Below are 114131 nucleotides of genomic sequence, written 5' to 3'. Positions count from 1 at the left end.
GCTGCTCTACGCCAAAAACCTGTTCGCGTTCCTGGAAACGCTGGTCGACAAGACCACCAAGACGCTCGCCATCAAGCGCGACGACGATCTGGTCAAGGCGACGATGCTGACCGACGGCGGCAAGGTGGTGCATCCGGCCTTCGCCAAGGCCGACCAGCAGCCTCATGTCGAACCGGCCGCGATCCCGGCCACGACCATGGTCGCCGATGCCTCGGCCGCGCCCAAGAAGGCCGCACCCAGGAAAACCGCCGCATCCAAGTCGTCCTCGTCCAAGTCGAAAGGGACCGCGTGATGGATCAGACCCTGCAGAAAGCCCTCGACCAGCTCGACCAGGCCTCCGCCGCCGTCAAGCTTGCGGTGCAGAACCTGGCCAATGCGCCGGGCGGCGCCGAGGCGGCGGGTGATGCCGCGCATGCAATCTCCGGCGGCGCCATCGATCCCTTCGTCTTCCGCTTCGCCATCTTCGTGCTGGCGATCTTCGTCGGCTACTATGTCGTCTGGTCGGTGACCCCTGCGCTGCACACGCCGCTGATGGCCGTCACCAATGCCATCTCTTCGGTGATCGTCGTCGGTGCGCTGCTTGCTGTCGGCATCGCCGCTTCCGGCGTTGCCGCGGGCTTCGGCTTCGTCGCGCTGATGCTGGTCTCGGTCAACATCTTCGGCGGCTTCCTCGTCACCCAGCGCATGCTGGCCATGTACAAGAAGAAGGACAAGTAGAGCGCCATGAACGCCAACTTCGCGTCCTTCCTCTATCTCGTCTCCGGCGTCCTGTTCATCATGGCGTTGCGCGGCCTGTCGCATCCGACCACCAGTCGGCAGGGCAATCTCTACGGCATGATCGGCATGGCCATCGCCATCGCCACGACGCTGGCGCTGGCAACCCCGTCGGCCGGGCGCTTTGGCCTGATCGTGCTCGGCCTTGCGATCGGCGGCGGCGTCGGCGCCGTCACCGCGCGCCGCATCGCCATGACCTCGATGCCGCAGCTGGTCGCTGCCTTCCACTCGCTGGTCGGCCTCGCCGCCGTCATGGTGGCGGCAGCCGCCATCTATGCGCCGGAAAGTTTTGGTATCGGCACGGCGGGCGACATCCATGCCCAGGCGCTGATCGAGATGAGCCTTGGCGTCGCCATCGGCGCCATCACCTTCACCGGCTCGGTCATCGCCTTCCTGAAGCTCGATGGCCGCATGTCCGGCAAGCCGATCATGATCGGCGGCCGCCACTTCATCAACGCGGCCCTCGGCGTCGCGCTGATCGTGCTGATCGTGCTTCTGGTCACCACGGAATCGAAGCTGGTCTTCTGGCTGATCGTCGCCGCCTCGCTGGTGCTCGGCATCCTCTTGATCATCCCGATCGGCGGCGCCGACATGCCGGTCGTCGTCTCGATGCTCAACTCCTATTCGGGCTGGGCGGCAGCGGCACTTGGCTTCACGCTCGGCAATCTGGCGCTGATCATCACCGGCGCGCTGGTCGGCTCGTCGGGCGCGATCCTGTCCTACATCATGTGCAAGGGCATGAACCGAAGCTTCATCTCGGTCATCCTCGGCGGCTTCGGCGGCGAGACCGCCGCAGCGGCCGACGACGGCATCGAGCGCACGGTCAAGCAGGGCTCGGCCGACGACGCCGCCTATCTGATGATGAACGCGCAGAAGGTCATCATCGTGCCCGGCTACGGCATGGCGGTCGCCCAGGCGCAGCACGCGCTGCGCGAAATGGCCGACAAGCTCAAGGCCAATGGCGTCGACGTGAAGTACGCCATCCACCCGGTCGCCGGCCGCATGCCTGGACACATGAACGTGCTGCTCGCCGAAGCCAACGTACCCTATGACGAAGTGTTCGAACTCGAGGACATCAATTCAGAGTTCGCGCAGGCCGATGTCGCCTATGTCATCGGCGCCAATGACGTCACCAATCCTTCGGCCCGCGACGACAAGTCCTCGCCGATCTATGGCATGCCGATCCTCGACGTCGACAAGGCGCGGACCTGCCTGTTCGTCAAGCGCTCGCTCGGCTCCGGCTATGCCGGCATCGACAACACGCTGTTCTACAAGGACGGCACCATGATGCTGCTCGGCGACGCCAAGAAGATGACCGAGGAAATCGTCAAGGCCATGGATCACTGATCCGGCCGACAAGCGGAAAGGCAAGGAGCCCGGCTTTTGGAGCCGGGCTCTTTCATTTCTGGCGCAGGACCGCGTTCAGCGGTTGGTCAGGAAAACCGCTTCCTCTTCGTCGCGCTGCCTGCCGCCGATCGCTGCCGCGGCACTGGCGATGAAGGCGCCGATGACCAGCGACAAGGCGCCGAGCAGGGCAAAGGTGGCGCTGGCCTTCCTGGCGGTGTCGGCGGCCTGCTTGGCCTTGACCTTGGCCTCCTCGACCTTGGCGACCATCGCATCGACGCGCGCCTTGGCGTCGGCCTCGGAAAGGCCGGTGCGGGCGGCAACCAGCTGCGACAGATAGGTCTTGTCGTCAGCCGAAATCTCGCCAGCGGCGGCACTGGCGACGAGGATGCGCGAAGCCTGTCCGACCGCGGCCGTATCGCTCTCCGGATTGGCCGCCGCGAGCTTGCTCGGATCGGCCGGACGGAACAGCGAATCCACCAGATAGGAGGTCGCATTGTCGGCCGTTGCGCTGCCTGCATTGGCGGAGGCGCCAGCCGATGCACCCATGGCGGCGCCCGACGCGACGCTTGAGACCGCCTGCACGCCGGTGCCAAGTGCCGCGGAAAGCGCCGAGCCGAGTACGCCGACAACGAGCAGCGTGGCCAGCGCCCAGGCAAGGAAACCGTGCGCGGTGTCGCGGAAATACACCTCGTCAGTGTGGATGCCGACCCATTTGGTGCGCAGGCGTCCGGCAAGGTAGCCGCCTACGCCGGAGGACAGCCACTGCACGACGACGAGCCATATAGCGGTGGACACCGCGAAGGTGGTGATCGACGCGCCGGAGCCCGACCATGGCGAAACCATGCTGAGCCCAAGCCCGGAGCCGAGCAGCATGAGGATGAAGGTCAAGGTCGAGGCCGCGAAGGCGCCGGCAATGATCGGTCCCCAGCTGACGGCTGTAGCGGAGGATTCTTCTGAAGCGGACAAGTCGATGGCCGATACGGTGGGCTGCATCAACGCCCCCTACCGTACGAACAGCATGATGAGGATGATGATCGGGATCGGAATACCGAGCAACCAGAGCAAAATGCCACGTCCCATAAAGGCCTCCTGTGAGAAATTGTGTTCGATGTCGTCACAATGTCCCGGGAGGGCTTCCGTTCCGGCGGGCCATAAAATGATTTCGTTTGCCGGCGATGGAACAATTCGGAGCGCCGCTTCGCACCGATGTCTCAAGCGATCATGTTGTTGTGATTTGACCCCTAGGTCGGGTCGGGCAAAAGCGGAAATCCGGACGAATTTTCTTCGAAGTGCCTTGCCAGGTAGGAGGACAAATGACTCCAAGGAAATTCCAGAAGAGGCAAGAAGCAAAAACCCAGCGGATTTGGGCTCCTGGCAGCGGGCTGCGCCAGGCAATTTTCGTCGGCCTGGTCTTGCTCTCTGGTCTGTTCACGTGGGGCGCGACCCCGGCCGCTGCAGCCGGTGCGCCGGTCGGCGCGGCATCGGCCGGTTCGGCTGCCGACGACACCGCGCATCTTTCTCCCGTGGGCTTCCAAGCCGTTCGCGTTCCTAATGGCGACGAGCCACCGTTGGCCGCCGGTATCTGGTACCCGACGTCAGCCGAGGCGCAGGATGTGCTGCTGGAAAACTTCAAGCAACATGTTGCGCCTTCCGGTCCGGTGAAAGGCCATGCGCTGCCGCTGGTCGTCATCTCTCATGGCGGCGGCGGATCCTATGCCGGCCACTATGATACGGCGATCGCGTTGGCGAGAGCCGGCTTCATCGTCGCCGCGGTCAGCCATGCGGGCGATACTTTCGACGACCAGAGCAAGGTGATGATGCTCTGGCGCCGGCCCGCCCAGCTAAGCCGGCTGATCGATTTCATGCTGACGGACTGGCAGGGGCATGCCGACATCGATCCGCAGCGCATCGGCGCCTTCGGGTTCTCGAATGGCGGCTTCGCCGTGCTGGTCGAGGCCGGTGGAATACCCGATCTCGGCCGGATCGACCCATATTGCGCGGCAAATCCGCAACATGATCTTTGCACCACGATGGCGAAAGCGGGGGTCCATTCCGTCACACAAGGACCCCAGCCACCGCCGGATGCGTGGAAGCCCGATCGGCGAATCCGCGCCATCGCAGCCGCCGCGCCGGCGTTCGGCTTCACGTTTGACCGTGCCGGCCTTGCTTCGGTTCAGATCCCGGTGCTCCTGTGGCGCGCGGCCAACGACCGGCATCAACCCGACCCTTGGTATGAAGAACACATCCGTTCGGCATTGCCCCGACCGCCGGAGTATCATGTAGAGCCTCTGGCAGGCCACTATGCGTTCCTGCCGCCTTGCAGCACTCGCCTGCGCGCCATTGCACCCATGGCTTGCGTTGACGCACCCGGCTTCGACCGGGCAGCGTTTCATCAGCGCCTCAACGCCGCCCTTGCAAGCTTCTTCACCGCATCGCTGCAGTCTCAAAGCGCGTCGCACTGAAAGGTTTCAGCCGACGCGCTTCAAGCTCTTGTTCGTTCTGCCAAAACCGCTGCGCGGTTTTGGGCGGTATCCATCAAATATCCAGATTGGCGACCGAAAGCGCGTTGTCCTGGATGAATTCGCGCCGTGGCTCGACCTCGTCGCCCATCAACCGTGAGAACAGACTGTCGGCATCGGTCGCGTCGTTGACCTTGACCTGCAGCAGCGAGCGCACATTCGGGTCGAGCGTGGTTTCCCACAATTGCTCGGCATTCATCTCGCCGAGACCCTTGTAGCGCTGCATGGTCAGGCCCTTGCGGCCCGTCGCAAAGACCGCGTTGAGCAGCGCCAGCGGCCCCGAGACGGTTTCGGACACATCCTTGCGGCGCAGCACCGGCGGCGTCCCGTAGACCTCGTTGAGGCGCTGTGCGTAGCGGTCGAGCTGTCGGGCATCGGCCGAATTGATGAGCCCCATGTCGAGATGGGCGTACTCCTTGACGCTGCGCACGGTGCGCTCGAAGACATAGCCGCCGCTGCCGTCATTCGAGGTCGACATACGGCCGGTCCAGCCGCGCTCGGTGTCCTCGGCGATGATGTCGAGGCGTTGCGCGATCCGCTCCGCCATGGCGTTGGCGCGGCCAAGATCGCTGAAGACGTCGGGGTTGAGCCCGCCGGCGATCGACGCTTGCTCGACCACACCTCTGTTGTAGCGCGTGTGCAGGCCGTTGATGAGCTGGCGCACCGCCAGCGCGTCGTCGACGGCACCGCGCAGATCCTGTCCGGTCCGCACTTCGCCCGAACCCAGCGTCAGCGACGCTTCCTCCAGCCCGGACTCGATCAGGAATTCCTCGAAGGCGCTCTCATTCTTGATGTATTGCGAGCTCTTGCCGCGCGTCACTTTGTAGAGCGGCGGCTGGGCGATGTAGAGATGGCCGCGCTCGATCAGCTCCGGCATCTGCCGGAAGAAGAAGGTGAGCAGCAAGGTCCTGATATGCGCGCCGTCGACGTCGGCGTCGGTCATCAGGATGATCTTGTGGTAGCGCAGCTTGTCGGCGTTGAACTCGTCCTTGCCGATCGAGGTGCCGAGCGCGGTGATCAGCGTGCCGATCATGTCGGAGCCGAGCATGCGGTCGAAACGCGCCCGCTCGACATTGAGGATCTTGCCGCGCAGGGGAAGGATGGCCTGGTTCTGGCGCGAACGGCCGCCCTTGGCCGAGCCGCCGGCCGAGTCACCCTCGACGATGAAGATTTCGGATTTCGCCGGATCGCGTTCCTGGCAGTCGGCCAGCTTGCCCGGCAGGGACGTGACGCCGAGCGAGCTCTTGCGGGTGATGTCGCGCGCCTTGCGCGCGGCTTCGCGCGCCGCCGCGGCCTGGATCACCTTGTCGATGACCACCTTGCCTTCGGTCGGATGTTCTTCCAGCCAGGTGCCGAGTGCCTCGTTGACCAGTCCCTCGACCACCGGCCGCACCTCGGAGGAAACCAGCTTGTCCTTGGTCTGCGAGGAGAATTTCGGATCGGGAACCTTGACCGACAGCACCGCCGTCAGCCCTTCGCGGCAGTCGTCGCCGATCAGCGAGACCTTTTCCTTCTTGGTCAGGCCCGAGGACTCGCCATAACCGGTGATCTGGCGCGTCAGCGCGCCACGGAAACCGGCCAGATGGGTGCCGCCATCGCGCTGCGGAATGTTGTTGGTGAAGGCCAGCACGTTCTCGTGGTAGCTGTCGTTCCACCACATCGCCACTTCGACGGTAATGCCGTCGCGCTCGGCTTTGATGGCGATCGGCTTCTCGATCAGCGGTTTCTTGACCCGATCGAGATATTTGACGAACTCCTCGAGACCGCCATCATAGTGCAGTTCATGCCGCACGATATCGGCGTGGCGGGCGTCGGTCAGGATGATGCGCACGCCGGAATTGAGGAAGGCGAGCTCGCGCAGCCGGTGCTCCAGCGTGCCGAAGTCGAACTCGACCATGGTGAAGGTCTCGGCCGACGGGAAGAAGGTGATCGAGCTGCCGCTGCGGCCCTCATAGGTGCCTGGCTGCTTGTCCTGCTCGTAGCTGCCGGTCGCCTTCAACGGCGCATCGGCATTGCCGTGCGTGAAGCTCATCTCGAAGATCTGGCCGTTGCGGCGGATCTTGAGCTTCAGCCAGGCCGAAAGAGCGTTGACCACCGAGACGCCGACGCCATGCAGGCCGCCCGACACCTTGTAGGAGTTCTGGTCGAACTTGCCGCCGGCATGCAGCTGCGTCATGATCACTTCGGCCGCGGAAATGCCTTCGCCGGTGTGGATATCGGTCGGAATGCCGCGGCCATTGTCGATCACCGTCACCGAACCATCGGGGTTGAGCGTGACGGTGACGAGGTCGGCGTGGCCGGCCAGGGCCTCGTCGATGGCGTTGTCGACCACCTCGTAGACCATGTGATGCAGGCCTGAACCGTCGTCCGTGTCGCCGATATACATGCCGGGGCGTTTGCGGACAGCGTCCAACCCCTTCAAAACCTTGATGGAATCGGCGCCGTATTCGGCTTCGGCGCCGTTGGTGTTCTCGGTCTGGTCGCTCATGAAAACCTATTGTCTAGATGCCGCTTGTACAGCGCGAAAAATCGGCCCCGAATCGCGCGTCTGATATGGCCTAGATATAGGCGCTAAAGGCGGTTTTTCCAAGGTTTGCGGGCATTCCGGCCCAAATCCCGAGCCGGCAGCCGGCTATTTTTTCCGGCCGCTGAATTTGGCGAGAAGGCCGCGCAAATATTTGATCATGGGTTTGTCTCTTGGCGCCAGCCGGCCCGTGCGGTCGAGCTCCAGCGTCAGGTTCAGCGCCTTGGTCAGAACGGCCTTCGGATTCTTCGCCACATAGGCGTAGTTGATGTAGGCCTGCACCAGATCGAATTGCCAGATCGCGTTGTTCGGATCGGACTGGGCGAGTTTCTGGCGGATGCCGAGGCTGGCCTCGAACGCCTTCTGGGAGCCTTCGAAGTGGCGCTGTTTGACCTCCAGCATGCCGATTTCCGAGAGCGTGATCGACAGGTCGCGCTGCCAGTCGGAATTGGCGGGGTCGAGCTTGGCCAGCCGGTCGGCAATGGCAAAACTGTCCTGATAGTTTTGCAGCGCACCGCTGACATCGCCCTGGGCATCAAGCACGCCGGCAACCTTCTCCAGACAGACCGACAGGTCGCGCTGCCATTCGGTGTTGCCGGGGTCTGCGGCGGCAAGTCCGCGCGCCACGGCCAGCGCTTGCTGATAGGAAGCCAGCGCCGCCGGCCAGTTCTCCTGGTCGCTGAGCGCGTTGCCGACCTTGGCGTAATTGATCGACAGGTCGCGCTTCAGGTCGGTATCGTTGGGGTCACGGCGCGCCAGTTCCTCGGCGATCGCCTGGCTCTTGCCGTAGGCCACGAGCGCACCGGCTGGGTCCCCGCGCTGGCGCAGCAGGTCGCCGATCCTGTCGTGGCTGACGGAAACAGCGCGCTGGCGCTCAGGGTCATCGGGCTTGTTCCCGGCCAGCGCAAGCCGAATTCTCAGGCTTTCTTCAAAGGCTGTCTGGGCGTCGTCCAACTGTCCGGCGGTCCGGGCAAGGTCGCCGATTTCATCATAGGTTATGGTCAGGTCGCGCAGCAGATAGGCGCTGTTGGGCTCGGCATTGGCCAATTTCTGCTTGATCGACAGGCTTTGCTGGTAGGCCTTGGCCGCCGCACCCACATCGCCTTGCGTCGCCAGCACGTTGCCGATCTTGTCATTGGCGGTGGCAAGATCGCCGAGCCACTCCTTCTCGTCCGGCACGCTTGCGGTGAGGTCCTGCAGCATATCGCGGGCCGCCTCATAGTGCTCCAGGGAGGTTGGCAGGTCGCCTTGCACCATCTTTATGTTGGCAAGCTTGATGTGGCTGATGGCGAGATCGCGCTTGACGCTGGGGTCGGTTTCCTGACGCGACCGCTGCTCGAGGTTGGCCAACAGCGCGGAAAAGGCGCGGCCGGCCGCCTCGACATTCCCGACTGTCGTATAGAGGATGCCGAGTTCCTCCAGCGTGCGGCTCTGGCGGTCAGCCTGTTCCAGGGTGAGCGCGGTCTGCCCGGCCTCGCCATAGAGCGACAGCACCGTTTCATAGTCCTTGATGGCGGTGGTGTAGTCGAGGTCGGCACGCGCGGCACCGCCGGACAGGAAAAGCGTCGCCGCCTCGGACAGGGTGCGGCTGACAAAATTGCCCTTCAGCGCCTGGCGCGAAACATTGTCGATGTCGGCGGCCTTGGCGAGCAGGGCGCGGGCGCCGTCGAAGGCCCCCAGCGAAAGCTGTTCCTCCGCTTGCCGGCGCAATTCCGCCACTTGCGGATCGTCGGAAGCGAGCGTCTTCATTTCGCTGCGCACCTTGACGAAGGCGTCGGCGGCCTCGCGCAGCCGGGCGTTCAAGCTGTCGGCGGACAGATGGCTGGTGTCGGAACTGATCAGCGCGCCATAGAGCGGCGCCAGCGGCATGTCTGCATCGCTGGCGATTTGTTCGACCTCGCCGCGCATTTCCGGCGTCACGTCGGCCATGGCCAGCAGCAGCCGTTCGCGCTCCGGCAATTGCTCCTTGGCCGCAGCGGCAAAGAACAGTTTCGGCAGGCCGCTCTCGACATAGGGCAGCTGCTTGCCGCGCGACAAATCATAGACCTCCTGCTGCACCAAGGTCAGCACCGAGCGGATTTCGAGCCCGTCGGTGCCGAGATATTTGGTCAGCGCCGTGGTGAAGGGAGAATTCTCTCCGGTTCCGTCGGCGGCCGTCTCGCCAGGCGCGGCCGAAAAGGCGAACAGGATGTTTTCCGCCCGGCCGACGCGGCCGAGACCCGGTTTGACCTTGTCGGCGACATCCTTGGCCAGCGAGGTCGCGCCGCGACCGTCGCCACTGCTGCCAGAGAACGGATCGCTGCGGCAGGCGTCGAGCACGATCAGTCCAACCTTGGCGGTGGCGGCGACGGCAGCGCGCACCTCTTCCAGCGGCAGGCTGGTCCTGTTCAGCTGATCGAGCGAGGAGGCGTCGGCATCGACCGGCAGCAGCCGGTTGTCGCCTGAGATTTCGACGCCATGGCCGGAGAAATAGACCAGTGCCACATCGGCGCCCTTGGCATCCTCGCGAAAATCGTCGAGCGCGCGCCGCATGCGCCGCAGGTCGCGGTTGGTTTCGAGGATGACCTCGAAGCCGAGTTTCTTCAGCGCGGCTTCCATCGCCTCGCCGTCATGGATGGGATTGGCCAGTGGCCTGACCAGCCGGTAGTCGTTGTCGGCCATGACCAGCGCCACGCGCCGTTCCGCCACCGCGGTGGCGGTGGTCGCAAACATCAGCAGCAAGGCAAACAGCAAGCGCAAGTCGAACCGCCCCCGGCTCAGTCCTTTGCGGAGCATTCCATCTCTTTATGGCGCGAGCAAGCCGGGGCGTTCGGGGACCGGCTTGCTCAGGCAGTGCGAAGCGGCTTCAACGCTTCGCTCCAGCGCAAAAGCTCGTCCAGCATGGCCTTGGTGCCGCCGGTTACCTGCTCGCTGGCGCTGAAGGCGCCGTTTTCGTCGAGTAGCTTCTGATACATCGGCAGCGCGACGCCTTCCGGGATCGGCATGATCCCCACCGACGTCAAAAGCGGCTTCAGCGCCTGCGCCGCGCGCAGGCCGCCGGAGACGCCGCCATAGCTGAAAATGGCGGCCGGCTTGTACTTCCATTCACGCAGCAGGTAGTCGATCGCGTTGACGATCGCCGGCGCCGCGAAATAATTATACTCCGGCGCCACGAAGACGAAGGCGTCGGCGGCGTCGATCGCCTTCGACCACGCCTTGGTGTGGTCGTTCTGGTAGTTGCCAAGCCTGGGATGGTGCGGTTCGTCGAGCACCGGCAGGTGGAAGGCGGCGATATCGGTCAGGACCGGTTCGAATTTCCCGTGCTCGCGCGCGAATCTCTCCAGCCACTCGGCGAAAACCGGACCGGCGCGGCCGGGCCGCGTGCTGCCGATGATGATGTTTAACTGGTGCTTCAAGGGCGGGCTCCTTTGTCAGGCGGTATCTGTTGGTGACTGTCACTAAGGCAGCGCGTCCCGGCGGACAAGGTTGGATATCGGGGGCAGCGGTCACGATCGGATGAACGCCGCTTCGTACCGCGAATGACCTGCCGTTCGGTCACATGGACGCCTGGGTCGCCAGCCACTACATTGAAGCGATAGCGGAGCACTTGATGGACACTCAGCCCGCCCCCTTTGTTCCTCCCGCGCCGAAGCCGCGCACGTCGCCGCCTTCGACGCTGGAGATGATCCGCATCGTCTACCGCAATCCGCTCGAACTCTGGGGCGAGCCGACCTACAACGAGCCCTGGATATCGGCGAACGGTGTTGGCGGGCGTCTGGTCATCGCCAACGATCCCGGCCTGATCCGCCATGTGCTGGTCGACAACGCCAGGAACTACAAGATGGCGACGGTGCGCCAGAAGATCCTGCGGCCGATCCTGCGCGATGGTCTGCTGACCGCCGAGGGCGACGTGTGGAAGCGGTCCCGCAAGGCGATGGCGCCGGTGTTCACGCCGCGCCACATCTTCGGTTTCGCCCAGCCGATGCTGAAACGCACGCTCGAGTTCGTCACCCGCTACGAAGAGGGCGGCATATCCGACATCGCCCATGACATGACATTGCTCACCTACGACATTCTCGCCGAAACGCTGTTTTCCGGCGAGATCGCGGGCGAGCCGGGCAGTTTCGCCAACGAGATCGACCGCCTGTTCGAGACCATGGGCCGCGTCGATCCGCTCGACCTGTTGCGCGCGCCCGACTGGCTGCCGCGGCTCACCCGCATCCGCGGCCGCAAGACCATGGCCTATTTCCGCAAGATCGTCACCGACACGGTCAAGATGCGCGAAGACAAATTCAGGCGCGATCCCGATGCCGTGCCGCAGGATTTCCTGACGCTGCTGCTCAAGGCCGAAGATCCCGACGGGTTGACGCGGCCGGAAGTCGAGGACAACATCATCACCTTCATCGGCGCCGGCCATGAGACCACCGCGCGGGCGTTGGGCTGGACGCTTTACTGCCTCGCCGAATCGCCATGGGAGCGCAATCGGGTCGAGCAGGAGATCGATGCGGTGCTGGCGCGCGAACCCGATCCGACGAAGTGGCTCGACGCCATGCCGTTGACCCGCGCCGCCTTCGACGAGGCGCTACGGCTCTATCCGCCGGCGCCGTCGATCAACCGCGAGCCGATCGAGCCGGAAATGTGGAAGGATCTCTATATCCCCAAGCACGCGGCGGTGCTGGTCATGCCCTGGGTCGTCCACCGCCACAGGAAGCTTTGGGACAGGCCCGATGCCTTCCTGCCCGAGCGCTTCCACCCGGGAAATCGCGAAAAGATCGACCGCTTCCAGTATCTGCCATTCGGCGCGGGGCCGCGCGTCTGCATCGGCGCCAGCTTCGCCATGCAGGAAGCGATCATCGCGCTCGCCATCCTGTTGTCGCGCTTCCGCTTCGACACGACCGCTGACACCAAGCCATGGCCGGTGCAGAAGCTGACGACCCAGCCGCAAGGCGGGTTGCCAATGCAGGTCACGCCTCGCTAGGCGCGCCTTTCAGGCGGTAGCGGTGATCTATGCTACAGGCTTGCGCTGCTGGAACTGGCCGGCGGCGCGGAAGCGCCAGAGGTAGCTCGGCAGGATCGTCGCGATCGATTGCGGCTGGATGCCGAGCCCGGCGAGCGTCCGGTCGGCCTTGGCGGCGGCTTCCGAAACGATGTTGTGCTCGCGCAGCTGCATCACCTGGTCCTTGGTCAGCAGCGGGTTGGGCAACAGGCCGAGGATCGAGGCCTGGATGTTGGCGACCCACCACGGCACCGGCACCAGCAGGCGCTTGCGCTCGATTACGGTCAGCAACTCTTCCATGCACTCCTTGAAGGTGAGCACATTGGGGCCGCCAAGCTCGTAGATCTGGCCGCGATTGGTCTTGCCGTCGACCGAGCGCGCCACCGCTTCGGCGACGTCGCCGACATAGACCGGCTGGAATTTGGTCTGGCCGCCGCCGATCAGCGGCAGCACCGGCGAATAGCGCGCCATGTTGGCGAAGCGGTTGAAGAAGCTGTCTTCCGGTCCGAAATTGATCGAAGGCCGGAAAATCACGGCGTCGGGGATCGTCTCCATGACGGCCTTTTCGCCAAGCGCCTTGGTGCGCGCATAGTCCGATTCGGAGTCCAGATCGGCGCCAAGCGCCGAAATATGGGTCAGCCCGGCACCGACCGAGCGCGCAGCCTCGGCGACGGCGCGGGAGCCGAATTCATGCACGGCGGAGAATTTCTGCCGGCCGGTCTCATGCAGGATGGCGACGAGATTGACGACATGGTCGGCGCCTTGCACGGCGCGGTCGACCGACCAGCGCACGCGCACATTGGCCTGCACCGGCTGGATCTGGCCGACATTGCCGAGCGGCTGCAGATGGCCGGCAAGGTCGGGCCGCCGGCAGGCGACCCGGATGCGGTAGCCGCGCTTGGCCAGCGCGCGCACGACATGGCGGCCGACAAAGCCAGACCCGCCAAAGACGACAACAAGCTTTGGGGTCTGCAGGATTTCGGTCATGGCTGGCTCCGGCGCACGTTCCAGATGGCTTGGCTGAAGCCGTTTCATAGTCGGTTTTGCGCCAAAGGCAAAGGGTGACGCGTCGTCGCGTCGCCCCTCATGAAAGCTGGTTAGAACGCCTTGCCGATGCGGGCGTCGACCGAGTGTCGGTTGCCGCCGCGAATGACGAATAAGAGCAGGATCGCCGCCCACAAAAGCGACTTTTCGGCGCCCGAAAACCCCTGGCCCATAGTCACCCAGTGGAACCACACGGTGACCAGCAGTACGAACAGGCCGGCGAAAGCGGCCGGACGCGTCAAGAACCCGATGGCGATGAGAATGCCGCCGAAAAACTCGGTGCAGGCCAGAAGCAGCGACCAGAAAGCGCCGGGATAGAAGCCAAGGCCTTCGACCATTTCGGCGGCGCCGAAGGGATTGGTGATCTTCTGCGAGCCGTGGATGGCGAGAAACGCGCCGGCGACGACGCGCAGCACGGTTTCGCCGGCGTCATGCAGCGATGCATACAGGCGGCCGAGCGCCGGAATGATCAGCCTGCCGCGGGAAGCGTCGGTGGTTACGGACATCGTAGCTCCTGTCTGTGTGAACATCCCCTCGCAAACGCCCGATGGCTCCCGCCAAGTCAAGTTAACAAAAGTTAACTTTTATAATCATGTTCATGCACGCAACCAAACGCAGAAAACCCCGCCGAAGCGGGGTTTTCCGGGTGAAGCTCATGCCGAAACCAGGGTCCAACGAGGCGGCCTGACCTGAGACGGTATCAGCATGGCGTAAGACGCCCGCCCCAGCCCTGGACGCATCCGGCAGAAGACACCGACCGGGCACACCCGACCCGGACAGCCATTGGTCGCCGCGACCTGCAGGAAGGTTCACGAAGGCGGATAAAAATCGCACCGCCGGGGCGACATCGAAGGACGTCATCAACCGTCATTGCGCGAAACCGCCGCTGCCCGCCTGAGCGCCTGCGGCGGCTGGCCAAAGCTTCTCAGGAAAGCGCGGCGCATTCGCCCGGCATCGCCGAAGCCGCTCTCCTGCGCGATGCGATCGAGCGATATGTGGCCTGTTTCCACCGCAATCCGCGCGGTTTCCAGGCGAATTCGCTCCACGGCCTTGGCCGGAGTGGTGCCGGTTTCCGTCTTGAAGGCGCGCGCAAAATTGCGCGGGCTCATGGCGGCGCGATCGGCGAGGCACTCCACGGTCAGCGGCTGGGCCAACGCGGTGCGCATCCATCCAATCAGTTCGACAAAGCGGCCCGTTCGTCCGCCGAGTTCGACAAGCGCGGAGAATTGCGACTGGCCTCCGGGACGGCGTTGGTGAACGACAAGCTGCTGCGCAACGCGGCGCGCTATCGCCGGGCCAAGGTCATCCTCGATGAGCGCCAATGCCAGGTCGATGCCGGCTGAAATGCCGGCCGAGGTCCACACGCTGCCATCCCTGACGAAGATCCGCTCCGCATCGAGTTTCACCGCGGGGTAGCGGCGTGCGAAGTCGTGCGTGCTCCACCAGTGGGTGGTGGCGCGCCTGCCATTGAGAAGGCCTGCTTCCGCCAGCAGATAGGCGCCCGTGCACACGCTCGCCGTTCGCCTTGTGCCCCTGCGCTGGAGCCAGGTGACGATCTCCTGGGCGGCGGCCATGGAGCGAATGATTTCGCCACCGGAGATGATCGCGGTGTCGAGCGGCTCTTCCAAAGACAAGGGCCGGGCCGCAAGCCGCATGCCGGACGAACTCTCGATCTCGCCGCCGCCGGGCGCCAGTATGTCGAGCCTGTAGCTCCCGACACAAAACCCCTCCGCCAGCTCAAAGGCCGCCGCCGGGCCGGCCGCGTCCAGCAACTGGAAGCCGGGGTGGATGATGATGCCAACCTTCCGGATCATGGCAGTTTTTGCGCGATATATGTCATTTCGGACAAGTCCTACCGTAGCTAGGCTGATGGTCAAGCGTTTCGATCGGAAGGACTGGGACCATGAAATTGCGTATCATGCTGTGGAGTGGCCTCGGCGTGGCGGTGGCCCTCCTCGCATTGGGGGCCGCATGGTTGCTCTCGCTGCCGACGGCGTCCCAGGCTGCCGTTCAGCCGGCGATCGATGCCAAGGAGACCGCCTCGACGCTCGCGGCATTGAAGCCGCCGAAGCGCCAGCGTCCCCTGATCGCCATCGTCGGCATTAACGACGGCACCGAAACCACCGATTATCTCATGCCTTACGGCATCCTGCGGCGCGCTGATGTCGCGGATGTCGTGGCGCTGGCAACGCAGCCCGGGCCGATGAGATTGCACCCGGCCCTGCAGATCGAGCCCGACGCGACGACGGCGGCATTCGACGCCGAGCACCCGGACGGCGTCGACTATGTCATCGTACCGGCCATGATGCGCGACGACGACCCCGACGTGCTGAAATGGATCAGGAGCCAGGCAGCCAAGGGCGCCGTGGTGATCGGCATCTGCGCCGGCGCCAAGGTGGTCGGCGCCAGCGGGTTGCTCGACGGCAAGCGGGCGACGACCCATTGGTATTCCGTCGGCGAACTCCGCGAAAAGCATCCCACGATCCACTATGTCGCCGACCGGCGCTTCGTCGTCGATCAGGGCGTCGCGACGACGACGGGGATCACCGCATCGATGCCGATGATGCTGACCCTGATCGAGGCCATCGCGGGCCGGGAAAAGGCCGAAGCCGTCAGCCGTGATCTGGGCCTGGCGCACTGGGATGCGCGGCACGACAGCGGCGCCTTCAAGTTCACCCGCCCGTTCGCGCTGACGGCGATCGGCAACACGCTTGCCGTCCTGGACCATGAGCAGCTCGGTATCCCGCTGATATCAGGTCTGGATGAGGTGTCGCTGGCGCTGGTCGCCGATGCCTGGTCGCGAACCTTTCGCTCGGGCGCGGTCACATTCGCCGGCAAGGAGGGCGCGGTCGTCAGCCGCGACGGCCTGCGTATCTTGCCTGACCAGGTCACCACCGACTGGCCGGCGGAGCGGCTGGTCCCGGCCATGGCCGATCCGCGGCCGGCGAGGGCGCTTGACCAGGCGCTCCAAGACATCGCGGCTCGCCACGGCGCACGCACGGCCGACTTCGTCGCCATGCAGCTCGAATATCCCCGCTGAAAGGCACTGTCGAAGGTCCGGCACCGGCCAGGCGTTCGTTCGCTGGGATTCAGGCCGAATAGCGCTCGGCGAATTCGGAAATACGCTGCACCACAGCCTTGGGCGCGGTGATGCCGCGCGCCTGCGCTTTCTCGGCGGCCTCGGCACGGGCGCGGCCCGGCACATGCACGCCGAAACGGCGGCGCAGGCGGTCGAGCTGGTCCTTCATGCGCTGTTCGAAATCCGGATCGAGCAGCTTGGGCTCGACAGCCAGCACGAACAGGCCGGTTCCGGGGCTGTCCGGGCCGCCGGTGAACCACGGCGCGTCGAGCGACCAGTTGGCGCCCGACAGGCCGGCAGCCAGCACTTCGACCATCAGCGCGATGTTGGCGCCGCGCTGGCCGCCAAAGGCCAGCATGGCGCCCTTCATGGCGGCGGCCGGGTCGGTGGTCGGGTTGCCGCTGGCGTCCAGCGCCCAGCCCTCGGGGATCTTCTTGCCGTCTTCGGCCGCCTTGCGGATATTGACAAAAGCGGTGGCGCTCGATGACTGGTCGATGACCAGCGGCGCGCCGTCGGCGGCGGGCGCGGCAAACGACATCGGGTTGGTGCAATAGACCGGCTTGACCGAGCCCGAACCAGCCAGCACCGCCGGACCGTTGGTGGCGGCGAAGGAGACCAGCCCCTGCTGGGCAAGGCGCCCGGTGAAATAGCCGAGCGCGCCGCACGTATAGGCGTTCTTCTGCGAGAAGATGGCGACGCCGAACAATTTTGCCGCCTTGGCGAGGTCGTCGATCGTCCGGTCGAAGCCGGTATGCGCCAGTCCGCCGCGTGCGTCGGAAAGATAGACGGCCAGCGCCGGCCTGGTGATCACCGGATCGGCATTGCCGTCGATGCGCCCGGCCTCCAGCGCTTCGAGATAGTCGATGAAATGCGACAGGCCGACGGTCGAAAGCCCTTCCGCCTCGGCGGCGATGATCGACGCGGTGAGCGACTGCGCCGCCTCCTCGTTGGCGCCGGCGCCGAGTGCCGCCATCCGGCACAGTCCTCTTGCCTGGTCGAGACTGAGTTGCATCGCAATTGTTCCTAAGTGAGTAGCGAATAGGGAGTAGCGAGTACGGGGATAGCGAGGTGGCCCTATTCGCTACTCACTACTCGCTATTCACCACGTCTTCCTAGCCGACCTTGACCGGAATCCGCGCCTCGATCCGGCTGAGGGCCAGGACCAGAATGCCGGTGATCGCCATATAGATCAACGCCAGCAGCAGCAAGGGCTCGTAGGTGAGGTAGGTGTCCTGCCGCACCTTGCCCGCGACGGCGAAGATGTCGATCACGCTGATCGTCGCCACCAGCGGCGTCGACTTCAACTGCAGCACGGTCTCGCCGGTCAGCGTCGGCAGTGCCCGGTAGAAAGCTTGCGGCAGCCAGATGCGCCGGAAGATCTTCCAGCGGCTCATGCCGAAGGCGCGGGCGGCTTCCAGCTGTCCCTTGGGCACGCCGGCAAAGGCGCCGCGCATCACTTCGCCCTCATAGCCGGCGAAGGACAGGGTGAGAGCCAGAACGCCGTACGGCCAGGCCTGCCGCAGATACGGCCACATCCAGGAGTCGCGGATCCACGGATATTGCGGGAACAGCGAGCCCAACCCGTAATAGAGCAGCCACAACTGCAACAGCAGCGGCGTGCCGCGGATGATGGTGCAGAAGACTTTCGCCGGCGCCGCGATCCAGATCGAACCGGCGGCCTGCGCCAGCCCGACCGGCATGGCGATCAGGAAGCCGAGCGCGCAGGTGACCGCCAGGATCCACAGGGCGCGCCAGATGCCCATCAGGCCCATCTCCCAATATTGCGGCAGCCAGTCCCAGCGCATGAAAAACGCGGCCGACAGCACCAACCCCAGCCCGATCAGGATGAGAATGATGCGATGCGGCTGCAGCCAGAGCGAGGCGCGCGCCGCCGTGTCGATGATGGCCGCTTCGCCTGCCATCAGCGTGCCTCCTTGATCGAAGGCATGCCGCGCCGCGCCCATTTCTCGGCGCGGCCAAGCAGGAAGTTCGAAAACAGCGTCACCGCGAGATAGAGAACGCCGGCGGCGAGGTAGAAGATCAGATAGGCCTTGGTGACGCCTGCCGCCTGCCGTGTCGCGAGCGTCAGTTCGAAGAAGCCGACGACGGCCAGCAGCGCGGTGTCCTTGGTCGCGATCAGCCACAGATTGGCCAGACCCGGAATGGCGAAAGGCAGCATCGCCGGCAGCGTGATGCGCCGCAAGAGAAGGCCGGGAGACATGCCGAAGGCGCGGGCCGCTTCGATCTGGCCCTGCGGGATAGCCAGGATCGCGCCGCGCATGACCTCTGTCGAATAGGCGCCCTGGCAGAAGCCAAGCACGGCTATGCCGGCCACCAGCCCGCTAATATCGACACGCTGGTAACCGATCGCGGTCAGCACCTGGTTTATCAGGTCGGTGCCGGCATAGTAGAGCAGCAGGATCAGTACCAGTTCCGGCACGGCGCGCACCACGGTGGTGTAGACAGCCAGCAGGTCGCGCACGACGGGCCCGCCATAAAGCTTGCCATAGGCGCCGCAGGTCCCGATGAGCAGGCCGACGATCGTGGCGCCTACTGCAATCTCGAGCGAATGCAGCAGCCCGAGCATGAGTGTACCGCCCCAGCCGACGGGCGCGGGCGAGAGAAGTTCGATGATACCGGCCGCCGAGGCCGGAAGAAGCGCGTCGATCAGCTTTGCCCCCGGATTGCTGGCTCTATCCGCCGACGCCAGCGGCCGGCGGCAGGCATGCGTGRGAAAGGGAGGCCGGAGAGCACGACTTTGGCGTCACGCTCTCCGGGACATGCGAGGGGGGGGGTCAGTTCGACTGCGTCGAGCCGCCGTAAATGTCGAAATCGAAGTACTTCTTCGAGATCTCGTCATACTTGCCGTTGGAGCGGATCGCCTTGATGCCGGCGTTGATCTTGCCCTTCAACTCGGTGTCTTCCTTGCGCACGCCGGCGCCGACGCCCGGTCCGAGCACTTCGTCGTCCGGAGCCACCATGCCCTTCAGGTCGCAGCAGGCCTTGCCCTGATCGGATTTGAGGAATTCGCCAAGCGCGATTGAGTCGGCCTGCACCGCATCGAGGCGGCCGGCGGCGAGATCCTGGTTAGCTTCGTCCTGGGTCTGGTATTCCTTGATTTCGGAGGCGGTCGGGCCGAAGTGCTTCTTGGCGTAGACGGCGTGCACGGTCGACACCTGGACGCCGAGCACCTTGCCCTTGAGGTCGTCGGGCGCGGCGCCGAACTTCTGGTCCTTCGGTCCGATGATGGCGGTCGGGGTGTTGTAGTACTTGTCGGAGAAGTCGATGGTCTTCTCGCGCTCGGCGGTGATCGACATCGACGAGACGATGAGGTCGATCTTCTTGGTGGTCAGCGCCGGGATGATGCCGTCCCAGGCGACAGGCGTGATGACGCAGTCGAGTTTCTCCTCGGCGCAGACGGCGTCGATGAAGTCGATCTCCCAGCCGACCCATTTGCCCGAGGCGTCCGGCGAGGTGAAGGGCGGATAGGGCTCGGCGGCGACGCCGATCTTGACCGGATCGGCCTTGGCCACGCCCATGGCGGCGACGCCGAGCAGCAGTGCCGCGGCGAATGTCTTCAGAACAGTCTTCATTTCAAACTCCCAGTTTGTTGTTGGTTCCCGGTTTTCTTCCGTCTCGGCCTGTCCCTAGCCGATGTTGCGGATGAACTGTTTCAGCCTTTCGGATTTCGGTGCGCCGAAGATCTGCTCCGGCGGCCCTTCTTCCTCGACCAGCCCGTTGTAGAGATAGACGACATGGGTCGCGACCTCGCGGGCGAACTTCATCTCATGGGTGACCAGCACCATGGTGCGGCCTTCGCGCGCCAGGTCGCCGATGACCTTCAGCACTTCGCCGACCAGTTCGGGGTCGAGCGCCGAGGTCGGCTCGTCGAACAGCATGACGCGCGGATTGATGGCGAGCGCGCGGGCGATCGCGGCGCGCTGTTGCTGGCCGCCTGACAGATAGGCAGGATAGACGTCGCGCTTTTCCGCAAGCCCGACGCGCGTCAGCAGCTTTTCGGCCTGGGCGATCGCCTCGTCGCGCTTGACGCCGAGCACGTGCACCGGAACCTCGATGACGTTTTCGATCAGCGTCATGTGGCTCCACAGGTTGAAGTTCTGGAACACCATGCCGAGCTTGGAGCGGATACGCTCGATCTGTCTGCGGTCGGCCGGAACGGTGTGGCCATGGCTGTCCGCCTTCAGCTTGATCTCCTCGCCATTGACGCGGATGATGCCGCTCGTCGGATTTTCCAGGCAGTTGATGCAGCGCAGCAGCGTCGATTTGCCCGAGCCCGAGCCACCGATGATGGCGATCACCTCGCCGTCGCGCGCCGACAGCGACACGCCCTTCAGCACATGCAGCTGGCCGAATTTCTTGTGCAGGTTTTCGACATGGATGGCTTCGGCGGCGCCGTTCTGCGCCTTGCCGGATTGTGCTGCGGCAGCCTCCACCGCGCTCACCGGGTGACCTCTGTATGGTCGGCGGCAGTTCGTCGAACGTCCATTCGGCTAATCAACATATACGCTGTACTGCCCCGCTCTAGACTTCAGCATGGACCCAACGGCGCGAGCCCGTCAATCCCACTCATTACGGCACTTGCGAGCTTGTTGTGCAAGTGTATAAATAGCCTCCCATGAAATTTTCTCGGTTTTTTTCAGCCAAAAAAGGGCCTCGATGAGCGCTTTCGGATCACAATCCATGGCCGCGCCGCTGCGACGCGTGCTGATGCGGTCGGCGGCCAACGCGATGCGCGACGCCGACAGGGCCGCCTGGCACTATGGCCCGGGATTCGATCCGGCGAAAGCCGCATCGCAGCACGCCGTCCTTGCTGAACTGGTGGCGGCTTCCGGCTCCGAAATCGAATGGATCGAGGACAAGGCCGACGGACTTTCGGATTCGGTGTTCACGCACGACCCATCGCTGATGACCGACCGCGGCGCGCTGATTCTGTCCATGGGCAAGCCCTTGCGCGCGGGGGAGCCCTCGCTGCATGAGGAAACCTACACAAGACTGGGCATTCCGATCCTCGGCCGCGTTGAGGCCCCGGGCCAGGTCGAAGGCGGTGACTGTGTGTGGCTGGATGCGCGCACGCTGGTGATCGGGCGCGGTGTCCGTTCCAACCAGGAAGGCATCCAGCAGGTTTCCAACCTGCTGACGCCGCTGGGCGTTTCCGTCTACGGCTTTGATCTTCCGTTGTGGCAGGGCGAAGAGGCCTGCCTGCATCTGATGTCGGTGATCAGCCCGCTGGCCGACGACCTCGCTTTGGTCTATTCGCCGCTTTTGCCGGCGCCATTCTATCAGATGCTGAAGGCACGCGGCATCCGGCTGGTCGAAGGCGACGCCGAAGAGTTCGCGGCTTCCAACGGCCTCAGCCTCAACGTATTGCCGACCAGCCCGCTCAAGGTCATTGCGGTCGCAGGCTTTCCCAAGACCAAGGCCGCGATGGAAGCCGCCGGCTGCACGGTCGAAATCTTCGAGGCGGATGCGCTCTGCATCGCCTGCGAGGGCGGGCCGACATGCCTGACGCGGCCGATCCTGCGCCAATGAATGCGCCATCCCGCCGCAGGTTCCGCCGCGAGGGCGAGGAGCGGCGGCGGCAGGATCTGATCGAGGCAACCCTGGACAGTGTGGCCGAACATGGCTTGCAGGGCGCCACCTTGCGCACCATTGCCTTGCGCGCCGGCGTCACCGCCGGCCTGATCCGGCACTATTTCCCCGGCAAGGAAGAATTGCTGCAGGAAGCCTATGCCGCACTCATGGGCCGCATGACCGAGCAGGCGAAAGCGGCGTTGGTGATGGAAGATGCCTCGCCGCGCCAGCGCCTTGCAGCTTTCGTCACCGCCAACCTGAACGTGCCGATCATCGACGCGCGGGTGTTTTCACTCTGGGCAACCTTCATCGGCCGCGCCGGTGCGGATCCAAGCCTGGCTCGCGCCCACCGCGAAGGCTACCTTGGCTTTCGCAACGAGGTGGAAGCAGTTGTGGCCGAGGTGCTCGCCGCCGAACGGCGCGAGCCGGACGCAAGCCAGTTGCGCCACCACGCCATCGCGATCAATGCGATCATCGACGGGCTCTGGATCGAAGGCTGCCTGGCCGGCGATATGTTCTCGCCTGGCGAATTGGCGGCGATTGGCATCAAGACTGTAGAGGCCGAACTGGGCCTTGCGCCGGAAAGGGAAGACAATCAATGACAACACTCGGCGAAGCCCTGATCACGCTGCTCGAGGCGCATGGCGTGAATACCGTCTTCGGCATTCCAGGCGTCCACACGGTCGAGCTCTATCGCGGCCTGGCGCGCTCGAAGATCCGCCATGTCACGCCGCGCCACGAACAAGGCGCCGGCTTCATGGCCGACGGCTATGCCCGCGCCAGCGGCAGGCCGGGCGTCGCCTTCGTCATCACCGGGCCGGGGCTGACCAACACCATCACCGCCATGGGCCAGGCGCGCGCCGATTCGGTGCCGATGCTGGTCATATCGGGCGTCAACGCCATGCCGACGCTGGGCAAGGGGCTGGGCTTCCTGCATGAGCTGCCGGACCAGCGCGGCATGATGGAGAAGGTGGCGCTGTTGGCGTTGCGCGTCACCGAGGCCAGCGAATTGCCGGGCGCGCTGGCGCAGGCCTTCGCGCTGTTTTCATCGTCACGGCCGGGCCCTGTGCATATCGAGATCCCGACCGATGTCATGGTCAAGCCGGCTGATGATATCGCGGCATTGCTGAGCAACGCGGCGCCACCCGCGCCGGATGGCGCAGCCATTGCAAGGGCTGCCGAACTCATCGCCACTGCCCGCCGTCCGCTGATCCTGGCCGGCGGCGGCGCCAAGCGGGCCGAGACGGCGCTGCGGCGCCTGGCCGAGACACTCGGCGCGCCGGTCGTCGAGACCACCAATGCGCGCGGCCTGCTGCACCGTCACCCGCTCGGCGTGCCGGCAAGCCCTAGCCTGAAGGCGGTTCGGGCGCTGATGGCTGAGGCCGATCTGGTGATTGCCGCCGGCACCGAATGCGGCCCGACCGACTATGACGGCTATGGCGACGGCGGCTTCGTTCTGCCTTCCAACCTGATCCGCATCGACATCGGCGCCGACCAGCTCGCCCGCCGCCCGGTGACGGTCGGCATCCAGGCCGACTGCGCCGAGGCGATCGAAGCCTTGCTGGCGGCTATCGGCCCGGCCCATTCTGCCGCATCCGGCGGCGAGGCACGCGCCGCCGCCACACGGAAGGCGGCATCCGCCGAGCTGAGCCCGGCCTATCTGGCGCAGGTGCATGCCGTGGAAATGATCCGCGATGCCTTGCCGGGCGCCATCATTGTCGGCGATTCGACGCAGCCGGTTTACGCCGCCAACCTCTATTACGATCACGACCGGCCGGGCGGCTGGTTCAACGCCGCCACCGGCTTCGGTGCGCTTGGCTACGGCCCGCCGGCGGCGATCGGCGCAGCACTTGCCATGCCCGATGTGCCGGTTGTCTGCCTGACCGGCGATGGCGGCTTCCAGTTCACATTGTCGGAACTGGGTGTCGCGCTCGATTCCGATGCGCCGGTCATCTTCGTGGTCTGGAACAACAGGGGGTATCGCGAGATCGAAACCTCGATGCTCGATGTCGGCGTCGAACCGGTCGGGGTCTCGCCGGCGCCGCCCGATTTCTGCAAGCTGGCCGAAGCCTATGGCATATCAGCCGAACGGCTCACCGCCATCAGTGACTTTCCACAGGCCCTGAAGCGTGCCCGGGCAACCGGATTGCCTTGCCTCATCGAAATCATCGTCGATTGAAGGCTTGAGCCAGCGTTGATTTTCTCGTCGGCACCGGACCATTCGTCGGCTCGCCTGTCGTACGCAACGGCCGCATGGCTGGAGGCGTTGCCATAATATGCGTAGTGACGCATGCAAAGACGCGACGGCTGCCATGTCGAGATATCAATTGAGTGCTCGCCCGAAAGAGGCGACGCTTCGCGTCGGCGCGGCGCAACAAGCGACATAATCATAAAAACACGACAAGGAGCGGTTCAGGATGACGGAAACACTTCAAGGCAGGCATATCGTTGTGACCGGTGGGACCGGCGCGCTCGGCGGCGCGGTGGTTGGCCGGCTGCTGGAACAGGGCGCCATCTGCCACGTGCCGAACGCACATGCCGCGGCACCCCAGCAATTTCCTTTCACCGCGCACGACAACGTCAAGCTGGCGCATAATGTCGACCTGTCGGACTCCGCCAAGGTCGAAGCCTTCTATGCCCAGGTTCCTGCCTTGTGGGGGTCGATCCATCTGGCCGGCGGCTTCGCCATGGCGCCGGTGGAGAAGATCGAATCGGCATCCTTTGCCGAGATGATGGACACAAACGCCCGCACCACCTTCCTGTGCAGCCGCGCAGCGATCCGCTCGATGCTGGCGTCGGGCACGTCAGGCCGCATCGTCAACGTCACCGCGCGCGCCGGGCTCGACCCCAGGCGCGGCGCCGGCATGGTCGCCTACACGGCCAGCAAGGCGGCGGTGGCGGCCATGACGGTGGCGATGGCCGAAGAGCTCAAGGCCAAGGGCATCCTGGTCAATGCCGTGGCGCCGTCGACCCTCGACACGGCGGCAAACCGCGCCGACATGCCGGATGCCGATTTCACCAAATGGGTCAGCCTCGAAGCGGCGGCCGAAGCCATCGCCTATCTCGCCTCGCCGGCCAATCAGGCGATGAGCGGAACGTTGGTGCCGCTCTACGGCCGGGCCTGAACGGCGAGCGTCGAAGCCGGGCACATGGCGTCCGACCCGTCGGCGTTGCTATAGCTGTAGATCCGCAGCGGCGATGAAGCTTTCGTCGGGCACTCCCGCAACCATGCCGGCGGGTGGCCTTCGATCAGCCCCGCCGCGAATGGATAGGCGGCTTCCAGTCCCGGCAACGGCGGGCCGCGCCAGGCGCAGATCGCGACATGCGTTGCCTTGGACGCATCGAGTATCGCGCGCGGGTCGGCGGTTGCCGGATCGAGGAAGCGATAGCTTCGCTCGATTCCCTTGGCCGACGGATGATTGGCGATCGTCACCACCTTGGGGCCTTCGGCAAGTGCGACGAAGCGCGAGCCGATCAGCGGTGGAGACAGAACGATGGCGCCGGACGGCCAACCCTGTTCCGGGTCAAAAGGGCTGGAATAGCAGCTGTCGGCGACTTCGGCGGCGGGAACCGCCGCCTCGGACGGTTTTACCGACAGATGGTACAGCACCATTGCTATGGACAAGACGAGACCGGGCAGGATCAGGGCGTATCTGTGCGATGCGGCCGGCACCGGGGATTTCAAACACCGACCCAACCTCGCATTCGGCACGAGGCTCGCCAGGGCGAAGACGAGGCCGATGCCGGAAAAGATCGGAAGGTAGCGGTAGTAACGGACATAGCCGACCGCGAGCGCCAGCGAGAGCAGCGAGAACAGGGTCAATATCACGAGAGGCCGGGTTCGGCCTTGCGGCCTGGCGCAGATGACGGCTGGCGCAAGCGCGCCGATAAACAGCAGCGCCATGCTGGGAAAGCCTGTCGTCAGGACGACATCGGGGCGCCGAAACAGGCTCAGTTCCTGAAGGATCCTGTTGATCATGTTGTCGCGAACATAGACGTCGAGCGAGGCATAGGGACTGGCCAGGCATTGCGGGAACAACATCACCAGTGCCGCCGCGCTGGCCGCCGCGAACACCAAAAGGATGGCCGTGCGCATCAGCCATCCGCCACGCCGGCCGGCGAGCAAAGGCACGACGGCAAATGAAAGCCCGGCCGCGGCCAGTGCCGTCACATGCGGCGACGAATAGGTGTCGCATCTGACCGCTGTATAGGCAGAGGGCGGCACGATCGCCGCGAACAGGGCGATCGCGCCGAGGGCCATGGCCAGCCCGAAACCGGCGATCCTGCTTTCACCGCCCTCACGGTCGAAGATCCAGTCGAAGGCATAGACCGCCATCACCAGGACATAGAACGGCGCGAACTCGCTGCTGACAGCGATTGCCAGGGCCGTCAGCAGCCCGTTGACGAAGGCCGAGAGGCGGCTCGCCGACATCATCAACGCCAGGGTCGCCAGCAGAAGCAGGATTTGCAGATTGTGGTAGTCGATCCGTCCGGGGGCGAATTCGAAAAAGGCGCGCGCGGCGAAGATCAGGGCCAACGGGAATGCGACGGCCGGATGGGCAAAGCCGATGGCGATCACCAGCCGGTTGTAGAAATAAAGCGCGGGCACAAGCAGCAGCAGCGGGACGGCGAAGCTTGCCAGCATCAAAGCCGGCTCGAAGCCGGCAAACGGGGCGAACAGGCGCGCGAAGGCGGCATAGGGGAGGTCCACGATCCACGGCCAGTGCGAAACATAGGGCTCGGGCTGGACAATGCCGGGCAGCGTCCGGTCGAAGATGTTGCCCGTTTCAAGCAAGGTACGGATTTCGTGCAGCTTGAGGAGATCGTCCGCGTCATTGTTGAGCCGGAAGCCCAGGGACCACAGAACGGTCATCAGGATCGCCATTGCGCAAAAGCAGAACAGGACAGGCGAGCTGGTGTAAAGGCGCAGCAACCAGGAAGGCCGCACAGCGGCATTATCGGCGCTATTGCTCATGGAAAGTATTCCGTTGGACCACCAGCAGATACGCGAGGAAGTTTATGTTCCCGTAAAGAAAAAGACCCGCCGGATCGCTCCGGCGGGTCTTTTTTGTAAGGCGGCACGCAAGGCGCGCCGCCGATGACTGACGTCTTAGTTGCCCTGCTTCTTCAGCGCGGCACCCAGAATGTCGCCCAGCGAAGCGCCGGAGTCGGTCGAGCCGTACTGGGCGACCGCTTCCTTCTCTTCGGCGATTTCCAGCGCCTTGATCGAGACCTGCAGCTTGCGGGTCTTCTTGTCGAAGGCGATGACGCGGGCATCGACCTTCTGGCCGACGGTGAAGCGCTCGGGGCGCTGCTCGTCGCGGTCGCGGCTCAGATCGGAGCGCTTGATGAAGGTCTCGATGCCGCTGTCGACCAGCCGCACTTCCAGACCGCCATCCTTGACGCCGATGACTTCACAGGTGACGACCGCGTTCTTGCGCAGTTCGCCCGAAGTCGCCGCTTCGCCGACCGTGTCGCGGGCCAACTGCTTGATGCCGAGCGAGATGCGCTCCTTCTCGATGTCGACGTCGAGCACCTGCGCCTTGACCATGTCGCCGCGATTGTACTCTTCGATGACCTGCTCGCCCGGACGAGTCCAGTCGAGGTCGGAGAGGTGCACCATGCCGTCCACATCGCCTTCCAGGCCGATGAACAGGCCGAACTCGGTCTTGTTCTTGACCTCGCCCTCGACCTGGCTGCCGACCGGATGGTTGCGCGCGAAGGCTTCCCACGGATTCTCGAGCGTCTGCTTGAGGCCAAGCGAGATGCGGCGCTTGGCCGGATCGACCTCGAGCACCACCACGTCGACTTCCTGGGTCGTCGACAGGATCTTGCCGGGGTGCACGTTCTTCTTGGTCCACGACATTTCCGAAACGTGGATGAGGCCTTCGATGCCCGGCTCCAGCTCGACGAACGCGCCGTAGTCGGTGATGTTGGTGACGGTGCCCTTGATCTTCTTGCCGATCGGGAACTTGGTGCCGATCTCGGACCACGGATCGCTCTCGAGCTGCTTCATGCCGAGCGAGATGCGGTGGGTTTCCTGGTTGATGCGGATGATCTGCACCTTGACCGTCTGACCGATGTTGAGGATTTCGGTCGGATGGTTGACGCGGCGCCAGGCCATGTCGGTGACATGCAGCAGGCCGTCGATGCCGCCGAGGTCGACGAACGCACCGTAGTCGGTGATGTTCTTGACGACGCCTTCGACAACCTGGCCCTCTTCAAGGTTCTGCACGATTTCCGAACGCTGTTCGGCGCGGCTTTCCTCGAGCACGGTGCGGCGCGACACCACGATGTTGCCGCGGCGGCGATCCATCTTGAGGATCTCGAAGGGCTGCGGGTTGTGCATCAGCGGGGAAACGTCGCGGATCGGGCGGATATCGACCTGGCTGCGCGGCAGGAAGGCCACGGCGCCGTCGAGGTCGACGGTGAAGCCGCCCTTGACCTGGTTGAAGATGACGCCTTCGACGCGCTCACCCTTGGTGAACTTCTCTTCGAGACGGACCCAGCTCTCTTCGCGGCGGGCCTTCTCGCGCGAAAGCATCGCTTCGCCAAGCGCGTTCTCGATGCGCTCGACATAGACTTCGACGGTGTCACCGACCTTGAGGGTGGTGTCCTTGCCCTTGACGCCGAATTCCTTCAGCGGCACGCGGCCTTCGACCTTGAGGCCGACGTCGATGATGGCCATGTCCTTTTCGATCGCGGTGATCGTGCCCTTGACGACCTGACCTTCGCCGGAGTGGCCGGTGGTGAAAGATTCTTCGAGCAGGCTCGCGAAATCATCGCGAGTGGGATTTGCAGCTGACATATTTTCTCCTGGAGTGCCCCGCATCTCTGAGCGGGACGGGCGCCGTGGGTTAGCGTTGCGTTGGCCTGCCGGCGTTCCGGGCTAAAAAGCCCTGGGCCGCTTTTCTAAGCGGCAATTCCGGCGCATGAAGAATGCTGGCAGGCTGGTTCGTGCCCGATATGGGTATTTTCTGCCCTTCCGGCAACGGAAACGCGTGAGAAAACCCGGATCAGGCCTTGTTCCTCCTGGCCAGCGCGTCGTCAACGATCGCCATGGCCGCGAGAAACGCGGCTTCTATAGCCATTTCGCTGGTATCTAGCAAGTGTGCGTCGGCGGCCGGCTTCAAGGGCGAGTCGGCACGGCCCATGTCGCGCTCGTCGCGGCGCACGATGTCGGCGAGGATTTCGGCGAAATTGGCGGTGCCGCCGATGCTTTCGATCTCGGCCAGCCGCCGCTTCGCCCGCACCTCCGCGCTCGCCGTTACATAGAGTTTGATGTCGGCGTCGGGGCACACGACCGTGCCGATGTCACGCCCGTCCAGAACGGCGCCCGGCGGCGTCTTGGCGAAGGCACGCTGCTTCTCGACCAGGATGCGCCGCACCGTCGGAAACACCGCGACCTTGGAGGCCGCCTCGCCGACGGCATGCGCCGACAGCACGGCGCGGTCGAGCTTTGCCAGGTCGACCTGGCGCGCTGCGGTTTCCGCCGCCGAGACATTGTCGAGCGGCAGCGCGTGCTGGATCAGCGCATAGGCCACGGCGCGATAGGTGAGGCCGGTGTCGAGCAGGTTGAGGCGGTAATGGTCGGCGAGCCGCCGGGCGAGGGTGCCTTTGCCAGCACCCGCCGGGCCGTCGATGGCGATGGTGAAGACGTGAGTCATTGGCCCGCCAAAGTGCCAAGGCTATTGATTGCCACGACCGTCATTCAATCTCCGCGCCCAGCCCCGTCATCAGCCCCATGAATTCGGGAAAGCTCGTCGCGATCATCGCCTGGTCGTCGATGGTCACCGGCTTCTCCGTCGCCAGCCCCATCACCAGAAAACTCATGGCGATGCGGTGGTCGAGATGCGTCTGCACGGTGGTATCCAGACCGTTGGGATGCCCGCCCAGACCCTTGCCGCCCGGCCTGCCGCGAACGGCAAGGGAAGCCTCGCCTTCGGTGCAGTCGACACCGTTGAGTTTCAGCCCATTGGCGACAGCCGACAGCCGGTCGGATTCCTTGACCCGCAATTCTTCCAGCCCCTGCATCAGCGTTTCGCCTTCGGCGAAGCTGGCGGCGACGGCCAGCACCGGGTACTCGTCGATCATCGACGGGGCCCGCTCCGGCGGCACGATGACGCCCTTGAGCTCGGAATAACGCACGCGCAGGTCGGCGACATCCTCGCCGCCGGCATTGCGCGGGTTCAAGATGTCGATCTTGCCGCCCATTTCCTGCAGCGTCAGAAGCAGGCCGGTACGGGTCGGGTTCATCAGCACGTTTTCGATGACAATGTCGGAACCCGGCACGATCAGTGCGGCGACCAGCGGGAATCCGGCCGAGGACGGGTCGCCGGGCACCGCGATCGTCTGGCCGGTCAGTTTGCCCTGGCCCTCGATGAAGATGTGCCGCACGCCGCGTTCGTCGGTCTCGACCGACAGATTGGCGCCAAAGCCCTTGAGCATCTTTTCGGTGTGGTCGCGCGTCATGACAGGTTCGATGACGGTGGTGATGCCCGGCGTGTTGAGGCCGGCGAGCAGCACGGCCGACTTCACCTGCGCCGAGGCCATCGGCACGCGGTAGGTGATCGGGGCGGCGTGCTTGGGGCCATGCAGCGTGATCGGCATGCGGTCGCCGGGCGTCGCCTTCAGCACCTGCACGCCCATCTGACGCAGCGGCTCCAGCACCCGGCCCATCGGCCGGCCAGACAGCGAGGCGTCGCCGATGAAGGTGGTTTCCATGTCATAGGTGCCGACGAGCCCCATGGTCAGCCGCGAGCCGGTGCCTGCATTGCCGAAATCGAGCGGGCCTTCCGGCTGTAAGAGCGCGCCATTGCCGGTGCCGCGGATCACCCATTCGGCGCCGCGCTTTTCGATATGCGCGCCCATCGCCTTCATGGCCGCGCCCGTGCGCATCACATCCTCGCCCTCGAGCAGGCCGGTGATGCGGGTTTCGCCGGAGGCGAGGCCGCCGAACATGAAGGAGCGATGCGAGATCGACTTGTCGCCCGGCACGCGCGCGGTGCCGGAAAGGGCTTGAGATTTGCGGGCGGTGGCCGGCTTGGCAGCGGCGGCGTGAGACATGGAATTTCCCTGGACGGAATGCCGGCGTACCGGCGCTTTTCATTTGTTGCGGCGGTCTCGTATCACGGCGAGGCGAAATGGTCATCCCCATGGCCGTCACTTGCCGCGAGGCCTTTCAGGACTTGGTTTTGTGACGCCGGCTTTTAGCTTTGACAGCGCCGCAAACAGTGGTTAAGGGGACCACTCTTTTATTGACGAGGCTTGCCGTGGCAAAAACCGAACTTGGCACAAAGCGTGTCGACCCTGAGACGGGTCGAAAATTCTACGACCTGAACAAGGACCCGATCGTCTCGCCCTACACCGGCAAGACCTATCCGCGTTCCTATTTCGAGGAAGGCAAGATCGCCGCCCTCGAGGAGGAAGAGGAAGTGGCCGAGAAGGAAGTGGACGCCGAGGACGAAGAGGGCGTTGAAGTCGTCTCGCTCGAAGAGGCCGACGACGACGTCAAGGGCGACGACCTGCCCGATCTCGGTGATGACGAGGACGTCGACCTCGGCGACGACGAGGATGACACTTTCCTTGCCGACGAAGAGGAAGAAGACGACGACGTTGCCGACATGATCGGCGTTGGCGACGACGACGACGAGGTCTGACAGGCCTGAGACGCAAGCGTTTGCAGGCTTTCTCGGCCTGTGAACAAAAAGCCGCTCATCAAGGCTTGATATCTGAGAAAGGCGGGGTTAGAAGCCGCCTGCACTAACGGCGCGGTGTTCCAACCCGCGCTGATCTCTTCGCCGGAAACGGCGCCGGCTGACTGCCGGGAGTGGGGCCATAGCTCAGTTGGGAGAGCGCTTGAATGGCATTCAAGAGGTCGTCGGTTCGATTCCGATTGGCTCCACCAAACAGTCTTCTCCAATCCGCCAGGGACTGACGCCAGCGAGCATGCAGAGGATTCGGTCGGCTTCGACCGATCGAAGAGAATTTCCAATTTCAACGATGGATTTGGAATAAACTAACTCTACAGAGTTTGTAGAATAAGCAAAGTGCGGGCGATCTGGTTTTCTCGGACAGGAACCACGCCATGGCCACCCCTTTGCGCCCGCTTTCAACCTCGTCGGGCACAGTCCGCCGCCACCGGCTCGCGGGAGGCAAGCCATGACCCGCGACGTTCCGGACCGCATCAAGGTCCTCTGGTTCCTGCCGACGCATGGCGACAGCCGCTACCTCGGCACCGCCGAGGGCGGCCGATCGGTCGATCTGCCCTATCTGACGCAAGTGGCGAAGGCCGYCGACACGCTGGGATACTATGGCGTGCTGCTGCCGACCGGCCGGTCGTGCGAGGATTCCTGGGTGATCGCGTCGGCGCTGGTGCCGCTGACGGAGCGGCTGCGTTTCCTGGTCGCCGTGCGGCCCGGCCTGCAGTCGCCGACGCTCGCCGCGCGCATGACGGCCACGCTCGACCGCATTTCCAACGGGCGCCTGCTGATCAATGTCGTCACCGGCGGCGACCCCCTGGAGAACAAGGGCGACGGCATTTTCCTCTCGCATGCCGAGCGCTACGAGGTGACGCAGGAGTTCCTGCGGATCTACAAGCGCGTGCTGAGCGGCGAGACGGTCGAGCACCAAGGCAGGCATTTCCACATCGAGGACGGCAGGTTGCTGTTTCCGCCGGTGCAGACGCCCTATCCGCCGCTTTATTTCGGCGGCTCGTCCGATGCCGGGTCGACCGTGGCCGCACAGGAGATCGACAAATACCTGACCTGGGGCGAACCGCCCGCCGATGTCGAGCGCAAGTTGGACGCCGTGCGCGAACTGGCCGAAAAGGCCGGCCGCAAACTCTCCTTCGGCATCCGCCTGCATGTCATAGCGCGGGAAACCACCGAGGAGGCGTGGGCCGCCGCCGACCGGCTGATCAGCCGCCTCGACGACGCAACGATCGCTTCGGCCCAGAAAGTCTTTGCCCGCATGGATTCGGTCGGCCAGGCGCGCATGAGCGCGCTGCATGGCGGCGACCGCGCCAAGCTCGAGATCGCGCCCAATCTTTGGGCTGGGGTGGGCTTGGTACGAGGCGGCGCGGGGACGGCCTTGGTCGGCGATCCCGACACCATTGCCGAGCGGATCGAAGAATATCGCCGCCTCGGCATCGACACCTTCATCCTGTCCGGCTACCCGCATCTCGAAGAAGCCTATCGTTTTGGCGAACTGGTGCTGCCGAAATTGCCGACCGATCATCCGGTCAAATCAGCCGGCTCATCCGTCAACACCGGACCGTTCGGCGAGACCATCGCCGGCGACCACCGGCCGAAATCGCTCGCCAGCGCCTCGTGAACGCGCTGCCTCCGGCCCGCCGACTGCGCGTCGCCATCATTGGCGGCGGTTTTTCCGGCGCGGCGCTGGCATGGCATTTGGCGCGGGCGCATCGGCCGGAGCACCTGTTGGTCTCCGTGATCGAGCCGCGCCCAGCACTTGGCGGCGGTCTCGCCTATTCCTGCGAAGAGCCGTCGCACCGGGTCAATGTCCCGGCTGTCAGAATGAGCATGGCTCCCGACGATCCGCAGCATTTCGCGCGCTGGTTGGCCGGCTCCGGCGAACTCGAGCGTGACGCCGACGCGATCTGGAAGAATGGCGACGCCTATCCGCGCCGTCGCGTGTTCGGCCGCTATGTCGCCGAGCACCTCGCCCCCTATCTGGTTTCAGGCGCGGTCCGTCATGTCGGCGGTCTCGCCACCGGCGTGACACGGCAAACAAATGGCGCCGGCTGGACTGTGCAGACCTCCGCCGGCCCCGTCGCCGCCGACATTGTCGTCCTCGCCGCGACGCATCCTGCACCCGCAATCCCGGCAGCGCTGGCTTCCCTGGCCGAAGCGCCGGCTTTTGTCGCCGATCCCTATGCCGCATCGGCACTTGTCGGGATCGGGCCGGACGCCTCGGTGCTGATCGTCGGCTCCGGGCTGACCTCGGCCGACATGGTCGCGGAACTCGATCGCCGTGGCCATCGCGGCCGCGTCCTGGCGCTGTCGCGCCGCGGACTGCGCTCGCGCGGCCATCCCGATGTCAGGGGCGAACCCTTCGGCGATTTCGCATCGGCGCCGGCCACGTCGGCGCTTGGCCTGCTTCGCAACATTCGCGCCACGCTTGCCGCGGCGCGCGAGGCCAACGTCAACTGGCAGTCCGTCTTCGACCAATTGCGCCTGCAGGGGCCGGTGTTGTGGGCCGCCCTTGCTCCGTCGGAACGCGCAAGGCTGGTCCGTCAGCTTCGCGTGTTCTGGGACGTGCATCGCTTCAGGATCGCACCGCAAATTGCTTCGGTGCTCGATCGCCGCCAGGCCGCCGGCACCTTCGACACCATCGCCGCCAGGCTCGTCGCGTCCAACGATGAGGGCGAGAGCCTCGCCGTCAGCTTTCAGCGGCGCGGCCAGACGCGGATCGAGACGGCCCGCTTCGATGCCGTCATCAACACGACGGGGCCGGCTCATGGTCAGGCGCTACAGCTCAATCCGGCGCTGCACTCGCTGGCCGAGGCCGGGCTGATCAGGGGCTGCGCCTATGGGCTCGGCATCGCGACCGGCCTGGATAGCCGCGCCATCGGCCGGGACGGCGCGGCAGTGCCCGGGCTTTTCGTCGCCGGTCCACTGGCGCGGGGCACTTTTGGCGAACTCATGGGCCTGCCGGAGGTCGCCCGCCATGCCCAAATGGTCGCGGGCGAGATTGCTGGGCTGGTCGACAGGTTTCCGTCCGCCGAGGCGGTTGGCGCCAATGCCGGCGACGTTGCGGTCGCGCGCTGACAGGCGGAACCCGGCCTGGCCGCGAAAAATTGGTATTTCCGTTCCAAGCAGGCGCCAAAAACGGAAAATCCTACTTTGTATATATAATCAGTAGACATAATAAATGTTGGCGAAATCCGGCCTCGCCGGACCGATCAACGATACGGCCTGAATGGGAGACAGTCATGGCACAAGCAGGAACCGACGCGGTCAAGTTCGCCTACTGGGTGCCGAATGTTTCGGGAGGCCTGGTGATTTCCAACATCGAGCAGCGCACCAACCATTCGGCCGAGTACAACCGCAAGCTGGCGCAGATCGCCGAGAAGGCCGGCTTCGACTATGCGCTGAGCCAGATCCGTTTCACCGCCGGCTACGGCGCCGACGAACAGCATGAATCGGTGGCCTTCAGCCATGACCTCCTGGCCGCCACCACGACGCTCAAGGTCATCGCGGCAATCCTGCCCGGTCCCTGGAATCCGGCGTTGGCCGCCAAGCAGCTCGCCACCATCAGCTATCTGACCAATGGCCGTGTCGCCATCAATCTCGTCTCAGGCTGGTTCCGCGGCGAGTTCCACGCCATCGGCGAGCATTGGCTCGACCATGACGAGCGCTACCGTCGCTCCGAGGAATTCATCCGCGCGCTGCGCGGAATATGGACTGAGGACAGCTTCACCTTCCGCGGCGATTTCTATCGCTTCAACGAATATTCACTGAAGCCGAAACCGCCACAGCTTCCCGAAATCTTCCAGGGTGGCTCCTCGCGCGCCGCCCGCGACATGGCCTCGCGTGTCTCGGACTGGTACTTCACCAACGGCAACACGCCGGCCGAAATCGCCAAGCAGGTGGACGACATCAGGGCCAAGGCAAAGGCCAACAACCATTCCGTCAAGGTCGGCGTCAACGCCTTCGCCATCGTCCGCGAGACCGAGGATGAGGCCAAGGCGGTGCTCGCCGAAATCATCGCCAAGGCCAATCCCGAAGCGGTCAACGCCTTCGGTCACGAAGTCAAGAACGCCGGCAAGGCTTCGCCGGAAGGCGAGGGCAATTGGGCGAAATCCTCCTTCGACGATCTGGTCCAGTACAATGACGGCTTCCGCTCGAACCTGATCGGCACGCCGAGGCAGGTCGCCGAGCGCATCGTCGACCTGAAGCGCGCCGGCGCCGATCTCATCCTGCTCGGCTTCCTGCATTTCCAGGAAGAGGTCGAGTATTTCGGCAAGCATGTCATCCCGCTCGTTCGCGAGTTGGAGGACGCCGAACAGGCGGCGTCGCTGGCAGCGGAATAGGCATCCCTCCAGGCTGGCCGGGCATTTCCGGCCAGCAAACGAATGAAGTTTCCCAGGCGCGCTCGAGCATTCGGGCGGCAACGGGATTTGTGCGCCTGCTAGCAATCGAGGACGATTGGAATGCCGTTGGCCAGCTATGCCCTTGGAATGATGGAGGCCTCGGTCTACGCGCCGGAAGTCTTCGCGCGCGGCCTGACGTCGACGCCCCTGTCGTCGGCCGTTGGCGTCGTGCCGACAGGCTCGATCGCGGATGCCGCCGCTCCGCTGCTCTCGCTGCAAGGCATCGGCCTGTCGTTCGGCGGCGTCGTAGCCCTGGCCGATATCGACCTGTCGGTGCGCCCCGGCGAGATCCGCGCCATCATCGGTCCGAACGGCGCCGGAAAGAGTTCGCTGATCAATGTCATCAGCGGCGTCTACCGCCCGGACCGTGGCCATGTCCTGCTCGATGGCGTCAGCTATGCCCAGGTGCCGACGCAGCGGCTGGCGCATCTCGGCGTCGCCAGGACGTTTCAGAACCTTGCTTTGTTCAAGGGCCTCAGCGTTCTCGACAATGTCGCCTCCGGTCTCGCCTACAAGGCCCGCTCCAATTTCGCCGGCCAGGTGCTCGGCATCGGCCGCTCGCGTGGCGAGCAGCGTGATTCACGCAGCCGCGCCGAGCAGATCCTCGAATTCCTCGACCTCACCGCGGTCCGTGATCGCCTCGCCGGCACGCTGCCCTACGGGCTGCAGAAGCGCGTCGAACTGGCCCGCGCACTGGTCGCGGAGCCGCGCCTGCTTCTGCTCGACGAACCGATGGCCGGCATGACCGCAAGCGAGAAAAGCGAAATGGCAAGTTTCGTGCGCGCTGCCCGCGACCGCTTCGCCACGACAGTCGTGCTGATCGAGCATGATGTCGGCGTCGTCATGGGCCTGTCCGACCGCATCGCCGTTCTCGACTACGGCCGCAAGATCGCCGACGCCACGCCCGACGAGGTCCGCAACGACCAGCGCGTGATCGATGCCTATCTCGGCGTCGCCTCCGACAATGAGGATGGGGCAGGCATATGATCGCCGATTTCGACTACCAGTTCTTCATCGAAGTGCTCGTCGGCGGCCTGCTCTCCGGCGTCATGTACTCGCTGGTCGCGATCGGCTTCGTGCTGATCTACAAAACCTCGGGCGTGCTCAATTTCGCGCAAGGCGCGCTGCTCCTCTTTGCGGCGCTCACCTTCGTCAGCCTGGTCGAGCGCGGAGTTCCCTTCGCGCTGGCGCTGGTCGCCACCTTCGCCATCATGGTGGCGATCGGCATCGCCATCGAGCGCACGGTGCTCAGGCCGCTCACCAACAAGCCGCCGATCACCCTCTTCATGGCAACGCTCGGCCTGTCCTACATCATCGAGGGCGCCGCCCAGCTGATCTGGGGCACGCAGGTCCATGGCCTCGACCTCGGCATCGAGGACGTACCGCTGGAAGTCGGCGGCGTGCTGATCAGCCAGTTCGACATCTTCGCCGCGGTGGTCGCCGCCGGCATGGTTCTCTTGCTGTCGCTTTTCTTCCGCTACACCCGCATCGGCCTCTCCTTCCGCGCCGTCGCCGACGACCAGTTCGCGGCCCTTGCGGTTGGCCTCAGGCTGCCGCTGATCTGGGCCACCGTCTGGGCTGCCGCCGGTCTCGTCGCCTTGGTGGCGGGACTGCTCTGGGGCGCCCGTCTCGGCGTGCAGTTCTCGCTGTCGCTGGTGGTGCTCAAGGCGCTGCCGGTGCTGGTGCTTGGCGGCTTCGATTCCATCATCGGCGCCATCGTCGGCGGCCTCTTGATCGGCGCCAGCGAAAAACTCGCCGAGGTCTATATCGGCGACTATTTCGGCGGCGGCATCGAGAGCTGGTTCGCCTATGTCGTAGCCCTCGTCTTCCTCTTGATCCGTCCCTCCGGCCTGTTCGGCCAGAAGCTCGTGGAAAGGGTCTGAGCCATGGCCGCGATCACAAGCGATTTCTCCGCCGCGCCGGTGCTGCCGAAATGGATCGCGCCCGTGCTGCTGCTTGCCTTTGCCTATGGCGTCGTGCCGCTGATCGGCTCGAGCTATCTGTTCGAGGCCATCCTGCTGCCGTTCCTGGCACTCGGCCTTGCCGGCGTGGGCTTGAACATCCTCACCGGCTATGCCGGCCAGGTCTCGCTGGGCAGCGCCGCCTTCATGGCGGCAGGCGCCTTCGCCGCCTATAACTTCAACTTGCGCGTCGAAGGCCTGCCGCTGATCGGCAGCATTGTTCTGGCCGGCATCGTCGCCGCCGCGATCGGCATCGTCTTCGGCCTGCCGAGCCTGCGGCTGAAAGGCTTCTATCTCGCCGTTTCCACGCTCGCCGCGCAGTTCTTCGTGCAATGGGCGCTGACCAAATTCAGCTGGTTCTCCAACGATTCGGCATCCGGCGTCATCGATGCGCCGAAGCTGTCGATTTCAGGCTTCGCCTTCGACGGCGCCGTCGGCCGTTATCTCTTCGCGCTGACCATCGTCAGCATCCTCACCTTCCTCGCCTATCGGCTGGTATCGTCGCAGACCGGGCGCAACTTCATCGCCATCCGCGACAATGAGACCGCCGCCCGCATCATCGGCATTCCGGTGCTGAAGACCAAGCTTCTGGCCTTCGCCATCTCCTCTTTCATCATCGGCGTCGCCGGCGTCATCTGGGCCTTCGCCTATCTGCGAACCGTCGAGCCGGACGGCTTCGATCTCGACCGCTCCTTCCAGATCCTGTTCATCATCATCATCGGCGGCCTCGCCTCGATCCGTGGCGCCTTCTTCGGCGCCGCTCTGATCGTGGTCTTTCCGCTCGCCCTGTCGCGCCTGGGCGGCTTCCTGCTCGGCGATGTCTTCGACTCGGGCGTGCTCGACATGAGCCAGCGCATCGTGCTCGGCGCGCTCATCATCCTGTTTCTGATCCTGGAACCCGACGGGCTGGTGGCCCTGTGGGACAGGGTCCGAAGACGGCTCCTGTTCGCCTGGCAGTCGACCTGAGCCCCGCACTCGCATTTGAAAATGAACCAGAGGCCGAACCAAGACGGCCCATACCGGGAGTACCCTGACAATGACCTTCCTCAGCACAATCAAGGCGGCGGCGCTGTCCGCGGCGATGATCGTGTCGGTGGCCTTGCCATCAGCCCAAGCCGACGAACAGTATTTCCCGCTGCAGAGCTATCGCGTCGGACCCTATGCGGCCGGCGGCACCGGCTTCTTCGGCGGTTTCATCGACTATCTCAACCTCATCAACATCCGCGACGGCGGCGTCAACGGCGTCAAGCTGACCTGGGACGAATGCGAGACCCAGTATGAGGTCGAGCGCGGCGTTGAATGCTATGAGCGGCAGAAGAGCCATGCCGGTGCCGCCGCCTGGAACCCGCTCTCGGTCGGCATCGCCTATGCCATGATCGACCGCATCACCGCCGACAAGGTGCCGCTGATCACGGTCAACCACGGCCGCACCGATTCCACCGACGGCCGCGTTTTCCCCTACGTCTTCCCGCTGCTGCTCAACCCCTACAGCGAGACCTCAGGCATCGTGAACTACATCGCCTCCAAGGAAGGCGGCATCGACAAGCTCAAGGGCAAGAAGATCGTCGTGCTCTATCACGGCTCGCCCTACGGCAAGGAGACCATCCCGATCTATGAACTGCTGGCGCAGAAATACGGCTTCACCGTGCAGCAGATCGAAGTGCCGCATCCCGGCAACGAGCAACAGTCGCAGTGGCTGACCATCCGCCGCGCCAAGCCGGACTTTGTCGTCCTGCGCGGCTGGGGTGTGATGAACCCGGTGGCGCTGAAGACGGCGGTCAAGGTCGGCTACCCGGTCGACCACATCGTCGGCAATGTCTGGTCGAATTCGGAAGAGGACGTCATCCCCGCCGGCGACGCCGCCAAGGGTTACACCGCCATCACCACCCAGGCTTCCGGCAACACCTACCCGGTGCTGCAGGAAATCGTGAAGACCGTCTACGACGCCGGCAAGGGCAATCTGGAAGACAAGTCGCGCATCGGCTCGGTCTACCACAATCTCGGCATCGTCAACGGCATCCTCAATGTCGAGGCGATCCGTGTAGCGCAGGAGAAGTTCGGCCATCGCACGCTGACCGGCGATGAGGTCCGCTGGGGCTTCGAACACCTCAAGCTCGATCCGGCCAAGGTCGAGGCGCTCGGCGCCAAGGACCTGTTCCACTCGATCAATGTCAGCTGGGACAACCACGAAGGCGAGGGCTACGTGACCTTCCAGCAATGGGACGGCAAGAAATGGAATGTCGTCTCCGACTGGATCGCGCCGGACTGGGCGCTGCTGCGGCCGATCATCGAGAAGTCGGCCGAGGCCTATGCCAAGGAGAAGGGCATCAAGCTGCGCACCGCCGATGATGCCAACGCCGTGACCACCAACTGATCACTGGTGCCGGGCGCCACGGTAGGTTTCCGTGGCGCCTAGCCCTTTACGGTTCTCGAACCGCGGAAGAAGAGCCCCATGCCGGACAATGACGTCATCCTTGCGGTGGACACGGTCCATGCCACCTACAACCACGCCATCACGGCGCTGCATGGCGTCAGCTTCGAGATCCGGCGCGGCGAGATTCTGGCGCTGCTCGGCGCCAACGGCGCCGGCAAGACCACGACGCTGAAGGCGGTCTCCAACCTGCTGCCGGCAGAGCGCGGCCAGGTCAACGCCGGCRCCATCCGCTATGACGGCGCCGATGTCTCGCGCCGCAAGCCGGGCGACCTCGTGCGCGCCGGCCTGGTGCCGGTGCTGGAAGGCCGCCACTGCTTCAAGAGCCTCACCGTCGGGGAGAACCTGGTCGCCGGCGGCATCGGCCGCAGCGGCCGCCGCGCCGAGACCAGCGCGGATCTCGAGCGGATCTACGCCTATTTCCCTCGGCTGAAGGAGAAGCGCCGGACATTGTCCGGCCTGACATCCGGCGGAGAACAGCAGATGACCGCCATCGGCCGGGCGCTGATGTCGCGGCCGCGCCTGCTGGTCCTCGACGAACCGTCGATGGGCCTGGCCCCGCTCATCGTCCAGGACATTTTTCAGACGCTGAGAAAGCTGAACCGCGAGACCGGCCTGTCGATCCTGGTCGCCGAGCAGAATTCCGCTGTCGCGCTGCGCTATGCCGACCACGCCACGGTGCTCGAAAACGGCGTCTCCGTTCTCTCCGGCGCCGCTGCTGATCTTCGCCAGCGCGAGGATGTGCGCGCCTTCTATCTCGGTCAACAACCATCGCCGGCTGCGAAGCCAACCCATCTCCATGCAGTCGCCTGAAACGAATTCGAAGGAGCAGTGAAATGACCGTCTCGACCGTCAAGACAGACCATGCCTCCGCCGCCGTGCCGCCCGTCGCAAGGCCATCGGCGCCGGCCCACGTCATCAAGGACGACGCCGAGGCGATTGCCGTCGCCCATGCGCTCGCCGCCGAATTCGTCAAAGAGTCCTCGAAGCGCGATCGTGAGCGGATCTGGCCGGTCGCCGAACTCGACGCCTTCTCGCAGAGCGGCCTGTGGTCGATCAACGTGCCCAAGGCATTCGGCGGCCCGGAAGTGTCCTATGTGACGCTGGCCAAGGTGATCGAGATCATCTCGGCGGCGGATTCCTCGATCGGCCAGATCGCGCAGAACCATCTCGGCGTCATCGCCGCGATCCGCACCGTGTCCGATGCTGAACAGCAGAAGCTGCTGTTTGCCGAAGCGCTGAAAGGCACGCGGTTCGGCAACGCCTTTTCCGAGTTCGGCTCCAAGCGCGCCGCCGATTTCGAGACCCGCTTCACCAATGCCGGCGACCATGTTGTCGTCAACGGCCGCAAATTCTATTCGTCAGGCGCGCTGCTTGCCCATCTGGTGCCGATCGTGGCGCTCGATGACGAGGGCCGCGCCTGGTATGCGATCGCCGACCGTGGCGCGCCGGGCCTGACCGTCATCGACGACTGGTCGAGCTTCGGCCAGCGCACGACACTGTCCGGCACTGTCATCATCGACAACGTCAAGGTGCCGAAGACGCATCTGGTGCCCGGCTACAAGGGCTATGACAGGCCGACCGCCGACGGCGCCATCTTCCAGATCATCCAGGTGGCGGTCGACACCGGCATCGCCCAGGCGGCGATCGACGAGACGGTTCACTTCGTCCGGACCAGGAGCCGCGCCTGGATCGACAGCGGCGTCGACAATGCCTGGGACGATCCCTACACCATCCAGGCCATTGGCGACCTGACGCTGCGCCTGCACGCCGCGCAGGCGTTGCTGGAAAAGGCCGGCCTGGCGATCGACAAGGCGGTGGCCGAGCCGACCGCCGAGACGGTGGCGTATGCGCAGATCGTCACCGCGGAAGCAAAAATCCTGTCGACCGAGATCGCCATTGCCGCGACGAACAAACTGTTCGAACTGGCCGGCACGCGCTCGACGCTGGCCGAGCACAATCTCGACAGGCATTGGCGCAATGCCCGCACCCATACGCTGCACGATCCGGTACGGTGGAAGTACTCGATCCTCGGCAAATATTTCCTCAATGGCGAGAACCCGCCGCTGCACGCCTGGAGCTGATTTCCCATCGGCGGGCCGGGTGGCCCGCCACTTCAAACTTCGACATCCAAGAGGCCCACTGCCATGTCAAACCCCACAGTCGTCGGCTTTTCCGGCAACATCACCCGGCCGTCAAAGACACGCGCCTTCGTCGAACTCGTCACCAGGGACATCGCCGCGCGCCATGGCCTGTCGGCTGTCACCTACGACATCGAGGATGTCGGCGCATCTCTGGGTACAGCACGGTGGGCGCGCGACCTCGACAGCCAGGCCCAGCCGATCCTGGCGCAGATCCTCGCCGCTGATGTGCTGGTGGTCGGTTCGCCGACCTACAAGGGCAGCTATACCGGCCTGTTCAAGCATTTCTTCGACCTGATCGATCCCTCGGCGTTGCGGGGCAAGCCCGTCCTGTTGACCGCGACCGGCGGCGGCGAGCGCCATGCCTTAATCGTCGAGCATCAGCTGCGGCCGCTGTTCGGCTTCTTCGAGGCCTTTGCCTTGCCCACCGCCGTCTACGCCACCGACAAGGATTTTACTGATGGTGTGCTGCGCTCCGAGGCGATCCTCAAGCGTGCGGCACAGGCGGTGGACGAGGTCGGTTTCGTGCTGGCCAACCGTTCGGCAGGCCGGGTCGCGGCCGAATAGCAGCCGATCGGAATCGGCACGGGCGGCACCCTCGCTTACGTGCAATTTACGACCGCCCGCTACAAAGTTCCTGTCTGATTCGCCCGGGACAGGAACACCATGAGCAAAGCCCTCACGACCTTCGCACTCGTCGCCGTCTTGACCGCTTTGCTCATGGCGCTGAGCCTTGCAGTGGCGCGCCACGGCTATCCCTATGGCGCGATCGGCGTCAGGCGCCTCGATGGTATCGCCGATGCCGGAACCTTCATTCCGCTGGCGGCCGTCTTTTTCTTCAGCGCGCTGTTGATGATGATCCTGCCGATCCGTGCGGCCAGYATCGTGCTGACCCACTGCGCCGACGCGATCTTCTGGACGGTGATCGTGCTGCTTGCCACCATCGTCGGCGGCCTGCTCGCCCGATGGGCCTTCGGCCAGGGCAGCGCGATGCTCGCCTTGCTGAACTGGCGGTTCCTGTTTGCCGTGGCAGTCGTCGGCTGCCACTTCGTCATGAACGAACTGCGCCGCAACGTGCTGTTGCGCAGCCTGTTCTTCGTGATCTTCGCCGCCGCGACGCTGGCCTGCCTGTTCTGGTCGTTCACCCTCTAAGACAGCGGAATATCCGTCCGCCTGCACCTTCTGTGGCTTTGGCAGCGGCGGTGCACTGCTTGTCGTCGTGCATCCATCGTGCCTCAAACGGGGCGCGAGAGTGAGATCTGTCGCGTGCTCGTTCGGCCGGATGATTTGCGCAAATTTACAATCCGCACTGCCGCCGTTCCCATAGTCTGGCTCCATCGAAAAAGAACAGGAGCTGCGAGAATGCACCGCCGCGAATTTGCCAAAAGCCTCATCGCGGCAGCTCTTCTCGGCGGTCTCACCGATCGCAGCGCCGTCTCACAGGAGAATACGACCATGGCCAAGCCGACGCCGTTCAAGATTGCCATTTCCGATGACCAGCTCGCCGATCTCAAGGCGCGCCTGCGCCACACACGCTGGCCGGATGAACCCGCCGGAACCGGATGGATGACCGGTACAAATCTGGACTACATGAAGAAGCTGACCGACTATTGGCTCCATGACTATGATTGGCGAAAGGCCGAAGCAGGCCTGAACGCATTGCCGAACTACAAGGTCGATATCGAAGGGGTCGACCTGCATTTCGTCCATCAGCCGTCGAAAAAGAAGGGCGCCACGGCGATCCTTCTGCTGCATGGCTGGCCGGACAGTTTCTACCGCTATCACAAGGTCGTGGATGCGCTGGCGGAGGAATTTCACGTCGTCGTGCCGTCCATTCCGGGGACCGGCTTCTCCGGCAGAACGGCGCTCCCCGCCGACAAGGTGGCTGACATTTTTGCTCACCTCATGAATGACGTTCTGGGCTACTCCAGCTTCATCGTGGCTGGCGGCGATCTGGGGTCGGTGATCGCCATGTCGATGGCGCAACGCCACCCGGACAAGCTTATCGGCTCCCACCTGACCGATGTGGGCTACCCGGACCAGACCACGGATTTTGCCGCTCTGAGCGCGCCGGAACAAGGTTACGCCGGGGCGATCCAGCAATGGTTCTTCATGCACGGCGCCTTCAATCTGGTCCAGGCGACAAAGCCCCAAAGCCTCGCCTTCGCCATGAACGACTCGCCCGTCGGCCTAGCCGCATGGATCATGAGTTTCATGGCCGGGATGGGGGTCGGCGACGAGGCCGACGCCAGATTTGGCCGCGACGCGCTTTTGACCAACATCATGATCTACTGGCTGACGCAGACGGCGGCCTCGTCCTTCCGCATCTACAATCAGAACGCGATGCAGGCGCCGACCATCAAGGGAAAGAATACGGGCGTGCCGGTGGCGGTGGCGACTGAAGTGCCCATTCCAGGCGGCGTTCGCTTGCCGCGTGAATGGGCGGACCGCCAGACCTCGGGAAATGTCGTGCAGTTTCACGATATGGAAAAGGCGGGCCATTTCGCCGCGTGGGAAGATCCCGCATTCTATGTCGAGGACATCAAGCAATTTGCGGCGCTTGTTACGAAATAGCCGTGAATCTCTGATGCCGGCCGAAAACCCTCGCCCGGCATCAGATCTTGTGAACCGCATCGAGGTTTGAGGGCAGGGAGCCCATGATCTTCTTGATGGATTTGATCATATGCGGTTGATCCGTATAGCCAAGATCGAACGCCACGGCCGCGGCGCTGTCACCGGCTTTCAAGCGCCGAACCGCTTCCTGCGCGCGGCGGATCAACTGGAAATCCTTCTGCGTAATACCGGTGGTGTTCTTGAAATGCTGTTGCACCGAGCGTTTGGAGGCGGCTTTGGGCTTTTCGGTAAAGGCCCTGGCCACGACGTCGTCGGACGCAAGCAGCCCTGCCGCGATCATCTCGTCGACAAGAGATTCGGCGTGCAGAAATGTCGGCAACGGCAGCTTCACGCCATCCAATGAAAATTCGTCTTCTTCCACATCCAGGAAACGCACCGCCGCACCGGTTCGCACCTCCTTGTCACGCGCAAGATAGACATGGGCGGCAAATGAGATGACCACCGAGTGCTCACCCTCGACATAGGGCACATCGACGGGCTCGGTCGCCTGGCCACTCAAAAACACCACGGATCCTTTGCCCGGCGTGACGCTGCGGATCAGATCCCACGAGCCGTCCGGTGTGGCTTTATAGATCCCGTCGCTCAGACACACAGTTTGCCAGACCGTGTCGATCCACGGATGGGCCGATGAGCGGCTCGTGTGCTTTTGGACCATGATCGGCAATGCTCCGGCAAAACTGCGACGTCGATTCATGAGTGGAGATTACACAGTCGAATCCTTGTGCGACGGCGTCCAGTCTTTGCGAGCGATTTGGGCAAAAGAAGCTCTCTTAGACCGGGGGCGGCAGTCCGCCGGGGATATCGGCGCCGTCGTGGCCGGCTAATTCTGCGATCCGGCTGCGACGTTGGCGGCGGCCGTTTCCATCCATGTCCAGAGATAGGCGGCGAGGCCGCGATCGACGTGGACGCGCAGGCCATCCTGATGGCGATAAACGATGGCGCTGATACCGGCGAAGGACAATGCCGCGCTGGCGCTAGGCTGTTTGGGGTCGAGCGTCGTCCCGCGTGCGATGAAGGCGTCAAGCGCCGGACCTTCGACCTCGAACACCTGCAATCCGGCGCTGATCTCCGTCACGGCGAACCCTTCGGGGAACCACCCGGTGGCCATGCCGATGGGCGTGGTGGACACGGCAAGCAGGCGGTCGCGCGCCAGGCGCACCGAATAGCGGTTGCCTTCCGCCAGGCCGAATGCCCCGACGGCCGGTCCGTCGAAGCCGGAAGCCTCGGCCCACGCGGCCAGATTGCCACTGACCAGGCGTTGGTGCAGCCCGGTAACGGCGCCGATCTTGAGCCCCGGCACTGCGATTGTGGCGTTCCGCCAATCCGGCGCGACGGACCATTTTTCCGCGAGGTCACGCATGGAGCCGGTCTCCTGCCGGGTCGAAGGCGCAAGGGGCGGCGATCGTCGCCGTACGGACCTTGCCGAGATGCTGGATTTCGATCGTCTCGCCATGGCGTGCCCCGCCGCGCTCGATCAGCCCGAGCGCGATGGGCCGGCCAAGCGTCGGGCTGTGGTAGCTCGAGGTGACAAAACCCTGGCTGTGCAGCCTGCCGTCCTCCCGCATGATGCCGTGCGCGCCGGTTGGCAGCGGCGCTTGGCCGGATGGCACCGTCAGCCCGACAAGCTGCAGGCGGTTGCCGCGCGAGGCCTCCTCGGTGAACAGCGAGCGGCGGCCGACATATTCGCTCCGGCGTTTTGCACGGGGCCCTTCGGAGCCGAGGTCGTGCGGCAGCGTGGTGCCGTCCGTGTCCTTGCCGATGACGATGAAGCCTTTCTCGGCGCGCAGGATCATCAGCGCCTCGAGACCGATGGTGACGGCATCGAATGCCTGCCCGGCCTGGCGCAGATGCGCCCACAAAGGCTCGGCGCGATCGGCGCGGATGGAGACCTCATAGCTCCTGTCGCCGGTGAAGCTGACGCGCGCGATACGGACCGCGTCGCCGCCATAGCTGCCGTGACCGATCGCCATATGCGGAAGAGCGCCATCGTCGAGCGAGAGGCCGAGACCGACCGTTTCGAGCAGTTTGCGGGCATTTGGCCCCGAAACGGTCAGCGTCGCCATGTCCGATGTGGCGTTGTGGATATAGACGGCGTCACGGCCGAAACGATCCTGGCGCCATTCCTCCAGCCGGGCGTGCACGGCGGCGACATGCGAGGACGAGCACGACACGACGAAGCGATGCTCGTCCAGCCGCACCAGCACGCCGTCATCGAAGACCACGCCGTTCTCCGACAGCATGAAGCCATAGCGGCAGCGGCCCGGCTTCAGCGTCGACATGGTGTTGTAGTAGAGGAAATCGACGAACGAGGCCGCCTGCGGGCCGATCACCTCGATCTTGCCGAGTGTGGAACCGTCGAACAGCGCCACAGACCGGCGCGCGCGCAACGCCTCGTCCTGGATGGCGCGATCCGCGTCGGCGCCGCGGCCGCCATAGTGGGCCGGGCGCAGCCAGCCGCCATATTCCTGGAAGACCGCACCGCTGTCGCGATGCACGCTCTCCAGCGGCAGCCGGCGCACCGGCGCCATCAACTCGCCAACGCGTGCGCCGGCAAAGCTTGCCAGCGGCACCGGCGTGAACGGCGGACGATAGGTGGTGGTTCCGACCTCCGGCACCGTGCGGCCGGTAATCCCGGCCATCAGCGCCAGGCCGGGCAGGTTGGAGGTCTTGCCCTGGTCGGTCGCCATGCCGAGCGTGGTGTAGCGCTTGAGATGCTCGACCGAGACGAAGTTTTCGCGCGCCGCCAGCTCGACATCCTTCACTGTCACGTCGTTCTGATAGTCGATCCAGATGCGTCCCTTCGAGCCGGGCACCGGCCATGCTGCAACGATGCCGGCCGTCGCTGCAGGTCCCGTGCTGCGCGGCACTGCGGCTTTCGTTTCGCCGAGCGAGGCAACAGCCTTCTCCGAACTGGCGAACACCTCCGCCAAGGAGACCGAACCGGCTGCCGCACCGGCGACAGAAATGCCGTCGACCGGATCGCCCGGCAGGAAGGCGGCGCGTGCCTCGCTCCAGGCGAGCTTGCCCTTGGCCTGGCCGAACAGATGGATGGTCGGCGTCCAGCCGCCCGAGACCAGCACGCAATCGGCGCCGAGCCTGGTGCCGTCATCGAGCGTCACGCCCTCGGCGCGCAGCCTGCCCTTGGCGGCGGCAAGCGCCCGCCCTTTGACCAGCCGCACCCTGGTCGGCGCGCTGGGCATGCCGTCTCGCCTGATGTCGACCAGCGTAACGTCGGCTCCGGCTTCGGCTAGTGCTTCCGCGACCTCGTAGGCGCTGTCATTGTTTGTGGCGACGACGACATGCCGGCCGACCAGCACCGCATGGCGCCTGAGATAGGCGAGCGCCGCATCGGCGGACAGGATGCCCGGCAGGTCGTTGTTGGCGAACGGCAGCGGCCGCTCGATGGCGCCGGTCGCCAGCACGATCCGGCGCGGCCGCACCCGCCACAGCGTGTCGCGCCGCCCGTCGAAATGACGCTGGTTCAGCCCGACCAGATTGTGGTCGTAAATGCCGAAGGCGGTGGTCGCAGGCAGGATCAGGTGGCCGCCGGCGGAAAGTTCGGCAATCGTCTCGTCGATCCAGATCGCCGCCGGCCTGCCGTCGATCTCGCCGGCGCGATGGCCGAGCGATCCGCCCGGTTTGCGCTGGTCATCGACCAGCGTGACGGAGAGGCCAGCACCGGCCGCCAGCCTGGCCGCCGCCAGTCCGGCCGGCCCAGCGCCGACCACAAGCACATCGCAATGATGGTTGATCTGGTCCGCCGTACCCGGCGAGATCCAGTCGGTATCGACCTTGCCCAGCCCGGCCATGGCGCGGATGCGCGGCTCGAACATGTGCCAGTCCGGCCACATGAAGGTCTTGTAGTAGAACGCCGCCGGAATGAAGCGCGAGAAGCGGTCGAGGAAGGCGTTGCGGTCGGCTTGCGCATTGGGCGTCGCATTGACGCTTTTCGCCACCAGCCCGTCGCGTGCCGGCTCGGTCGTGGCCCGCGTGTTCGGCGTTGCCTGTGGGCCGCCGAGATCGACCAGCGCGTTCGGCTCCTCGACGCCGGCGCCCCAGATACCGCGCGGCCGGTGGTATTTGAAGCTGCGGCCGACGACCGCGACATCATTGGCCAGCAGTGCCGAGGCAATGGTGTCGCCGGCAAAGCCGTCGACGGTGGCGCCGTCGAAGCTGAAGCGGATCGGCCGTGAGCGGTCGATGGCGCTGCCGCCAGTGGTGAGGCGCGAGGCGGTCACGCCGCGTGCTCCCCGCCAAGCGCGGCCGAGGACAGCACCTTGTGGGTGACCGTGTCACGCTCCATGACAAAGAACTCGCCGCAGTTCATGTGCACCCAGATCTCGCGCGCCGTGCCCTTCGGATTGCCGCGCAGGTAGAGATATCCGGCCCAGCGCTCGATCGGCACCTCGGCGCCGTCGGGCCTGGCATTGCCGGCATCGCCGCCATAGTGGAATTCGGTCTCGTCGCGCGGGCCGCAGAACGGGCAAGGAAAGAGCTGCATGATTGCCTCGGGTCTTTGTCTCAGTGCGCGATGCCGGAGCCGGCCGCTTCGTCGATCAGCCGCCCGGCGGCGAAGCGGTCGAGATCAAAGGGGCGGCTGATGTCGTTGTGCTTGCCGGTCGCCAGCAGGTTCGCCAGCAGCGTGCCGCCGGCGGGAATGGCCTTGAAGCCGCCGGTGCCCCAGCCGCAGTTGAGGAACAGATTGGGCAGCGGCGAGGGACCGATGATCGGGGAGGAATCCGGCACGACGTCGACGATGCCGGCCCATTGCCGCATCAGCTTCAGCTGACCAAAGATCGGAAACATCTCCAGAAGGCCGGCGATCACGCTTTCCAGCGTCGGCAGATTGCCGCGCTGCGCATAAGAGGGGATGCGGTCCAGCCCGCCGCCGATGACGATCTCGCCCTTGTCCGACTGGCTGACATAGACGCCGCAGCCGGGCGACAGCACCACCGTATCGAGGATCGGCTTGACCGGCTCGGAGACGCAGGCCTGCAGCGCATAGGAATTGATCGGCAGCCGGAAGCCGGCCTTGGCCGCCAGCACCGAGGAATRCCCGGCCACCGCCATGCCGATGCGCTCGGCGCGGATCGCGCCGCGCGTCGTCTGCACGCCGCGGCAGCGGCCGCCTTCGACAATGAAATCGGTGATCTCGCAATTCTGGATGATGTCGACGCCGAGCCGGCTCGCCGCCCGCGCGTAACCCCAGGCGACCGCGTCATGGCGCGCCGTGCCGGCCCGGCCTTGCCAGATGCCGCCGAAGACGGGGAAACGCGCATCCGGGGAGAAATTGTAGATCGGCGCCACGCGGCGCACATCGTCCGGAGAAAACAGCTCTGCATCGATGCCGTTGATCTGCATGGCGTTGACGGTGCGCGCGCCGATCTCCATCTCGGCCGTCGAATGGCAGAGATTGACCATGCCGCGCTGCGATAGCATGACGTTGTAGTTCAGATCCTTCGACAGGCCCTCATAGAGCCGGTGCGCCAGCCCGTAGAGCTCGACGCTTTCCGGATAATAATAGTTGGAGCGCACCACGGTGGTGTTGCGGCCCGTATTGCCGCCGCCGATCCAGCCCTTTTCCAGCACAGCGACCCGGGTGATGCCGTGGTTCTTGGCCAGGTAATAGGCCGTCGCCAGCCCATGGCCGCCGCCGCCGATGATGATCGCGTCATAGGTCGGCTTCGGCTCCGGCGAGCGCCAAGCCTGCTTCCAGCCGGTCTGGCCGGCCAGGCCCTCCCTGAACAGCGACAGGGCGGAATAGCGTCTGGTCATGGCGTGCCGGACAGGCCTGATTTCGGGCAAGGAGCTTGGATCATGGCAAGGTCTTCCGCGGGATGGCAGCGGTTCGTTCGGTCATGCCCGCATCGCCTTGCCCAGCGGATCGTAGGGAGACGAAGCGATGACACGCGCACTTCTTTCGACGCCGACGGTATGGGTTGTCAACTCGGTATCGATTCCGGCCGCATCGCGATCGACAAGCGCCATGGCAAGGCTTTTGCCGACTGTATGGCCATAGCCGCCCGAGGTAACGAAGCCGGCGAGTTTTTCGCCGCTCCAGACCGGCTCGTAGCCGCTGGCGTCGGCATCCCCGGCGTCGATTTCGAGCGTCACCAGCGTGCGCCTGGATCCGGCCTTCCGCTCTTTCAGCGCCGCATCGCGTCCGATGAAGTCGCCCTTGTCGAAAGCGATCCAGCGGTCCATGCCGGTTTCATCCGGCGTATAATCCTGCGTGAACTCGCGCGACCAGATGCCGAAACTCTTTTCGAGCCGTAGCGAATTGACCGCGCCAAAGCCGTATTCGGTGACGCCGAGGTCGCCGCCTGCCGAAAGCAGCGCGCGACGCAGCCCGGCATGCTCATTGGCGCCGCAATGGATCTCGTAGCCGAGTTCGCCGATGACCGAGAGCCTCCCGACCTTGGCCCGCACCAGGCCGACATCGAGCGTCTTGCAGGTGAGGAAGCCGAAGGCTTCGTGCGAAACATCCTGGTGCGTCAGTCGTTCGAGCAGCCGGCGCGCATTGGGGCCGGCCAGCGAAAAGCCGACGACCGCGTCCGAAATGTCGCGCACGGTGACGCCGTCGCCGAGATGCTGTTCGAACCAGCGCATGTGCCATTGCCGCAGATAGTAGGACCCCATGATCCACCAGCAGCCGTCACCCCAGTTGAAGACGGTGAGGTCGCCCTTGAGCTTGCCGTTTTCGCCCAGCATCGGCGCAAGCTTCGCGCGGCCGGGCTTGGGCAGCGCGCACGCGAGCAGCCGGTCGAGCCAGGCTTCCGCCTGCGGTCCAGAGACCTCATAACGCGAGAAGGCGGTGATATCGAGCAGGCCGACGCCTTCGCGCACCTTGCGGCATTCCTGGCCGACGATGTCGAAGGCGTTGGAGCGCTTCAGCGTCGGTGTCTCGACGAAGCCCTGCGGTGCGAAATAGAGCGGCACTTCCATGCCCCAGGAATTGCCCCAGCGGGCGCCGGCGGCGTCCATCGAGTCATGCGCGCCTGATGTCATCAAGGGCCGCCCCGCCGGCAATTGCTCGTTGGGATAGCTCATGACGAAGCGGCGCGAATAAAACTGCCCAGTCGTCTGTTTGATGTATTCGCGGTTGGAGGCGAAATCGCCATAGCGGGCGATGTCCATGCCGTAGACGTCGGCTGCCGGTTCGCCGTGGATCATCCATTCGGCCAGCGATTTGCCAACGCCGCCGCCTTGCAGGAAGCCGGCCATGACGCCGCATGCCACCCAGTAGTTGGGGACGCCGCGCACCGGACCGACCAGCGGATTGCCGTCCGGCGAGAAGGTGAAGGCGCCGTTCACCCAGCGCTTGATGCCGGCCCTCTCCAGGCAGGGGTAGCGGCTGAAGCCGAGCGCCAGCTCGTTGGCGATGCGGTCGGTGTCCTCCTGGATCAGCTCGATGCCGTAGTCCCACGGCGCGCCGTCCATGTTCCAGTGCTTGTGGTTGATCTCGTAGATGCCGAGCAGAAGGCCCTTCTGCTCCTGGCGCATGTAGGTGAAGCCTTCGAGATCGACGATCAGCGGCAATTCCTTGTCCAGCGCCTGGATCTCGGGCAGCGCCTCGGTGACCAGGTAATGATGTTCCATCGGGGATACCGGCAGGTCGATGCCGGCCATCCGGCCGACCTGCTTGGCCCACAATCCGCCGGCATTGACGACGTGCTCGGCAATGACCGTGCCTTTCTCGGTGACCACGTCCCAGCTGCCGTCGGCGCGGCGGTTGAGCTCCAGCACGCGGTTGTGCTCGATGATCTCGGCACCGCGCTTCCTGGCCGCCTTGGCATAGGCATGGACGACGCCAGAGGGGTCGATATGGCCCTCGCGCGCGGCATAGAGGCCGCCCAGCATGCCGTCGGTGTTGAGGATCGGGCAGCGCCGCTTGATCTCGTCGACGCCGACCAGATGGACATCGTCGATGCCCATGGTCTGGAAGATGCGGTAGGAGGCCTTCAGCCATTCCCAGCGTTCCGGCGCCGACGCGACCGAGATGCCGCCGGTCATGTGCATGCCGATGTTCTGGCCCGATTCCGCCTCGACCTCCGACAAAAGGTCGATCGTATAGGCCTGCAGCGCGGCGATGTTGGGGTCGGCGTTCAGCGCGTGGAAGCCGCCGGCCGCGTGCCAGCTGGAGCCGGCGGTCAGCACCTCGCGTTCGATCAGCGCGACATCGCTCCAGCCGAACTTCGCCAGATGATAGAGCACCGAGGCCCCGACCACGCCGCCGCCGATAACGATCGCCCTGTATTGGGATTTCATCTTGCCGCACTCCATCCGGTCATGACTGGCACTTTACCGGCATTTTACCGGCATTGTACACATGTGTCTAGTAAGTTGCAGGGTCTAGCTCGGCGCAGGTCGGCGAGCTGGCTCTACGGATGTCGACAGAACAACGGTGAAGCCAGGCTGGCCAAGGCCTGGCGTCTATCGTTTGCCCGAAAGCGTCTTCTCGACGTAGCGCGCAAAATCCTCGACATCTTCTGCCGGAGGCTCCTGGCCGGTGAAGCTGCGCAGATAGGAGGCGACATGCGTGAGACGGGTGCTCATCGGCTCGTTGAGCTCGAGCGAGTAATAGCCGATCTGCATGAAATAGAGGACGCGGGCGCGCACGAATGCGTCCTCGTCCTCATAGCCATGCCGTTTGAACATGTCGCGTATGGCGTTGACGCGCTCTTCGTCGGCCTCGTCGAGCGCGCGCCTGATGGCGGGTGAGCGCCGGGCCCAGGCCCTGATCGCGAAATCCAGCCGGGGATCGAACAGCCTTTCATCCACCCAGCATTCGAAAATGCTCATCACGCCGCGGATGACGGTCGCGGAAGGTCGCAAGGCGCGCTCGACGATGAACCTCGTATTGGTCTGCCGCCAATAGTCCAGCAACTGGTCGAGCAGATCCTGGCGGCTCTTGAAATACCAGTAGAAGCTGGAGCGCGAGACGTCGAGCTGCTGGCCCAGCGTCAGCACGCGGACGCGTTCGACACCATCCGAGATCAGTGTCTCAAGCGCCAGCTTCAGCCAGTCTTCACGCGTGGCCTTGATGTTGCCGGTGACGCCGGCGCGCTGGGTCGTCGTTTCGAGAGCTGCCATCGGTACGACGCATGACACGCCGCATCAGGCAAATCAAGGCTATGGACATAGGTGTACAGAGCAATTCACCTGGGCGTAAAGAACGCTCCGCGGATACCAGTCGGGCTGGCTGTAACGGTTGGTCCGGGGATTTTTGTCGCGGCTGTTCGGCCAGTGCGTGCTTTCCCGCAAGGCATTTGTCTGGCAAATACCAGTTCACACGGATGCCGCCGCGCGGCCAACCAGCAGGAAAGACCAGATATGGCACAGTTTCGAAAGAACCTCATCGATGGCGAATGGGTCGGCGATGCCGGCTCCCGCAACATCAACCCCTCGGACACCGGCGATGTCGTCGGCGAATATGCCTCGGCTGGCGTCGAACAGGCCAAGCAGGCAATCGCGGCGGCCAAGGCGGCGTTTCCTTCATGGTCCCGCTCCGGTCCTCTGGCGCGCCATGCGGTGCTGAAGAAGGCATCCGACGAGATCATGGCGCGCAAGGATGAGATCGGCCGCAATCTGGCGCGTGAGGAAGGCAAGACGCTGGCCGAGGGCATTGGCGAGACCATCCGCGCCGCCCAGATATTCGATTTCTTTGCCGGCGAAACATTGCGCCTGACCGGAGAAATGGTGCCGAGCGTGCGGCCGGGCGTCGGCGTCGAGATCACCCGCGAGGCTGTCGGCGTGGTCGGCATCATCACGCCGTGGAATTTCCCCATCGCCATCCCGGCCTGGAAGATCGCGCCGGCGCTCGCCCATGGCAACACCATCGTCTTCAAGCCCGCCGAACTTGTTCCCGAAAGCGCCTGGTCCATCGTCGACATCCTTCACCGCGCCGGCCTGCCCAAGGGCGTGCTCAACCTCGTCATGGGCAAGGGCTCGGTGGTCGGCCAGGCGATGCTCGACAGCCCCGATGTCAACGCCATCACCTTCACCGGTTCGGTCGGCACGGGAAAACGCGTCGCCGCCGCAAGCGTCGAGCACATGCGCAAGTTCCAGCTCGAAATGGGCGGCAAAAACCCGCTGGTCGTGCTTGACGACGCCGATCTCGCGGTCGCCGTCGACTGCGCGCTCAACGGCGCCTTCTTTTCGACCGGCCAGCGCTGCACGGCCTCGTCCAGGCTGATCGTGACCGAAGGAATCCACGACCGTTTCGTAGATACGCTCAAGGAGCGGATGGGCAGACTGGTAATCGGCGACGCGCTCGACGCGCAGACCCAGATCGGCCCGGTCGTCGACGCGACCCAGCTGAAGCAGGACGAGGATTACATCGCCATCGGCGTCAGGGAAGGCGCCACGCTCGCCTTCGGCGGCGAACGACTCGACCGCAAGACGCCGGGCTTCTATCTCAGCCCGGCCCTGCTGACCGAAGCCACCAACGCCATGCGCAGCTCGCGCGAGGAGATTTTCGGACCTGTCGCCAGCGTCATCCGCGTCAAGGATTACGATGAGGCGCTTGCCGTCGCCAACGACACGCCCTTTGGGCTGACCTCGGGCATCTGCACCTCGAGCCTCAAGCACGCCACCCACTTCAAGCGCAATTCGGAGGCCGGCATGGTGATGGTTAACCTGCCGACGGCGGGCGTCGATTTCCATGTCCCCTTCGGCGGCCGAAAGGGCTCGAGCTACGGCCCGCGCGAACAGGGCCGCTATGCCATGGAGTTCTACACCACGGTGAAGACCGCCTATACATTCGCAGGCTGATCGGCGCCGGCCCCCGGGCCGGCGAACTTTCACCACGGAGCTGAGGCAATGACATCGCAGGACCTGACCTGGCTCAACCCGCCGCCGCATCACGCCATATCAGGCGAGTCGGTGCGCGTGCGCACCGGCAAGGAGACCGATTTCTGGCGCGAGACCTTCTACGGCTTCTGGCGTGACAACGGCCACTTCCTGCATCGGCCGGTCGAGGGCGATTTCACCGCCGAAGTCACCGTCAGAGGCGACTACAAGGTGCTCTATGACCAGGCCGGGCTGATGGTCCGGCTCAGCGAAACGCACTGGATCAAGGCCGGCATCGAATACACCGACGGCCTTGCCTATTTCTCCGTTGTCGTCACCAACGACACATCGGACTGGTCGCTGGTGGCCATTCCCGCCGGTCCGAACGGCGTCACCATCCGCCTGACCCGCCATGGCGAGGCGATCCGCGTCCAGTATCTCGACGCTTCGGACGGTCACTGGAAGCCGGTGCGGCTCGCCTATTTCCCGATCTCGAAGACGGTCGATGTCGGCATGATGTGCTGTTCGCCGCAGCGCGAAGGTTTCGAGGTCACATTCACCGGATTTTCGGTCGGCCCGCCGATTTCACGGGAACTCCACGACTGACGCTCCGGCCGGGGCCGGGCTTGCGTGGCCTGCGCGACCCGCAGGACATTGCGGCCGCGACGGCGTCTGGGCTAGGTGTTGCCGATGGGCATGTCGCGTTGGCGGGCAAAACTCAAAAAGGCGGTCCGTTCCACGGCGCTGAGATTTCTCGGCGTCCCTTCGGTGCTATGGTCGCAAGGCATCGCCCACTTCTGCGACGTCGCCGGACCCGATTGGTATCGCAACGCGCCGACCGAATCGACGCAGAGCGAGGCCTTTTTCCGTGACCACTATAGTGGCGCGCACGGCATCGTCTGGGTGCGGCTGAGCACATTGGCCAGGGAGGGGCGAAACTGCGACCTCGACACGTTCGCCAGGGTCGCCTTGCCGACCATCAACGCCCCATTCATCCTGCTGACGACCGATGGCGATGCCTCGGTTCCGTCGGAGCTGGCGAAGGACACCGTTGAGCGGCTGCTCGCCAACCCCTATCTGGTGTCCTGGTACAGCCAGAACTGCGATGGCGGTCATCCCAGGATCAAGCCGTTTCCGATCGGGCTGGACCTCCATACTCCACGCTCCTTCGCGACACCCGCCGGCCTGGTGCGGCAGTTGCAGACCCTGCGCGACCGGCAAGGCAGTGCGGATCGCCGTCCGCCCAGGATATTCTGTGATTTCAGCGTCAGCAGTGGCTCCAGCCAGCGTCGGGAGCTGCTTGATGCGCTGGACGGATGCCCGCATGTGGACTTCCTGAAAAGGCGTGTGTCGCAGCGCGGCATCTGGCGGCTGTATGCGCAATATCCGCTCGTGCTTTCGACCACCGGAAACGGCCTCGACTGCCACCGCACATGGGAGCTGCTCTATCTCGGCTGCATCGTGGTGACCAAGACCTCGCCGCTCGACCCTCTCTACGAAGGCCTGCCGGTCATCATTGTCGAGGATTGGCACGAGGTCAGGGATCCGGAAGCGCCGCGGCGCTGGATCGCCAAGGTCGCGTATCTGACGGAGCGGGACTATCTGTGGCGGCGTCTGCGGCCACAGGCCTATCTGGAGCCCCTCAGGCTGGAACTTCGGCAAGCTGCCGCTTCACCAGGGGACGTGTAGGATCTCCAGCTTCGGCAGGCCGACCGGCCGGATGCCGAGATCGTTGGCGAGCACCCCGAAGGCTTCGGTCTCGATCAGGTCGCGGTAGGGAAGTTCGGGGAAGCGAAGGCCGCCGCGATGCAGAGCGGCATCGACCAGAAGCATGGTTCCGCCGACCGCATCGAGGCCGATGATGTCGAGATGCCTGACATCGCTCAAGTGATATCGGTAAGGTGTCTGCCTGGGAGGCTGGTGCAGGCCGCCGCGTATCTCGCGGTAATAGCGATAATCCCTGGTCTGCCGCCGGATGACGAAGCTGTTGAGGTCGAAGCTGTCGCCGCCGGCGGTCTTGACGCAGTTGGGCACCGCGATGCGATGCCGCGTGGCGATCAGCCGGGTCAGCACATCGCCGGGAAAGCGCCAGACGTCGATATCGATCCACAGCGCCCAGTCGTCGTCTTCCTTCAGCCCATGATCGATCAGGTGATTTCGCACCTTGGCAATCGCGCCGCGCCTCACGCGTTGCGTCTTCGGCTTGGCCCGTTTTGCCCTGTCGAGCCTGGTGCCGACCTGTCTTTGCAGAAGCACAATGTCGCGATATTTGCCGGCTAGTCCCGCGGTCGCGGCCTTCAGCCGTTCCCAGCTGCCATCCAGGCTGTCGCCTTCGCAGAAGACCAGCTTGATCCTGTCCTTGGGGTAGTCGAGCCCGTCCAGCGCATCGAGAAAGGGTTGGATGAGGTCGGCGGCGTCGCGAAGCGGCACCAGGACGGCGATGTTCTGGCCCGAAGGCGGCGCCGCCGCCAGAACCGCCCTGTCGACGCCGGCTTTCGCCGCGGCCTCATCCATATGCGCCCCGCGCGTCAGGTGATAGCGAAGCCGATAGGCCCGGTTGCGCAGCCTGGTCGTCCATTTCGGTGGCGGCTCCGGGATCCACCATGTACCGGCCCAGTGATGGATCGAAAGTGCTGCCGCCTCGTCGCCGCCCTCATGCTCCGTGCTCCCGGCCGCGGTCACCGGCGTAAACAGGCCGGAAGGATGAATGGCAAAGGCTTCCTGATCGCCGTAGCTCCGATGGGCGGAGGTCAAAAGGCAGGGACCGGTCGCGTCGAGCACGTCCTTGGCGCCGGCGAGCCCGGGCATCATCGACAACAGATGCATCCAGAAGGGATGCCCGGGCGGGCTGGCGATTGTTCCGTTGAACAGAAGATAGGGCAGGCCCCGGAAATCCGCCTGGACGGCCGCATGCGACGCCGGCTCCTTGCACAGCACGATCCGGTTTTCGTCCATGATCGGATCGAAGGCGGCGACGCATTCGCAATCGATGTCGGCGTAGACGCCGCCAAAATGATGCAGCAGCATGTAACGGGCCGCATCCGAGCGCTGCACGCCCTTGGTGTAGCCGCAGAACATCGGCAAGAAATCAGGGTAGTGCTCGGCCACGAATTCGAGCAGCATCCGGTCGCTCCAGAACATCACCGTCCAGTGCGGATTGTGCCGCTTCCAGCTGTCGGCATATGCCTGGAAGCGCGCGGGAATGGTGTCGCCCTTCCAGGTCTGGTGCAGGATCGCCGGAATCATCCGGCAGCGCCGTTTGGTCCAAGCCCGTCACGCACGGCATCGCGGATCGCTTGCGGGCTGAACCTTGCCCATACCGCCTGATGCGCGCGAAGGCGTTGCCGCGCCCTGCGTTCGGGATCGAGACAAAGTCCGATGGCCATCTCGGCAAGCGTTTCGTCGGATTGAGACAGCAGCACCTCGTCGTTTTCGACCAGGTCCAGACCTTCGGCCGCGATCGGCGTGGCCACCACCGGCACGCCCGCGGACATGGCTTCAAGGATCTTGATTCGTGTGCCGCCGCCCGCCGTCAGCGGGACAATGGTGAGATGCGCGCTGGACAAGAGCGGCGCGACGTCCGCGGGATCTTCGATGAGCTCCACACCTGGCAATCCGGCCAATGCCTGCACCTCCGGAGTCGGCGTGCGTCCAGCCAGGACGAGTCTGGCACCCGGCAGGGCGTTTCGGATACGGGGCAGTATGAAACTGGCCAGCCGCTGGGCGGCATCGACGTTTGGCGGATAGGCGAGATGGCCGATGAACACGATCACCGGAAAGCCGTTGTCCGTCGACGGCTCGGCCGGCAGGCGTCCCAGACCATCCCCGGTTTGCGGGATTCCGTTGGGAACAATGTCGATCGGGATCTCGGGCCGGAAAAGCGTCATCAGCTTCTGGCGATCCAGCTTCGAACAGACCCATACCCTGTCGACGAGGGACAGTGCCTTTCTCTCGAGGAACCGGACGGCGAATGCCGCCGCGCTTCGCCTGGCGCTGAGGCGTCTGATCTGTCCGGCCAGGTCGGACTCGACATTGTGCATGTCGAGAATGAGCTGCTGCGCCAGCGGCCGCAGGGGCCGCAGCAGCTTGAACAGGCCGACGCCCTCGACAATGATGGTGTCCGGGCGGAACTCACGGGCGAGCATCTCAAGCCGTGTCAGGGCGGAACGCGGTATGCGACTCTCCGCCCTTGAGCGCCACCAGCCGATGGAGGCCGTGCGCGGCTCCCCTTCGATCGACAGGGCTTCGACCCGGATCAATGGATCGGGCACATTCCTTACTTTGTTCGGCTTGACCGAAACCAGGCAGACCGGTCCGAATCTGGCGGCCGCTTCGGCGTTGCGGTAGTTTCTCAGGTCCGAACCTGAAGCCGGCGGAAAGCCCGGGTCGTGCGACACGACCAGCGTACGCCTCTGGGCCGCCCGCTCAGGCTCGCCGGCAGCCGGTTGCGCGCCTGCGCTGTTCAATGCGGATGCCTGATGCTTTGCGCCAGGCAGGGGGCCCAATTCAGATGGCATTCAATACGATTCCGTGATCACAAGCATCAGCGCCACCTTGTTTAGCTGAACAAGGCTTTCGTCAAGCACTGTATCTTTTGAATACTGTCGCTTCGAGTCCTCGACGCGCAGCCAGGCTCACCGCCTCGACCAGGCAAGCCAGCGCGTAGCCAGACGCCTGCGCAAGGAGGTGAGCCGGGTTCGCCTGTAGGCGTCGCCCGCCATCTTGATGCCTTGTGCCTGTGTCGGGAAGGGATGGATGACGTCGGCCAGGGCGTGCAATCCCATGCCCGACCGGATCGCAAGCGTCACCGCATTGATCATCTCGCCGGCATGGGCGGCGACGACCGTCGCCCCCAGGATGCGGTCGGATCCTTCACGAACATGGATCTTGACGAACCCTTCTTCCTCGCCGTCCATCACGGCGCGCGCGACGTCATGCATCAGCACCGTATAGGTCTTGACCGGGATGCCGTCCCGCCGCGCCTCGATCGGATAGAGCCCGACATGGGCAATCTCCGGATCGGTATAGGTGCACCAGGGAACGACAAGGTCGCTGAGCCTTTCGCGGCCGCGAAACAGGGCATTGCGCACGACGATGCGCGCCGTTGCCTCGGCGGTATGGGTGAACTTGTATTCCAGGCACACATCGCCCGCCGCGTAGATGTGCGGATTGGTCGTCCTCAGGTGATCGTCCACCTTGATGCCGTTGGCGTCATACACCACACCGGCCTCTTCCAGGCCGAGACCCTCGACATTGGGCGAACGGCCGACGCCGGTAATGATCTCGTCGACGGAGATCGTCGTCGTGTCGCCGTCCCGCAAAAGGTCGGCGAACTTCCTGCCGCCTTCCTTGCGCACCACCACCACCTCGGTGTTCAGGCGCACCTCGATCCCTTCGCGTGCCAGCGCGTCCGAAAGGATCTGCGCGGCGTCGCGTTCCTCGCCGGGCAGGAACATCGGATCGTTCTGTGCCAGGATGACCTTCGACCCGAGCAGGCAGAAGGCCTGCGCCGTCTCGCAGCCAAGCGGACCGCCGCCGATGACCAGCAGCCGCTCAGGACATTGCGTGAGGTTGAACATGCTCTCATTGTCGAGATAGCCGGCCTCGGCAAGTCCGGGAATCGCCGGCCCGCTCGGATGCGCGCCGGTCGCGACCAGGGCCTTCTTGAAGCGCAGCGTCTTGCCGGCGACTTCAACCGTGTCCGGTCCGCCAAAGCGGGCTTCACCGAAATAGAGGTCGATGCCTTCCGAAGCGATGGCCGCGGCCGAATCGGCGCGGCTGAGCCGCTGCCGAATCTGCCGCATCCGCATCATGGCCCGCTCGAAGTCGACGGGAAGACGCGCCGGCGTGTCGCCGCCGAAATTCTCGGCATCGCGCATGTCGGCATAGAGCCTGGCCGTGCGGATGATCGACTTCGACGGGATGCCGCCGACATTGATGCAGGCGCCGCCGATCAGCCCGCGCTCAATCAGCGCGACCTTTGCGCCAAGGCTCGCGGCGTCACGCGCCGCGGTCAGCCCGGCCGGTCCGGCGCCGATGACGACGAGATTGTAGAGGCCGTCGGGGGTAGGGTTTTTCCAGTGCGGCGGATGCGCGCCTCGGATCAGTTCGACATCGTTGCGGTCGACAGGGAATGTGGCCGCCTTTGTCTGTTCACGCGCCATCGTGGGCTCCTGACGCGGAGCCTGCTGGCTGTGCGAGCCAGCCGCCGGTGAAGCCCGCCTTGCCCAGGCCGCGGCGGATGTGGGGATTGGAGCGCATCAGCTCCCAGATCAGGCGCGAGCGGTGGTTCTCGATCATCATCACCACGATGCCCTGGTCCAGCCCGTAATGGCCTTCCGACACCCAGCCGTTGCGGCCGAATTTTCGCCGGTTGGCCAAGGTCGGATTGAAGCCGCTCGGCAGGCGGAAATTGTCGATCACCTCGGGGTAGCGATCACCGAGATGGCGCAAGGCGGCCAGGCAGATGTCGGGTGCGAAGGGCAGCGACGCTGGATAGGACCATGGCGCGATCGTCCCGTCATCCGGCCCGAACGGCGCGCCGCGCGCGGCATAGCCCGAAAACCGGTGCCTCCGCCGCTCCACGCTGGCGCGGAAGCCGCCGGGTCCGTCTCCCGCCGAAAGGCCCCAAAGGTTCTCGCCATAGCCGTCGAAGCCATAGGGGTTGTGACGGGCATAGTTGCGGTGGAGATAGGTCGAGCGGCGGCTGTTTTCGAAATAGTCCGAATTCTTCTCGCGCATGAAAGCGTCGCGGATACCGGCGAAATCGATCCAGGCATGTGAGAACTGGTGCATGAACAGCGGTCCGCCATAGAGCACGTCATGGCCGTAGATGTTTTCCCACTGGTAGGTTGCGGTCCAGGCTTCATAGCTGTCGTCCGAAGTCGGGCTTTCGGGCGAGGCCATCGACAGCACGTAGAGGATGGTCGCCTCGTTATAGCCTTCCCAGCCATAGTGGAGAAAACCGCTCTTCGGCTTCCAGCCTTGCCGCAAGGTCGGGCTGCTGCCTTGCGCCCAGCGCCAGTCGACGCGCCGGTAGAGCGCTTCGGCCAGTCGCCGGATTTCGGCTTCCTTCTCGTCCGCGCCTGCGAAATAGGCGCTGGCCACCAGCATGCCGGCCAACAGCAAGGCGGTATCGACCATCGACAGTTCGCAGCGCCAGACGCGCAAGCCCGTGCGCATATCGAGGAAATGGTAGTAGAAGCCCTTGTGGCCGGTGACGTCGTCGCCACCGCCTTGCGGGCTGGCCGAGAAGAAACGCAGCGCCGCCAGCGTCAGCTCCGCCGCCGCCGCGCGTGTCATCCAGCCGCGCTCGACGCCGATCGGATAGCAGGAGAGGGCGAAACCGACGACGGCGATGCTGGCCGGCGAATTCGGCCGCGACGTGTCGGCGACCAGACCGTTGTCGGGGTTCACAGTCTCCAGGAAATAGCCGAAGGCGGCGCGCTGATAGCGGTCCAGAAGCTCGTCATCGGACAGTGCTGCAGGATCTGCTTCAGGCAAGCGATGCAAACTCCAGTCTGGTGGCCGCGACCTCCGGCGATCGCGTGGCGCCGGGACGGCGGCCATAGGTCATCGCCAAACTGTCTCGTCGTGTCATGGCTTTCCCGCAAACCCTATTCTGTCGCCGCCCATACAGACATCGGCGACTATACGCCTGTCCAGTTCCGATGGTTGCCTCGTCACGCGGAATTGTAGTTGCACCGGCCAATGTGAGGATGTTCCGGCCCGGATCAATAAGTGGCGCGGCCGCCGGAGACATCGAAGACGGCGGCGGTCGTGAACGAGCATTCTTCCGAGGCGATCCAGCAGATCAGCGCCGCTACTTCCTCGACCTCGCCAAAGCGCGCCATCGGAATCTTGGACAGCATGAAGTCGATGTGCTCCTGTTTCATCTGCTTGAAGATCGCGGTGCGCACGGCCGCAGGCGTCACGCAATTCACCGTCACCTTGGTCTTGGCCAGTTCCTTGCCGAGCGACTTGGTCAGGCCGATCACCGCCGCCTTGGACGTGCTGTAGGCGGAAGCATTGGGATTGCCTTCCTTGCCGGCGATCGAGGCGATGTTGACGATGCGGCCATAATTGCGTTCCAGCATGTGCGGCACCAGCGCCTTGTTGCAGTAGAAGACGCCGTTGATGTTGATGTCGATGACCTTCTGCCAGTCCTCGACCGAATAGGCCCAAGTCGTCATGTTGGGCCCGGTGATCGCCGCGCTGGTGACCAGGACGTCGACGCTGCCAAGCGCCTCGATCGTCCGTGCGGCGGCGCCTTGAACGCTGGCGGCATCGGCAACGTCAACGGCAACGCCGTGCAGGCCAGGGATGATGGTTTTGGCCTGTTCGATCTGGGCCTGATCACGGTCCCAGACGCTGACACTCCCGCCCTCCTCGACGATCCTTTGCGCAACCGCCAGCCCGATGCCCGAGGCTCCGCCGGTGATGACGGCCGATCGGCCAGCGAAGCGTCCCGCGAAGTTCATCGGCATCTCATTCTCCCTGCATGTCGGCTGATGGCGCCATTCGTGGAGACTGTGGGGGCACGGTCGATCGAGTTCAAGCCGACATGCAGATCGATCGTCTGGGCCAATGAGGCGGCGACGACTGGGGATTTCCTGGCACGGCCAGCTACCGATCTCCCCGATGCTGAAAAAACTGCAAAAACAGCTCCCGCTCGGTGGTGATGTCGAGCTTTTCATAGATGCGCCGGCGATGGTTCTTGACGGTGCCGACGGTGATGCCGAGCCGCTCGGCGATGTTGGCGGTCGGATGGCCGGCGAGGATCAGCTGCACCAGCTCGCGCTCGCGCAGCGACAGTTCCGGCCAAAGGCTCATCGGGATGGTCGGCTTCTGCTGCGGCGAAGCGCCGGGAGCGGTCGGGGCCGAGGTGCGCGCAAAGTCACTGCCGCGCGCCTTGATATCGAGCGCGTGCAGCGCTTCGAACACCGGCAGCCGCTCGTCCAAAAGGGCGATCTCGCTGTCCTTGAACGAAGCGGTCGAACGGTCGAGGAAGATGCCCAGGCACCAGTCGCCGCCATCGGCCAGCATGATGCCGACCTCGTCGCAGATTTCTGATTGCGTCAGGAAGCGGGCTATGTACTGGCCTCGCTTGGCCTCGTCATCGGCAAGCCGCTTCAGCGGCATGATGCCCAGTCGGCGCTCGCAACGCCACGAGGCATAGAACGGATCGAAGACGTAGTAATTGTCGAGATAACGCTTGACCATCTCGTCCGAGAAACGCCGGTGCTTGACGAATTCCGGTGCCTGGGTCGTCGAATAACGCGTCACCGTGACGAGGTCATGCTCGATGTCGGCGCCGATCAGGTCGATCAGGAAGTCGACGTGCCGATCGGTGCCGGTGGCTGCGATCGCCTTGGCGAGCGGCGCCCAGATATTACCCATGCGCATGTCCTCTTCTCGGCGAACCGCGCCTGCCCGTCATTGTGTCTTTAGGCATATGGCGCGATCCGGCCCCGAGAATCTAGCCTGCGGTCATTCTCGAAGAGGGAAGGCGACCCGTGGACCAGATCACTACCAACCCCATCGTCATCGGCATCGACGCCGGCGGCACCATGACCGACACGATCCTTGTCGACCAGGACGGCCATTTCAAGATCGGCAAGTCAGCGACCACGCCGAAGAACGAGGCCGAAGGTTTCCTCGCCTCGGCGGAGGACGCGGCCGATGCCTGGGGCATTTCGCTGGAGCAGCTGTTTTCCGGCGTCAACGTCGTGCTCTATTCCGGCACCGGCATGCTCAACACGCTGTTGTCGCGCACCGGCCGCCGGCTCGGCCTGATCACCACCAAGGGCCTCGAAGACATGATCCTGATGGGCCGCGGCCTGCAGGCCTGGGCGGACTATTCCTATGCCGACCGGCTGCACGCGGTGACCCATCAGCATCCCGATCCGCTGGTGCCGCGGCGCCGCACCCATGGCGTCACCGAGCGCATCGACCAGTTCGGGGACATCATCCTGCCGCTCTACGAGCATGAGGTAGCGGCCGCCGCCAGGAAGCTGATTGCCGACAAGGTCGAGGGCATCTGCATCATGACCATCTTCTCGCACGTCAATCCCGTGCACGAGAAGCGCATCGCCGAGATCTGCCGCGAGGAGATCGCCAAGGCCGGAACCGACATCCTCGTCTACACCAGCCATGAGGTGCGTCCGGTCATTCGCGAGCAGTCGCGGCTGAACTCGGTGCTGATCGAGGCCTATGCCACCTCGCGCGGCCGCAAGCAGCTCAAGGGCATCGAGGATGTCTCCAAGAAATACGGCTTCAAATATGGCGTGCAGACGCTGCTCTCCTTCGGCGGCCTGACCTCGATCAACCATCCGCGCCTGCACGAAACCATGATCTCCGGCCCGATCGGCGGCATTCTGGGCGCGGCCTATGTCGGCAAGCTGATCGGCAACGATTCGCTGATCTGCTCGGATATGGGCGGCACCTCCTTCGACATGGGCGTCATCACCCGTGGCCAGACCCGGATCGAGAACGAGCCGTTGATGGACCGCTTCAAGCTCAACGTGCCGACGCTGCATCTCGACACGATCGGCGCCGGCGCCGGCATGATTCTCAAGGTCGACCCGCTGACCAAGAAAGTCTCGCTCGGACCGGAAAGCGCCGGTTCCGATCCCGGCCCGATCTGCTTCGCCAAGGGCGGCACCGAACCCACCATCGCCGATTGCGACGCCATCCTCGGCCGCCTCAACCCGCACTATTTCCTGGGCGGCAAGGTCGTGCTGCAGGTCGAGAAGGCGAGAGCCGCCTTCCAGGAAAAATGCTCGCGCCTGCTCGGCGTCGGTGTCGAGGAAGCCGCCGAAGGCATGATCGACATGCTGGAGGCCGACGCCAACAACGCGTTGCGCCGCGTCATCTCCGGCCAGGGCATCCACCCTTCCGAGTTCACGCTGCTCTCTTACGGCGGCTCTGGTCCGCTGCATCTCGCCGGCTGCTCCAGGGGCATCGGCTTCAAGGACATTATCACCTTCCAGTTCGCCGCCGCCTTCTCGGCCTTCGGCTGCACAACAGCCGATTTCATGCGCCGGCATTCGGTGTCGACGCAGCACGACATCGGTGCGCGGGCGAGCGATGAGGAGCTGCTCGCTTTCGGCAAGAAGGTCACCGCTGTCTGGGACGATCTCACCAAGGCAGCGGTCGACGAGATGATCGTGGACGGCCACGCACGCGACAAGATCAAGACCGTGCCTTTCCTGATGATGCGCTACACCGGCCAGCTCGAGGACGTCGAGGTGATGGCGCCGCTATCGGCTATTCAATCACCCGACGACATGCGCAGGGTCGTCGACGAGTTCGAGACGGTCTACGCCAAGGTCAACCACCGCGTTTCGCGCTACGGCGAAGCCGGCTTCTCGATCACCGAGCTCGGCCTCATCGCCACCGCCGACAAGGTCAAGCCGGTGCTCTTGAAGCGCCCGCTCGGCAAGTCGGATCCGGCGTCCGCCCACAAAGGCGTGCGCGAGGCCTATATTGGCGGCCGCTGGCACAAGGCCAATCTCTACGAGATGGATCTATTGCAGCCCGGTCACGAGGTCATCGGCCCGGCCATCATCGAACATCCCGCCACCACGCTCGTCGTTCATCCGCAGGACCGTGTCCATGTCGATGAATGGACGCTGCTCCACTACACCCACGCTTGAGAAGGGCTGTTACCATGCTGGACAAACCCGCCTCCGCGCTGCGCATCCGCGAACGGCTGATCGAATCCGAACGGCTCATGGAGGAGACCGGCTGCTATGACGGCATCGCCGAATTGCAGCTGCGCAACCAGGATCCGCTGAAATTCGAGACGCTGCACACCAAGCTGCGCGCCTATTGCGTCTCGGCGCGCGAAATGGCCCGCCGCATCTCAGCCTCGCCCGGCGTGCGCGAGGTCGGCGAGATGGTCGTCGCCATCTACACGCCGGAAGGCGATGCGATCGCGCTCTCCAACGGCATCATGGTGCATGTGCACACGATGAGCCGCTTCATCAAATGGATGATCCGCAACGGCTACGAGGAAAACCCTTGCATCCGCGACGGCGACATCTTCGCCAACAACGATGCCTTCATCGGCACCGTCCAGGTGCCCGATGTCATGGACGTGGTGCCGATCTTCCATTCGGGCAAGCTGGTCGGCTGGGCGGGGGCGGTCTGCCACGAACTTGAGGCCGGCGGCATCACGCCTGGCGGCGACGTGGCGCTGGCCCAGGAGCGCTTTACCGAGGGCCTGTTCGTCTGTGCTGAAAAGGTCGGCGAGAACGACGAGATCCGCCGCGACTATGTCATCCGCTGCGAACGCAATCTCAGGATGCCGATCTACTGGGTGCTCGACGAGAAGGCCAAGGTCGCCTCCTGCATCGACATGCGCGAAAGCGTCAAGGCGCTGATCGACGAGATCGGCCTCGACTACTGGATGCGGGTGTCGAAGGAATTCATCGAGGAAGGCCGTCGCGCCCAGCTCGCCCGCACGCGCCAGCTCACCGTGCCCGGCATCTATCGCGGCCATACCTTCTACGGCCATGTCACCGCGGGCAAACCGGGCTATCAGCCGCTCGGTGATCCCGACTGGCTCTACAACATGCCGATCGAGATGGAGATCACCACCGACGGCAAGATCATCATGGACTTCGAGGGCACGCAGCCCTGGGGCTACCATTCGATGAACTGCACGCCCGCCGGCATGGATGGCGGCATGTTCGTCACCTTGACCCAGCACATGAATTTCGAGGGCCTGGTCAATGACGGCGCCTGGATGGCGACCGAGCTGAAATTGCCGCACGGCACCTGGACCAACCCGGACAATGAGATGGTGGCGACCGCCACCTCATGGGCCTTGCTTTTGCCGGCCTACGGCGTGTTCCAGCGGCTGTTGTCACGCGCCTTCATCGGCCGCGGCTTTGTCGAGGAAGCCTTCGTCGGCCAGGTCAACAGCCCGATGATCGAGATGGGAGGCACCAGCCAGTATGGCAAGCTGTTCGGCATGGCGCATTTCGAATGCGCGGCAGCCGGCTCCGGCGCGCTGGCGATCAAGGATGGGCTCGACACCGCCTATGTCGGCTGGAACCCGGAATCCGACATGGGCAACATCGAGATCTGGGAGCAGAACATGCCGATGGTCTATATCGGCCGCTCGATCGTTCCCAATTCCGGCGGCGCCGGCAAATATCGCGGCGGCTGCTCCTTCATCTCGACCTGGCTGGTCTCGAAGACCGACCATCTCAGGCTGGTTACATCAGAGCATTCCTCGCGCGTGTTCGACAATGGCGGTATGTGCGGCGGCTATCCGGCGCCGACCTGCCAGAAGCACCGCGCCGTGCGCAACTCCAACATCTTCGAACTCGCCGAAAAGCGGGCGCCGCTCGCGCATCACACCGGCACCAACCCGCATCGCTCGGAACTCGAACTGCGGCTGCAGGGCGAGCATGTGACCATGGAAGGCCCCTACATCACCGCGCCGCACAAGACCGGCGACGTCTTCACCCACTCCTACAATGGCGGCGGCGGCTATGGCGACGTGCTGGAGCGCGACCCGCTCAAGACGGCCATGGATGTCGAGAACGGCTATCTGACCAAGGAAGTGGCAGAAGGCATCTTCGGCATCATGCTGGATGAGGACGAGGAAGGTTACCCCGTCGCCAACATCGAGGCCACGAAGCGTCACCGCGCCGAAATGCGAGCGAGGCGGTTGGCCCAGGCAAGGCCGGTAGCCGAGTGGATCGCCAGCGAACGCAGCCGTGTCGAGAAGGCCGATTTCGCCCCCGAGGTGACGAAAATGTATGCCAGCGCGATAAAACTGTCGTCGCGCTTCACCAGGGAATTCAGTGATTTCTGGAACGTCGACGCCAAATCGATCTTCATGCCGGGAGCAAAGCCATGACCTCGTACAGCAAGGAAGTCATCGCCGATCTGGTCGCGGGCACGCTGCCCTGGCCGCAGACGCGCCGCGTCATGAGCGCCTACAAGGACGACGACCGTTTCTTCAAATATGTCGCGGTGCTGCAGGACCGTGTCGGCTGGAAGGACCCGATCCTGCTGCCGGTCTCGGATCATCTGTTCATCTGCCAGAGCGGCGACGAGCGCGTGACGCGCTGCGAGTGCGGCCATTCCTTCGGCGACTATCGCAAGAACTGGAAGCTGAAGGCCGCGATCATCGTGCGCAACACCGAGGAATCGCTGCGCGAGATCTACCCCAACAGCGATATCCCCGATCCGCAGTGGATGGAGATCCGAGAATTCATCTGCCCGGAATGCGGCACCATGCACGAGGTGGAAGCAGCCGCGCCCGGCTATCCCATCGTGCACGATTTCCAGCCCGACCTCGAAGGCTTCTACCGCGAATGGCTGGGCAAACCGCTTTAGGGGAAGGTGAACCGCGTCGACAAAGACTCCGGAACCTGATTGCCTGCCCCAACCAATGGAGAAGCACGCGATGACAAACCTTGCTGGGCGCGGTGCAATCGTCACCGGCGGGTTTTCCGGCATGGGCTTCGCCATTGCCACGGCCTTGGCCGAAGCGGGCGCCAATGTCGCCGTCGGGTCCTACATCGCGCCTGCCGGCGCCGACAGATCCGATGCCGCCTATTATCCGGGCGCCGACGAAATCGAGCGCGTACGCTCGGCCCTGTCGGCCCACGGCACCAGGGTGCACGCTGCTCACCTCGACGTCCGTGACAGCGAGATCACCGACCGGTTCGTAGCCGAGGCCGAAACCGCCATCGGCCCTGCCGACATCCTGGTCAACGCGGCCGGCACCACCGCCGAGCAGCCGGTCTGCGGCCATTCCGACGCGCTTTGGGACAAGATCCTCGACACCAACCTGACCGGCGCCTTCCGCGCCACCCGTGCGGTGCTGCCCGGCATGATCGGGCGCGGCTGGGGCCGCATCGTCAACATCGGCTCGACCGCGGCCTCCGTCGGCTGGAAGGACAATCCCGCCTACTGCGCCTCCAAGGCCGGTCTGCTCGGCCTTACCCGCTGCGTGGCGCTGGAGGGGGCCGCGCACGGCATCACCTGCGTCATGCTCAGCCCAACCTGGGTCGAGACCGAACTGATGCGCCGCAACGTGGCGCAGGTGGTCGAGCGCGAGGGCAAGGGGCGCACGGCCGAGGAAGCGATGGCCGAGATCGCCAAGGGCAACCCGCAGCAGCGCATGCTGCAGCCGCAGGAGATCGCCGCACTGGCCGTGTTCCTGTGCTCGGACCTGGCCAAGGGCATCACCATGGAAAACATCCAGATCACCGGCGGAGCGTTGTGGTAGCGCTTGGCGGGTGGGCGTGGCCGAGGCGTCACCAGCTGATCTCTCCCCGTTCGCGCCTGTAAGACAAGGTGACCGGATTTGCCATTGAGGATGCGGTGCGATAGGTTATATTGCACTGCACAATGGAGATGCCGTTTATTGCACGCCCCTGTTTGCGGATATGTCGGCCGGCTTGCGGCCTGCTGGTCTTGGGTCGCGTCGCCGGGACTCTGAGATGAAAATTCCAAAGTCCCTGCTGGTCGATCCCGAGAAGAACTCGGTCTATGGCGCCTTTGCCGTGGCCGTTTCGATCTGGGCGTTCTCCTATTCCGTCATTTTCGGCCAGGTGCTGATCCTGGCCTACTACGCCGTCTGGCTTCCGCTCATCCTGGTCGACTACCGGCGCTTCCTGCGGCAGCTCTCCAGCGCCTGGCTGCCGCTGCTGTTCGCGGCCTATATCTGCTTCTCCATCTTCTGGTCGCAGGCGCCCGGCGTCACCGCCAGAACGGCGGTCCAGTACCTGTCCCACATCGCCTGTGCCTATGTCGCGGCGCGCACCGTCAGCGTGCGCACCCTGACGCTCGGCGCGCTGGTCGGGATCTTCTTCGTCATGCTCTATTCGCTCAAGGTCGGCGCCTATTCCGAGGACGTCCTTGACGGCACCTACAATTTCGTCGGCGCTTTTGCCTCCAAGAACCAGATCGGCTTCGTCGGTTCGCTCGGAATCTATTTCTCCGTGGTGTTCCTCGCTTTCCTGCGGCGTGGCCGGCTGAGTTTCATGCTGACCGTGCCTGTCGTGCTGTTGTCGGCCTATCTGCTGGTCATTTCGCATTCCGCCACGTCGATGGCCTCGATACCGGCGGTCCTGGCGCTGATCGCGCTTCTTGCCATGACCAAGCTTTTGTCGCGGCGCTATCGCAGGGTGATCTTCGTGGTCGGCGCCGGCCTGATCGTCGTGGTGGCCTTTGTCGCCCTCAATCTCGGGCTCATGGACTTCGTGCTTGGCATCTTTGGCAAGGATTCGACGCTGACCGGCCGGACCTATCTGTGGGAGCAGGGCTGGAACGCCGCGCAGCGCTCGCCGATCCTCGGCGTCGGCTATGCCGCCTATTGGGTGCAGGGTTTTGCCGAGGCCGAGCGGCTGTGGAATGAATTCTACATCACCACCCGCACCGGCTTCCACTTCCACAACACCTATGTCGAGGCGCTTGTCGAGCTCGGCTTCACCGGAGCGGTGATGATCTCGCTGATCATGCTGCGCACGCTTTTCGATCATGTCTCGACGGTGATCTTCAAGGCATGGCAGGCCGAATCGGTGGTGCTGTTCGGCGTTATGGTGTTGCTGCTCATCCGCTCCTTCGTCGAGGTCGAGGTCCTCAACCCCTATATCATGGGCTCCTTCCTGATGTATTTCAGCTACTTCAAGCTGGCGCGGCTGCCGGTCACCCGCACGCGCTGGTCGCCGGCCTTCGAGCCGGCGGATGCGCCAAGGGGCGAGCCGGCATGGCCCCGGCATGCCGGCCGTCCGGCGACCGCAGATCAGGCCTGAGCGGTCGCTCGCGGGCGAAGCTTAACGCTCTCCGCAGTTGAGGCCTTTGCCCAATGCCTTCTTGAACGGCACGCTTTATCGTTTCGCGGCCTGAAATCGCACATGGCAAAACCTCCGCCAAGCGGACCGGGCGGAGGTTGGAATTCTTGGTGCTATGGATCGAAGCGCTGGATCGCACCGAAGTGCGGGGCCTACTGGCTGGCCAGCGGCGCCAGCTTGACCTTGATCACATCGCCGGGCAGCACCAGCGTGTCTTCCTTGGCGGCGATTTCGCTGGTCTTGCCGTCGACATTGCGCACCAGCGAATAGAGCAGGGTAGGCTGCTGGTCGTTGGTGATGGCGGCCGTCGTCGCGGGATCGCTGGCCTGGGCGATCAGGCCTTTCTGCATATTCACCTTCAGCGCGGCCTCGTTCAGGTCGGCTTCGGTCTGCTGCCGGTCTGCGGCGAGGCTCGAGCTCAACGTGTTCTGGGCGTCGATGGCGTCCTGCGTCGCCTTGCTGATCGCCTGCTTGGCGGTGAGGATGGCTGTCTCATAATCGAGGATCTTGCCCTGCAGGTCGGTGACGGACTGTTGCGAATCCAGGAGCCTGGCATTGGCGACCAGGCCCTTCTGCGCCAGCGGACCGATGCTTGCGAGCTGCTGCTGTGCCAGGTCGACCTGCTTCTGCTGGTTGACGATCTTCTTCTGCAGCGATTCGATTTCGGCCTGGAGGACGCCCTTGAGATCGTCGAGCGCCTCGAGCTTCAGCTTCAGCGCCTTCTGGTCTGCCGTGAGGATCGTCATCTCATCGGCGACGATGGTCGGCAGCCGCGGATCGTCCTGAACCTCCTTAGGCGCTTCGAAACTCGTCTTGCCGGCCAGATCGGCGTCGATGCGAGCGCGCCTGACGAGCAGCCGCACGCGCTGGTCGTCGGAGATATCGAAATTGCCCTTGGCGGTGACCAGGTCCTTGCCGAGCTGGGGGCCGTAATCGGTGCTGCGCCTCATGCCGCCGGCGACGCTGATCGCTTTCAGCACCGTCAGTTCGGGCACGTAGGGAAACTGGCCGGGGTTCTGCACTTCGCCCGAAATATAGAAAGGCCGGAATTGCGCCATCTCGACCGAGGCCTCGGGCTTGTCCGACAGAGCGAGCTTGTGCTGCAGGGCCTCGCTGATTGCCGCCGCCACTTCCGCCGTGGTCTTGCCGGCCGCCGGCAACTCGCCCACGAAAGGCACCGACAGCGTGCCGCCCGGGCCGACCGTGTATTCGCCGTTCACCGCCGACCAGTCGCGGAACGTGCCTTCGACGGTCTGCCATTCGGCGATTCGGATGTTGAGCTTGTCCTGCGAACCGAGATGGTAGTCTTCGGCCGCGGCAATCCTGGGGAGAAAAGCGAGCGACACCGCAACGCAGGTGGCCATAAGCCGAGAGCGGCCGGAAAGGCGGCCGCTGCCAAAGGCTTCGAACATATCTGTTTTCAACTGAACGTTCCGATCCGTTTTAGCCCCATCGCCCGATGAGCTTGCCGCCGGATGCCGGCGGCCGGTCAGTAAGAGCCGCGTGACATCCAGACGGCCGGCACGGTCTTGATGATGATTCGCACGTCGCCGAACAGCGACCAGTTCTCGACATAGTGGCGGTCGAAAGCGACGCGGCTGTCATAGGAAACGTCGTTGCGGCCGCTGACCTGCCACAGGCCGGTCAGGCCGGGCCGCGACTTCAGATAGTAGACGGCGGCGCTGCCGTAGATCTCCAGCTCGTCGCGCACCACCGGGCGAGGCCCGACAAGGCTCATATCGCCCTGCAGGATGTTGATGATCTGCGGCAGTTCATCAAGGCTGAGCTTGCGCAGCACAGCGCCGACACGGGTAACGCGCGGATCGTTCTTCAACTTGCGGGTGGCTATCCATTCCGCATTCGCCTCCGGATTGGTGGCCAGATAGGCGGCCAGCACCTTGTCGCCGTCCGGAACCATGGTGCGGAATTTCAGGCACGGAAAAATCCGCCCGCCGCGCCCGATTCGCCGATGGCCGTAGAAAATCGATCCACCGTCGGAAAATTTGACCAGCAGCGCTATCATGATGAACAGCGGGCTGAGAGCGATCAGACCAACCAGTGAACCGAAAATATCGAAGCTGCGCTTGATGAGGCCGCCGATCGGCGGCGGAAAATCGGTGTCAGCCTGCGAAAAGCCCGCCGTGGCCGACTTGGCAATATCCCTCATGCGGAAACTCCATGCGTTGAACGAATGGTTCACCACACGATACCAAAAAAATGTTGCAGCGCAACACACAATTTCCCGGCCCGTTGAAATAGTCACGTCATGAATTGACTAAATAATAAGCTAGCAATGCACATTTTTCGGGATGCTTAGCACATTTGTGACAATAAATGGGCAGGCGGAAAAAAATGCGGACCTTTTTGGGGCGAATCCTGGGCAGGCCGTTCTAACTGGCCTGGAATGGTACATATTAGAGCTTTAGGAAGGTGCAAAGTTCCCAACTATTAACATAAAATACTACATAATATTGTAAATTGTACTGAAGCGGATCGGTGGCCTCAGGTTGAGTGAATTGCGGTGGTGTGCGTTGCAGCATGGCAGAGTCGATCGCGGAAGCTCAATCAAAAATATGTGCGGTTGCCCTTGCCGCCTCCTGCTCGCCTTAATAGAATTGCAAATTATACCTGTCAGAGTGGCGACAGGTTGAAAGGCCGGAAGCAACCGGCCGATAGCGGGCACCTTTACAAGCTCGCAGAACAAGGGACGGCGCTCGGGTGGGGCTATCGTTTGATATAACCCGAGCCGGTTTATGGGCTGTTGGGTATGTCGCTTCCAAAATTCATCGTTGGGATGATTTTCGCTCTTGCAATCGTCGTCGCCTGGTCCTGGCTTGGCGGCGCTTCGCTGGGCACGACGCTGCTGCGCGTCATCATCTGCGCGGTGATCATCCAGGCCGGCTATTTCGTCCTGGTCTATGCCATGATTGCCAGGAGTGCGCCGACCCCGGCTGACAGGCTGCGCGAAGCCGAGAGAAAGCTGAGCGCGCCCGACGTGGCCGAAGGCAAGAAGCTGGGCAATGCCCGGCGCAGCCTGCATTAGTTCCTGCAAAGGATATCCGCGGCCTCAGGCGACATTCGCGGGTTCGGGTTCCGACTGTTCCCCCGACAGCATCCTCGACAGCCGGCTCGCCGGCTTAGCTTTCAGCCGCTGATACTGCCCGACTTCCACGACGCGGCCGCCTTCCATGGCCACCACCCAGTCGGCGAAGGCGATCATCGATGGCCGGTGCGCGATGGTGAGGATGGTCATCGCGCCGCGCAATCCGTCGATCGACCGGGCAATCAGCGACTGGTTCTGCCAGTCGAGCGCGCTGGTCGCCTCATCGAGGATGAGCAGCGACGGCTTGCGCAGCAGCGCACGCGCCAGCGCAATGCGTTGGCGCTCGCCGCCGGACAGCCGCACGCCGCGATCGCCGACCACCGTGCCGAGCCCCTGGTCGAGCCGTTCGACGAATTCGCCGGCATGCGCGGCACGCAGCGCGGTCCACAGATCGTCGTCGCTGGCCTGCGGCGCGGCCAGGCGCAGGTTCGCCGCGATCGTGTCATGCAGCAGGAAGACGTCCTGCGGCACATAGGCCACCTGGTCGCGCCAGCGTCGGCGATTGCCGGCATCGATTTCGACGCCGTCGACGAGGATCTTGCCGGCGGTCGGCTCCAGCAGGCCGAGCAGCATGTCGGCGATCGTGCTCTTTCCCGAACCCGAGGGGCCGATCAGGGCCGTGACCTTGCCGGCCGGCAGGCCGAAGGTGATGTCGCTCACCACCGTCTTGCCGGTGCCGTCATCGTAGCCGAAGGAGACGCCGCGAATGTTCAGCCCGGTGTCGAGCGACAGCTTGCCGGCATTTTCAGATTCGGCATGGCCCGGTTCGCGCTCGGCGTCGAAACGCGCCTGCAGGCTGCGCATGGCGGTATAGGCGGGCAGGTTGATCAGCACCTGCTGGGCCTGCGTCTGCATGTCCATGAAGCGCGGCGCGATGCGCATGAAGACCAGGAGCAGCACGACAATTTCGGCCAGCGACAGGTTGAAGCGAACCAGCGCCACATAGATGAACAGGCTGAGGCCCACGACGCTCGCCACCTGGAACACCGCGGTGCCGATCGAACTGTTGCTGACATAGTCAATGTTGTCGGCCTTCATCTTTTCCAGCGTCGCCTGCAGCTGCGCGAAATAGCTGGCCTCGACATTCAGGCTCTTGGCCACCTTGATGCCGCCGAGGAATTCCGAGACCGTCCGGTACTGATCCTGGCGATTGCTGGTCAGGACCCGGCCAAAGGCGGTGGCGCGTGCGCGAAACGGCTGCAGCACCACGAACATCACGATGCCGATGACGATCGCAAACGCCGTCATGACCGGTGAGATGAACATCGAGATCACGAGATAGCCCACCAGAAGCACCGCGATCTGCACCAGCATCAGCAGCGAGAAGGCGGCGCCCTGGACGCGATCGATGTCGCCGGTCAGGGCATGGTCGAGATCGGAGCTGCGCATGCGCGAGAACACGCCCCAGCGCGCCTTGCCGATGCTCTCGAACAGGTTCATGCGCAAACGGTTGATGAAATCGAAGAGAAGCCTGGCCATGTAGACCGACTTGAAGCGGTTGAACGCGGCCTGCACGGCAACCAGCCCGACCAGCGCGCACAGCACCGTCGTCAGCTGCAGCGTCCCGTCCGGCACCAGCCAGCGCACGAAATCATTGTTCGGCAACCGCACCGCGAAATCCTGGTCGGCGCGTCCAACCAGATGCAGCAGCGGCACAAGCAGCAGGATCGAGATGCCTTCCGTCAGGCTGCCGAGGATCAGGAACAGCAGCGCCGTCCAGGTCCGCCGCCCGCCGATCTGGGCGATGACGGCGCCGAACGCGGCGACATCGCGAAACAGCGACAGGCGAAGGATCGATGATTTCGACATAATTGCGCTCACCGCTGCCGACGGATGGCCGCCGGATCTCTGGCCGTGAGGTCCTGGGCCGCCAGGTCGCTTTCGATCAGCGCCACGGCCTCGCCAATCCTGTCGAGCCCGGCCGGAACTTCCAGCCGGAACACGCCGACATGGTTAGCGATTGCTGAACATTGGCGAAAATGCAGCGCCGCGAAATCGCCGGTGAGCGCCGCGCGGCCGAACCGCGTCACATAGGAGAATTTGATGATCGCCGGCAGGGCGGCAATGCCGGGCAAGGGCGTTATCATGGCCGTCGCGCCGCGCTCGAGCACATAGACCCTGGTCGCCGGCACCGTGCCGCCGGAGAAGGCGCCGTGCAGGCGATGCTGCATCTTCTCGATCTGCGGATGAACTTGCGGCCGCACCTCCGCCTGGCCAAGCGAAATCGCCGCCGCGGCGTCAGCCGCAAGCTTAATCTGGGGAAAGCCCGGAACGATCATCGGCGCGTCGGGTCTGGCGAGATCGAGCGCCACGACATCGTCGGTAAGCAATTCATGACCGGCCCGGATCAGCGCGCTTGCCGTCGTCGATTTGCCGGCGCCCTTGTCACCCATGAAGATGGCGCCCCGGCCGGCCACTGCAATGGCACTGGCATGCAGGACGAGCAGGCCACGCTGGTGCAGCAACAGCGCCATCACCGGCCCGAGCAGCGGGAAGGCTAGCAGCGCGTCGTCGACGCCCGGCCCCGGCTCGACGTCGATGCGGCCGGCATCGCTGATCAGGAAGGCGCCGACGGCATCCCATGCCAGATATTGCCGATCAGGCTCGAAGCGGAAGATCGTCGCCGCCTCGGACGAAGGCTTCGGCATGTCGATCGTACCGATGGTGATCAGGATATCCGCTGCCGCCGGCTCCGCCGGCTCCAGCTCGGGCAGCGCGACGTCGGACGCCACGGTCAGGCCATAGGCCCGGTAGTAGCGCCGCTCCCGCACCATCTCGCCATGGGGAGGAGGATCGTCGAGGTATGTGGCAAGCGGCTGGTTGCGCGGCATCATGCGGGGCTCCCGGCGTGCTGGACTTGCCGCAGCCACAGCGACAGCGAGGCTGACCGCCAGACATACTGGACATCCAGCGGCGCTGCCTGATCGGGTTGGCTGAGCAGCCGCGCATGGGCGGCGCTCACCTGCGGCAGGTTGACATAGGGCGCGATACGGCCGGCATCCGAAACCAGCAGCTGTTCCAGGAGGTCGCGGTGGTTGCGCACCATGCCGTTGACCAGATTGGCGGTGAAATCGATCTTGGTGCGCCGCCATTGCACCGCCGCCGGCAGGATGCCCTCCATGGCCCGGCGCAACACATAGCGGCCAAAGCCGTGGCTGAGCTTTTCCTCGCCCGGCAGCGACAGGCAGAATTCAACCAGCGGCTTGTCCCAGAAGGGGTAGCGCGGTTCGACGCCGAAATTGGCCGCCGCCTTGTCGAGCACCTCGAAAGAGTGCGGCACATAGCCGTTGGACAGGATCCAGCGATGGCTGAGCGCGTCGCTGGCCTGGACGCCGGGCGGCATGTATCCGGCCCGGTGGAAGCGGTCGATGATCTCGGTCCGCCTGGCCAGATCCGGATTGATCAGGTCGCGCCAGCCGCGGCCGCGCTGTGTGGGCCTGCGTATCCTGTTGAGAACCCGATCGGCCATCTGTCTCGCCCTGGCGATGCGCCAGGCCGGTCCGTAGAGAGTCAGGAACTGGAAATAGAGGCCGAGCGTGCTGTCGCCATAGGTGTTGGAGGCGCTGCGGACCTCGCGCCAAAGGTCCAGCCACCTTCCGCCATTGGCAAGCTCGTGCAGATGGCCGTGGCCCTGTGAGACGACCTCATCGCCGCCATGGCCGTCAAGCAGCACCTTGATGCCCTTTGCGCCGGCAGTCCGGTAGATGCCGCGGGTCAGCGTCAGGCCCGGCGCCAGGAAGGTGCCCTCCTGTTCCTCCAGCACCCGTTCGAATTCGGCGAAGGGTGCGTAGTTGCCGACAGGGATCAATGTCGGGTCAGTCTTCTGCTGATCGAGCACGGCATCGATGAAGACCCGCTCGTCCATCGGCGAGCCCTTCTCGAAAACCAGCGAGAAGGTTGGCAGCTTTGGTTTCCGCTCGGCGTTCTGCAGGCCGGCGACGCAAGCGATCGACGAGGAATCGAGGCCGCCGCTCAGCATCGCGCCGACCGCCTGGCTTCCGCGCATGCGGTTGCGCACCGATTGCGCGAAGAGATGGGCGAATTCCTCGGCCGCATCCGTCCGACGCGGCCGCGCCGACGGCTCGATCTGCCAGTATCGGCGCAGCACCACCTGTTGCGCGCTGACGGTCAGGCTGTGGCGTGCCGGGAGGCTGAAAATGTCGCTGTAGGGGGTGGATTGCGGATCGTCGGGAAGCCCGGCAAGGAAACCGGAAATCCGGTGCTCGCTGATGCGTGCGCCGACCCCGTCAAGCCCAAGCATCGGCCCGATCTCGGAGGCAAAGGCAAAACGCCGGTCCGCGGCGTGGTAGTAGAATGGCTTGACCCCGAAATGGTCGCGCGCGCAGAACAGCAGCTGCCGCTCGGCGTCCCAGATGGCAAAGGCGAAATCGCCTTGCAGATGCACGGGGCAGGATTCGCCCCAGCGCAGATAGGCGCGCATCACCAATGTCGCGTCGGCGACCGTCCTGTCGCGTATGCCCAGCCTTGCCATCAGCTCGTCGCGATTATCCAGCCGGCAATCGGCGGTGATGGCGAGCTTGCCGCCGGCCATGGTCAGCGGGCCGGGGCCGGCTTCATCCGTGGTGTTGAGCCAGGCGTGGCCAAGCGCGATGCCGCTGTCCAGCCACCACGAATTGCCGTCGGGACCGCGATGGCGCATGCGGGCCAGCATTTGCTGGATGTCGCTCGCCCCGTCCGCCGCCGGCGGTCCCTGTCGCAGCAGGATTCCGGCGACGCCGCTCATCGGCTGCCGTGGTCGACCAGATGCGCGAAACCATCGACGGAGCCGCCAAGCACGACATGGTTGTCGCTGATCAGCCAGGCATGCGCCTTCAACTGCTCGCCCGTGCCGCGTTCGATGCCGATGCGGATGTTGGAGGCATTGCCCTGGCGCGCAAGAATATATTGGCCCGAAAGCGCCTGGGTAAGGCAAGAGGCGCGCGGCACGAACCGTGCGGCTGCGGCAACTCCCCAGGCGACGAGCCGCAGTTCGCCCATGCTGGCGCACTGGCGCGCATTGAGCCGGGTCACCATGCCGCGAACACGGTTGTAGGAGAACAAGGTCAGCCCCAGCCGGACGGTCGCGACCACCAGCAGGCAGTGGCAGAGAAAAAGCGCTTCCGAGCCGCTCAGGGACAAAACCCTGGCCAATCCCCGCCCGGGCCGGCGGTTCGCAGGCCTCGGTCTCTGGTCCGTTGCAGGTCTCTGCCGCGAGGTCATGGCCTTATACGGAACCTGCCTAGACAAGTGCCTCATCGTGCAGCCTCGCAAGTCCGTTTTCGGCCAGGCCCTTCAGCAAGGCGTCGACGTCGGCCTTGCAGCGCTCGGCGTCGACATTGTAGCGCTCAAGCACGGCGCCGCGGATATCGGCGATCGACTTCGGCTCCCGGATCAGCTCCCAGATGAAAGCGCCGACGCCGTTGAGGCTGTAATAGATATTGGATTTCAGGTTGAGAAGCGCGATGCCGTCTCCGAATTCGCAAGCCACGGCATCCCCTGTTGCGATTATGCAATCGTGCTCCGATGGGTTCCAGTTCATGCCAAAACCTCGTTTGCAACACACGGTGTACGCGTCGTCGGTTCAAAAAGGGAAAGTCGGGGATTTTCATCCCCGGCTCCATTCACGGTATTAAATCCCGGAGGCCCAACGTCACTCCTCCAGGATCAGGCTGGTCTCAGGAGAACGTCAGGTCGCCAATCGGGGTGTGCGCGGGAAACGACGCGTCGATTGCCGTGCTGCCACCGCCGCCCTGGGTGATGGTTTCAATCGAACCATGTACCGTCAGGCTTGGCGTTTCGTACTCGTGCTTTTCAACATTCTGTTCCATTTTACTCTCCAATGAGGACTGGAAACGGCCTGTCGAGTGCCGTCAGCACTTTCATGCTGCGATGCAATAGCTGCATGGCAACATTTATGAGTCAAGCGTGATTTACCTCTGGTTAATCAATTACGGGTTGCGGCCGTCACCATGCGTGTCCGAAATGCTCAAGATTCCGCCTCTGTCGAGCTGAAGCAAGATGCAATTTGCCTTCAGCACGGGCGATTCCTTAAGCAATTGAATTTGCTTGCATAAAAAAGTCTATAGCGATGGCGCTTTTTTAGGCATGGCTAAAAAGATGGATTCTTGTTAGCCAACTGCTGCGGATGATCAGAGAAGCGCCTCGATTGGGGCGGAATTTCAGCCCTATGTTGCGCCGCTTTGAGAGAGGGCGGCAAACGCTCTGGTTGCAAAATTTCGCACTGCGAAAGGAAAGACTTTACGGCGTCGAGGTTTTTGAGGATGCTTTGTTTCGCACTTGCAGCATAAACGTCCTGCAAACCGCATTTTGGAGACCATGGGTTCGATGGCCTTGCCGGAAAGTTCCTATGAACGACTTCGCGCCGCCGACTGCGCCGGCGAGATTGCCTATGTGCAGGCCTGCCTGCGCTTGTATTTCTCTGGCGCTGCCTCGACCGGCGATGTCTCGGCGCCTGGCCTTTCCGCCGCGGCCGTCGCCGACATCGCCAGGCTGAACAAGGTCGCCACCTTCGTTCTAAAGGCGCTGTCGCGCGCCCCGGCGGGCGAAAGGCCGGCTGAACTGTTCCAATGGCTCGACACCTATCGCCGGCGGACGGTTTCGATGAACGCCGCCTGCCTCATGGATTCGATGGCGATCCATCAGGTGCTGCGCGACAGGCAGATCGATTTCGTCTTTCTCAAAGGTCCCTTCCAGCAGCATCTGCTCTATGACGACCATTTCATGAAGCCTTCGGGCGATGTCGACATCCTGGTTTCTCCGGCAGGGTTCTCGCGAGCACGCGATGCGCTGCGCTCGATCGGCTATGAGGTCTCGGGCAAGTCACGCTCCGTCTGGTGGGTCCGCTTCCTTGGCGAACAGCACATGATCCGTGGCAACGGGCCTTCCACGGTCGATCTTCATTATCGGCTCCAGCAGCCCGGTTCGCCCAGTCCGCGCGATGCCGACGGGTTTCTGCGGCGCAAGCGGCTGGTCGAGATCACCGGCACCGAAGTGCCGTTCACCTCGGCCGCCGACACGCTGATGCTGTCCTGCATCAGCGTCGCCAAGGCCCTGTTCAACCGCGAACCCTGCGCCGGCTATGTCTGCGATATCAGGGCCAGTGCCAACCGTCTCGACGAGGCCGATCAGCAGCACGTCCTGGACGCGGCGGTGGACCAGGGGTTGGACGACACGCTGCTGCTCGGCCTGCGCGCCGCAGATGTGCTGCTGGGCGCCACCGGCACGCTTTTGTCCGAGCGGGCCAAGCCGATCCTGTCGCGCATCGGCAATGAGGACCTGCTCAACATGGTCATCGCGCCATGGCTGTCGTCCTTGCGGTGGCCGCAACGGCGAACGGTGTTGTGGGAATTGTGCGGCAGGGCTCCCGTCCGCTACCTGGCCGAGGCCGGCTGGGCGGCGTCGGCGGATATCAGCCGCCGCATCTTCGAGCGGCCGGCCAGCCCGTGATGGCGGCGGCGTCGCAACACGTACAGGGCGAGGGCAAATCGGAACCTGTGCAAGAGGCTAACCCATGTCGATGACGAAATCAGAGGTCTGCGTGATCATCGCGGCCAAGAATGCGGCGCGCACGATCGCGGTCGCCATCGCGTCCGCGTTGCGCGAACCCGAGGTCGCGGAGGTCGTCGTCGTCGATGACGGCTCCACCGACAATACCGCCGAGGTAGCCCGCTCCGCCGACGATGGCAGCGGCCGGCTCGAGGTCATGCGCCTCGACGTCAATCGCGGCCCCTCCTTCGCCCGCAATGCCGCGATCGCCGGCTCGAAAGCGCCGTTCATCAGCATCCTGGATGCCGACGACTTCTTCCTCGCGGACCGGTTCCGCAACCTGTTTGCCGTCGCCGACTGGGATTTCGCGGCTGACAACATCATGCTCATCAGGGACGATGCGACGAGCGATGCAACCAAGATCGTCGCCCCGGAATTTGCCGCCGATCCGGAATTCCTTGATTTCGAGCGCTTCGTCGAAGGCAATATCTCCAGGCGCCGCGTGCAAAGAGGCGAGCTTGGCTTCCTGAAGCCGGTGATCAGCCGCGCCTTCCTCGACCGGCACCGATTGCGCTACGATGAAAGCCTGCGGCTGGGCGAGGACTACGAACTCTACGCCCGCGCGGTCGCCCACGGCGCGCGGTTCAAGGTCATCCGTTCCTGCGGTTATGGCGCCATCGTGCGCGCTGATTCGCTGAGCGGCCGCCACAAGACGCAGGATTTGAAGCGACTGGCCGACGCCGATCTGGCGCTGCTGGCGATTGACAGCCTGCCGGAAGGCTCCAAGGCGGTGCTGCGGCGGCACGAGCGGCATGTGCGCGACAAATACCGGCTGCGCAATTTTCTCGACGTGAAGGCCGAGCGCGGGCTGGCTTCGGCCGCGGCCTACGCCTTATCAAGTCAATCCAACCTGGTCCCCATCGTCCAGGGCGTGGCCTCCGACAAGCTGGAGGCGCTGTTTCGGCGCGTTGGCCTCGTGTCCGGGCAAAAACGCGTGCCGCCGCTGCGTTTCCTGATGGCCGGGACAAGTGCTGGCAAGGAGCGGTAAGGGCGGGGGAATGCCTGCTTCACCCGCTAGGAAGCAGGCACTTCGCGCAAACCATTTCCACCGGATTTATGAGTTTACGAATTGGGTGGTTGCCTCACGGCTCCGACGATGGCAGTCTATGTTGCGGTGCAGCAAATTGAACGACCAACCGAACTGGCCCCCGATCGGATTGGTCCGCGTCTCTCCCGTCAAAAGGAGTTGGACGGTGCGGTACGAGCTTTTCAGCCCCGCTTGTGGGGATTGGCCAGTGGTCGGCAAGGTAAGCCGGCGATGACAGGAATTTAAGCCCATGGCCTCGATATTTGGCTTTAGATCAAGGGATCCCGCCCGCGACCGGCAGGCCGACATAGCGCGCCTCGACCGGCTGGCGAAATTGTTCGAGCAGATCGCCGCCGAGATCGAGGCCGAGAAAATCGGCCTCGAGAGCCGCTACCGCAAGACGGCCACCAACGCGGCCTTTCTCGTCGAAGCCATGGAAAACGGCTCCGCTTCCGACAAGCGCTCATCCGAAGTCAGCGCGCTGACGCAATCGATCCTGAATTGCGAGCGCCGCATCGCCGCGCTGTCGCGCCAGGACGGCATGATGAAGGAGCTCCGTCATTCGCTGGGTATGGTCTTCGACGAGGATAGGGCGTCCGATTCGGTCGCCGAGGTCGATTTCACCAGGCCCGCGGGAACCGGCCGGGCGTGACGATAAAGGCATGGGACTACTTCAAAGGCACGATGCAAGCCTCAAAGGGATGATGCAAGACAGAGGGATTTCGGGAGGGGCAAAGAGGAGGCCAAGGTTGGCCCGTTTGGAAGCGGTTCAAACGTCGACTTTGGGTTGGGGACGCACAGCACAAAGGTGAGTTTGGTATGAATTCGGATTCGAAAACCACGTCCATGACAGCAATTGGCGCAACCTGCGTCGCGCATGAGACCCGGCAAGCCGACCTGCGGCGGCTGGGCTTGATCGGCGGGCTGCTTCTGGCTGCGCTCGGCAGCCTCTTTGCGGCTCCCGCGCACGCACAGGATATCCAGTCGGCTCCCTCTTTCGTCGATGATTTCAAGAGCTTCGATCGGTCGCGCTGGTATGTGTCCGATGGCTGGAGCAACGGCAGTCATCAGAATTGCACCTGGTCGAAGGGGCTGGTCGAGCTTTCGGACGGTGTGCTGTCGCTTGGCTTCGAAAAGCAGAAGCTGAAGGATCGCGAGTTCGCCTGCGGCGAGGTCCAGACCAAGCAGCGCTTTGGTTATGGCACCTATGAGGCGCGGTTGAAGACCGATGCCGGCTCCGGCCTCAACGCGGCGTTCTTCACCTATATCGGCCCGTCGGACAAGCAGCCCTGGGACGAGATCGACTTCGAGATCCTGACCAAGGACACCTCCAAGGTGCAGGTCAACGCCTATATCGACGGCAAGGGCAAGAACGAGAAACTGGTCGAGGTGCCGGGCGGCACCGACAAGGCCTTCAACGACTACGCCTTCGTCTGGGAGAAGGACAGTCTGCGCTGGTACGTCAACGGCCAGCTGGTGAACACCATCACCGACCCGGCGAAGCTGCCCAGCCATGCGCAGAAGATTTTCTTCAGCCTTTGGGGCAGCGACACCATGAAGGGCTGGATGGGCGCGTTCGCGGATCCGGGCCGCAAGCTTTCGCTGCAGGTCGAACGCGTCGCCTTCACCGCGCTCGGCGACCCCTGCCAGTTTCCGGAATCGCTCGTATGCAGCGTAAAAGAGTTGGGAAAGACGAATTGAACCGGCCGGACCGAAAACGGGTCGCGGCCATGAATGGGAATGAAACCGAATGAACTTGACGGTGTTTGGAATTGGCTATGTCGGCCTCGTGCAGGCGGCGGTGCTTGCCGAGGTTGGCCACCAGGTTGTTTGCGTCGACATCGATGAAAACAAGGTGGAGCGCCTCAACCAGGGTTTCGTCCCGATCTTCGAGCCAGGCCTCGAAAGCATCGTCAGGGAGAATCACGCCGCCGGCCGCATCAAATTCACCACCGATGCCGCGGCCGCCGTCCGGCACGGTGAAATCCAGATGATCGCGGTCGGCACGCCGCCCGGCGAGGACGGCTCGGCCGACCTCAAATATGTGCTGGCGGTCGCCGAAACCATCGGCCGCGAGATGGACACCGCCAAGATCGTCGTCGGCAAGTCGACCGTCCCGGTCGGCACCTGCGAAAAGGTGAAGGCCAGGATCGCCGAGACGCTGAAGAAGAGAGGGCGCGAGGACCTGAGCTTCGACGTCGCCTCCAATCCCGAATTTCTCAAGGAAGGCTCGGCCGTCGCCGACTGCATGAAGCCCGACCGCATCATCGTCGGTACTTCGAGCGAGGAGACCGAGGCGGTGATGCGCGAGCTCTACGCGCCCTTCAACCGCAACCACGAAAAGATGATCGTGATGGACGTGCGCAGCGCCGAATTCACGAAATACGCCGCCAACTGCATGCTGGCCACCAAGATCAGCTTCATGAACGAGATGGCCAATCTGGCCGAGCAGCTCGGCGCCGACATCGAGGAGGTGCGCAAGGGCATCGGCAGCGATCCGCGCATCGGCTACCACTTCATCTATCCGGGTCTCGGCTATGGCGGCTCGTGCTTTCCCAAGGACGTCCGTGCCCTGATCAAGACCGCCGAGGGCGTCAAGTTCGACGCCAAGCTGCTGCGTGCCGTCGAGGAGCGCAACAACGACCAGAAATCCGTGCTGTTCGACAAGGTGAACCGCTATTTCAAGGGCAATCTCAAGGGCAAGACCTTTGCGCTCTGGGGCCTTGCCTTCAAGCCCAACACCGACGACATGCGCGAGGCGCCGGCGCGCGTCCTGATGGAAGCGCTGTGGAACGCCGGCGCGACCGTGCAGGCTTACGATCCCGAGGCGATGCAGGAATGCCAGGCCATCTACGGCCTGCGCGACGACCTGATGCTGTGCGGCACCAAGGAAGCGGCCCTGCGCGGCGCCGATGCGCTGCTCATCGCCACCGAATGGAAGAGTTTCCGCGCCCCGTCCTTCGATGCGTTGAAGGACGCGCTGACCACACCGGTCATCTTCGACGGCCGCAACCTCTACGACCCCAAGGTCGTGGCGCGCTACGGCATCGAATATCACTCGATCGGCAGAATGGCGGCATGACAACGAGTGTGGAAGGCAAGCAGGATTTTGCACACGCGCGCGGCGCGGAAAGGAGTTGTGGCTGATGGTGCTGGACGTAAAGCCGGAGCAAATCACCAAGGATCATTTCGATCTCATCGCGATCGGTTCCGGCTTCGGTTCGGCCTTCTTCCTGCACGAGTTCGCCAAGCGGCGTAAGGCGCGCATCCTGGTGCTGGAATGGGGTCGGCACAACACGCATGAATGGCAGCTCGGCGAGAACGCCAACACCGACATCGACGACGAGACGACCTACAAGACCAACTCCGACAAGCCGTGGAACTACACGATCGGACTGGGTGGCGGGACCAACTGCTGGTTCGCGCAGACGCCGAGGTTCCATCCCAACGACTTCAGGCTGAAAAGCGCCTATGGCATCGGCAATGACTGGCCGATCAGCTATGACGATGTCGAGCCGTTCTACTGCGATGCCGAAGAGATCATGTCGATCTCCGGCGATCCGGACATGGCGGCGATGCTGCCGCGCTCGAAGCCGTTTCCGCAACCGCCGCATCGCATGTCGACGCCCGACAGGATGATGAAGGCGGCCCAGCCCGACCAGCACTTCGTCATGCCGACCGCCCGCGCCCGGGTGCCGACCGCACAGCGCACCTCATGCTGTGCCAACCTGCGCTGCTGGCTGTGCCCGGTCGACGCGAAATTCACTGTCAACAACGGCCTGATGCATGTCTTCGAGCATCCCGACGTTTCGGTCTGCCTCGGCGCGGAAGTGCGCAGGCTCGATCAGGTCGGCGGCACGGTCCGTTCGGTCACCTTCGTTCATGACGGCAAGGAGTATCAGGTCAGCGGCGACCTCTTCATTCTCGGCGCCAACGCCATCCAGAGCGCTGCGATCATGCTGCGCTCCGGCCTGGGAGACGAATTCGTCGGGCGCGGCCTGCATGAATCCTATGGCTGGAATTTCGAGGTCTATCTCGACGGCGTCGACAATTTCGACGGCAGCACCATCACCACCGGCCTGAATTTCGGCCTCTATGACGGTCCGCACCGGTCCGAGCACGCGGCCGCACTGGTCTATTTCGAAAACCGCTGGCAGCACGGGATGCGCGCCGAGAAGGGGCGGCTGCGCCAGACGCTGCCGCTGGTCGTGGTCACCGAAAACCTGCTCGATGACGAGAATTTCGTCACCCTCGACGAGGACGACAATGCCTTTGTCTCCTTCAAGGCGCCGTCGGACTATGCGGTCAAGGGCATGGCCCGGGCGCTGGACAAATTGCCGGGACTGCTTGCCCCGCTGCCGGTCGAACGGCTTTTTGATCGCGGCATAAGGCCGACGGAATCGCATGTCCAGGGCACGCTGAGGATGGGCACCGGCCCGGCCGATTCGGTGATCGACAGCAACATGATCCATCACCGGTTGAGAAACCTGGTTGTCGTCGGCACCAGCACCTATCCGAGCTGCTCCTGCGCCAACCCAAGCCTGACCGCGGCGGCTTTGTCGCTGCGGGCGGCGAGCCGGATCGCGTGAGAGGAGGAGGCCGATGATCGAAGTCACACGGCGTTCGGCACTGGCCATCATGGCGGGCGGCGTTGCCTCGACAGGCGTCGCCTACGCGGCCGTCTCCTCGTTTTCGGACGAGGATCTGGTTCGCGTCTCGCTGGAAAAATATCTCGGCAGGCTGAACATGCGCATCGAGCATCTGCAGCAGTTCGTGCTGGAGTTCCGCAACCGCAATCCCTGGATATTTCCGAGCCAAAAGCTGGGCGATGCCGTCACCTTGCTTGAAAAGACCAAGCTCGGCCAGGCGCGCGGATTGCTGCCGCGGCAGAAGCAGCATGATCTCAGGCATTTCGATCGCTGGGCCGTCGCCGAGTTCCATATGCTGACGGACTATGCCTGGCGCAGTTCGCCCGACGACCCCATCCGGTTCACCGGATGGAACTCATGCACCAATCCGTTCGCGACGCTTGATCCGCCACAGAGCGCTTGAGGCGCCTTCGACGCGGCTCTTCATCGGCCGCATGACTGAAACGCGAGAAGACCAGGAGCCAGGATCATGAAAGTCCTCTTTGCCAGCGGCAACGGCTATCCGCCCGAGTTCGGTGGCGGCGTCCAATCCAGCACGCATCATCTGGTGCAGCAGCTGATCGAACATGGCCATGAGGCATCGGTGCTCGCCGCCCTGTTCGGCGACGGCATGTTCGGCCTCAAGGCGCGCGCCAAGATGAAGCTCATGCGGCGACCGGCGGTCGTCGACAGCTTTCCCGGTTACCCGGTGATCAGGACATGGTTTCCCTGGGAGGCGGCAGGGTTTGCCGTCAAGAAACTGAAGCCGGACGTGACGGTGGTCCAGTGCCACAAATCGGTTCCGCTCGGCAAAGCGCTGCAGGCCGAGGGCGTGCCGCTGGTCGTCTATCTCAGAAATGTCGAGTTCCACGAGCTGGGCGGTGATTTGCGCGAGTTGGGTTCCGCACTCTACATCGCGAATTCGGAATTCACCGCGCGCAGCTACAAACGGGAATTCGGCATCGAGGCGACGGTCATCCCGCCGACCATCAACCCGACGCAGTACAGCACGCCGACCACGGGCCAGTTCGTCACCCTGATCAATCCCTATGAGGAAAAGGGCTTCGAACTGGCGGTGCGCATTGCCGGCGCCTGCCCGGAAATCCCGTTCCTGTTCGTTGAAAGCTGGAAGCTCGAGGACGATCATCGCGCGCGCATCGAAGAGACGATCGCGCCGCTCGGCAATGTCACGCTGGAGAGCCGCACCAACGACATGAAGACGGTCTACGGCCGCACCAGGATCCTGCTTGCGCCCTCGAAATGGGAGGAGGCCTGGGGCCGCGTCGCATCCGAGGCCCATTGCAGCGGCATCCCGGTCGTCGGCTCACGGCGCGGCGGCCTGCCCGAGGCCATCGGCCCCGGCGGCACGGTGCTCGACTATGACGCGCCGCTCATCGACTGGGTCGCGGCCGTCAGGCTGCTGTGGAACGACAACAAGGAATATGAGCGGGTCTCGGGTCTGGCGCGCGGCTTCGCGGCGCGTCCGGAACTCGATCCCGATCGCCAGTTCGTCACCTTCTTCTCGATCCTGGACAGGGCGGTGCGGCAGCGCGCGCTGCAGGCGGCGTAGCCAGCGTTCGGGAAGGCCGCCCGATCAAGCCGGGCGCTTGACCCGGCTTTTCAGCGTTTCGTAGCCGCGGGCGCCAAGCAGGGCGCGGGCGAGCGCCTTGGCGGCGCCCTTGCGGCCTTGCTGCGAGTTGATCTGCCGCAGCCTGGCCGGCAGGTTGCGCGCTGCCTGGCCGAGCGCCGGCAGCGACAGCGCGTCGGGGAAGCTCACCATATGCGTTTCGACGCACAGCACCGGCTTGCCCGACAGTTCCGTGATCTTCAGCGCCTGCGCATGCTCGCTTTCGATGAACAGGATGGCATTGGATTTGCGGTAGAAATCGGCCTTGAAACTGCCATGCGCGCCGAGCCGCTGGCGCTCCGCCTTGCTCGGCAGGTCGAGCATGATCAGCTGGTCGTACAGGATGCCGTTCTTGGCCAGCCACGCCTCGGTCAGCGCGCGGTATTTCTCCAGCCGGCTGGTGACCAGCCAGCCGATCCTGTGGGTCGGCGCGTGAAGCGGCCGCGCTTCGCTGAGGAACTTCTCATAGGCCGGACCATCGTCGTTTTCCGCCTCGGTCGGATCGAGGCACAGCACGCCGTCTATGTCGACGCAGCACTCTCCCAGGAATTTGTGATGCATGAAATTCCACTGGAACATGCGCGGATGCGGCACGACCTCGAAGACGACGTCGATTTCCTGATGCTGCGGCTGCAGGCCGAACACGGCGGCATAGGTGAAGTCGGCCTCGATGCCGGCGGCCTGGATGCGGGCACGGGCGTCGCGCATGGCGTTGCCGCCGGCGACGCTGTCGTCGATCACCAGCACCTTGCGCATGTCCGAGACCTTACGGTCGAGCGCTGCGCGCCGCTTGGTGACGCCTGATGTGTAGACCCGGCCTTCCAGGAAGCTATCCAGGTCGGTCATAGGAATGTTCGCCGCAAGGCTGACCAGCGTCGCGGCCAGCACGCCGCTTCTGGGCACGCCGACCACCAAGTCGATGTCGCGCGGCAGCCGGTGAAGGTTGCCGACGATGGTGTCGTTCATGTCGGAGATCGATCGGTAGTGCATGGATCAGACCTGATGTTCGTGTGGATGGGTTAGCCGGCAAAGGCGCCGAAATTATTGCGCCTCGCGCGGCGTTGCCGCCGGCTGTCTTGCCGGCAGCATTTTCACGGCCTCACGCAAGGCCTCGCGGCCGGATGCGAAGGCCAGCGCGACGACAATGGTGATGAGGTAGGCAAGGACGGCGCCGCTGGCCAAGGCGACGACATGCTGCTGCGGCAGCATCGGCTTGATCAGCCAGACCGCCGCCAGCGCCAGATGCGCGCCGAGCACGAACGGCGTTGCGGCGCGCAGCACATGGCTGGCTTGCAGCGGTCCGCTCCTGCCGACATAGAGCCACAGGAACGGCGTGCGCAGATATTCGCTGACCGCATAGGCGATCGCCACGCCGAGCGCGCCATAGGGCAGGCCGATCGCGAAGGCGAGCACCGAGGTCACGGCCGTGATGATGCCCCAGCGCATGAAGTCGCCGGAGCGGCCCTGGCTGACGAAAAGCCAGCCAGCCGGGTTGTTGAGCGGCTGCAGCAGCCCGGCAAAGCCGAGCGCCAGGAAGATCGCGGCACTTGCGCGCCACTGTTCGCCGAGAACGAAGGGGATCAGCACATCCGACATCGCGGTGGCGAAGGCGACGCCGGGCAGCGCCACCAGAAGGATCAGCGGCATGACGCGCAGATAGGCACTGCGGTAGCGGTCCGGTTCGTCCTTCAGCCTGGACAGCGCCGGCACCATGACCTTCGACAGCGGATTGGTGATCTGGCTGAGCGGGAACAGAAGCAGCTTGTAGGCGCGGTCGTAGAGGCCGAGTTGCTGCTCGCCCCAGTATTTGCCGATCAGCACATTGTCGAGGTTGCGGGCGAAGAAATTGGCGAAGTTGAAGCCGGTAATGCCGGCGCCGAAATTGATCAGCTCGCCGATCCCGGCGACCTTGCGCGGCAGGCCGGGCCGCCAGCGCGAGCTTGCCCAGTAGCACAGCGTCGGCAGCACCGCGCCGGTCAGCGTGCCGGCAAAAAGCGCCCAGTAGGAGCGGTCGATGAAGGTCCAGGCGATCGATACGACCAACCCGGCGACGGCACTGGCGACGTCGATGACCGCCAGGCGGCCGAACTGCATGCGCCGCGTCAAAAGCGCCAGGTGCTGGGCGCCGAGCCCATAGGCCATGATCTGCAGCCCGAACGCGGCGACCAGCCCGGCCACGCGCGGCTCGCCATAGAAGGCGGCGACCAGCGGTGCCGCGCCCGCGAGCACGCAGGCAAGGATCGCGCTGACCGCGACATTGATCCAGAAGAGGTAGTTCACCTCCTCGTGGCGGATGCCCGATTTCTGGATCGTTGCCTGGGTCAGGCCGAAATCCTGGAACAGCGCGATGAAGGCCAGCACCGGCGCGCACATCGCCACGACGCCGAAATCCTGCGGCGACAGCAGCCGCGACAGCACGATGACGGATATGATCTGTGTCGCGACCCGCACCGATTGCGACATGGCGGTCACCACCGCGCCGCGCCCGACCGATTTGCGCAGCGAGCCTTCCGGCGGATCGAATGGGTTGGCTTCCAAATTCAGGATTCCTGATTTTTGCGCGAATTTCCGTACCTTGAAAATCCATGCCCGCCGCCAGCCCCAAACTACGGCAATAATTTTGCAGTGCAACAGAAAATGTCCATGGCGGCGCCAAAAATGTTGCGATGCAGCAAGAGCTGTACTAGCATCCCTGTGGGTGGGGTCAAACAGCGGTCGAGTTTTCATGCTGCATGTCTTGTACCTGGTGCACGATGTTTCCGATCCGGCGGTTCGCCGACGGGTCACAATGCTCAGGACAGGCGGCGCCCGGGTCACCCTGGCGGGCTTTCGCCGCACCGCAACCCCGATTTCCGATATAGAAGGATTGCAGCCGATCGACCTCGGCGCGACGCGCGACGGCCGATTCGCCCAGCGTCTGGCGGCGGTGGCGAAAGCGACGGTTTCGATCGGCGCGAAGTTGAAAGGCATGCCGCGGCCCGATCTCATCATCGCGCGCAATCTGGAAATGCTGGCGCTGGCGCGCCGCGCCAGGTCGGCTTTCGGCACCGCTGTGCCGATCGTCTATGAATGTCTCGACATCCACCGCCTTGTGCTCCGCGACGACATGCTGGGCAAGGCGCTGCGCGCCACGGAACGCCATCTGGCGCGCGACGTGAAGCTGCTGGTGACCAGTTCGCCCGCCTTCATCGCCAATTATTTCAAGCCCTTCCGCCAGGTCGCCGCCCCCGTCGAGCTGGTCGAGAACAAATATTTCGAGGCCGCGGCGATCCTGCCCGGCGAGCGTGAGCCGGTGGAAGCGCCTGCCGCCCCGCCATGGCGAATCGGCTGGTTCGGAGCGCTGCGCTGCCGGCGTTCGCTCAAGCTTCTGGCCGATTTCACCCATCGCATGGATGGACGTTTCGAAGTCGTGCTGCGCGGGCGTCCGGCGCTCTCCGAATTCCCGGATTTCCACGCCTTCGTCGATGCCGAACCTTATCTGTCGTTTCGCGGACCCTATCGCAATCCGGAGGACATGGCGGGGATCTATCAGGACGTGCATTTCTCCTGGGCGATAGATTTCTTCGAGGAGGGGCAGAATTCGGAATGGCTGCTGCCCAACCGCCTCTATGAAGGCTGCCGCTTCGGGGCGGTGCCGATCTCGATGGGCCATACCGAAACCGGACGGTTCCTCAGCCGGCAGGACATCGGCGTCCTGTTGCCCAAGGCGACGCCCGACGCGCTTGAAACCGCACTCGGCACGATGGACGAGCATCGCTTCGGCAGGCTGAAGGCGCGCGTGCTGGCCCGCAATCCGAGGACGTGGAGCTACGATCGCAGCGACTGCAGCGCGCTGGTCGAAAAACTGCGCCGCCTGACCACCGTGCGCGAACCCCTCGCGGCCGAGGCCCTGGCATAGGATGAACCATCGCCCAATGACGCAAGCGCTTCCCTCCAGCCTGATCGTGATTCCCTGCCTGAACGAGGCAGCCCATATCGGTGCGCTGCTTGGCCAGCTCTGCCCGGCGGCGGCAAGGCTCGGAGCCCGGATCGTCGTCGCCGATGGCGGCAGCACCGACGGCACGCTGGCCATTGTCGGAGAGATCGCCGCGAAGGACCCGCGCGTCATCCTGCTCCACAACAAGCGCCGCATCCAGAGCGCGGCGATCAATCTCGCCGTCGGCACTTTCGGTGAAGGCGCGGAGTATCTCATCCGCATCGACGCGCATGGCGGCTATCCCGACGATTATTGCGACCGGCTGCTCGAGGAAGCGCTGGCCACATCAGCCGATTCGGTCGTGGTTTCGATGCTGACCAGCGGCAGCGGCACTGTGCAGAAATCGGTCGCCGCGGCGCAGAATTCGAAACTCGGCACCGGTGGTTCCAAGCATCGTCACCTCTCCGCCGGAGAATGGGTCGACCACGGTCATCACGCGCTGATGCGGATATCGGCCTTCGGCGCTGTCGGCGGCTATGACGAGACCTTCAGCCACAATGAGGATGCCGAGCTCGATTACCGGCTGCGGCAGGCCGGTTACAAGATCTGGATGAGCGGCAAGACGCAGATGGTCTACTATCCTCGCGCCTCGCTCAAAGGCCTCTATTTCCAGTATCTCGGTTATGGCCGCGGCCGCGCCAAGAATGTGCTGAAACACCGCGTCATCCCGAAGGTCCGGCAGATGGTGCCGCTGGCGGTCTTCCCGGTGGTCCTTCTGGCGGCCTTCTCCTTCGTGCACTGGATCGCGGCCGTGCCGCTGCTGGTCTGGGCTTCGGTCTGCCTGGGCTATGGCCTGGTGACGGCCATTCGCCAGCGCAATGCCGACATCGCGCTGGCCGGCGTCTCGGCCATGGTCATGCATTTCGGCTGGTCCGTCGGCTTCTGGCTGCAGCTTCTCGGCCTCGGCGCGCGACGCGGGGTGGCGTGATGGTGGTTCAGTCCAGGAACCGCAGTATCGACATCGGTGTGTGCACGTTCCGCCGGCCGGAACTGGCCGACACGCTGCGCTCGCTCGCCGCGATGGACATGCCTGAAGGGTTCGATGTCAGCGTCATCGTCGCCGACAATGACGACACGCCGAGCGCAGAGGCGCTGGTGACGGCGCTGTCGCAGGAATTGGCGCTGCCGGTCCGCTACCGGCATGCCCCGGCGCGCAACATTTCGGTCGCCCGCAACGCTTGCCTCGATGCCAGCGAGGCGGATTTCCTCGCCTTCATAGACGATGATGAGACGGCCTCGGCCCGTTGGCTGGCCGAGCTGGTGGCGACGGCCGAAGACAGTGGTGCGACAGCCGTGCTCGGCCCGGTGCGGGCGCTCTACCGCCCGGATGCGCCCGACTGGATGCGGCGCGGCGATTTCCATTCGACCTTGCCGGTCTGGGTGCGCGGCGAGATCCGCACCGGCTACACCTGCAACGTTCTGTTGCGCATGGGATCGGACAGCCTGCGCGGCCGCCGCTTCAGCCTGGCGCGCGGCCAGACCGGCGGTGAAGACACCGAATTCTTCGACCAGATGGTCAGGGCCGGTGGCCGCATCGCCTTCGCTCGAGAAGCTTGGGTGGATGAGGTCGTGCCGCGCTCAAGGGCCGCGTTCGACTGGCTTGGCCGCCGTCGCTTCCGTGTCGGCCAGACGCACGGTCACCTCTTGGGCAGCACCGCGCGTGGCATCGGGCTGATCAAGCATGTCGGCTTGGCCTCCGCCAAGGCAGCCTTTTGTTTCGTAGCGGCACTGCCCGTGGTCGCCAGCCCGGTGCGCAGGAACCGCAGCGTTCTGCGCGGCATCATGCATGTCGGCGTCGTCAGCGGCCTTGTCGGCATCCGTGAACTCCGCCTCTACGGTCAATCCTCACCTGGGGAAGGAGGCAAGCGTGCAGCCTGAAGTTTCCCCAACCCCCGATACTTCAGCCCCCGATGTTTCCTTTGTCATCGCCGCCTACAATGCCGAGGCGACGCTCGACCGCGCGATTGCCAGCGCCATCGCGCAGAAGGGTGTCAGCGTCGAGATAATCGTCGTCGACGACCAGTCGCGCGACGCCACGCTCGACGTGGCGCGAGCCTATCCCGGAGACATCGTGCGCGTTGTGGCGCTTGCCAGGAATCGCGGTCCCGGCGGCGCCCGGAATGCCGGGCTCGACGTCGCGCGCGGCAGGTGGGTCGCGGTGCTCGATTCCGACGATGCCGTCTTTCCCGGCCGTCTCGCCGCCATGATCAGCCGCGCCGAAAAGGCGGATGCCCAGATTGCCGTCGACAACCTCCAGGTCATCCGCGAGGACGGTGTGGTCGAGGATGCGATGTTCCCACGGCAGTATCTGGAAGGCCTGCGCGAGATTTCGCTGGCCACCTACATCGCCGGCAACATCGTCTTCGAATCGAAGTTCAACCTCGGCTACCTCAAGCCGATCTTCCAGCGCCGGCTCCTCGACGAGAACCGGCTTCGCTATGACGAGAAGCTGAGGATCGGCGAGGACTACATCCTGTTTGCCGAGGCGCTCGCCAAGGGCGGCAAATGCGTGGTCGAGCCGGAGATCGGCTACGCCTACCATATTCGCAGTGGCTCCATCTCGCGTGTGCTCGAGCTTCACCATGTCGAAGCGATGCGCGACGCGGATGCCGTATTCGCTCGAACCCATCGGATGGACGAGGCGGCCCAGGCGGCCTTTGCCCGGCGCGGCCGCAGCCTGCGCAAGGCGGCCTCCTTCCTGGCGATGGTCCAGCACATTAAGGCGCGGTCCCCGCTCAAGGCGATCCGGACGGCACTAAGCGACCCGGCTGCGGTCAGGCATATGGGCATGCCGATCGCCGTGCGGTTGCGACGAGTAGCGGCACAGTTTGCCGTGGGGGCGGGGAGGTGAAGATGCAGGCACATGGAGGGGTTTTTCGTGGCCTGTGAATGGACTGAAGTCGATCTCCTCAGAAGGAATTTGCGATGAAGAAAATCAGGAAAGCCGTGATACCGGTGGCGGGGCTTGGAACACGGTTCCTGCCGGCGACCAAGTCGATGCCGAAGGAGATGCTTCCCGTCGTCGACAGGCCAGTCGTGCAATATGCGGTGGACGAGGCCTTCGAAGCCGGTATCGAGCACATCGTGTTCGTGACCGGCCGCAACAAGGCGGTCATCGAGGACTATTTCGACCTGCATCCGGAATTGATCGGAACCCTGGAGCAGACCGGCAAGAAGACCCAACTGGAGGCGCTCGAAAGCATGCTGCCGGTGGCCGGCGCCACCTCCTTCATCCGCCAACAGTCGCCACAGGGCCTGGGCCACGCCGTCTGGTGCGCCCGCGAGGTCATCGGCAACGAGCCCTTCGCCCTGCTTTTGCCCGACATGGTCTCCTTCGGCGGGCGCGGCTGCCTGGCCGAAACCGTCGATCTCTATGAGCGCACCGGCGGCAACGTCATCGCCGTCGAACGCTGCGATCCGAGCGAGACCAACAAATACGGCATTGTCGGCCGCGGCGCCGAAATCGGCGGCGGTTTCGAGGTTACGGCCATGGTCGAAAAGCCGGCCCCGGCCAACGCGCCGTCGAACTTCTACATCAATGGCCGCTACATCCTGCAGCCCGAGATCTTCGCGCTGCTGGGCAATCAGCAGCGTGGCGCCGGCAACGAGATCCAGCTGACGGACGCCATGGTCCGCCTGTCGAAGGACCAGCCGTTCTTCGCCCAGCCTTTCCTGGGCCGCATGTTCGACTGCGGATCCAAGGAAGGCTTCATCCAGGCCAACATCGCCTTCGCGCTGGCGCGCAACGACATGAAGGGCCCGGTTTTCGAGATGCTTCAGGAGTTCGTCCGGTCGCATGAACGCCAGGAAGAAGCCGCATAATGCCCATCTTTCGGGAGTATTGCCGAATGGCTGGCGGCGAGGGGCCGACAGGCCCCCGTCGTCTGGCATGAAGCTTGCGTTGCTTCCCGGCAATGCTCCCGACCGTTGAGGCGCCTGCAAGCCAAAGCATGATCCCGGAAAGTGGATCCCGGTTTCCGGAAAGATCATGCTTAAAACTGAGACAGGTCATGATCCCGAAAGTTTACGGAAAAGATCATGCCCGAACAAAGAGATAGAGCCTCAACCCGATGATCGGGAACGCAACGGGCTCTGGGATTGGACCGACGATGAATTATGCCAACTTTCCTCTCGACAAGAGGATGCCATTGCCGAATTCGGACGCAGGAAACGGCGAAGACTTCATCGATATCGAGCGGCTGCTTGGCATGGCTGCGCGGCAGGCCAAGGTGGTTGCCGTGTGCGCCGCCATCGGTCTTTTCCTGGGCATGCTCTATCTGCAGACAACGCCGCCCAAATATGTGTCGGTCTCGAGCGTTCTGATCGACGAGGGCTTGAACAAGATCGTCGACGACATCTCGGCGGCGTCGACGACCATGCAGACGGATTCCGCCATTCTGAGCCAGATCGAGATCCTGACCTCGACGCGGCTCGCCGCGGTGGTCGTCGACAAGCTCAAGCTCGACCAGAACGACGCGTTCATGAACCCGCCGCAATCCGCGCTCGCCCAGGGCGTCGGCCTGATCCGCGGCCTGATCCAGTATGTCCACCCAAGCTCACCCATGCCGGGCATGGGTGACATCAGCAAGCTTGACCCGGCTACGCGCGATGCGCTGATCGCCACGTCGCGCCGCGACTATGCGATCCTCAAGCTGCAGAACGAGATCCGGGCGGATCGTGTCGGCCGAAGCTACGTCATCGCGCTTGGCTACCAGGCGACGGATCCCGGTCTGGCGAAAGCGATCACCAAGGCCTATGCCGACGCCTACCTGGCCGATCAGCTCGATGCCAGCTTCGACGCCACCGAGCGCGCGGCGGTCTGGCTGCAGGGCCGGCTGACGGAACTGCGCGAAAGCTCGCAGCAGGCATCGCTGGCGGTCGAGAAATTCAGGGCCGAACACGGCCTGTCCGCCAACAGCGATGGTCAGCTGATGAGCGACAAGCAGCTTGCCGACCTCAACGCCCAGCTGATCGTGGCACAGGCCGACACGGCGCGCGCCAGCGCCCGCTACCAGCAGTACAAGTCGATCGTCGAAAGCGGCTCCGACAACGCCTTCAACGATGCCGCCATTTCGAGCGATCAGCCGAGCAGTTCGGTCATTTCGGCGCTCAAGACCCGCTACCTCGCCGTCGCCAAGCGGCAGCAGGATGTCGAGGCGAATTTCGGTCCCAACCATCCGCAGGCCGTGGCGCTTGCCAAGGAGAAGGCCGATATATCGAAGCAGATTTTCGGCGAGCTGAAGCAGCTCACCGAAAGCTATCGCAACGAATATGAGGTGGCGCTGGCGCGCGAGACGGCGCTCAGGGCCAATGTTGCCGCCGCACAGGGCAAGAGTTCCATCGACAACCAGTCGCAGGTCCAGTTGCGCGACCTCGACCAGAAGGCAACCGCGCTCACCACGCTCTATCAGACCTTCCTCGGCCGCTACGAGGAGGCAGCGCAGCAGCAATCCTTCCCGGTCGGCAAGATCCGCATCATCTCGGACGCCTCGACGCCGCTCTCCGCCTCGAGCCCGCGCACCGTCATCGTGCTCGGCCTGTCGCTCGTGCTCGGCGTGCTGATGGGTGCCGGCTTCGGCGGCCTCAACGAGTTCAACGAGCGGTTCTTCCGGACCGGCGAGGAGGTCCGCGACCGCGTCGGCCTCAAATTCCTCGGCTATTTGCCGACCGTCGGCAGCAGGCCCGCCAAGGAGGACAAGCAGTCAGAGGCTCTGCCGGATGCCAAGAAAGCCAGGTCGCCGGCGGCCATCGAAAGACGGGCGCGCATGCGGGTCAGCATCGACGCGCCGGCGTCGATGTTCTCCGAAACGCTGCGCAGCGCCAAGATAGCCTTTGATGTCGTGATGGAAGGACAGGGCAGCCGCGTCGTCGGCGTCATCTCGGTGCTTCCGGGCGAAGGCAAGTCGACGGTCGCGGCCAATCTCGCCGGGCTGCTGGCCGCCAACGGCGCCAGGACGCTGCTCATCGACGGTGACTTGCGCAATCCGGGCCTCAGCCGCAGCCTCGGCATGGAGGCCGAGCAAGGCCTGATGGAGGCCGTGGTCAACGGCCAGACCTGGCAATCCGTCGGCAAGATCGACCGGCAGACCAAGCTCGCCATCATCCCCGCCGTGCTGCGCGGCAACTTCTCGCACACCAGCGAGCTCCTGTCCTCGGCGGGAATGCGGCGCTTCATCGAGAACGCCAAGGAGACGTTCGAGTATATCGTCGTCGACCTGCCGCCGCTCGGTCCGGTGGTCGACGCCAAGGCCTTCGCGCCGTTGGTCGACGGCTTCGTGCTCGTCACCGAATGGGGCCGCACGCCGCGCGCCATGGTCAGGTCGATGCTGGAATCCGAACCCTATGTCGCCAACAAGATCGTCGGCGCGGTGCTGAACAAGGTCGACCTGAAGAAGCTCGCCAAATACGGATCGTTCGGGGCGTCGGAGAAATTCTTCGACAAATATTCGAGCTACTATCTCGACAAGTCCGAAGTGCGCAGCAAGGCGACGGTCTAGGCGGTAGCTACCTGGTTTGTTCGTCTTGACGGAATTGGCGATGAAGCATGCGCCAAGGCTGGAATCCCGGCGACTTGCCGGCCGTCAGTCGCGCGATTCGGACAGTCCCGTGAGAAGCGGCGCGTATGCGGCGAGCCTGCGGGATACGAACTCGGTGAAGAGCCGCACGCGCTTCGTCTTGCGTGTCTCGCCCTGCGTGAGAAGCCAGACCGTTCCGTACATGTGCAGGTCGGTACCCGGCACCCTAACCAAAAGTGGGTCGCCATCGCCGACGAAGCACGGCAGTGTCGTCATCCCGAGCCCTTGCCGTACAGCAGCGATCTGCGCCTCGCCGTCCGTGGTCCTGAATGGAACCGCCGTGGTGCGAACCTCGCCCTCGCTGGCCCATTGCGGAACTCCATGACTGCTTATGACGATCCACCGGATGGGATCAGGCGCGCCCGCACGCCACGCGGCCAGTCGATCGCGGGAGATGTAGACGCCTCCGAACAGCTCTGATCCCTTCAGGCCGTGAAGATTGAGCGGCAGGGTTTTGCGGTCATAGACGACGCGAATCGCGACGTCGGCCTCTCGGTTGGTCAGATTTGCCAACTCGCCGGACGACAAGATTTCCATCTCGATGTCCGGATGCAGACGCGCGAAATCGGCGAAGTCCGGCATGAGCAGGTGTGTCGCGAGGGTCGGAGCCAGCGTCACCCGCAGAAGCCCGCGCACGCTCTGGTCCCGACCGAAGACGCGTGTCTCCAGCTGGTGCGAGGACGCTTCCATCCGCTCCGCGAGCTCGAGGACCTCTTCCCCTGCAGCCGTCAGGCGGTAGCCCGAAGGCAGCTTTTCGAACATCTGCGCCCCGAGGCGGTCCTCGAGTTGGGCGATGCGTCGCAGCACGGTCGCGTGGTTCACGCCGAGGCGCTTGGCGGCGGCCCGCACCGAGCCTCCGCGTGCGACGGCAAGAAAGTAGCGAACGTCATCCCAGTCGATCATGGTGCAATCTCGCACCGCGCGGTGCGCCTTCAAAGCCTCGCCTTCATCGTACAACAGTACAGGCGGCCATAATAACACTTGTCGACGAGCGCGGCCCAATTCCGAACGGCTAACCTTATCGTCGCGGCTGCCTTGAATAGCCGTACCGGATCGATTTCGCACCACCGATGTGCGCGCTTCCTCACTCAAAGCCTCACCTTGGCAGACCCATCTTCAGGTCTCGGGACTTCCCGAATGACCAAGGCGGAAGCCTGGAAGGATGCACGTCATGACCAGATTGAATGGAAAGACCGCCGTCATCACCGGCGGTGCCACCGGCATCGGCCGCGCCGCGGCAAAGCGCTTCATCGAGGAGGGCGCCTTCGTCTTCGTCTTCGGCCGCCGGCAGGAAGCGCTCGATGCTGCTGTGGCCGACCTCGGTTCCAATGCCCGCGCGGTGAAAGGCTCGGTCTCGGATGAGGCCGACCTCGACAGGCTCTACGCGGCCGTCAAGGCCGAGCGCGGAACCCTCGACATCGTCTTCGCCAATGCCGGGGCGGGAAGCCAGCTTGCGCTCGGCGAGATCACCGCCGAGCACATTGACGAAACCTTCGACACCAATGTGAAGGGCACGATCTTCACGGTCCAGAAGGCGTTGCCGCTATTGGGTCCGGGCGCTTCGATCATCCTGACCGGATCGAGCGCCGGCACGACGGGCGCCCCGGGATTCACTGCCTACGGCGCGAGCAAGGCGGCAGTGCGCAATCTCGCGCGGACCTGGGCGGAGGATCTGAAGGGCACCGGCATCCGGGTCAACGTGCTGTCGCCTGGGGCGACGGCGACCGAACTCGCGAAGGAAGCGCTGGGCGAGGAGGGCCAGAAGGCCTACGGCGCGATGACTCCGCTCCAGCGCATGGCCGATCCCGCGGAGATCGCGGCGGTGGCTGCCTTTCTCGCGTCGTCGGACAGCAGCTTCATGACCGCCAGCGAGGTCGCCGTCGACGGCGGCCTGGCACAACTTTGACCCCGATGCGGGCCACGCTTCTCAAACTTTGCGAAAACCAAAACACACGACCAAAGGCGAAAGATTATGAAAAAACTCGAAGGTAAGGTTGCAGTCATCACAGGCGGAAGCAGCGGGATTGGCTTGGCGACGGCCAAGCGCTTTGTAGAAGAAGGTGCACACGTCGTCATCACTGGGCGACGAGAGAAAGAGCTGAAGGAGGCCGCAGCCCTCGTCACGGGAAACGTTACGACGGTCGTCGGCGACGTGTCACGGCTGGAAGATCTGGACCGGCTCTATGCCATCGTGAAAGAGAAACATGGTCACATCGACGTTCTCTTCGCGAACGCTGGCGCAGGGACAATCGCACCGCTCGCAGCGGCTACCGAGGCCCACTTCGATCAGACCTTCGACGTGAACGTGAAGGGGCTGTTCTTCACGGTGCAGAAGGCCCTTCCCCTCTTCAAGGACGGCGGTTCGATTATTCTGAATTCTTCGGTTTCCAACGTGTTGGGGTTGCCGGGGTTCAGCGCATACGCCGCGAGCAAGGCGGCAGTGCGCAACTTCTCGCGCGCTTGGACTCTAGAGTTGAAAGACCGGAAAATCCGAGTGAATACGATGAGCCCCGGAGCCATCGAGACCCCCGCCTTGGAGACAACGACGGGCCTCACTCCTGAGCAAGCCGAGCAAGCGGTCGCCCAGTTTGCTTCACAGATCCCAATGGGTCGCAGGGGCAAGCCGGAGGAAATCGCGGCTGCTGTCACGTTCCTCGCCTCCGACGATAGTTCTTACATCACCGGTGTGGATCTCGCCGTCGATGGAGGCATGGCTCAGGTTTGAGCCAAGCGCGGTTCCGTGCCTGGCCCTTCAGCCCCGCCAGTGGGGTGATCCCGCTTCTCAAACTTTAGTTCCAACACAAGATCAGGAGAAACATTATGAGCTACGCAATTATCGGCTTCGGCAACATCGGTCGTGCCCTGGCCAAAGCCTTTGCCCGCAAGGGCATCGACGTGTCCGTTGCAACCACGCGCGACCCGGAAAGCTTTGCCGCCGATGCGGCCGCGATCGGGCCCACCATTATCCCCAGAAAATTGGCGGACGCCCTCAAGGCGGACATCATCTTTTTGGCTGTCCGTTTCGAGTCGTTCCCGGATGTCGCGAAGGCGCTCGCCACCTGGCAGGGGAAGACCATCGTCGATGTAACCAATGCCTACGGCGTGCCTCCGGAAAAACTGGGGGGGCAGCCTTCTTCCAAGTTCGTCGCGCAGGCATTTTCAGGTGCAAAACTGGTCAAGGGCTTCAACCATCTGGTCGCTGCCGTCCTCGACCAGGATCCGGCCCTACATGGTGGCAGAAGAGTCGTATTTCTGGCGAGCGACGATGACGCTGCCGCAGCGGAGATTGCTGCGCTCGCGGAAAAGCTCGGTTTCTCGCCGATCAAACTTGGCGGGCTGTCGGAAGGTGGGCTGCTGGTCCAGGCGCGCGGAAACAGCTGGGGTCATCTGATCTTCAAGGACCTGGTCAAGTTCGACTGATGAACATGACTGGCCCAGGCGTCGCGGATGGGCGCGTCCGGCCCTGCGGAGCGCTGGCCCCCCGCGGCCATCGGTTCGGGGCAGACGGTGGATCAGCCGAAAATCCCTGTTTTACGCCGCACGCTCGTCTAATGCCCAACCGTAAAGGAGATTCGTATGTACGACCAATCCAAGCTATCCGAGTTGATCCGGTTTGCACGTGTAGATGCGGGCTCCACAGTCATTGACGTCTACCCAGGCGAAGGCGACTGGACGCGCCTGTTCTCCGACGTCGTGGGACCCGAAGGTCGGGTCTACAGCTTCGTGCCCGCCGAAGTCGCCGACTTCAAGAACGATCCGGTCGGCCGGATGCGGACGCTCGCGAAGGAGCCGGGCCGAGAGAACGTAGAGGCCGTCTCCACGGACCTCGTTGCGATGCCGCAGGTCACGCAACCAGCGGATATCCTGTGGCTGCACCTGTTCTACCACGACCTGCACACCGCGCTGATTCAGAAGAAGGGCGCGACGGCGGCCGACTTCAATCGAGCCGTCTACGAGCGCCTGAAGCCCGGTGGGTTCTACGTCATCATCGACCACGCCGCCGCCTCAGGAGCGGGCACGAACGAGGCGCAGTCGCTGCATCGGATTGAGCCTGCATCCGTTCGCGAGGAGGTGGAGGCGGCCGGCTTCATACTGGACGCGGAAAGCACCATACTCGCGAACAAGGACGATCAGCACTCGATCAAGGTCTTCGATCCCTCGATCAAGGGCGAGACCGATCGCTTCGCCTATCGGTTCGTGAAGCCCTGACAGGCCCCGGCGCCGACTTCATGTCGACTCCCCGACGGCTGCAAACAAGCCCATCGAAGACATCAGGGCAACCCTGCTTGCCGCCACGAAGTCGGCTTTGGATGAGTTCGTCCGATGGGGCCACGCGACGATGGCGTTTACGCGGCCTTGAGTCGGTAGCGGAAAACGGTGTGGTCGAGCAGCAGCCGGATGCGCGGTTCGGCTTCGGCGGCCACCAGCCAGCTTGCCGCGATCATGGTCGCGGCGACCACTGCCATCGACAGGAGATAAGGCACTCCGGCACGGACCATCGCTCCGAGCATTGCCGCGCCGACGACGTCGTGGATCAGGTAGAGCGGGTAGGTCATCAGGCCGATCCGGCGCCAGCCGCTCCAGCTGAGGTCAAGCCGCAGCGACCATGCCATCAGCGCGATGGCGAAGAGGAAGATCAGGATCGGCGGCGCATAGGGCATCACGGTATTGACCTTGATGCTGTGGACGTCGACCGAACTGGCGATCTGAAGTACGCCGCCGCCAAGGAACAGCAGGCAGAAGCCAAGGCGAGGCGCCGTCAGTGCCTTGAACCGCATCAGCCAGAGCAGCACGCCGACGGCGAAGAAGCAGCCGTGATGCACCAAAGTGAGCTGCAGCAGCCGCGTCACGGCGAAGTCCGCCCAGCCGAGCGGATAATAGAGGCACCAGAACAGCGTGCTGACCAGGCCGATGACGATCGCCACCGCCTCCATCAGATGGAAGCGGCCAAGCTGCAGCAGGATCCAGACAATGGCGTAGAAGGCGATCTCGATGCCGAGTGTCCAGTAGACGCTGTCCACCCAGGGACCATAGGGTGCGAACAGGCCGGTACGGACCAGCCGGACCACCGCGTCGGTCGGCCAGCTCAGGCCGATGGCAAGAAGCAGCACGGCGGTGACCGGCGCGCAGATCCAGACAGCCGGTGCCAGCCGTTTGAACCTGGCCTCGAAAAACCGCAGCGGCGTCGATTTCTCGGCGCTGAAGGCAATGACAAAGCCGCTGATGACGAAGAAGATCTCGACGCCGACCCAGCCGGACCCGACCCAGGCGCCTATAACGGGCTGCGCCGGCACGCCGCCCGTGGCCTGTGCCGAGATGCCGTCCGGATAGGCCCAGACCCAGAATCCGTAATGGTAGACCATGACGAGCACGGCAGCGAGGAATCGCAATATGTCCACACCGCCGAATGAAATCTTTTGCTGAGCCATGCGATCCCGATCGGATGGCCCCCCGCGTCAAGTGTAGGGTGTCATGCTGCGCCGCACAACAAACGATCAAGCAATGCGGCGATCACAAACGTCGCCGCGCCGCAACATACGCGAATGGCGGCGCGCCGCGGGCGCCCCGCATGCCTGTCAGACTCCGATCCCGCGCGCCTTCATGGCAGCGGTGATCTCGTCGAGGATGGCCGGGTCGTCGATGGTCGCCGGCATCGTCCATTCCTCCTTGTCGGCGATCTTCTGCATGGTGCCGCGCAGGATCTTGCCCGACCGCGTCTTGGGCAGGCGCTTGATCGTCACCACGGTCTTGAAGGCGGCGACCGGGCCGATGCGCTCGCGCACCAGCGCCACGACCTCCTTTTCGATGGCGTCGCCCTCGCGCGCGGCACCGGCGTTCAGCACCACGAAGCCGAGCGGAATTTGCCCCTTCATCGCATCGGCGATGCCGACGACGGCGCATTCGGCGACATCGGGATGGGCGGCCAGCACCTCTTCCATGGCGCCGGTCGACAGCCGGTGGCCGGCGACATTGATGATGTCGTCGGTGCGGGCCATCACATAGAGATAGCCGTCCTCGTCGATCATGCCGGCGTCGGCCGTCTTGTAGAAGCCGGGGAACTCGTCGAGATAGGCCTGGCGGAAGCGCTGGTCGGCGTTCCACAGCGTCGGCAGGCAGCCCGCCGGCAGCGGCAGTTTGACCACGACATTGCCGAGCGTCCCGCGCGGCACTTCGTGGCCGGCATCGTCGAGCACGCGGATGTCGTAGCCGGGCATCGGCACGCCAGGCGAACCGTATTTCACCGGCAGCAGGCCGAGCCCCGCCGGATTGATGGTCATCGGCGAACCGGTCTCGGTCTGCCACCAATGGTCGACCACCGGCACGCTGAGCTTCTGCTCCGCCCATTTGATGGTTTCGGGGTCTGCGCGCTCGCCCGCCAGGAACAGCGTGCGGAATTTCGACAGATCGTATTTGGCTACGAATTCGCCCTTGGGATCCTGCCCCTTGATCGCCCGGAACGCCGTCGGCGCGGTGAACAGCGCGACCACGCCATGGTCCGAGATCACCCGCCAGTAGGTGCCGGCGTCGGGCGTGCCGATCGGCTTGCCCTCGAACAGGATGCTGGTGCAGCCATGCAGCAGCGGTCCGTAGACGATGTAGGAATGGCCGACCACCCAGCCGACATCGGATGCCGCCCAGAACACTTCGCCCGGCTTGACGCCGAACTCGTTTTCCATCGTCCATTTCAGCGCGACCATGTGGCCACCATTGTCGCGCACGATGCCCTTGGGCTGGCCGGTCGTGCCCGACGTGTAGATGATGTAGAGCGGATCGGTGGCCAGCACCGGCACGCAGTCGACATTGGCGCCGGCAGCCCGCTCGCGCGCGACGGCGTCGGCATAGTCGATGTCGAAATGCTCCTTCAGTTCGCAGCGCAGCTGGTCGCGCTGCAGGATCAGGCAGGCGTCCGGCTTGTGGCCCGACATCTCGATCGCCTTGTCGAGCAGCGGCTTGTAGGCAACGACCCGGCCCGGTTCCAGGCCGCAGGAGGCCGAAATGATCAGCTTCGGTTTGGCATCATCGATGCGGGTGGCCAGTTCATGCGAGGCAAAGCCGCCGAAGACGACCGAATGCACGGCGCCGATGCGGGAACAGGCGAGCATGGCGATGGCCGCCTCCGCCACCATCGGCATGTAGATGATGACACGGTCGCCCTTAGCGATGCCCTGGTTCTTCAGCACCGAGGTCAGCGCCACCACCTCGCGCTTGAGCTCGGCATAGGTGAATTTTTTGACCGTCCCGGTGATGGCGCTGTCATAAATCAGCGCGATCTGGTCGGCGCGCCCGCCGGCGACATGCCGGTCGATGGCGTTGTAGCAGGTGTTGCAGGTGGCACCCGTAAACCAGCGGCCATAGACGCCGGCGCTGGCAACGAACACCTTGTCCCAGGGCGAATACCAGTCGATGGCGCCGGCCGCGTCCGCCCAGAATTGTTCCGGGTCGCGTTTCCAGCCGTCATAGACCTCGTGATAGCGTGAAGCCATCCGTAACCTCCCCAGGAAACCATTTGCCGTCTTTGCCAACAGCCTATGCTGTTTTTTCCGGCGCTGTCTTCCCTGATTTTCGTATGAACCCGTCACGGCTTGACCCTTGGCGCACCGTATCGTGAAGTGAGGTCTTCTCGGGGGAGGGTCTGAGCAGTGCGCCATCCAGCGTCGATCACGGCAAAACCGGTGTTTGCGCTGGCGATCGGTGCGCTGCTCGCGATCTCCACCGCTTCCGCCCTGGCCGGAGACGCCGCGGCCAGGCGCATAATCGGCTTCTCGCCCGATGGCGCCTATTTCGCCTTCGAGCAATATGGTGAGCTCGATGCGGGCGCCTCGGCGTCCGGTTATTCGCAGATCGACATCATCGACACGCGCACCGATGAATTCGTCGGCGGCAAGCCGATCCTGATCGTCGACGAATCCGAGGAGGCGACGCTCACCCTCGAGCAGGCGAGGGCGCAGGCGGCCGCCAAGGCAAAACCCATCCTCGCCAAATATGCCATCGCCCCGCGCGGCAAGCAGACCGCCTCCGACAAGTTCACCTTCCCGGGCGAGATGGTCGCCTATGCCGACATTTCCCGCCTCGAACAGGTGTCGCAAAAGTGGCTTTCGCCGCTCTACGACGAGATCGGGATTTCGACCATTCAGCTCGACGAGATCCTGGCCAATAGCACGACCGATTGTTCGCCGAGTTTCGAAGACAGCCAGCAAGGTGACAAGGCCCTTCAAGGGGACAGGACGGGCAAGGCGCTCGGCTTCCGCTTGACGCTGCAGGGACAGGACGGCAAGCCGTTCAAGACACTGCACGAGGACAAGGCCGTGCCGGGCTCGAGAAACTGCCCGACCTCCCACAGCCTGTCGGAAGCCTATGAATACACGCCGTCCGGCAAGCCGGCGGTGATCGTCGTGCTGGTGCAGCGCTTCAGCCAGGGCTTTGAAGGACGCGACCGACGCTTCATCGCCGTGACCGGTCAGCCTCGCTGAGAGACTGGCCGATAGCCGTCTAACAAACGGTATTCGTTGGACGAAATGTCGACCGCACTAGATCGGCAGGGCCACAAGCATGAGGCCTACGCCACCGAAGATCAAAATGGCGGCCGCCAGGGCTTTCCGATGACGTTCGAAAGTCGTCGGAGCCCGCTCCCAGTTGTAACGCATACGCTATCTCCCCAAAACCCCGGGAGTCCTTACCTTACTTAGGGGAAGAAAAGCAACGGCCCGGCGGGTCGACGCGCTTGCCGGAGGCCTTATGGTGACGACTATTTCTGGGGTGATCTCGGTTGGGAGCGGGTGATGGTGCATCGATCGCCGTGCACAATCTCAACGAAAGCCCTATGGCTCCTTCCAGGGCTCGCACTCGAACGGCTACATGCCCCAGCGCAGCGCCGCCGTGTGGACAGGCGCGTCCCACCAGCCGGTCGTCTCGTCGTCGAGCATGGTGAGCGTGATCGAGCAACCGGCCATGTCGAGCGAGGTGACATAGCTGCCGACCAGCGACCGGCTTATCGTTACGCCGCGGGTCTCGAAGATTTTGCGCGCGCTGTTGTACATCAGGTAGAGCTCCATCAGCGGCGTGCCGCCGAAGCCGTTGACGAACAGCAGCGCCGGGCCTTTCGCCTTGTCGCCGAGATCGCCCAGAATGGCGGTGCAGATCTCCTCGGCGATCGCGTCGGCGCTTTTCAACGTGTCGCGCCGGCGGCCGGGCTCGCCATGGATGCCGACGCCGAATTCCATCTCGCCGTCGCTTATGTCGAAGGTCGGTTTGCCGGCGGCTGGCACGGTGCCGCTGGTCAGCGCCACGCCCATCGAGCGGGTGGCGGCGTTGACGCGCTCGCCCAGCGTCTTCAGCACGGGCAGCGCCAGGCCATGCTCGGCCGCCGCGCCGACGATCTTTTCCACCACCAGCGTGCCGGCGACGCCGCGCCGGCCGGTCGTGTAGGACGAATTCTCGACGGCGACATCGTCATTGGTCACCACCTGCAGCACGCCTTCCGACATCTCGGCCGCCATGTCGAAGTTCATCACATCGCCCTCGTAGTTCTTGACGATGAACAGGCAGCCGGCGCCGCTGTCGACGGCTCGCGCCGCCGCCAGCATCTGGTCCGGCGTCGGCGAGGTGAACACCTGGCCGGGGCAGGCGGCATCCAGCATGCCGTGGCCGACAAAGCCGGCATGCAACGGCTCGTGGCCCGAGCCGCCGCCGGAGATCAGCGCCACCTTGCCCGGCCGCAGTGTCCTGCGGCGGACGAATTTGTGCTCGTCGCCAAGCGCGAGGATATCGGCGTGGGCTGCCACGAAACCGTCGAGGCTCTCGGTCAGCACCGTGTCCACCGCGTTCATAAATTTCTTCATGGCGTCCTCCCAAACAGCCCGGCAAGAATGGTCAACTGCCACCCTTGCCGGCGATGCTGGTGATCTTCTGGATGAATTCGTTGATCGCCCGGTCGAGCGCCGCATTCTGCTTGTCGTCGCCGAAATCCGGCACGACCAGCGACACATGCCGCGTCTTGCGCATGCCCGCGGCGATCGACATTTTCCCCGGATGCGCCTGATGGTAGGCGGCGAGGAACTGATCCCGTTCGGCCGGGCTGAAATGGCAGACGGAAAAAATGGCCGGCAAATGCTTTGACGGTATCGGAACCGTATAGGCCGGGCTTGAAATCTGCGTCACGAAGCTGCGGTGCTTGCCGAGCGCGTCGGCCAGGCGCTGGCGCATGCCGGACGGGCGCTGGTCGATGACCTGCGACAGGATCGTCTTGTAGGCGCGGATCGCCTCTTCGGAGCCGGGTTCGGGTTTGATGTCAACCATGCCGGCCGCGCCTAGACCGAAACATCAGATAGGGCCGCCTTGGCCATTGCGAGTTGCGCCGGCGCGACGGACAGGTCGCGCAAGCCGGCTTCGATCAGCGAAGGGATCGCGGCCGGATCGCCGCCGGCATCGCCGCACAGGCTGACGGGAATGTTGTTTTCCCGTCCAAAGGTGGTGACCGAGCCGATCAGCCGCAGCACCGCCGGATGGCGGACCGAATTGAGGTGGGCCACGGCAGCGTTGTCCCGCGCGGCCGCCATCACATATTGCGTCAAATCGTTGGAGCCGATCGAGAAGAAGGCGACGCCGGCGAACGCCTCCGGCGCGATGGCGACTGAAGGCACCTCGACCATGATGCCGAGCGGCGGCATTTTGTGCGCGACGCCGCGCGCGGCAAGGGCCGCCTGTTCCTCGCCGAACAGGGCGGCTGCGCGTTCATACTCCTCGGCCACGGCGATCATTGGAAACATCACCCTGAGATTGCCGTGTGGCGCGGCGCGCAGCAATGCCCTGATCTGTACGCGAAAAATGTCGAGCCGGGACAGTGACAGCCTGATGCCGCGCAGCCCGAGGAACGGATTGCCTTCCTCGACGGTGAAGCCAGGCACCGGCTTGTCGCCGCCGGCATCCACGGTGCGGATCGTCACCGGTTTTTCCCCGGCCCATTCCAGCACCTTGCGATAGGCGCGATACTGCGTCTCTTCATCGGGCAATGTCTTGCCGAACAGGAATTCGGTGCGCATCAGGCCGACCCCGTCGCAGGTCGCGATGTCGATGCCGTCGACATCGGACGGGTCGGCGATGTTGACCTGCACGCGCACCGCCGTGCCGGCCTTGGTCACCGCCGGCCGCGCCAGAAACCTTTGCGCCTTGCCCTGGCGTGCGGCGAAGGAAGACGACGACTGCCTGAACGCGCCGATCTCCGCCGGCGAGGGCGCCAGCACGATGCTGCCGTGCTCGGCGTCGAGCAGCGCCACGCCGGCAAGATCGGCAAGCGGTTGGCGCAGCCCCACGACCATCGGCACGCCACGCGAGCGCGCCAGCATGGCGACATGGCTGGCCGTGCTGCCCGCCTTCAGCGCGATGCCGCCGCCATGGCTCCAATCGGTTTCGAGAAAGCGCGTCGGCGCGATATCCTCACCACACAGGATGGCACCGGACGGCGCTGTGCTGCCACCGTCTTCGGTCAGGGCGCGCAGCACCTGGTCCCTGATATCGCGCAGGTCCGTGGCACGGGCGCGGAAATAATCCTGGTCGGAGGCCTCGTAGCCGGCGATCTCGGCATCGAGCGCCTCCCGCCATGCGAGGTCGGCGGTCCGCCCCGAAGCGATCGATGCGAAGGCCGGCCCGCTCAGCGCGTCGTCTTCCAGCATGGCGATGTGGAATTCGAGTATGCCGGCGGCGTCGCTGTCGACAGTTTCGACCATTGCTGAAAGCCGCTTTACCGCCTTGCCGATGGCGGCTTGCAGCGATGTCTTCTCCTCCGCGGATGTGGCTTTGCCTGCGTAGACGGCCGGCGGCCGGTCGAGGTCGAACAGCGGCCCCTCGGCATAGCCGGCCGAGGCCGGAACACCCTCAATCCGCATGGCTCGCATTCCCTGTGGGCTGCCGAAGCCGCGCGCCAGCCTCACGCCGAGCGGACATGACCGGCGTCCTCGTCGAAATCGCGCTGCACCAGGTCGATCAGCGCGCGCACCGCATCCTCGGCGCCAGCGCCGCTGGCCCTGATATGCAGCACCGTGCCCTTCGGCGCCTTGGCCGCCATCACCTTGACGATGCTCTTGGCGTCGAACCACGGCCCGTTGGCGGCAAGCGCAATTTCCACATCGGCGGCAAACGTCTTGGCCAGCTTGGTGAACTTCACCGACGGACGCGCATGCAGGCCCACATCGTGGGTGATCAGGACGGTCGCTTCGGCGGCTGCGGACATTTTTTCAGAAATCCCGTTCACTCACGACGGCGACAATTCATGCGCCGTCGCCACCACTTCCTTCAGCGTGGCGCCGCCGGAGGACTCGGTCGCGGCCATCACCGCGCCCTCGACGATTGGCGCGTTGCAGACGATGATCTTCTGCGCACGCGGCTCGCCGATCATCTCCACCGCCATTTCCGAGTTGGTCTCGGCGCCGCCGAGATCGACAAGGATGGCGACGCCGGCTTCGGACCAGGCCTTGTCGATGGCGCCCATGATCGCCTCGACACTGGTGCCGAGCCCGCCATGACCGTTTCCGCCGCACCATGCAAGCGGCACTTCGTCGCCCACCATCTGGCGTACCATGTCGGCCGTGCCCTCCGCGACCAGCGGCGAATGCGACACGATCACGATCCCGACATTGCTCATGCGCTTTCCCCGATCGCTTGCCCCACCGAGCGCACCAGCAGCGCGGTCGAGCGGGCGCCGGCATCCATATGGCCGATCGAGCGCTCGCCGAGGAAGGAGGCGCGGCCGCGCAGCGCCTTCATCGGCACGGTCGCCTCGGCGGCGGCATCGGCGATGTCGGCGATCTCCGCCGCCGTCTTGCCGCCGGCCAAGGCGTCACGCACCGGCTGCAGCACATCGAGCATGGTTTTTTGGCCAGGCT

99 protein-coding genes and 1 tRNA gene (2 of these 100 only partly in view) are annotated in these 114131 nt (G+C 64.1%); 52 read left to right on the top strand and 48 right to left on the bottom strand.

From position 1 onward, the window contains the following. The 3 genes in view from AC1DPX_RS02045 to AC1DPX_RS02035 are tightly spaced (at most 6 nt apart) and all read left to right on the top strand, a layout consistent with a single transcriptional unit that may run on beyond the window. Positions 1-292 carry the end of a Re/Si-specific NAD(P)(+) transhydrogenase subunit alpha gene (locus AC1DPX_RS02045; protein WP_477234252.1) on the top strand. 983 nt of this gene lie to the left of the window's left edge, so the window shows 292 of its 1275 coding nt (coding positions 984-1275); its start codon lies off the left edge, out of view; the stop codon is at positions 290-292. Then, a complete protein-coding gene (locus tag AC1DPX_RS02040; RefSeq protein ID WP_446721145.1) occupies positions 292-717 on the top strand; it encodes a proton-translocating transhydrogenase family protein in 426 nt (141 codons plus the stop codon). Before AC1DPX_RS02045 ends, AC1DPX_RS02040 begins: the two co-directional genes overlap by 1 nt. Before the next feature lie 6 nt (positions 718-723). After that, complete coding sequence (locus AC1DPX_RS02035) at positions 724-2121, top strand: NAD(P)(+) transhydrogenase (Re/Si-specific) subunit beta (protein WP_477234250.1); 1398 nt, start codon at positions 724-726, stop codon at positions 2119-2121. Between the two features lie 75 nt (positions 2122-2196). Here AC1DPX_RS02035 and AC1DPX_RS02030 read toward each other — a convergent pair whose 3' ends face one another. Then, positions 2197-3114, bottom strand: coding sequence for a hypothetical protein (locus AC1DPX_RS02030; protein ID WP_477234249.1), 918 nt, complete (start codon positions 3112-3114; stop codon positions 2197-2199). A gap of 575 nt (positions 3115-3689) precedes the next feature. Between AC1DPX_RS02030 and AC1DPX_RS02025 the strand changes: the two genes are divergently transcribed. After that, positions 3690-4583 carry an alpha/beta hydrolase family protein gene (locus AC1DPX_RS02025; protein WP_477234247.1) on the top strand — a complete coding sequence of 298 codons (894 nt, stop codon included), beginning with the start codon at positions 3690-3692 and terminating at the stop codon, positions 4581-4583. Between the two features lie 73 nt (positions 4584-4656). On the opposite strand, the gene gyrB is transcribed toward AC1DPX_RS02025, so the two are convergent. From gyrB to AC1DPX_RS02010, 3 genes are all read right to left on the bottom strand, one after another. Continuing rightward, positions 4657-7128, bottom strand: coding sequence for a DNA topoisomerase (ATP-hydrolyzing) subunit B (gyrB, locus tag AC1DPX_RS02020; RefSeq protein ID WP_202356596.1), 2472 nt, complete (start codon positions 7126-7128; stop codon positions 4657-4659). Between the two features lie 144 nt (positions 7129-7272). Next, positions 7273-9939: a caspase family protein gene (locus AC1DPX_RS02015; RefSeq protein WP_477234245.1), complete on the bottom strand. Its 2667-nt coding sequence runs from the start codon at positions 9937-9939 to the stop codon at positions 7273-7275. 50 nt (positions 9940-9989) lie between these two features. Continuing rightward, positions 9990-10559: an NADPH-dependent FMN reductase gene (locus AC1DPX_RS02010; protein WP_202356595.1), complete on the bottom strand. Its 570-nt coding sequence runs from the start codon at positions 10557-10559 to the stop codon at positions 9990-9992. A gap of 194 nt (positions 10560-10753) precedes the next feature. On the opposite strand from AC1DPX_RS02010, the gene AC1DPX_RS02005 reads away from it, so the two are divergent. Continuing rightward, positions 10754-12121: a cytochrome P450 gene (locus AC1DPX_RS02005; RefSeq protein ID WP_477234243.1), complete on the top strand. Its 1368-nt coding sequence runs from the start codon at positions 10754-10756 to the stop codon at positions 12119-12121. A 27-nt stretch (positions 12122-12148) separates the two neighbouring features. Here AC1DPX_RS02005 and AC1DPX_RS02000 read toward each other — a convergent pair whose 3' ends face one another. From AC1DPX_RS02000 to AC1DPX_RS01990, 3 genes are all read right to left on the bottom strand, one after another. After that, a complete protein-coding gene (locus AC1DPX_RS02000; RefSeq protein WP_202356593.1) occupies positions 12149-13126 on the bottom strand; it encodes a complex I NDUFA9 subunit family protein in 978 nt (325 codons plus the stop codon). A 110-nt stretch (positions 13127-13236) separates the two neighbouring features. Further along, positions 13237-13689, bottom strand: a complete 453-nt coding sequence (locus AC1DPX_RS01995; RefSeq protein ID WP_202356592.1) for a DoxX family protein — start codon at positions 13687-13689, stop codon at positions 13237-13239. Positions 13690-14043: 354 nt separating this feature from the next. Then, complete coding sequence (locus tag AC1DPX_RS01990; protein WP_477234241.1) at positions 14044-14997, bottom strand: GlxA family transcriptional regulator; 954 nt, start codon at positions 14995-14997, stop codon at positions 14044-14046. An 89-nt stretch (positions 14998-15086) separates the two neighbouring features. On the opposite strand from AC1DPX_RS01990, the gene AC1DPX_RS01985 reads away from it, so the two are divergent. Beyond that, positions 15087-16223, top strand: a complete 1137-nt coding sequence (locus AC1DPX_RS01985; RefSeq protein WP_477234239.1) for a DJ-1/PfpI family protein — start codon at positions 15087-15089, stop codon at positions 16221-16223. Positions 16224-16272: 49 nt separating this feature from the next. On the opposite strand, the gene AC1DPX_RS01980 is transcribed toward AC1DPX_RS01985, so the two are convergent. The 5 genes from AC1DPX_RS01980 to AC1DPX_RS01960 form a co-directional block, all read right to left on the bottom strand. After that, positions 16273-17274 (bottom strand): Ldh family oxidoreductase, encoded by a 1002-nt coding sequence (locus AC1DPX_RS01980; RefSeq protein WP_202356589.1) that lies wholly within the window; start codon positions 17272-17274, stop codon positions 16273-16275. A 100-nt stretch (positions 17275-17374) separates the two neighbouring features. After that, on the bottom strand, positions 17375-18184 hold the full coding sequence (locus AC1DPX_RS01975; RefSeq protein ID WP_477234237.1) for an ABC transporter permease: 810 nt from the start codon (positions 18182-18184) through the stop codon (positions 17375-17377). Then, on the bottom strand, positions 18184-18849 hold the full coding sequence (locus AC1DPX_RS01970) for an ABC transporter permease (protein WP_244730635.1): 666 nt from the start codon (positions 18847-18849) through the stop codon (positions 18184-18186). The genes AC1DPX_RS01975 and AC1DPX_RS01970 overlap by 1 nt, the downstream gene beginning before the upstream one ends. Before the next feature lie 208 nt (positions 18850-19057). Then, on the bottom strand, positions 19058-19855 hold the full coding sequence (locus tag AC1DPX_RS01965) for a transporter substrate-binding domain-containing protein (protein ID WP_202356587.1): 798 nt from the start codon (positions 19853-19855) through the stop codon (positions 19058-19060). A 54-nt stretch (positions 19856-19909) separates the two neighbouring features. Beyond that, complete coding sequence (locus AC1DPX_RS01960) at positions 19910-20725, bottom strand: ABC transporter ATP-binding protein (protein WP_274609319.1); 816 nt, start codon at positions 20723-20725, stop codon at positions 19910-19912. A 214-nt stretch (positions 20726-20939) separates the two neighbouring features. Between AC1DPX_RS01960 and AC1DPX_RS01955 the strand changes: the two genes are divergently transcribed. The 4 genes from AC1DPX_RS01955 to AC1DPX_RS01940 all read left to right on the top strand — a co-directional run bounded on the left by AC1DPX_RS01955 (position 20940) and on the right by AC1DPX_RS01940 (position 24979). Continuing rightward, a complete protein-coding gene (locus AC1DPX_RS01955) occupies positions 20940-21812 on the top strand; it encodes a dimethylarginine dimethylaminohydrolase family protein (RefSeq protein WP_202356586.1) in 873 nt (290 codons plus the stop codon). Beyond that, the gene (locus AC1DPX_RS01950) at positions 21809-22456 is read left to right on the top strand and encodes a TetR family transcriptional regulator C-terminal domain-containing protein (RefSeq protein ID WP_477234235.1); all 648 of its coding nucleotides are present in this window, start codon (positions 21809-21811) and stop codon (positions 22454-22456) included. The genes AC1DPX_RS01955 and AC1DPX_RS01950 overlap by 4 nt, the downstream gene beginning before the upstream one ends. After that, positions 22453-24033, top strand: a complete 1581-nt coding sequence (locus tag AC1DPX_RS01945) for a 5-guanidino-2-oxopentanoate decarboxylase (protein ID WP_477234233.1) — start codon at positions 22453-22455, stop codon at positions 24031-24033. The genes AC1DPX_RS01950 and AC1DPX_RS01945 overlap by 4 nt, the downstream gene beginning before the upstream one ends. 238 nt (positions 24034-24271) lie before the next feature. Continuing rightward, the gene (locus tag AC1DPX_RS01940) at positions 24272-24979 is read left to right on the top strand and encodes an SDR family NAD(P)-dependent oxidoreductase (RefSeq protein ID WP_477234231.1); all 708 of its coding nucleotides are present in this window, start codon (positions 24272-24274) and stop codon (positions 24977-24979) included. Here the strand turns inward: AC1DPX_RS01940 and AC1DPX_RS01935 are convergent. The 4 genes from AC1DPX_RS01935 to aroA form a co-directional block, all read right to left on the bottom strand. Further along, complete coding sequence (locus tag AC1DPX_RS01935) at positions 24964-26727, bottom strand: hypothetical protein (RefSeq protein ID WP_477234229.1); 1764 nt, start codon at positions 26725-26727, stop codon at positions 24964-24966. The two genes, AC1DPX_RS01940 and AC1DPX_RS01935, sit on opposite strands and share 16 nt — an antisense overlap. A 237-nt stretch (positions 26728-26964) precedes the next feature. Beyond that, on the bottom strand, positions 26965-28662 hold the full coding sequence (gene rpsA / locus AC1DPX_RS01930; protein WP_010913037.1) for a 30S ribosomal protein S1: 1698 nt from the start codon (positions 28660-28662) through the stop codon (positions 26965-26967). A gap of 208 nt (positions 28663-28870) precedes the next feature. Beyond that, positions 28871-29521: a (d)CMP kinase gene (gene cmk / locus AC1DPX_RS01925; RefSeq protein ID WP_202356581.1), complete on the bottom strand. Its 651-nt coding sequence runs from the start codon at positions 29519-29521 to the stop codon at positions 28871-28873. A 40-nt stretch (positions 29522-29561) separates the two neighbouring features. Next, positions 29562-30920, bottom strand: coding sequence for a 3-phosphoshikimate 1-carboxyvinyltransferase (aroA, locus tag AC1DPX_RS01920; protein ID WP_477234227.1), 1359 nt, complete (start codon positions 30918-30920; stop codon positions 29562-29564). A 206-nt stretch (positions 30921-31126) separates the two neighbouring features. Here aroA and AC1DPX_RS01915 point away from each other — a divergent pair, with 206 nt between their 5' ends. The 14 genes from AC1DPX_RS01915 (at position 31127) to AC1DPX_RS01850 (ending at position 45077) form a co-directional block, all read left to right on the top strand. Continuing rightward, the gene (locus AC1DPX_RS01915; protein ID WP_202356579.1) at positions 31127-31513 is read left to right on the top strand and encodes a TIGR02300 family protein; all 387 of its coding nucleotides are present in this window, start codon (positions 31127-31129) and stop codon (positions 31511-31513) included. A gap of 172 nt (positions 31514-31685) precedes the next feature. Continuing rightward, positions 31686-31761, top strand: a tRNA-Ala gene (locus AC1DPX_RS01910). A 254-nt stretch (positions 31762-32015) separates the two neighbouring features. Beyond that, on the top strand, positions 32016-33188 hold the full coding sequence (ssuD, locus tag AC1DPX_RS01905; RefSeq protein WP_477234225.1) for an FMNH2-dependent alkanesulfonate monooxygenase: 1173 nt from the start codon (positions 32016-32018) through the stop codon (positions 33186-33188). Continuing rightward, complete coding sequence (locus AC1DPX_RS01900) at positions 33185-34645, top strand: FAD/NAD(P)-binding protein (RefSeq protein ID WP_477234223.1); 1461 nt, start codon at positions 33185-33187, stop codon at positions 34643-34645. The genes ssuD and AC1DPX_RS01900 overlap by 4 nt, the downstream gene beginning before the upstream one ends. Positions 34646-34809: 164 nt before the next feature. Further along, positions 34810-35910: a dimethylsulfone monooxygenase SfnG gene (gene sfnG, locus AC1DPX_RS01895; protein ID WP_477234221.1), complete on the top strand. Its 1101-nt coding sequence runs from the start codon at positions 34810-34812 to the stop codon at positions 35908-35910. Between the two features lie 120 nt (positions 35911-36030). Continuing rightward, the gene (locus AC1DPX_RS01890) at positions 36031-36957 is read left to right on the top strand and encodes an ABC transporter ATP-binding protein (RefSeq protein ID WP_477234219.1); all 927 of its coding nucleotides are present in this window, start codon (positions 36031-36033) and stop codon (positions 36955-36957) included. Beyond that, on the top strand, positions 36954-37853 hold the full coding sequence (locus AC1DPX_RS01885) for a branched-chain amino acid ABC transporter permease (RefSeq protein ID WP_477234217.1): 900 nt from the start codon (positions 36954-36956) through the stop codon (positions 37851-37853). Before AC1DPX_RS01890 ends, AC1DPX_RS01885 begins: the two co-directional genes overlap by 4 nt. Positions 37854-37856: 3 nt before the next feature. After that, complete coding sequence (locus tag AC1DPX_RS01880; RefSeq protein ID WP_477234215.1) at positions 37857-38897, top strand: branched-chain amino acid ABC transporter permease; 1041 nt, start codon at positions 37857-37859, stop codon at positions 38895-38897. 70 nt (positions 38898-38967) lie between these two features. Then, on the top strand, positions 38968-40305 hold the full coding sequence (locus AC1DPX_RS01875; protein WP_202356560.1) for an ABC transporter substrate-binding protein: 1338 nt from the start codon (positions 38968-38970) through the stop codon (positions 40303-40305). A 78-nt stretch (positions 40306-40383) separates the two neighbouring features. Next, positions 40384-41175, top strand: a complete 792-nt coding sequence (locus tag AC1DPX_RS01870) for an ABC transporter ATP-binding protein (protein WP_477234213.1) — start codon at positions 40384-40386, stop codon at positions 41173-41175. A 23-nt stretch (positions 41176-41198) separates the two neighbouring features. Further along, positions 41199-42446 carry an SfnB family sulfur acquisition oxidoreductase gene (locus AC1DPX_RS01865; protein WP_477234211.1) on the top strand — a complete coding sequence of 416 codons (1248 nt, stop codon included), beginning with the start codon at positions 41199-41201 and terminating at the stop codon, positions 42444-42446. Positions 42447-42509: 63 nt separating this feature from the next. Next, positions 42510-43070, top strand: a complete 561-nt coding sequence (gene msuE / locus AC1DPX_RS01860) for an FMN reductase (RefSeq protein WP_202356557.1) — start codon at positions 42510-42512, stop codon at positions 43068-43070. A 99-nt stretch (positions 43071-43169) separates the two neighbouring features. Further along, positions 43170-43655 (top strand): hypothetical protein, encoded by a 486-nt coding sequence (locus AC1DPX_RS01855; protein WP_202356556.1) that lies wholly within the window; start codon positions 43170-43172, stop codon positions 43653-43655. A gap of 210 nt (positions 43656-43865) precedes the next feature. Then, positions 43866-45077: an epoxide hydrolase family protein gene (locus tag AC1DPX_RS01850; protein WP_477234209.1), complete on the top strand. Its 1212-nt coding sequence runs from the start codon at positions 43866-43868 to the stop codon at positions 45075-45077. Positions 45078-45117: 40 nt separating this feature from the next. On the opposite strand, the gene AC1DPX_RS01845 is transcribed toward AC1DPX_RS01850, so the two are convergent. The 7 genes from AC1DPX_RS01845 to AC1DPX_RS01815 all read right to left on the bottom strand — a co-directional run bounded on the left by AC1DPX_RS01845 (position 45118) and on the right by AC1DPX_RS01815 (position 54230). Further along, positions 45118-45792, bottom strand: a complete 675-nt coding sequence (locus AC1DPX_RS01845) for a helix-turn-helix domain-containing protein (protein ID WP_477234207.1) — start codon at positions 45790-45792, stop codon at positions 45118-45120. Between the two features lie 165 nt (positions 45793-45957). Further along, positions 45958-46497, bottom strand: a complete 540-nt coding sequence (locus tag AC1DPX_RS01840) for a hypothetical protein (RefSeq protein WP_477234205.1) — start codon at positions 46495-46497, stop codon at positions 45958-45960. After that, positions 46490-49375, bottom strand: coding sequence for a sarcosine oxidase subunit alpha family protein (locus tag AC1DPX_RS01835; protein WP_477234203.1), 2886 nt, complete (start codon positions 49373-49375; stop codon positions 46490-46492). Before AC1DPX_RS01835 ends, AC1DPX_RS01840 begins: the two co-directional genes overlap by 8 nt. Further along, entirely contained in the window at positions 49372-49638 is a 267-nt protein-coding gene (locus AC1DPX_RS01830; RefSeq protein ID WP_477234201.1) for a sarcosine oxidase subunit delta, read from the bottom strand. Before AC1DPX_RS01830 ends, AC1DPX_RS01835 begins: the two co-directional genes overlap by 4 nt. Before the next feature lie 20 nt (positions 49639-49658). Continuing rightward, on the bottom strand, positions 49659-50912 hold the full coding sequence (locus tag AC1DPX_RS01825) for a sarcosine oxidase subunit beta family protein (RefSeq protein ID WP_477234199.1): 1254 nt from the start codon (positions 50910-50912) through the stop codon (positions 49659-49661). Between the two features lie 81 nt (positions 50913-50993). Beyond that, a complete protein-coding gene (locus tag AC1DPX_RS01820; RefSeq protein ID WP_477234197.1) occupies positions 50994-53405 on the bottom strand; it encodes a GcvT family protein in 2412 nt (803 codons plus the stop codon). 165 nt (positions 53406-53570) lie between these two features. Next, positions 53571-54230, bottom strand: a complete 660-nt coding sequence (locus tag AC1DPX_RS01815) for a TetR/AcrR family transcriptional regulator (protein WP_202356549.1) — start codon at positions 54228-54230, stop codon at positions 53571-53573. Between the two features lie 240 nt (positions 54231-54470). On the opposite strand from AC1DPX_RS01815, the gene AC1DPX_RS01810 reads away from it, so the two are divergent. The 3 genes from AC1DPX_RS01810 (at position 54471) to AC1DPX_RS01800 (ending at position 57617) form a co-directional block, all read left to right on the top strand. Further along, positions 54471-55910 (top strand): aldehyde dehydrogenase family protein, encoded by a 1440-nt coding sequence (locus AC1DPX_RS01810; protein ID WP_477234195.1) that lies wholly within the window; start codon positions 54471-54473, stop codon positions 55908-55910. A gap of 48 nt (positions 55911-55958) precedes the next feature. Beyond that, positions 55959-56534, top strand: a complete 576-nt coding sequence (locus AC1DPX_RS01805) for a DUF1349 domain-containing protein (RefSeq protein WP_202356547.1) — start codon at positions 55959-55961, stop codon at positions 56532-56534. Positions 56535-56618: 84 nt separating this feature from the next. After that, entirely contained in the window at positions 56619-57617 is a 999-nt protein-coding gene (locus AC1DPX_RS01800) for a hypothetical protein (protein WP_477234194.1), read from the top strand. Here AC1DPX_RS01800 and AC1DPX_RS01795 read toward each other — a convergent pair. From AC1DPX_RS01795 to AC1DPX_RS01770, 6 genes are all read right to left on the bottom strand, one after another. Beyond that, positions 57600-59174, bottom strand: a complete 1575-nt coding sequence (locus AC1DPX_RS01795) for a glycosyltransferase (protein ID WP_202356545.1) — start codon at positions 59172-59174, stop codon at positions 57600-57602. The genes AC1DPX_RS01800 and AC1DPX_RS01795 overlap by 18 nt on opposite strands. After that, positions 59171-60187: a glycosyltransferase family 4 protein gene (locus AC1DPX_RS01790; protein ID WP_477234192.1), complete on the bottom strand. Its 1017-nt coding sequence runs from the start codon at positions 60185-60187 to the stop codon at positions 59171-59173. Before AC1DPX_RS01790 ends, AC1DPX_RS01795 begins: the two co-directional genes overlap by 4 nt. Before the next feature lie 375 nt (positions 60188-60562). Continuing rightward, on the bottom strand, positions 60563-62092 hold the full coding sequence (locus AC1DPX_RS01785; protein ID WP_477234190.1) for a mercuric reductase: 1530 nt from the start codon (positions 62090-62092) through the stop codon (positions 60563-60565). Then, complete coding sequence (locus AC1DPX_RS01780) at positions 62082-63431, bottom strand: glucoamylase family protein (protein ID WP_477234188.1); 1350 nt, start codon at positions 63429-63431, stop codon at positions 62082-62084. Before AC1DPX_RS01780 ends, AC1DPX_RS01785 begins: the two co-directional genes overlap by 11 nt. Before the next feature lie 230 nt (positions 63432-63661). Continuing rightward, the gene (locus tag AC1DPX_RS01775) at positions 63662-64414 is read right to left on the bottom strand and encodes an SDR family NAD(P)-dependent oxidoreductase (protein ID WP_477234186.1); all 753 of its coding nucleotides are present in this window, start codon (positions 64412-64414) and stop codon (positions 63662-63664) included. Positions 64415-64553: 139 nt separating this feature from the next. Further along, entirely contained in the window at positions 64554-65333 is a 780-nt protein-coding gene (locus AC1DPX_RS01770; protein WP_477234184.1) for a helix-turn-helix transcriptional regulator, read from the bottom strand. Between the two features lie 110 nt (positions 65334-65443). Here AC1DPX_RS01770 and AC1DPX_RS01765 point away from each other — a divergent pair, with 110 nt between their 5' ends. From AC1DPX_RS01765 to AC1DPX_RS01745, 5 genes are all read left to right on the top strand, one after another. Further along, entirely contained in the window at positions 65444-67585 is a 2142-nt protein-coding gene (locus AC1DPX_RS01765) for a hydantoinase/oxoprolinase family protein (RefSeq protein WP_477234182.1), read from the top strand. 14 nt (positions 67586-67599) lie between these two features. Beyond that, positions 67600-69804 carry a hydantoinase B/oxoprolinase family protein gene (locus AC1DPX_RS01760; protein WP_477234180.1) on the top strand — a complete coding sequence of 735 codons (2205 nt, stop codon included), beginning with the start codon at positions 67600-67602 and terminating at the stop codon, positions 69802-69804. Then, positions 69801-70286: an acetone carboxylase subunit gamma gene (locus AC1DPX_RS01755; RefSeq protein ID WP_477234178.1), complete on the top strand. Its 486-nt coding sequence runs from the start codon at positions 69801-69803 to the stop codon at positions 70284-70286. Before AC1DPX_RS01760 ends, AC1DPX_RS01755 begins: the two co-directional genes overlap by 4 nt. A gap of 70 nt (positions 70287-70356) precedes the next feature. Continuing rightward, positions 70357-71184 (top strand): SDR family NAD(P)-dependent oxidoreductase, encoded by an 828-nt coding sequence (locus AC1DPX_RS01750; RefSeq protein WP_202356536.1) that lies wholly within the window; start codon positions 70357-70359, stop codon positions 71182-71184. A 214-nt stretch (positions 71185-71398) separates the two neighbouring features. Beyond that, positions 71399-72712 carry an O-antigen ligase family protein gene (locus tag AC1DPX_RS01745; protein WP_477234176.1) on the top strand — a complete coding sequence of 438 codons (1314 nt, stop codon included), beginning with the start codon at positions 71399-71401 and terminating at the stop codon, positions 72710-72712. A gap of 191 nt (positions 72713-72903) precedes the next feature. Here the strand turns inward: AC1DPX_RS01745 and AC1DPX_RS01740 are convergent, their stop codons facing one another. After that, positions 72904-74163: a polysaccharide biosynthesis/export family protein gene (locus AC1DPX_RS01740; protein ID WP_477234174.1), complete on the bottom strand. Its 1260-nt coding sequence runs from the start codon at positions 74161-74163 to the stop codon at positions 72904-72906. A 77-nt stretch (positions 74164-74240) separates the two neighbouring features. Continuing rightward, complete coding sequence (locus AC1DPX_RS01735) at positions 74241-74918, bottom strand: sugar transferase (protein WP_202356533.1); 678 nt, start codon at positions 74916-74918, stop codon at positions 74241-74243. Positions 74919-75518: 600 nt separating this feature from the next. Here AC1DPX_RS01735 and AC1DPX_RS01730 point away from each other — a divergent pair. Beyond that, positions 75519-75794, top strand: coding sequence for an exopolysaccharide production repressor exox (locus AC1DPX_RS01730; RefSeq protein WP_202356532.1), 276 nt, complete (start codon positions 75519-75521; stop codon positions 75792-75794). A gap of 24 nt (positions 75795-75818) precedes the next feature. Here AC1DPX_RS01730 and AC1DPX_RS01725 read toward each other — a convergent pair whose 3' ends face one another. From AC1DPX_RS01725 to AC1DPX_RS01700, 6 genes are all read right to left on the bottom strand, one after another. After that, complete coding sequence (locus AC1DPX_RS01725; RefSeq protein ID WP_477234172.1) at positions 75819-77663, bottom strand: ABC transporter ATP-binding protein; 1845 nt, start codon at positions 77661-77663, stop codon at positions 75819-75821. Between the two features lie 8 nt (positions 77664-77671). After that, positions 77672-78688 carry a phosphoenolpyruvate carboxykinase (ATP) gene (locus tag AC1DPX_RS01720; RefSeq protein ID WP_477234171.1) on the bottom strand — a complete coding sequence of 339 codons (1017 nt, stop codon included), beginning with the start codon at positions 78686-78688 and terminating at the stop codon, positions 77672-77674. Then, a complete protein-coding gene (locus tag AC1DPX_RS01715; protein ID WP_477234169.1) occupies positions 78685-80598 on the bottom strand; it encodes a lasso peptide isopeptide bond-forming cyclase in 1914 nt (637 codons plus the stop codon). The genes AC1DPX_RS01720 and AC1DPX_RS01715 overlap by 4 nt, the downstream gene beginning before the upstream one ends. Further along, the gene (locus AC1DPX_RS01710; RefSeq protein ID WP_477234167.1) at positions 80595-81005 is read right to left on the bottom strand and encodes a lasso peptide biosynthesis B2 protein; all 411 of its coding nucleotides are present in this window, start codon (positions 81003-81005) and stop codon (positions 80595-80597) included. The genes AC1DPX_RS01715 and AC1DPX_RS01710 overlap by 4 nt, the downstream gene beginning before the upstream one ends. An 88-nt stretch (positions 81006-81093) precedes the next feature. After that, complete coding sequence (locus AC1DPX_RS01705; protein WP_477234165.1) at positions 81094-81393, bottom strand: PqqD family protein; 300 nt, start codon at positions 81391-81393, stop codon at positions 81094-81096. A 136-nt stretch (positions 81394-81529) separates the two neighbouring features. Continuing rightward, positions 81530-81682 carry a lasso peptide gene (locus AC1DPX_RS01700; RefSeq protein WP_010913078.1) on the bottom strand — a complete coding sequence of 51 codons (153 nt, stop codon included), beginning with the start codon at positions 81680-81682 and terminating at the stop codon, positions 81530-81532. Positions 81683-82199: 517 nt separating this feature from the next. On the opposite strand from AC1DPX_RS01700, the gene AC1DPX_RS01695 reads away from it, so the two are divergent. From AC1DPX_RS01695 to AC1DPX_RS01660, 8 genes are all read left to right on the top strand, one after another. Next, a complete protein-coding gene (locus AC1DPX_RS01695; protein WP_477234163.1) occupies positions 82200-83321 on the top strand; it encodes a nucleotidyltransferase family protein in 1122 nt (373 codons plus the stop codon). Positions 83322-83385: 64 nt separating this feature from the next. Then, a complete protein-coding gene (locus tag AC1DPX_RS01690; protein WP_477234161.1) occupies positions 83386-84408 on the top strand; it encodes a glycosyltransferase family 2 protein in 1023 nt (340 codons plus the stop codon). 289 nt (positions 84409-84697) lie between these two features. Then, positions 84698-85099 (top strand): hypothetical protein, encoded by a 402-nt coding sequence (locus AC1DPX_RS01685; protein ID WP_477234159.1) that lies wholly within the window; start codon positions 84698-84700, stop codon positions 85097-85099. Positions 85100-85266: 167 nt separating this feature from the next. Then, positions 85267-86148, top strand: coding sequence for an endo-1,3-1,4-beta-glycanase ExoK (gene exoK, locus AC1DPX_RS01680; protein WP_202356523.1), 882 nt, complete (start codon positions 85267-85269; stop codon positions 86146-86148). 49 nt (positions 86149-86197) lie between these two features. Next, positions 86198-87529, top strand: a complete 1332-nt coding sequence (locus tag AC1DPX_RS01675) for a UDP-glucose dehydrogenase family protein (protein ID WP_477234157.1) — start codon at positions 86198-86200, stop codon at positions 87527-87529. Between the two features lie 64 nt (positions 87530-87593). Next, positions 87594-89036, top strand: coding sequence for a GMC oxidoreductase (locus tag AC1DPX_RS01670; RefSeq protein WP_477234155.1), 1443 nt, complete (start codon positions 87594-87596; stop codon positions 89034-89036). A gap of 13 nt (positions 89037-89049) precedes the next feature. Continuing rightward, the gene (locus tag AC1DPX_RS01665; RefSeq protein WP_477234154.1) at positions 89050-89499 is read left to right on the top strand and encodes a hypothetical protein; all 450 of its coding nucleotides are present in this window, start codon (positions 89050-89052) and stop codon (positions 89497-89499) included. A gap of 66 nt (positions 89500-89565) precedes the next feature. Continuing rightward, the gene (locus AC1DPX_RS01660) at positions 89566-90645 is read left to right on the top strand and encodes a glycosyltransferase (RefSeq protein ID WP_477234152.1); all 1080 of its coding nucleotides are present in this window, start codon (positions 89566-89568) and stop codon (positions 90643-90645) included. A 24-nt stretch (positions 90646-90669) separates the two neighbouring features. Here the strand turns inward: AC1DPX_RS01660 and AC1DPX_RS01655 are convergent, their stop codons facing one another. Both AC1DPX_RS01655 and AC1DPX_RS01650 read right to left on the bottom strand, forming a co-directional pair. Further along, complete coding sequence (locus tag AC1DPX_RS01655; protein WP_202356518.1) at positions 90670-91692, bottom strand: phosphoribosyltransferase family protein; 1023 nt, start codon at positions 91690-91692, stop codon at positions 90670-90672. Positions 91693-91743: 51 nt separating this feature from the next. Continuing rightward, entirely contained in the window at positions 91744-93240 is a 1497-nt protein-coding gene (locus tag AC1DPX_RS01650; RefSeq protein WP_202356517.1) for a lipopolysaccharide biosynthesis protein, read from the bottom strand. A gap of 187 nt (positions 93241-93427) precedes the next feature. Between AC1DPX_RS01650 and AC1DPX_RS01645 the strand changes: the two genes are divergently transcribed. The 6 genes from AC1DPX_RS01645 to AC1DPX_RS01620 all read left to right on the top strand — a co-directional run bounded on the left by AC1DPX_RS01645 (position 93428) and on the right by AC1DPX_RS01620 (position 101175). Continuing rightward, positions 93428-94600, top strand: coding sequence for a glycosyl transferase family 1 (locus AC1DPX_RS01645; RefSeq protein ID WP_477234150.1), 1173 nt, complete (start codon positions 93428-93430; stop codon positions 94598-94600). A gap of 16 nt (positions 94601-94616) precedes the next feature. Continuing rightward, positions 94617-95606 carry a glycosyltransferase family 2 protein gene (locus AC1DPX_RS01640; RefSeq protein ID WP_477234148.1) on the top strand — a complete coding sequence of 330 codons (990 nt, stop codon included), beginning with the start codon at positions 94617-94619 and terminating at the stop codon, positions 95604-95606. Then, positions 95606-96556, top strand: a complete 951-nt coding sequence (locus AC1DPX_RS01635) for a glycosyltransferase family 2 protein (RefSeq protein ID WP_477234146.1) — start codon at positions 95606-95608, stop codon at positions 96554-96556. The genes AC1DPX_RS01640 and AC1DPX_RS01635 overlap by 1 nt, the downstream gene beginning before the upstream one ends. Then, positions 96546-97529 (top strand): glycosyltransferase family 2 protein, encoded by a 984-nt coding sequence (locus tag AC1DPX_RS01630; RefSeq protein WP_477234144.1) that lies wholly within the window; start codon positions 96546-96548, stop codon positions 97527-97529. The genes AC1DPX_RS01635 and AC1DPX_RS01630 overlap by 11 nt, the downstream gene beginning before the upstream one ends. A 74-nt stretch (positions 97530-97603) precedes the next feature. Continuing rightward, positions 97604-98500 carry a UTP--glucose-1-phosphate uridylyltransferase gene (locus tag AC1DPX_RS01625; protein WP_019862855.1) on the top strand — a complete coding sequence of 299 codons (897 nt, stop codon included), beginning with the start codon at positions 97604-97606 and terminating at the stop codon, positions 98498-98500. Positions 98501-98787: 287 nt separating this feature from the next. Further along, positions 98788-101175, top strand: coding sequence for a polysaccharide biosynthesis tyrosine autokinase (locus tag AC1DPX_RS01620; RefSeq protein ID WP_477234142.1), 2388 nt, complete (start codon positions 98788-98790; stop codon positions 101173-101175). Positions 101176-101259: 84 nt separating this feature from the next. Here the strand turns inward: AC1DPX_RS01620 and AC1DPX_RS01615 are convergent, their stop codons facing one another. Further along, positions 101260-102156, bottom strand: coding sequence for a LysR family transcriptional regulator (locus tag AC1DPX_RS01615; protein WP_477234140.1), 897 nt, complete (start codon positions 102154-102156; stop codon positions 101260-101262). A 268-nt stretch (positions 102157-102424) separates the two neighbouring features. On the opposite strand from AC1DPX_RS01615, the gene AC1DPX_RS01610 reads away from it, so the two are divergent. The 4 genes from AC1DPX_RS01610 (at position 102425) to AC1DPX_RS01595 (ending at position 105462) form a co-directional block, all read left to right on the top strand. Then, positions 102425-103159: an SDR family NAD(P)-dependent oxidoreductase gene (locus tag AC1DPX_RS01610; RefSeq protein WP_477234138.1), complete on the top strand. Its 735-nt coding sequence runs from the start codon at positions 102425-102427 to the stop codon at positions 103157-103159. A gap of 66 nt (positions 103160-103225) precedes the next feature. Beyond that, positions 103226-103978 carry an SDR family NAD(P)-dependent oxidoreductase gene (locus AC1DPX_RS01605; protein WP_477234136.1) on the top strand — a complete coding sequence of 251 codons (753 nt, stop codon included), beginning with the start codon at positions 103226-103228 and terminating at the stop codon, positions 103976-103978. An 80-nt stretch (positions 103979-104058) separates the two neighbouring features. After that, a complete protein-coding gene (locus tag AC1DPX_RS01600; protein WP_477235715.1) occupies positions 104059-104673 on the top strand; it encodes an NADPH-dependent F420 reductase in 615 nt (204 codons plus the stop codon). Positions 104674-104829: 156 nt separating this feature from the next. Further along, positions 104830-105462, top strand: coding sequence for a class I SAM-dependent methyltransferase (locus AC1DPX_RS01595; RefSeq protein ID WP_477234134.1), 633 nt, complete (start codon positions 104830-104832; stop codon positions 105460-105462). A gap of 137 nt (positions 105463-105599) precedes the next feature. On the opposite strand, the gene AC1DPX_RS01590 is transcribed toward AC1DPX_RS01595, so the two are convergent. Together AC1DPX_RS01590 and AC1DPX_RS01585 are read right to left on the bottom strand one after the other, a co-directional pair. Next, a complete protein-coding gene (locus AC1DPX_RS01590) occupies positions 105600-106682 on the bottom strand; it encodes an acyltransferase family protein (protein ID WP_477234132.1) in 1083 nt (360 codons plus the stop codon). A 147-nt stretch (positions 106683-106829) separates the two neighbouring features. Next, the gene (locus AC1DPX_RS01585) at positions 106830-108737 is read right to left on the bottom strand and encodes a propionyl-CoA synthetase (protein ID WP_477234130.1); all 1908 of its coding nucleotides are present in this window, start codon (positions 108735-108737) and stop codon (positions 106830-106832) included. Between the two features lie 156 nt (positions 108738-108893). Between AC1DPX_RS01585 and AC1DPX_RS01580 the strand changes: the two genes are divergently transcribed. Beyond that, positions 108894-109724 (top strand): DUF2259 domain-containing protein, encoded by an 831-nt coding sequence (locus AC1DPX_RS01580; RefSeq protein ID WP_477234128.1) that lies wholly within the window; start codon positions 108894-108896, stop codon positions 109722-109724. Between the two features lie 381 nt (positions 109725-110105). On the opposite strand, the gene dhaK is transcribed toward AC1DPX_RS01580, so the two are convergent. The 6 genes in view from dhaK to dhaL are tightly spaced (at most 41 nt apart) and all read right to left on the bottom strand, a layout consistent with a single transcriptional unit that may run on beyond the window. Further along, a complete protein-coding gene (gene dhaK / locus AC1DPX_RS01575) occupies positions 110106-111092 on the bottom strand; it encodes a dihydroxyacetone kinase subunit DhaK (RefSeq protein WP_477234126.1) in 987 nt (328 codons plus the stop codon). Positions 111093-111123: 31 nt separating this feature from the next. Further along, positions 111124-111549 (bottom strand): hypothetical protein, encoded by a 426-nt coding sequence (locus AC1DPX_RS01570; RefSeq protein ID WP_019862863.1) that lies wholly within the window; start codon positions 111547-111549, stop codon positions 111124-111126. A gap of 11 nt (positions 111550-111560) precedes the next feature. Then, the gene (ptsP, locus tag AC1DPX_RS01565; RefSeq protein ID WP_477234124.1) at positions 111561-113135 is read right to left on the bottom strand and encodes a phosphoenolpyruvate--protein phosphotransferase; all 1575 of its coding nucleotides are present in this window, start codon (positions 113133-113135) and stop codon (positions 111561-111563) included. A 41-nt stretch (positions 113136-113176) separates the two neighbouring features. Beyond that, on the bottom strand, positions 113177-113479 hold the full coding sequence (locus AC1DPX_RS01560; RefSeq protein ID WP_202356505.1) for an HPr family phosphocarrier protein: 303 nt from the start codon (positions 113477-113479) through the stop codon (positions 113177-113179). Positions 113480-113500: 21 nt separating this feature from the next. Further along, on the bottom strand, positions 113501-113890 hold the full coding sequence (gene dhaM, locus AC1DPX_RS01555) for a dihydroxyacetone kinase phosphoryl donor subunit DhaM (protein ID WP_202356504.1): 390 nt from the start codon (positions 113888-113890) through the stop codon (positions 113501-113503). After that, positions 113887-114131: the 3' portion of a dihydroxyacetone kinase subunit DhaL gene (gene dhaL / locus AC1DPX_RS01550; RefSeq protein WP_477234122.1), read on the bottom strand. The gene runs 358 nt beyond the window's last position; 245 of the gene's 603 nt are visible here — the last part of the coding sequence; its start codon lies off the right edge, out of view — the gene reads right to left on this strand; the stop codon is at positions 113887-113889. The genes dhaM and dhaL overlap by 4 nt, the downstream gene beginning before the upstream one ends.

The organism is Mesorhizobium sp. 01N446, from assembly GCF_056399285.1.
This window is presented reverse-complemented; position numbering and strand designations above follow the sequence as displayed.

What these genes read in the sequence shown, in the direction of transcription:
- AC1DPX_RS02040 (WP_446721145.1), top strand. Translation starts at nt 292, where the DNA reads ATGGATCAGACCCTGCAGAAAGCCCTCGACCAGCTCGACCAGGCCTCC.
- AC1DPX_RS02035 (WP_477234250.1), top strand. Translation starts at nt 724, where the DNA reads ATGAACGCCAACTTCGCGTCCTTCCTCTATCTCGTCTCCGGCGTCCTG.
- AC1DPX_RS02030 (WP_477234249.1), bottom strand. Translation starts at nt 3,114, where the DNA reads ATGCAGCCCACCGTATCGGCCATCGACTTGTCCGCTTCAGAAGAATCC.
- gyrB (WP_202356596.1), bottom strand. Translation starts at nt 7,128, where the DNA reads ATGAGCGACCAGACCGAGAACACCAACGGCGCCGAAGCCGAATACGGC.
- AC1DPX_RS02015 (WP_477234245.1), bottom strand. Translation starts at nt 9,939, where the DNA reads ATGCTCCGCAAAGGACTGAGCCGGGGGCGGTTCGACTTGCGCTTGCTG.
- AC1DPX_RS02005 (WP_477234243.1), top strand. Translation starts at nt 10,754, where the DNA reads ATGGACACTCAGCCCGCCCCCTTTGTTCCTCCCGCGCCGAAGCCGCGC.
- AC1DPX_RS02000 (WP_202356593.1), bottom strand. Translation starts at nt 13,126, where the DNA reads ATGACCGAAATCCTGCAGACCCCAAAGCTTGTTGTCGTCTTTGGCGGG.
- AC1DPX_RS01995 (WP_202356592.1), bottom strand. Translation starts at nt 13,689, where the DNA reads ATGTCCGTAACCACCGACGCTTCCCGCGGCAGGCTGATCATTCCGGCG.
- AC1DPX_RS01990 (WP_477234241.1), bottom strand. Translation starts at nt 14,997, where the DNA reads ATGATCCGGAAGGTTGGCATCATCATCCACCCCGGCTTCCAGTTGCTG.
- AC1DPX_RS01985 (WP_477234239.1), top strand. Translation starts at nt 15,087, where the DNA reads ATGAAATTGCGTATCATGCTGTGGAGTGGCCTCGGCGTGGCGGTGGCC.
- AC1DPX_RS01980 (WP_202356589.1), bottom strand. Translation starts at nt 17,274, where the DNA reads ATGCAACTCAGTCTCGACCAGGCAAGAGGACTGTGCCGGATGGCGGCA.
- AC1DPX_RS01975 (WP_477234237.1), bottom strand. Translation starts at nt 18,184, where the DNA reads ATGGCAGGCGAAGCGGCCATCATCGACACGGCGGCGCGCGCCTCGCTC.
- AC1DPX_RS01970 (WP_244730635.1), bottom strand. Translation starts at nt 18,849, where the DNA reads ATGCTCGGGCTGCTGCATTCGCTCGAGATTGCAGTAGGCGCCACGATC.
- AC1DPX_RS01965 (WP_202356587.1), bottom strand. Translation starts at nt 19,855, where the DNA reads ATGAAGACTGTTCTGAAGACATTCGCCGCGGCACTGCTGCTCGGCGTC.
- AC1DPX_RS01955 (WP_202356586.1), top strand. Translation starts at nt 20,940, where the DNA reads ATGAGCGCTTTCGGATCACAATCCATGGCCGCGCCGCTGCGACGCGTG.
- AC1DPX_RS01950 (WP_477234235.1), top strand. Translation starts at nt 21,809, where the DNA reads ATGAATGCGCCATCCCGCCGCAGGTTCCGCCGCGAGGGCGAGGAGCGG.
- AC1DPX_RS01945 (WP_477234233.1), top strand. Translation starts at nt 22,453, where the DNA reads ATGACAACACTCGGCGAAGCCCTGATCACGCTGCTCGAGGCGCATGGC.
- AC1DPX_RS01940 (WP_477234231.1), top strand. Translation starts at nt 24,272, where the DNA reads ATGACGGAAACACTTCAAGGCAGGCATATCGTTGTGACCGGTGGGACC.
- AC1DPX_RS01935 (WP_477234229.1), bottom strand. Translation starts at nt 26,727, where the DNA reads ATGACCGTTCTGTGGTCCCTGGGCTTCCGGCTCAACAATGACGCGGAC.
- rpsA (WP_010913037.1), bottom strand. Translation starts at nt 28,662, where the DNA reads ATGTCAGCTGCAAATCCCACTCGCGATGATTTCGCGAGCCTGCTCGAA.
- cmk (WP_202356581.1), bottom strand. Translation starts at nt 29,521, where the DNA reads ATGACTCACGTCTTCACCATCGCCATCGACGGCCCGGCGGGTGCTGGC.
- aroA (WP_477234227.1), bottom strand. Translation starts at nt 30,920, where the DNA reads ATGTCTCACGCCGCCGCTGCCAAGCCGGCCACCGCCCGCAAATCTCAA.
- sfnG (WP_477234221.1), top strand. Translation starts at nt 34,810, where the DNA reads ATGGCACAAGCAGGAACCGACGCGGTCAAGTTCGCCTACTGGGTGCCG.
- AC1DPX_RS01890 (WP_477234219.1), top strand. Translation starts at nt 36,031, where the DNA reads ATGCCGTTGGCCAGCTATGCCCTTGGAATGATGGAGGCCTCGGTCTAC.
- AC1DPX_RS01885 (WP_477234217.1), top strand. Translation starts at nt 36,954, where the DNA reads ATGATCGCCGATTTCGACTACCAGTTCTTCATCGAAGTGCTCGTCGGC.
- AC1DPX_RS01880 (WP_477234215.1), top strand. Translation starts at nt 37,857, where the DNA reads ATGGCCGCGATCACAAGCGATTTCTCCGCCGCGCCGGTGCTGCCGAAA.
- AC1DPX_RS01875 (WP_202356560.1), top strand. Translation starts at nt 38,968, where the DNA reads ATGACCTTCCTCAGCACAATCAAGGCGGCGGCGCTGTCCGCGGCGATG.
- AC1DPX_RS01865 (WP_477234211.1), top strand. Translation starts at nt 41,199, where the DNA reads ATGACCGTCTCGACCGTCAAGACAGACCATGCCTCCGCCGCCGTGCCG.
- msuE (WP_202356557.1), top strand. Translation starts at nt 42,510, where the DNA reads ATGTCAAACCCCACAGTCGTCGGCTTTTCCGGCAACATCACCCGGCCG.
- AC1DPX_RS01850 (WP_477234209.1), top strand. Translation starts at nt 43,866, where the DNA reads ATGCACCGCCGCGAATTTGCCAAAAGCCTCATCGCGGCAGCTCTTCTC.
- AC1DPX_RS01845 (WP_477234207.1), bottom strand. Translation starts at nt 45,792, where the DNA reads ATGGTCCAAAAGCACACGAGCCGCTCATCGGCCCATCCGTGGATCGAC.
- AC1DPX_RS01840 (WP_477234205.1), bottom strand. Translation starts at nt 46,497, where the DNA reads ATGCGTGACCTCGCGGAAAAATGGTCCGTCGCGCCGGATTGGCGGAAC.
- AC1DPX_RS01830 (WP_477234201.1), bottom strand. Translation starts at nt 49,638, where the DNA reads ATGCAGCTCTTTCCTTGCCCGTTCTGCGGCCCGCGCGACGAGACCGAA.
- AC1DPX_RS01820 (WP_477234197.1), bottom strand. Translation starts at nt 53,405, where the DNA reads ATGAAATCCCAATACAGGGCGATCGTTATCGGCGGCGGCGTGGTCGGG.
- AC1DPX_RS01815 (WP_202356549.1), bottom strand. Translation starts at nt 54,230, where the DNA reads ATGGCAGCTCTCGAAACGACGACCCAGCGCGCCGGCGTCACCGGCAAC.
- AC1DPX_RS01810 (WP_477234195.1), top strand. Translation starts at nt 54,471, where the DNA reads ATGGCACAGTTTCGAAAGAACCTCATCGATGGCGAATGGGTCGGCGAT.
- AC1DPX_RS01805 (WP_202356547.1), top strand. Translation starts at nt 55,959, where the DNA reads ATGACATCGCAGGACCTGACCTGGCTCAACCCGCCGCCGCATCACGCC.
- AC1DPX_RS01800 (WP_477234194.1), top strand. Translation starts at nt 56,619, where the DNA reads ATGGGCATGTCGCGTTGGCGGGCAAAACTCAAAAAGGCGGTCCGTTCC.
- AC1DPX_RS01795 (WP_202356545.1), bottom strand. Translation starts at nt 59,174, where the DNA reads ATGATTCCGGCGATCCTGCACCAGACCTGGAAGGGCGACACCATTCCC.
- AC1DPX_RS01785 (WP_477234190.1), bottom strand. Translation starts at nt 62,092, where the DNA reads ATGGCGCGTGAACAGACAAAGGCGGCCACATTCCCTGTCGACCGCAAC.
- AC1DPX_RS01775 (WP_477234186.1), bottom strand. Translation starts at nt 64,414, where the DNA reads ATGCCGATGAACTTCGCGGGACGCTTCGCTGGCCGATCGGCCGTCATC.
- AC1DPX_RS01770 (WP_477234184.1), bottom strand. Translation starts at nt 65,333, where the DNA reads ATGCGCATGGGTAATATCTGGGCGCCGCTCGCCAAGGCGATCGCAGCC.
- AC1DPX_RS01760 (WP_477234180.1), top strand. Translation starts at nt 67,600, where the DNA reads ATGCTGGACAAACCCGCCTCCGCGCTGCGCATCCGCGAACGGCTGATC.
- AC1DPX_RS01755 (WP_477234178.1), top strand. Translation starts at nt 69,801, where the DNA reads ATGACCTCGTACAGCAAGGAAGTCATCGCCGATCTGGTCGCGGGCACG.
- AC1DPX_RS01750 (WP_202356536.1), top strand. Translation starts at nt 70,357, where the DNA reads ATGACAAACCTTGCTGGGCGCGGTGCAATCGTCACCGGCGGGTTTTCC.
- AC1DPX_RS01745 (WP_477234176.1), top strand. Translation starts at nt 71,399, where the DNA reads ATGAAAATTCCAAAGTCCCTGCTGGTCGATCCCGAGAAGAACTCGGTC.
- AC1DPX_RS01740 (WP_477234174.1), bottom strand. Translation starts at nt 74,163, where the DNA reads ATGTTCGAAGCCTTTGGCAGCGGCCGCCTTTCCGGCCGCTCTCGGCTT.
- AC1DPX_RS01735 (WP_202356533.1), bottom strand. Translation starts at nt 74,918, where the DNA reads ATGAGGGATATTGCCAAGTCGGCCACGGCGGGCTTTTCGCAGGCTGAC.
- AC1DPX_RS01730 (WP_202356532.1), top strand. Translation starts at nt 75,519, where the DNA reads ATGTCGCTTCCAAAATTCATCGTTGGGATGATTTTCGCTCTTGCAATC.
- AC1DPX_RS01725 (WP_477234172.1), bottom strand. Translation starts at nt 77,663, where the DNA reads ATGTCGAAATCATCGATCCTTCGCCTGTCGCTGTTTCGCGATGTCGCC.
- AC1DPX_RS01720 (WP_477234171.1), bottom strand. Translation starts at nt 78,688, where the DNA reads ATGATGCCGCGCAACCAGCCGCTTGCCACATACCTCGACGATCCTCCT.
- AC1DPX_RS01715 (WP_477234169.1), bottom strand. Translation starts at nt 80,598, where the DNA reads ATGAGCGGCGTCGCCGGAATCCTGCTGCGACAGGGACCGCCGGCGGCG.
- AC1DPX_RS01705 (WP_477234165.1), bottom strand. Translation starts at nt 81,393, where the DNA reads ATGAACTGGAACCCATCGGAGCACGATTGCATAATCGCAACAGGGGAT.
- AC1DPX_RS01700 (WP_010913078.1), bottom strand. Translation starts at nt 81,682, where the DNA reads ATGGAACAGAATGTTGAAAAGCACGAGTACGAAACGCCAAGCCTGACG.
- AC1DPX_RS01695 (WP_477234163.1), top strand. Translation starts at nt 82,200, where the DNA reads ATGGCCTTGCCGGAAAGTTCCTATGAACGACTTCGCGCCGCCGACTGC.
- AC1DPX_RS01690 (WP_477234161.1), top strand. Translation starts at nt 83,386, where the DNA reads ATGTCGATGACGAAATCAGAGGTCTGCGTGATCATCGCGGCCAAGAAT.
- AC1DPX_RS01685 (WP_477234159.1), top strand. Translation starts at nt 84,698, where the DNA reads ATGGCCTCGATATTTGGCTTTAGATCAAGGGATCCCGCCCGCGACCGG.
- exoK (WP_202356523.1), top strand. Translation starts at nt 85,267, where the DNA reads ATGAATTCGGATTCGAAAACCACGTCCATGACAGCAATTGGCGCAACC.
- AC1DPX_RS01675 (WP_477234157.1), top strand. Translation starts at nt 86,198, where the DNA reads ATGAACTTGACGGTGTTTGGAATTGGCTATGTCGGCCTCGTGCAGGCG.
- AC1DPX_RS01670 (WP_477234155.1), top strand. Translation starts at nt 87,594, where the DNA reads ATGGTGCTGGACGTAAAGCCGGAGCAAATCACCAAGGATCATTTCGAT.
- AC1DPX_RS01665 (WP_477234154.1), top strand. Translation starts at nt 89,050, where the DNA reads ATGATCGAAGTCACACGGCGTTCGGCACTGGCCATCATGGCGGGCGGC.
- AC1DPX_RS01660 (WP_477234152.1), top strand. Translation starts at nt 89,566, where the DNA reads ATGAAAGTCCTCTTTGCCAGCGGCAACGGCTATCCGCCCGAGTTCGGT.
- AC1DPX_RS01655 (WP_202356518.1), bottom strand. Translation starts at nt 91,692, where the DNA reads ATGCACTACCGATCGATCTCCGACATGAACGACACCATCGTCGGCAAC.
- AC1DPX_RS01645 (WP_477234150.1), top strand. Translation starts at nt 93,428, where the DNA reads ATGCTGCATGTCTTGTACCTGGTGCACGATGTTTCCGATCCGGCGGTT.
- AC1DPX_RS01640 (WP_477234148.1), top strand. Translation starts at nt 94,617, where the DNA reads ATGACGCAAGCGCTTCCCTCCAGCCTGATCGTGATTCCCTGCCTGAAC.
- AC1DPX_RS01635 (WP_477234146.1), top strand. Translation starts at nt 95,606, where the DNA reads ATGGTGGTTCAGTCCAGGAACCGCAGTATCGACATCGGTGTGTGCACG.
- AC1DPX_RS01625 (WP_019862855.1), top strand. Translation starts at nt 97,604, where the DNA reads ATGAAGAAAATCAGGAAAGCCGTGATACCGGTGGCGGGGCTTGGAACA.
- AC1DPX_RS01620 (WP_477234142.1), top strand. Translation starts at nt 98,788, where the DNA reads ATGAATTATGCCAACTTTCCTCTCGACAAGAGGATGCCATTGCCGAAT.
- AC1DPX_RS01615 (WP_477234140.1), bottom strand. Translation starts at nt 102,156, where the DNA reads ATGATCGACTGGGATGACGTTCGCTACTTTCTTGCCGTCGCACGCGGA.
- AC1DPX_RS01610 (WP_477234138.1), top strand. Translation starts at nt 102,425, where the DNA reads ATGACCAGATTGAATGGAAAGACCGCCGTCATCACCGGCGGTGCCACC.
- AC1DPX_RS01605 (WP_477234136.1), top strand. Translation starts at nt 103,226, where the DNA reads ATGAAAAAACTCGAAGGTAAGGTTGCAGTCATCACAGGCGGAAGCAGC.
- AC1DPX_RS01595 (WP_477234134.1), top strand. Translation starts at nt 104,830, where the DNA reads ATGTACGACCAATCCAAGCTATCCGAGTTGATCCGGTTTGCACGTGTA.
- AC1DPX_RS01590 (WP_477234132.1), bottom strand. Translation starts at nt 106,682, where the DNA reads ATGGCTCAGCAAAAGATTTCATTCGGCGGTGTGGACATATTGCGATTC.
- AC1DPX_RS01585 (WP_477234130.1), bottom strand. Translation starts at nt 108,737, where the DNA reads ATGGCTTCACGCTATCACGAGGTCTATGACGGCTGGAAACGCGACCCG.
- dhaK (WP_477234126.1), bottom strand. Translation starts at nt 111,092, where the DNA reads ATGAAGAAATTTATGAACGCGGTGGACACGGTGCTGACCGAGAGCCTC.
- AC1DPX_RS01570 (WP_019862863.1), bottom strand. Translation starts at nt 111,549, where the DNA reads ATGGTTGACATCAAACCCGAACCCGGCTCCGAAGAGGCGATCCGCGCC.
- ptsP (WP_477234124.1), bottom strand. Translation starts at nt 113,135, where the DNA reads ATGCGGATTGAGGGTGTTCCGGCCTCGGCCGGCTATGCCGAGGGGCCG.
- AC1DPX_RS01560 (WP_202356505.1), bottom strand. Translation starts at nt 113,479, where the DNA reads ATGTCCGCAGCCGCCGAAGCGACCGTCCTGATCACCCACGATGTGGGC.
- dhaM (WP_202356504.1), bottom strand. Translation starts at nt 113,890, where the DNA reads ATGAGCAATGTCGGGATCGTGATCGTGTCGCATTCGCCGCTGGTCGCG.